Source organism: Reichenbachiella sp. (assembly GCF_039969095.1).
Taxonomy (GTDB): domain Bacteria; phylum Bacteroidota; class Bacteroidia; order Cytophagales; family Cyclobacteriaceae; genus Reichenbachiella.
In genome coordinates this window covers 346,029-461,371 of sequence record NZ_JBDVOL010000017.1, presented here as the reverse complement: position 1 = coordinate 461,371, position 115,343 = coordinate 346,029, and the positions used below count along the sequence as shown (strand labels likewise).

The 115,343-nt window shown below is 38.9% G+C and carries 94 protein-coding genes (2 of these 94 cut by a window edge); 35 read left to right on the top strand and 59 right to left on the bottom strand.

Annotated elements, in window-relative coordinates; translation table 11 throughout:
* The 14 genes from ABJH98_RS20035 to ABJH98_RS19970 all read right to left on the bottom strand — a co-directional run.
* Positions 1-486, bottom strand: partial view of a TMEM175 family protein gene (locus ABJH98_RS20035; RefSeq protein WP_348309564.1) — the 5' portion only. 267 nt of this gene lie to the left of the window's left edge; 486 of the gene's 753 nt are visible here — the first part of the coding sequence; the start codon lies at positions 484-486; its stop codon lies off the left edge, out of view.
* Positions 487-538: 52 nt separating this feature from the next.
* Entirely contained in the window at positions 539-1,432 is an 894-nt protein-coding gene (locus ABJH98_RS20030; RefSeq protein WP_348309563.1) for an ROK family protein, read from the bottom strand.
* Positions 1,429-3,078: a glycerol-3-phosphate dehydrogenase/oxidase gene (locus ABJH98_RS20025; protein WP_348309562.1), complete on the bottom strand. Its 1,650-nt coding sequence runs from the start codon at positions 3,076-3,078 to the stop codon at positions 1,429-1,431. The genes ABJH98_RS20030 and ABJH98_RS20025 overlap by 4 nt, the downstream gene beginning before the upstream one ends.
* Positions 3,079-3,150: 72 nt before the next feature.
* On the bottom strand, positions 3,151-4,635 hold the full coding sequence (gene glpK, locus ABJH98_RS20020) for a glycerol kinase GlpK (RefSeq protein WP_348309561.1): 1,485 nt from the start codon (positions 4,633-4,635) through the stop codon (positions 3,151-3,153).
* 165 nt (positions 4,636-4,800) lie between these two features.
* Positions 4,801-7,191, bottom strand: coding sequence for an FtsX-like permease family protein (locus ABJH98_RS20015; RefSeq protein WP_348309560.1), 2,391 nt, complete (start codon positions 7,189-7,191; stop codon positions 4,801-4,803).
* A gap of 139 nt (positions 7,192-7,330) precedes the next feature.
* A complete protein-coding gene (locus ABJH98_RS20010; protein ID WP_348309559.1) occupies positions 7,331-8,575 on the bottom strand; it encodes a PDZ domain-containing protein in 1,245 nt (414 codons plus the stop codon).
* 88 nt (positions 8,576-8,663) lie between these two features.
* On the bottom strand, positions 8,664-9,194 hold the full coding sequence (locus ABJH98_RS20005; protein WP_348309558.1) for a dihydrofolate reductase family protein: 531 nt from the start codon (positions 9,192-9,194) through the stop codon (positions 8,664-8,666).
* 18 nt (positions 9,195-9,212) lie between these two features.
* Positions 9,213-9,545: a hypothetical protein gene (locus tag ABJH98_RS20000; protein WP_348309557.1), complete on the bottom strand. Its 333-nt coding sequence runs from the start codon at positions 9,543-9,545 to the stop codon at positions 9,213-9,215.
* A 105-nt stretch (positions 9,546-9,650) separates the two neighbouring features.
* Positions 9,651-10,007 carry a TfoX/Sxy family protein gene (locus ABJH98_RS19995; protein ID WP_348309556.1) on the bottom strand — a complete coding sequence of 119 codons (357 nt, stop codon included), beginning with the start codon at positions 10,005-10,007 and terminating at the stop codon, positions 9,651-9,653.
* Complete coding sequence (locus tag ABJH98_RS19990) at positions 10,007-10,675, bottom strand: DUF2461 domain-containing protein (RefSeq protein WP_348309555.1); 669 nt, start codon at positions 10,673-10,675, stop codon at positions 10,007-10,009. The genes ABJH98_RS19995 and ABJH98_RS19990 overlap by 1 nt, the downstream gene beginning before the upstream one ends.
* Positions 10,676-10,754: 79 nt before the next feature.
* Positions 10,755-11,567, bottom strand: a complete 813-nt coding sequence (locus ABJH98_RS19985; protein ID WP_348309554.1) for an RNA polymerase sigma factor — start codon at positions 11,565-11,567, stop codon at positions 10,755-10,757.
* 57 nt (positions 11,568-11,624) lie between these two features.
* A complete protein-coding gene (locus tag ABJH98_RS19980) occupies positions 11,625-11,975 on the bottom strand; it encodes a DoxX family protein (protein ID WP_348309553.1) in 351 nt (116 codons plus the stop codon).
* Positions 11,972-12,802 carry a sulfurtransferase gene (locus tag ABJH98_RS19975; RefSeq protein ID WP_348309552.1) on the bottom strand — a complete coding sequence of 277 codons (831 nt, stop codon included), beginning with the start codon at positions 12,800-12,802 and terminating at the stop codon, positions 11,972-11,974. Before ABJH98_RS19975 ends, ABJH98_RS19980 begins: the two co-directional genes overlap by 4 nt.
* A 17-nt stretch (positions 12,803-12,819) precedes the next feature.
* Complete coding sequence (locus tag ABJH98_RS19970) at positions 12,820-13,494, bottom strand: hypothetical protein (RefSeq protein WP_348309551.1); 675 nt, start codon at positions 13,492-13,494, stop codon at positions 12,820-12,822.
* A gap of 60 nt (positions 13,495-13,554) precedes the next feature.
* Between ABJH98_RS19970 and msrB the strand changes: the two genes are divergently transcribed.
* Positions 13,555-14,037 (top strand): peptide-methionine (R)-S-oxide reductase MsrB, encoded by a 483-nt coding sequence (msrB, locus tag ABJH98_RS19965; protein ID WP_348309550.1) that lies wholly within the window; start codon positions 13,555-13,557, stop codon positions 14,035-14,037.
* Between the two features lie 86 nt (positions 14,038-14,123).
* Here the strand turns inward: msrB and ABJH98_RS19960 are convergent, their stop codons facing one another.
* Complete coding sequence (locus ABJH98_RS19960) at positions 14,124-14,903, bottom strand: SDR family oxidoreductase (protein WP_348309549.1); 780 nt, start codon at positions 14,901-14,903, stop codon at positions 14,124-14,126.
* 94 nt (positions 14,904-14,997) lie between these two features.
* On the opposite strand from ABJH98_RS19960, the gene ABJH98_RS19955 reads away from it, so the two are divergent.
* Positions 14,998-16,545 carry a peptidase gene (locus ABJH98_RS19955; protein ID WP_348309548.1) on the top strand — a complete coding sequence of 516 codons (1,548 nt, stop codon included), beginning with the start codon at positions 14,998-15,000 and terminating at the stop codon, positions 16,543-16,545.
* 124 nt (positions 16,546-16,669) lie between these two features.
* A complete protein-coding gene (locus tag ABJH98_RS19950) occupies positions 16,670-19,951 on the top strand; it encodes an amidohydrolase family protein (protein ID WP_348309547.1) in 3,282 nt (1,093 codons plus the stop codon).
* A 108-nt stretch (positions 19,952-20,059) separates the two neighbouring features.
* On the opposite strand, the gene ABJH98_RS19945 is transcribed toward ABJH98_RS19950, so the two are convergent.
* Both ABJH98_RS19945 and ABJH98_RS19940 read right to left on the bottom strand, forming a co-directional pair.
* Positions 20,060-20,875, bottom strand: a complete 816-nt coding sequence (locus ABJH98_RS19945; protein WP_348309546.1) for a polysaccharide deacetylase family protein — start codon at positions 20,873-20,875, stop codon at positions 20,060-20,062.
* A gap of 40 nt (positions 20,876-20,915) precedes the next feature.
* The gene (locus tag ABJH98_RS19940; RefSeq protein ID WP_348309545.1) at positions 20,916-21,845 is read right to left on the bottom strand and encodes a LysR substrate-binding domain-containing protein; all 930 of its coding nucleotides are present in this window, start codon (positions 21,843-21,845) and stop codon (positions 20,916-20,918) included.
* 105 nt (positions 21,846-21,950) lie between these two features.
* On the opposite strand from ABJH98_RS19940, the gene katG reads away from it, so the two are divergent.
* Complete coding sequence (gene katG, locus ABJH98_RS19935; RefSeq protein WP_348309544.1) at positions 21,951-24,149, top strand: catalase/peroxidase HPI; 2,199 nt, start codon at positions 21,951-21,953, stop codon at positions 24,147-24,149.
* A gap of 139 nt (positions 24,150-24,288) precedes the next feature.
* Positions 24,289-24,825, top strand: coding sequence for a hypothetical protein (locus tag ABJH98_RS19930; RefSeq protein WP_348309543.1), 537 nt, complete (start codon positions 24,289-24,291; stop codon positions 24,823-24,825).
* 7 nt (positions 24,826-24,832) lie between these two features.
* On the opposite strand, the gene ABJH98_RS19925 is transcribed toward ABJH98_RS19930, so the two are convergent.
* The 6 genes from ABJH98_RS19925 to ABJH98_RS19900 all read right to left on the bottom strand — a co-directional run bounded on the left by ABJH98_RS19925 (position 24,833) and on the right by ABJH98_RS19900 (position 29,651).
* Positions 24,833-25,228 carry a hypothetical protein gene (locus tag ABJH98_RS19925; RefSeq protein ID WP_348309542.1) on the bottom strand — a complete coding sequence of 132 codons (396 nt, stop codon included), beginning with the start codon at positions 25,226-25,228 and terminating at the stop codon, positions 24,833-24,835.
* Positions 25,229-25,239: 11 nt separating this feature from the next.
* A complete protein-coding gene (locus ABJH98_RS19920) occupies positions 25,240-26,277 on the bottom strand; it encodes an adenylate/guanylate cyclase domain-containing protein (protein WP_348309541.1) in 1,038 nt (345 codons plus the stop codon).
* A 12-nt stretch (positions 26,278-26,289) separates the two neighbouring features.
* Positions 26,290-26,766: a hypothetical protein gene (locus ABJH98_RS19915; protein WP_348309540.1), complete on the bottom strand. Its 477-nt coding sequence runs from the start codon at positions 26,764-26,766 to the stop codon at positions 26,290-26,292.
* 438 nt (positions 26,767-27,204) lie between these two features.
* Entirely contained in the window at positions 27,205-27,438 is a 234-nt protein-coding gene (locus ABJH98_RS19910; protein WP_348309539.1) for a hypothetical protein, read from the bottom strand.
* 130 nt (positions 27,439-27,568) lie between these two features.
* Positions 27,569-28,057, bottom strand: a complete 489-nt coding sequence (locus ABJH98_RS19905) for a nuclear transport factor 2 family protein (protein WP_348309538.1) — start codon at positions 28,055-28,057, stop codon at positions 27,569-27,571.
* 130 nt (positions 28,058-28,187) lie between these two features.
* Positions 28,188-29,651: a M64 family metallopeptidase gene (locus ABJH98_RS19900; RefSeq protein WP_348309537.1), complete on the bottom strand. Its 1,464-nt coding sequence runs from the start codon at positions 29,649-29,651 to the stop codon at positions 28,188-28,190.
* Between the two features lie 492 nt (positions 29,652-30,143).
* On the opposite strand from ABJH98_RS19900, the gene mfd reads away from it, so the two are divergent.
* From mfd to ABJH98_RS19880, 4 genes are all read left to right on the top strand, one after another.
* Positions 30,144-33,506, top strand: a complete 3,363-nt coding sequence (gene mfd, locus ABJH98_RS19895; protein ID WP_348309536.1) for a transcription-repair coupling factor — start codon at positions 30,144-30,146, stop codon at positions 33,504-33,506.
* 74 nt (positions 33,507-33,580) lie between these two features.
* A complete protein-coding gene (locus ABJH98_RS19890) occupies positions 33,581-34,207 on the top strand; it encodes a 2OG-Fe(II) oxygenase (RefSeq protein WP_348309535.1) in 627 nt (208 codons plus the stop codon).
* A 52-nt stretch (positions 34,208-34,259) separates the two neighbouring features.
* Complete coding sequence (locus ABJH98_RS19885; protein ID WP_348309534.1) at positions 34,260-34,847, top strand: DUF2867 domain-containing protein; 588 nt, start codon at positions 34,260-34,262, stop codon at positions 34,845-34,847.
* Between the two features lie 42 nt (positions 34,848-34,889).
* Complete coding sequence (locus ABJH98_RS19880; protein ID WP_348309533.1) at positions 34,890-35,540, top strand: carboxypeptidase-like regulatory domain-containing protein; 651 nt, start codon at positions 34,890-34,892, stop codon at positions 35,538-35,540.
* Positions 35,541-35,547: 7 nt separating this feature from the next.
* Here ABJH98_RS19880 and ABJH98_RS19875 read toward each other — a convergent pair whose 3' ends face one another.
* From ABJH98_RS19875 to clpB, 3 genes are all read right to left on the bottom strand, one after another.
* Entirely contained in the window at positions 35,548-36,267 is a 720-nt protein-coding gene (locus ABJH98_RS19875; protein WP_348309532.1) for a 3'-5' exonuclease, read from the bottom strand.
* Positions 36,268-36,286: 19 nt separating this feature from the next.
* On the bottom strand, positions 36,287-37,177 hold the full coding sequence (locus tag ABJH98_RS19870; protein ID WP_348309531.1) for an MBL fold metallo-hydrolase: 891 nt from the start codon (positions 37,175-37,177) through the stop codon (positions 36,287-36,289).
* Positions 37,178-37,525: 348 nt separating this feature from the next.
* A complete protein-coding gene (gene clpB / locus ABJH98_RS19865; RefSeq protein WP_348309530.1) occupies positions 37,526-40,141 on the bottom strand; it encodes an ATP-dependent chaperone ClpB in 2,616 nt (871 codons plus the stop codon).
* Positions 40,142-40,354: 213 nt separating this feature from the next.
* Between clpB and ABJH98_RS19860 the strand changes: the two genes are divergently transcribed.
* Entirely contained in the window at positions 40,355-41,470 is a 1,116-nt protein-coding gene (locus tag ABJH98_RS19860; RefSeq protein ID WP_348309529.1) for a TRAP transporter substrate-binding protein, read from the top strand.
* Between the two features lie 67 nt (positions 41,471-41,537).
* Here ABJH98_RS19860 and ABJH98_RS19855 read toward each other — a convergent pair whose 3' ends face one another.
* The 18 genes from ABJH98_RS19855 to ABJH98_RS19770 form a co-directional block, all read right to left on the bottom strand.
* Positions 41,538-41,864: a TfoX/Sxy family protein gene (locus ABJH98_RS19855; RefSeq protein ID WP_348309528.1), complete on the bottom strand. Its 327-nt coding sequence runs from the start codon at positions 41,862-41,864 to the stop codon at positions 41,538-41,540.
* 2 nt (positions 41,865-41,866) lie between these two features.
* A complete protein-coding gene (locus ABJH98_RS19850; RefSeq protein ID WP_348309527.1) occupies positions 41,867-42,310 on the bottom strand; it encodes a GNAT family N-acetyltransferase in 444 nt (147 codons plus the stop codon).
* Positions 42,270-43,520, bottom strand: a complete 1,251-nt coding sequence (locus ABJH98_RS19845) for an MFS transporter (RefSeq protein WP_348309526.1) — start codon at positions 43,518-43,520, stop codon at positions 42,270-42,272. The genes ABJH98_RS19850 and ABJH98_RS19845 overlap by 41 nt, the downstream gene beginning before the upstream one ends.
* 127 nt (positions 43,521-43,647) lie before the next feature.
* Positions 43,648-44,061, bottom strand: coding sequence for a MaoC family dehydratase (locus tag ABJH98_RS19840; protein WP_348309525.1), 414 nt, complete (start codon positions 44,059-44,061; stop codon positions 43,648-43,650).
* A gap of 4 nt (positions 44,062-44,065) precedes the next feature.
* Positions 44,066-44,521, bottom strand: coding sequence for a hypothetical protein (locus tag ABJH98_RS19835; protein ID WP_348309524.1), 456 nt, complete (start codon positions 44,519-44,521; stop codon positions 44,066-44,068).
* Positions 44,522-44,840: 319 nt separating this feature from the next.
* The gene (locus tag ABJH98_RS19830; RefSeq protein ID WP_348309523.1) at positions 44,841-46,016 is read right to left on the bottom strand and encodes an acetyl-CoA C-acyltransferase; all 1,176 of its coding nucleotides are present in this window, start codon (positions 46,014-46,016) and stop codon (positions 44,841-44,843) included.
* A 33-nt stretch (positions 46,017-46,049) separates the two neighbouring features.
* Positions 46,050-46,406 carry a four helix bundle protein gene (locus ABJH98_RS19825; protein WP_348309522.1) on the bottom strand — a complete coding sequence of 119 codons (357 nt, stop codon included), beginning with the start codon at positions 46,404-46,406 and terminating at the stop codon, positions 46,050-46,052.
* A gap of 38 nt (positions 46,407-46,444) precedes the next feature.
* The gene (locus ABJH98_RS19820) at positions 46,445-48,847 is read right to left on the bottom strand and encodes a 3-hydroxyacyl-CoA dehydrogenase/enoyl-CoA hydratase family protein (protein ID WP_348309521.1); all 2,403 of its coding nucleotides are present in this window, start codon (positions 48,845-48,847) and stop codon (positions 46,445-46,447) included.
* Positions 48,840-49,304, bottom strand: coding sequence for a MarR family transcriptional regulator (locus tag ABJH98_RS19815; protein ID WP_348309520.1), 465 nt, complete (start codon positions 49,302-49,304; stop codon positions 48,840-48,842). Before ABJH98_RS19815 ends, ABJH98_RS19820 begins: the two co-directional genes overlap by 8 nt.
* Before the next feature lie 120 nt (positions 49,305-49,424).
* On the bottom strand, positions 49,425-51,233 hold the full coding sequence (locus tag ABJH98_RS19810; RefSeq protein WP_348309519.1) for a tetratricopeptide repeat protein: 1,809 nt from the start codon (positions 51,231-51,233) through the stop codon (positions 49,425-49,427).
* 382 nt (positions 51,234-51,615) lie between these two features.
* On the bottom strand, positions 51,616-53,337 hold the full coding sequence (locus ABJH98_RS19805) for an Ig-like domain-containing protein (protein ID WP_348309518.1): 1,722 nt from the start codon (positions 53,335-53,337) through the stop codon (positions 51,616-51,618).
* Positions 53,334-54,218: a class I SAM-dependent methyltransferase gene (locus ABJH98_RS19800; protein WP_348309517.1), complete on the bottom strand. Its 885-nt coding sequence runs from the start codon at positions 54,216-54,218 to the stop codon at positions 53,334-53,336. Before ABJH98_RS19800 ends, ABJH98_RS19805 begins: the two co-directional genes overlap by 4 nt.
* A gap of 3 nt (positions 54,219-54,221) precedes the next feature.
* Positions 54,222-56,084: a tRNA uridine-5-carboxymethylaminomethyl(34) synthesis enzyme MnmG gene (gene mnmG, locus ABJH98_RS19795; RefSeq protein WP_348309516.1), complete on the bottom strand. Its 1,863-nt coding sequence runs from the start codon at positions 56,082-56,084 to the stop codon at positions 54,222-54,224.
* Positions 56,085-56,163: 79 nt separating this feature from the next.
* On the bottom strand, positions 56,164-56,595 hold the full coding sequence (gene ybeY, locus ABJH98_RS19790) for an rRNA maturation RNase YbeY (protein WP_348309515.1): 432 nt from the start codon (positions 56,593-56,595) through the stop codon (positions 56,164-56,166).
* On the bottom strand, positions 56,595-56,996 hold the full coding sequence (locus ABJH98_RS19785) for an ATP-binding protein (protein WP_348309514.1): 402 nt from the start codon (positions 56,994-56,996) through the stop codon (positions 56,595-56,597). The genes ybeY and ABJH98_RS19785 overlap by 1 nt, the downstream gene beginning before the upstream one ends.
* A gap of 33 nt (positions 56,997-57,029) precedes the next feature.
* Positions 57,030-60,116 carry a DUF4175 family protein gene (locus ABJH98_RS19780; protein ID WP_348309513.1) on the bottom strand — a complete coding sequence of 1,029 codons (3,087 nt, stop codon included), beginning with the start codon at positions 60,114-60,116 and terminating at the stop codon, positions 57,030-57,032.
* Between the two features lie 203 nt (positions 60,117-60,319).
* On the bottom strand, positions 60,320-61,279 hold the full coding sequence (locus ABJH98_RS19775; RefSeq protein ID WP_348309512.1) for a hypothetical protein: 960 nt from the start codon (positions 61,277-61,279) through the stop codon (positions 60,320-60,322).
* 417 nt (positions 61,280-61,696) lie between these two features.
* Positions 61,697-62,056: a hypothetical protein gene (locus tag ABJH98_RS19770; protein ID WP_348309511.1), complete on the bottom strand. Its 360-nt coding sequence runs from the start codon at positions 62,054-62,056 to the stop codon at positions 61,697-61,699.
* Positions 62,057-62,149: 93 nt separating this feature from the next.
* On the opposite strand from ABJH98_RS19770, the gene ABJH98_RS19765 reads away from it, so the two are divergent.
* Entirely contained in the window at positions 62,150-62,842 is a 693-nt protein-coding gene (locus ABJH98_RS19765) for a ComF family protein (protein WP_348309510.1), read from the top strand.
* Between the two features lie 48 nt (positions 62,843-62,890).
* Here ABJH98_RS19765 and gldJ read toward each other — a convergent pair whose 3' ends face one another.
* Positions 62,891-64,120, bottom strand: a complete 1,230-nt coding sequence (gldJ, locus tag ABJH98_RS19760; RefSeq protein WP_348309509.1) for a gliding motility lipoprotein GldJ — start codon at positions 64,118-64,120, stop codon at positions 62,891-62,893.
* A 284-nt stretch (positions 64,121-64,404) separates the two neighbouring features.
* On the opposite strand from gldJ, the gene ABJH98_RS19755 reads away from it, so the two are divergent.
* Together ABJH98_RS19755 and ABJH98_RS19750 are read left to right on the top strand one after the other, a co-directional pair.
* Entirely contained in the window at positions 64,405-64,998 is a 594-nt protein-coding gene (locus tag ABJH98_RS19755) for a sigma-70 family RNA polymerase sigma factor (protein WP_348309508.1), read from the top strand.
* Between the two features lie 105 nt (positions 64,999-65,103).
* Positions 65,104-66,270 (top strand): aspartyl protease family protein, encoded by a 1,167-nt coding sequence (locus ABJH98_RS19750; protein ID WP_348309507.1) that lies wholly within the window; start codon positions 65,104-65,106, stop codon positions 66,268-66,270.
* A 3-nt stretch (positions 66,271-66,273) separates the two neighbouring features.
* Here the strand turns inward: ABJH98_RS19750 and ABJH98_RS19745 are convergent, their stop codons facing one another.
* On the bottom strand, positions 66,274-69,006 hold the full coding sequence (locus ABJH98_RS19745; protein WP_348309506.1) for a FlgD immunoglobulin-like domain containing protein: 2,733 nt from the start codon (positions 69,004-69,006) through the stop codon (positions 66,274-66,276).
* Complete coding sequence (locus ABJH98_RS19740) at positions 69,006-70,052, bottom strand: saccharopine dehydrogenase NADP-binding domain-containing protein (protein WP_348309505.1); 1,047 nt, start codon at positions 70,050-70,052, stop codon at positions 69,006-69,008. The genes ABJH98_RS19745 and ABJH98_RS19740 overlap by 1 nt, the downstream gene beginning before the upstream one ends.
* 153 nt (positions 70,053-70,205) lie before the next feature.
* Here ABJH98_RS19740 and ABJH98_RS19735 point away from each other — a divergent pair, with 153 nt between their 5' ends.
* Both ABJH98_RS19735 and ABJH98_RS19730 read left to right on the top strand, forming a co-directional pair.
* Positions 70,206-71,141 (top strand): glycerophosphodiester phosphodiesterase family protein, encoded by a 936-nt coding sequence (locus ABJH98_RS19735; protein ID WP_348309504.1) that lies wholly within the window; start codon positions 70,206-70,208, stop codon positions 71,139-71,141.
* Positions 71,138-71,635 carry a hypothetical protein gene (locus tag ABJH98_RS19730; RefSeq protein WP_348309503.1) on the top strand — a complete coding sequence of 166 codons (498 nt, stop codon included), beginning with the start codon at positions 71,138-71,140 and terminating at the stop codon, positions 71,633-71,635. The genes ABJH98_RS19735 and ABJH98_RS19730 overlap by 4 nt, the downstream gene beginning before the upstream one ends.
* A gap of 1 nt (position 71,636) precedes the next feature.
* Here the strand turns inward: ABJH98_RS19730 and ABJH98_RS19725 are convergent, their stop codons facing one another.
* Positions 71,637-73,217, bottom strand: a complete 1,581-nt coding sequence (locus ABJH98_RS19725; protein ID WP_348309502.1) for a SulP family inorganic anion transporter — start codon at positions 73,215-73,217, stop codon at positions 71,637-71,639.
* A gap of 123 nt (positions 73,218-73,340) precedes the next feature.
* Here ABJH98_RS19725 and ABJH98_RS19720 point away from each other — a divergent pair, with 123 nt between their 5' ends.
* The 9 genes from ABJH98_RS19720 (at position 73,341) to ABJH98_RS19680 (ending at position 82,364) form a co-directional block, all read left to right on the top strand.
* Positions 73,341-73,964: a hypothetical protein gene (locus tag ABJH98_RS19720; RefSeq protein ID WP_348309501.1), complete on the top strand. Its 624-nt coding sequence runs from the start codon at positions 73,341-73,343 to the stop codon at positions 73,962-73,964.
* Positions 73,964-75,073: a sulfotransferase gene (locus ABJH98_RS19715; RefSeq protein ID WP_348309500.1), complete on the top strand. Its 1,110-nt coding sequence runs from the start codon at positions 73,964-73,966 to the stop codon at positions 75,071-75,073. The genes ABJH98_RS19720 and ABJH98_RS19715 overlap by 1 nt, the downstream gene beginning before the upstream one ends.
* Before the next feature lie 33 nt (positions 75,074-75,106).
* Positions 75,107-75,667 carry a TetR/AcrR family transcriptional regulator gene (locus ABJH98_RS19710; protein ID WP_348309499.1) on the top strand — a complete coding sequence of 187 codons (561 nt, stop codon included), beginning with the start codon at positions 75,107-75,109 and terminating at the stop codon, positions 75,665-75,667.
* Between the two features lie 8 nt (positions 75,668-75,675).
* Entirely contained in the window at positions 75,676-76,923 is a 1,248-nt protein-coding gene (gene fabF / locus ABJH98_RS19705; protein WP_348309498.1) for a beta-ketoacyl-ACP synthase II, read from the top strand.
* Between the two features lie 145 nt (positions 76,924-77,068).
* On the top strand, positions 77,069-77,464 hold the full coding sequence (locus ABJH98_RS19700) for a nuclear transport factor 2 family protein (protein WP_348309497.1): 396 nt from the start codon (positions 77,069-77,071) through the stop codon (positions 77,462-77,464).
* A gap of 98 nt (positions 77,465-77,562) precedes the next feature.
* Positions 77,563-78,297: a methyltransferase domain-containing protein gene (locus tag ABJH98_RS19695; RefSeq protein WP_348309496.1), complete on the top strand. Its 735-nt coding sequence runs from the start codon at positions 77,563-77,565 to the stop codon at positions 78,295-78,297.
* Positions 78,298-78,595: 298 nt separating this feature from the next.
* Positions 78,596-80,761, top strand: a complete 2,166-nt coding sequence (gene rnr / locus ABJH98_RS19690; protein ID WP_348309495.1) for a ribonuclease R — start codon at positions 78,596-78,598, stop codon at positions 80,759-80,761.
* Positions 80,754-81,731, top strand: a complete 978-nt coding sequence (locus ABJH98_RS19685; protein ID WP_348309494.1) for a polyprenyl synthetase family protein — start codon at positions 80,754-80,756, stop codon at positions 81,729-81,731. Before rnr ends, ABJH98_RS19685 begins: the two co-directional genes overlap by 8 nt.
* A 9-nt stretch (positions 81,732-81,740) precedes the next feature.
* Complete coding sequence (locus ABJH98_RS19680) at positions 81,741-82,364, top strand: rhomboid family intramembrane serine protease (protein WP_348309493.1); 624 nt, start codon at positions 81,741-81,743, stop codon at positions 82,362-82,364.
* Positions 82,365-82,369: 5 nt separating this feature from the next.
* On the opposite strand, the gene ABJH98_RS19675 is transcribed toward ABJH98_RS19680, so the two are convergent.
* Positions 82,370-83,224 carry a DUF1571 domain-containing protein gene (locus ABJH98_RS19675; protein ID WP_348309492.1) on the bottom strand — a complete coding sequence of 285 codons (855 nt, stop codon included), beginning with the start codon at positions 83,222-83,224 and terminating at the stop codon, positions 82,370-82,372.
* Between the two features lie 106 nt (positions 83,225-83,330).
* On the opposite strand from ABJH98_RS19675, the gene ABJH98_RS19670 reads away from it, so the two are divergent.
* Together ABJH98_RS19670 and ABJH98_RS19665 are read left to right on the top strand one after the other, a co-directional pair.
* Positions 83,331-85,232 (top strand): alpha/beta fold hydrolase, encoded by a 1,902-nt coding sequence (locus tag ABJH98_RS19670; RefSeq protein WP_348309491.1) that lies wholly within the window; start codon positions 83,331-83,333, stop codon positions 85,230-85,232.
* A 3-nt stretch (positions 85,233-85,235) separates the two neighbouring features.
* Entirely contained in the window at positions 85,236-85,478 is a 243-nt protein-coding gene (locus ABJH98_RS19665; protein ID WP_348309490.1) for a hypothetical protein, read from the top strand.
* Positions 85,479-85,589: 111 nt separating this feature from the next.
* On the opposite strand, the gene ABJH98_RS19660 is transcribed toward ABJH98_RS19665, so the two are convergent.
* Positions 85,590-88,379 carry a TonB-dependent receptor gene (locus ABJH98_RS19660; RefSeq protein ID WP_348309489.1) on the bottom strand — a complete coding sequence of 930 codons (2,790 nt, stop codon included), beginning with the start codon at positions 88,377-88,379 and terminating at the stop codon, positions 85,590-85,592.
* 590 nt (positions 88,380-88,969) lie between these two features.
* On the opposite strand from ABJH98_RS19660, the gene ABJH98_RS19655 reads away from it, so the two are divergent.
* Positions 88,970-89,386, top strand: a complete 417-nt coding sequence (locus ABJH98_RS19655; RefSeq protein WP_348309488.1) for a globin family protein — start codon at positions 88,970-88,972, stop codon at positions 89,384-89,386.
* Between the two features lie 90 nt (positions 89,387-89,476).
* Here ABJH98_RS19655 and ABJH98_RS19650 read toward each other — a convergent pair whose 3' ends face one another.
* Both ABJH98_RS19650 and ABJH98_RS19645 read right to left on the bottom strand, forming a co-directional pair.
* Positions 89,477-92,305: a hypothetical protein gene (locus ABJH98_RS19650; protein WP_348309487.1), complete on the bottom strand. Its 2,829-nt coding sequence runs from the start codon at positions 92,303-92,305 to the stop codon at positions 89,477-89,479.
* A 2-nt stretch (positions 92,306-92,307) separates the two neighbouring features.
* On the bottom strand, positions 92,308-93,456 hold the full coding sequence (locus ABJH98_RS19645; protein ID WP_348309486.1) for an aminotransferase class V-fold PLP-dependent enzyme: 1,149 nt from the start codon (positions 93,454-93,456) through the stop codon (positions 92,308-92,310).
* A 52-nt stretch (positions 93,457-93,508) separates the two neighbouring features.
* Between ABJH98_RS19645 and ABJH98_RS19640 the strand changes: the two genes are divergently transcribed.
* A complete protein-coding gene (locus ABJH98_RS19640; RefSeq protein WP_348309485.1) occupies positions 93,509-93,829 on the top strand; it encodes a Rieske (2Fe-2S) protein in 321 nt (106 codons plus the stop codon).
* A gap of 2 nt (positions 93,830-93,831) precedes the next feature.
* Here the strand turns inward: ABJH98_RS19640 and ABJH98_RS19635 are convergent, their stop codons facing one another.
* Both ABJH98_RS19635 and ABJH98_RS19630 read right to left on the bottom strand, forming a co-directional pair.
* Positions 93,832-95,301 carry an aminopeptidase P family protein gene (locus ABJH98_RS19635; protein WP_348309484.1) on the bottom strand — a complete coding sequence of 490 codons (1,470 nt, stop codon included), beginning with the start codon at positions 95,299-95,301 and terminating at the stop codon, positions 93,832-93,834.
* Positions 95,302-95,451: 150 nt separating this feature from the next.
* The gene (locus ABJH98_RS19630; RefSeq protein ID WP_348309483.1) at positions 95,452-96,222 is read right to left on the bottom strand and encodes an acyl-CoA desaturase; all 771 of its coding nucleotides are present in this window, start codon (positions 96,220-96,222) and stop codon (positions 95,452-95,454) included.
* A 143-nt stretch (positions 96,223-96,365) separates the two neighbouring features.
* Between ABJH98_RS19630 and uvrA the strand changes: the two genes are divergently transcribed.
* The 4 genes from uvrA (at position 96,366) to ABJH98_RS19610 (ending at position 103,587) form a co-directional block, all read left to right on the top strand.
* The gene (uvrA, locus tag ABJH98_RS19625) at positions 96,366-99,182 is read left to right on the top strand and encodes an excinuclease ABC subunit UvrA (RefSeq protein WP_348309482.1); all 2,817 of its coding nucleotides are present in this window, start codon (positions 96,366-96,368) and stop codon (positions 99,180-99,182) included.
* Positions 99,182-100,354, top strand: coding sequence for a DUF1343 domain-containing protein (locus ABJH98_RS19620; protein ID WP_348309481.1), 1,173 nt, complete (start codon positions 99,182-99,184; stop codon positions 100,352-100,354). The genes uvrA and ABJH98_RS19620 overlap by 1 nt, the downstream gene beginning before the upstream one ends.
* Before the next feature lie 163 nt (positions 100,355-100,517).
* Positions 100,518-102,704: a bifunctional alpha,alpha-trehalose-phosphate synthase (UDP-forming)/trehalose-phosphatase gene (locus ABJH98_RS19615; protein ID WP_348309480.1), complete on the top strand. Its 2,187-nt coding sequence runs from the start codon at positions 100,518-100,520 to the stop codon at positions 102,702-102,704.
* A gap of 61 nt (positions 102,705-102,765) precedes the next feature.
* Positions 102,766-103,587, top strand: coding sequence for a hypothetical protein (locus ABJH98_RS19610; RefSeq protein ID WP_348309479.1), 822 nt, complete (start codon positions 102,766-102,768; stop codon positions 103,585-103,587).
* A gap of 44 nt (positions 103,588-103,631) precedes the next feature.
* On the opposite strand, the gene ABJH98_RS19605 is transcribed toward ABJH98_RS19610, so the two are convergent.
* The 3 genes from ABJH98_RS19605 to ABJH98_RS19595 form a co-directional block, all read right to left on the bottom strand.
* Positions 103,632-104,117, bottom strand: a complete 486-nt coding sequence (locus tag ABJH98_RS19605) for a hypothetical protein (RefSeq protein WP_348309478.1) — start codon at positions 104,115-104,117, stop codon at positions 103,632-103,634.
* Between the two features lie 55 nt (positions 104,118-104,172).
* Complete coding sequence (locus ABJH98_RS19600) at positions 104,173-104,538, bottom strand: DUF3703 domain-containing protein (protein ID WP_348309477.1); 366 nt, start codon at positions 104,536-104,538, stop codon at positions 104,173-104,175.
* Between the two features lie 131 nt (positions 104,539-104,669).
* A complete protein-coding gene (locus ABJH98_RS19595) occupies positions 104,670-105,797 on the bottom strand; it encodes a DUF2911 domain-containing protein (RefSeq protein ID WP_348309476.1) in 1,128 nt (375 codons plus the stop codon).
* Between the two features lie 244 nt (positions 105,798-106,041).
* Here ABJH98_RS19595 and ABJH98_RS19590 point away from each other — a divergent pair, with 244 nt between their 5' ends.
* The 3 genes from ABJH98_RS19590 (at position 106,042) to ABJH98_RS19580 (ending at position 110,029) form a co-directional block, all read left to right on the top strand.
* Positions 106,042-106,485 carry a DUF1801 domain-containing protein gene (locus tag ABJH98_RS19590; RefSeq protein WP_348309475.1) on the top strand — a complete coding sequence of 148 codons (444 nt, stop codon included), beginning with the start codon at positions 106,042-106,044 and terminating at the stop codon, positions 106,483-106,485.
* A 236-nt stretch (positions 106,486-106,721) separates the two neighbouring features.
* Entirely contained in the window at positions 106,722-109,097 is a 2,376-nt protein-coding gene (locus ABJH98_RS19585) for a TonB-dependent receptor (protein WP_348309474.1), read from the top strand.
* A 5-nt stretch (positions 109,098-109,102) separates the two neighbouring features.
* On the top strand, positions 109,103-110,029 hold the full coding sequence (locus tag ABJH98_RS19580; RefSeq protein WP_348309473.1) for a DUF4249 domain-containing protein: 927 nt from the start codon (positions 109,103-109,105) through the stop codon (positions 110,027-110,029).
* A 53-nt stretch (positions 110,030-110,082) separates the two neighbouring features.
* On the opposite strand, the gene ABJH98_RS19575 is transcribed toward ABJH98_RS19580, so the two are convergent.
* Both ABJH98_RS19575 and ABJH98_RS19570 read right to left on the bottom strand, forming a co-directional pair.
* Entirely contained in the window at positions 110,083-113,154 is a 3,072-nt protein-coding gene (locus ABJH98_RS19575) for a hypothetical protein (protein WP_348309472.1), read from the bottom strand.
* Between the two features lie 52 nt (positions 113,155-113,206).
* A protein-coding gene (locus ABJH98_RS19570) for an ABC transporter permease (RefSeq protein WP_348309471.1) crosses the window boundary here: on the bottom strand, positions 113,207-115,343 show its 3' portion. 1,385 nt of this gene lie beyond the right edge of the window; the window shows 2,137 of its 3,522 coding nt (coding positions 1,386-3,522); its start codon lies off the right edge, out of view — the gene reads right to left on this strand; its stop codon occupies positions 113,207-113,209.

The window sequence follows — 115,343 nt, the reverse complement described above, 5'->3', positions numbered from 1 at the left end:
AAAAATACTGGCCGCACCAAATCCGTAAATACTCATAAGGCGTGGTGTATCTTCTATGCGAATGATATTAGAAAAGATATGGTTAAATGCCTCCCAATTTTTGGTAAACATGGCAGAGAACATGTCGTAGAGCAACTGCATCAAAAATTTGAGTGGGTAGATATAGAACAAAATTAAAAACAACAAAAGTGTATTGACCGCAACGATTTTAGCGTCTTTGAACCCGTAGCGAATGAAGAAAACATAATGCTGAAACCAAATCAACATCAACAGAGCCATGCAGAGCGCAAATGGAACCAAATCTTTAAGGAAATGGAGTAGTTCCGCATAGGTTTCGGGAATAGAGGTGGAGATGACCAGTAAAGCAGTGGCTATAGCAAAGACTCCGTCAGATAGAGCTTCTACGCGAGTATTATCTACACCCCGAAAACGAAACTGGGCTTCGGATTCTTTGAGAGTTTTTTCTTTGAGAGCACTTCGAACCAAAATAGGAGGATTTTGGTATGAAAATTAGAGGATAATAATGGGAATGCAAAAACTAATTGAGAATGGCGGCTCCAAATACACCAGCAGAATCTCCTAATTTTGGTTTTAAGATTTGAGTGGCACATTCAGGATTAAATACATGTTTTTTCACCTCTTCAATACCTTTTGTATACAGCAGATCAATATTGCCTACTCCTCCTCCGATGACAATGACATCTGGGTCAACCATATTGATAATCGTAGATATGGCTATACCGAAGTATTGGATCAAACGATTCATGGTGGCTTTAGCTAAGGGATCAGATTTTTGGTCTGAAACGATTTCTTTTAGGGGTTTATATTTTCCAGAAACTTGGGTATAATACCTTTCTAGGCCAGGACCTGAAATGACAGTTTCTACACAGCCAATTTTGCCGCAATAACAGGAGCCACCAGACTCATGGAGAAAGTTATGACCCCACTCTCCCCCTATGCCATTAGCGCCATTCAATATTTGACCGTTGACTACTATTCCACCACCTACGCCAGTGCCCATGATCACTCCGAATACGACGCCAGCACTTGGTGCAACTTCAGGAACAATACCTAGGTGAGTTTCTGCCAAAGCAAAACAATTGGCATCGTTGGCCATAGCCATCGGCAATTGCAATAAGTTTTGAAGATCAGCCAAAAGCGGTTGATCATTCAAGTGCTGGCTATTGGAATTTTTTAAATGGCCGGTGGGAGGATAAATGGAGCCAGGTGTGCCGATTCCAATTTTTTCCGGTTTCAACCCACTTTCTTGTTCGAGTATCTCTACCAGTTTTTTGATTTGAAACAAGACGTGATGATAACCTTTATCACCTTCTGTGGGTAGGCGATGGCGAGCAATCACTTGATTGTTTGAGGAGGAGTCTATGATGATTCCTTCAATTTTTGTTCCGCCAAGGTCTATGCCCCATCTCATTTAAAACCTGTGGCTTTGTTTATTTCTTCCTGCATGGCAGCTATTTCTTCATTCATCTGTTCGGTGGACCAGTCTAGCCAATGCTTCATTTCAGTAGCCACCATTTTCAGATGATCTTTCACACTTTTTATATTGAAATACAACCTTCCCGTACGATGAATAAAGAAATCAGTCAAGTGCATGACCATTTCTCGTTCTATGCAAAATCTAACTTCAGCTTTTAGCAACTTGACTTCTTCATTTTTACTTGGAAGTCGTTCGGCAAAATTTAATATCGTTTGAGTTTGATCTCCATAAGTGTCGACCAGAGAGGCGATTTGCTCTTTATTGAATTGAGTATAATCTTTTTGAAGTTTGGCTTTGTAGCTTGAAATCGCTTTTGTGTTTTTAAAACTATTGCCGTTGAATTTGATTTTTTTGGATTTGGATTTAGTCTTTTTGGTGATGCCAGAACGCGAACTTTTCATTTCCAAAACAAGATCAACGGTTCGTTTGGCCATTTTTCTATAGCCAGTGAGTTTTCCTCCGGCAATCGAAATAAGTCCTCGATCTGAAATGAAAATCTCATCTTTTCTGGAAATTTCCGAAGCCGATTTTCCTTCTTCTTGTATGAGTGGCCGAATGCCAGCCCAGGAAGACAACACATCTTCAATTTTAATATGGATAGAAGGAAAAGCTTCGTTCACCGCTTTGATTAAATAACTGACGTCTTTTTTTTCTGTACGAGCGTCTCTTGGGTTGCCTTCGTAGTTGGTATCTGTAGTACCTATGTAGGTAATGTCGTTTTTGGGAATTGCAAAAATCATGCGTCCATCGGAGACATCGAAATAAACAGATTGCCGAACAGGTAGCATCTCGAATGGTACAACGATGTGAATGCCCTTCGTCAAATGCAGTTTGGTTTCTTTTACTTTTTTATTCAGCTTTCTGACTTGATCCACCCAAGGACCAGCAGCATTTACTACATAGTCTCCATAGATTTTAAAATCTTCCCCCGAATGCTCATCATGACAAGCTACGCCGCAAACTTTTCCCCCTTTGGCTAATAAGTCTGTGCAGTTAGCATAATTCAAGGTTTGAGCACCATGTTCAACTGAAGTTTTGATCAGTTCCATCACCAATCGAAAGTCATCCGTTTGATATTCGGCATATAGCCCGCCCCCTTCAATAATATTTTTGTCAAGCAATGGCTCGCAGTTCATGGTCTCTTCGATAGAGAGCATTTTGCGCTGATCTTCTTCTTCTACTCCAGCCAGCACATCGTACACCATTAATCCCACTGAGGTAATGATTTTACCGTAGTTTCCGTCTTTGATCAACGGAAGGAGCATTTTTTCTGGTCTGACTAAATGCGTGGCCAATTCATGGAGGATAGATCGCTCCTTGCCAACTTCACGAACAAGACTAAACTCAAATTGTTTGAGATACCTTAACCCACCGTGTATGAGTTTTGTGGATTTGCTACTGGTACCTGAAGCAAAGTCTTTTTTTTCGAGAAGAGCCACTTTTAAACCACGAGTGACAGCGTCTAATGCGATGCCAGCTCCTGTGATCCCACCACCTATTATAATAACATCATAATATTCATTCTTCAAATTTTGAATGATATTGGGTCTGGTTTGATATGAAAAGGATGGTTTTGACATAAATTTTTTTGTGCAAAACAAGTCGAAAAGTAGTCTTATTTAATTTTCGATTTGTTATGAAATGTTTATTATTTATCTGGCCCAATTCATACACCTTTTGATGGCATTGTGCCAACCAGTGTAAAGACTATCTCTTGTAAAATCGTCCATATTGGGCTTAAAAGTCTTGTCTATTGCTTTTTTCTTTCGTAGGTCTGACATGCTCCACAGACCGCTTGTGATTCCCGCAAGAAAAGCCGCTCCTTGAGCAGTAGATTCTACATTTTTAGGCCGTTCTACAGGCACGTTTAAAATATCAGCCTGAAATTGCATTAAGTAATTGTTAGCAGAGGCTCCTCCGTCAACTTGTAAAGAATTTAGTTTGACCCCTGAATCATTGGCCATGGCAAATAATATATCTCGGGTTTGATAAGCCAAAGACTCCAACGTTGCCTTAACAATATCATCGTTAGTCGTATCTTGTGTAAGACCAAATATTCCACCTCGTGCATACATGTCCCAGTACGGTGCACCTAATCCAGAAAATGCAGGCACCATGTAAACGCCACTATCTTCTTTACTTCTTGCAGCAATTTTTTCTGTTTCTTCCGCGGATTGAATCATTTTCAGGCCATCTCTGAGCCACTGTATGGCAGCTCCAGCCATGAAAATACTTCCTTCCAGCGCATATTCGACGGTACCATTGAGTCCCCATGCAATAGTGGTAATTAATCCATTTTTGGAGTACTGTATTTTTTCACCAGTATTCATCAGCAAAAAGCAACCCGTACCATAAGTGTTTTTGGCTTGCCCAGCATCAAAGCAACCTTGCCCAAAAAGGGCAGCCTGCTGATCCCCAGCCACACCCATAATGGGTATTTCGCCGCCCTGCACTTGTGCCATTCCAAAATGAAAACCTGAATGCGTAACATCTGGTAACATTTGTCTAGGAATATCAAACCGCTCTAACAATTCTTCATCCCAACTCAATTCGGAAATATTGAAAAGCATGGTTCGAGAGGCATTAGAAAAATCGGTGATGTGGGAGGCGCCATTGGTCAAATTCCAAATAAGCCAGGTATCTACTGTTCCAAAGATGAGATCTCCATTTTCAGCTGCTTTTCTGGCACCATTCACATTGTTAAGAATCCAATGAATTTTTGTTGCTGAAAAGTAGGAGTCAATTACAAGTCCTGTACTTTCTCTTATATAATCTTCAAGATCGTCATCATTTTTTAGTTTCTCACAAAAGTCGGAGGTTCGGGTATCCTGCCATACGATGGCATTATAAACCGGATTGCCTGTGTTTTTGTCCCATACTATAGTTGTTTCTCGTTGATTGGTAATTCCTATTCCCAGGATTTGAGAATTATTGACTTTACTTTTTTTGATCACCTCGTACATGACATCGAGCTGAGATTTGAGGATGTCGTAGGGATCGTGTTCTACCCATCCATTTTTGGGGTACAACTGCTTGAACTCTTTTTGAGCCATCGAAACCACTTTGCCTTTGTGGTCAAATAAAACTGCTCGTGAACTTGTCGTTCCCTGGTCAAGCGCCAGTATGTATTGTTTCATGTGGACAAATTTCCATTAATTTAACTACAAATATTAAATAATTAAACGGCAAACATGATTGATGTTAATTTTTAAAATTAACGACAATTTGTTTGACATTAAAGACAACAGATTATTTCTTAAAAAATGCCTGATTTATCTGCTTCTTCTAAACGGAATATGTGTTTAATTATCTCTGATGGCTGTCGACGGGTTAGCGATTGCAGACTTAAGAGAGTGATAAAGCACTGTGATAAAAGCAATCACTAAGGTGAACAACGCAGAAAATGCAAAGCTGGTCCAGCTCAATTCCATGGCGTAGGCAAAGTCTTGTAACCATTGATCCATCAAATAGTAAGCAATAGGGAAAGCCACTAGTATGGACATTACGATTAGTTTTAGAAAATCTTTTGACATCATCATGATGATCGTTAGGACGTTAGCCCCTACTACTTTTCTAATACCAATTTCTTTTTTTCTAGCCTCTGCTGTGTAAGAAGCCAACCCAAACAAACCCAGACACGCGATGGCTATAGTGAGGGTGGAGAATACAGCAAACACTTCACCTCTTTTTTGATCTGCTTCGTATTGCTCTTGAAATCCTTGATCTAGAAACGCAAATTCGAATGGCCTATTAGTTACGACGGTTTTAAAGGTCTCTTCTATCTCTGTCATCGTTGAGGCAATTTGATCGGCCTTCATTCTTATGATCATTTGACCATTATTAATGCGATTGTATATGACCAGAGGTGTTATCGGTTCTTGCAATGAAATCAAGTGAAAGTCTCTCACCACACCTATGACGGTAAACTCTTTCGTATCTAAGTCGTCGTTGATGAACCTTTCAAATTTCATTCCGATAGGGTTTTCCCAACCCATTTCGCGAACCATTTCCTCGTTTACAATAACAGATGATGCTGTGTCATTTCCAATTTCAGGTAAAAAATTTCGCCCCTCTAAGATGGGTATCTCTAGGGTTGGGAAGAATTGATTGTCTACGAGGATATTTTGAAAAATCTTTTCAATCATCATGCCATCAGCAGATTCTACCTTGATGCCGCTCATGTTCATGGAATTTGTACCAGGCACCCCAAAACCCGAACCTACGGATTCTACATTAGGGTTTTGTAAGAGCTCGTTGGATAACACGTCTAATTTGGCACGAACTTGCTCACCTTCTAGCGTCACTACCACCACCTGCTCCTGATTGAAGCCTAATTCTTTATTTCTAAGAAATTCTAGCTGCTCAAATACAATCCAGGTGCTCACCACCATGCCAAGTGAAATGGCAAACTGTGTCACCACGAGTACTTTGCGTAGCGTTTCGTTGCCCTTACTTTTTTGTGATCTGCCTTTAAGTACTTCGGCTGCCTTGAAGCGAGATAGATAAAAAGCTGGGTAACTACCTCCCACCAAACCAACAAAGAGAACGACAAGAATGAGAACCAGAATCATCTGAGGCCCGTCGATAAAATTTTGTTTGATTTCAAGACTGGCTAGTTCATTAAAAAATGGAATCAAAAAGAAAGTAAGAATTAAACTGATAATTAAGGCTATAAAGGCAATTACTATGGATTCTGTAACGAATTGACGCATGAGTTGCGTTTTGTATGACCCCATTGCTTTCCGGATTCCTACTTCTTTCGATCTGGATACTGATCGAGCCGTAGCCAGGTTCATATAATTGATACAGGCAATGAGGAGCATAAAAAAACCAATCGCACTAAAGATGTACAAGTAATTGATATCACCAACTGCACCAAAATCCATATCAAAATTGGAGTAAAGATGAATATCTGTGAGCGGTTGCAATGAAAGCTGTGCGGAGGCACCAAATTGATCATAAGTAGGCGCCATGTACTTGTCATACAACTGATTCATCACAGGTATTAGATCTGTATCGGATGTGCCTGCTGGAAGAATCACAAATAGCTGATCACTTAAATTGCCCCATGAGTCCTGCTGAGGTGTTCTGGTTTCGTGTGCTAAGAGACCGTCTGCCTGAACACTAGAGTTGAGTGGCGGGTTTTTCATGACGCCAGTAATGACCTTAGAATCTTCACCATCAGTTTTCACTGTTTTGCCAAGTGCAGATTGATTTGGAAACCATTTTTCTGCTACTTTTTTTGAAATCACTAAGGAGTTGGGCTCATTCAGGCAGGTGCCTTCGTCTCCTTCTAACAATTCAAAATCAAATACATTGAAAAATGAAGAATCCGTTTCCAAAATTTTATTTTCATAAAAGTATTCCTGACCAACAGCAACCAATGTTTCTCCTCTTTCTGTCAAACGAACAAAATTCTCCACAGCACCAAATTCGTTCATCAAAGTAGTACCCGTCAGAGAAGGGGCAAGCGGCACATAGAATTCAGTGTCTTGCACATTAGCCTTGGTGGTGACTCGGTAGATGTTTTCTCCTTTAGCATGGAAACTGTCATAACTCCGTTCAAAATCTATGTACAAGTAAAGCAACAAACTGCTTACAATTCCAATCGTGAGTCCGATCACATTGATCGTAGAGTAGACGGGGCTATTCTGGATATTGCGGAGGGCAATGGTGATATAATTTTTAAGCATAGTCGTGTAGTCTTACGCAAATGGGGTCAAATCATGTGCCGAAATATTTAACCTAAAGATTATCAATGTTTTAGAAAATATTTTGGCAATAATTTGTGCGATGAATTGTTCACTACTGAACGAAAAAGTGTTCATGATTTTATATGAAGCGCGTCAGTCGATAATTACATTCGATTTGCTCCGATTCACGTTTTACGACTAAGCTTACTTTTTTCCCTTCTCGAGTAAGAAATACATTTAAAAACTTTCCATAGTTATCTATAGTAAGTTGATCCCCATTTATAGATTCAATAACATCCCCAACTTTTAATCCAGATTTTTCAGCTGGGGAGTCTTTTCTCAGGGATTTGATAGTGAAGGAATAGTCTTTTGTGTGTTTCACAGCAATACTCATTCCGCTCATATCGTATTCGAATAAATTGTCGAAGTTGTTATTTTTTTTGAGATAGATTTTAGAATGATGGAAATCATAGATCACGCTAAATCTATTTAATACCCCTTGTCCAATGGATCCATCACCATATTTTTTTACATTTTCGTTATTGTCTATATGTTCGGGTTTGGCAAACGTGGCCAGCGGATTTTGTAAATCAAACTCATTGATTTTCATACTTCGAAGTCTCCCGATATGGCCGAGTACTTCTCCACCAAAGGACTGACCAATAGGAACTTCTAGATTTCGATAAGGCAAAAAATATTCTACGGAGTCATTTTCAAAGAAAATGGCGTGACTGGCTCCACTTTTAATCATAAAATCCATTTTTCTACTTTCCCAATTTTCAAAAACAACTTCTGTGTTTAAATATGGCTTTCTATCGACTACTTCCATAGGAAATTCTTGATAGCTTTTTTGAGCTTCGAATGACTCAGGTCTGTGTAGTGTGAGTGTATTCTTCGTATGGTCCACTTCAACTACAAAACTTTTGAATAAATCATATCCAATCAGTCCGTGAACTTTTGACCCTGCGATTCCTGCCAGATTTAGATAATCTGTTTCTAGCACCAGCATGGACGAAGCATCACCAGTCGACACACTATCGGACAGAGACATTTTAGCATCAATTGCTACATGGCCATAGTATACTTCATCAGCATTTTGACCCAATTTAATTTTTCGAGCATACCGAAATTGGAGAAAATCACCTACAGCTTTTTCGGTGAGAATGGTGTGTTCGATACTAGTATCAAGAATCAGGTTTACAGCTACTTTATTTTTCAGAGTGACTTCCAGTACAATTAGGTTATTGTAATTCTGGAAAGGGATAGTTACATTTTTTTCACCCTCAGGCATTGAAAACCCAAATTGCGCATGACTAAAACGAGCATAAAATAGAAGTACAAAAACGAGAGAGAATAGTCGAATGAATTGAATATAGTTTTTCATTTTTCTTGCTGCTGATCTATGCAAGAAGATAACAATTATCAATAATATTCCCTTATCGAGTGGTGCTTTTTGCTTGTTGGGTATTTGGTCAAACTTTTCGATAAGTCAAATTCACAAAGCCGGTTTTAAAGGCTTCGGTTTTGATAAGTTCGAAATTGGTTTCTTTTGGGGAGTTGGGGAATAAAGGAATACCTTCACCTAAAATTACGGGAGTGATCGTAAGTAGCATTTCATCAATTAATCCTTGATTCAACATAGAAGAGATCAATACTCCGCCACCTACCACCCAAATGTCTTTGCCATTTTCATGGATCCATTCATTTACTTTAGTTTCTAAATTCTCATGAACCAAATAGGTGTTTTCAGTTCTAATTTCGACTTTGTTGCTACTAATAATATAAGTTTTACAATCAGGATATGGCCATTCAACACCGAAACTTAATACTTCCTCATAGGTTTTTCTACCCATGATGATGGTATCTACGGAATCGTAGAAAGCATAGTAGCCGTAGTCTAATTTGTCTGGGTTTGGAACGGCATCTAGCCAATCGAGTGAACCATCTTTTCGGGCGATATACCCGTCCATGCTAGAAGCAATATAGAGTTTGCATTTTTTCACTTGATCTGAATGGGTGAGTTATCCATCGTAATTATCATTGTCAGACAAATAATCCGCATCAGCGTGTTTGTCTTCATAGTCATCTCTGACATCATCCCTGAGGTTGCCATCATCATCGTAGTCGTCATCTTCAGCTATCAGGTTTTCTGCCTCTGTGATAGACATACGTATTAAATAGATTTTTTCGTCGGTTTCGAAGCGCAAGGCACTCGTTTTTCCACCCTCTTTATTGGTGAAACTGAAAATATGCTGACTATACCCTTCTGGATATACCAACTTGATTTGCTCTTTTAATTCATCGTTGAGCTTCTCATATTCTTGAGTGACTCGTAGTTTATTTTGATTGTCCATCTTTTCTCTGCTGACGTGATTGTTCAATATAAAAAATGTGTCAGAAATTTTCGCCAAAGAAAAGGATAAAACTTTCAATTTGTCAATAGTACAATGAAGATTTAGTTAAGTCTTTTTTTCGCCAAGGTTATGATTGAATGCTACTGACAACTTCACCCAATGGGATAGGCTTTCATCCGAATCAATTCCTTCATCGTAGATAGAAACAAAATCTTTCATCACCTTGCCCGTAGGCTGAAAAGGGAGACAATTATTGTTCTTCAATGCCACTCGTACGGCCTCAGCTCCAATACGAGCAATAAGCCTTGGCTTGCCATTGGCTTTATCAATGCCGGTGCCCACGCACATCTTTTCCCTCAATACGAAGCATAGGCCACCCATCAGCCTTTTGGCTTCTGCAGTGACTCCTTGCACTTGAAGTTCACGGGCTATTCGGTCAGCAAGGTGTTGATCGTACGCCATTACTTAAGAATAATTGAGGTGAAATATTCATTTAAAGGACGGGCGGCGTGCCAGTAAGACATCAGTTCTTGTAGCAAGTTTTCTGATGTGATTAATGCCGGCTCCCGTTTAGATACAAAGTAGAATTGTTTCTTGAGAAGCAAAGGGTTTTGCTCTGAAGCTTCTTGAAATTCAGCAGGCATTCTTTTGCTTTCCTCCCCTTGAATTGTGCCGAACTTTGCCTTGAAATCCTCCTCCTGAATCAATGCTTCCAAAGTATTTGGGTTTTTCTTGATGTCTAATCTGAGTCGATGGAGCTGGTCTTTATCCAGTACATATGCTCCACCCATGATGCCCATTTCTTCCAGAGTAAACCTTAAAAATAGCCCAGGCACGCTCTTGTCTTTTCTTCCTGCACGTGAGACCACGGCCGAGTAGTGCAAATTGTAAGGGGTTTTATCTTTTGAAAACCTTAAGTCGCGATTGATTCTAAGAACGCAGTCTTTAGGTGAAATCGAAATCCTAGGATCTTCTTTTTGAATCTCAGCAATCAGATCCGACAAGAAAATTTCAAATGGTTTTTTAACATCCGATTCATACCTTTTCTTATTGGTGTGAAACCATTCTTTCTGATTGTTGTTAGCGAGGTCTTCGAAGAAAGTAACAAATGATTCTGTGAAGTATTTCATTTCTCAATTGAATAAAGTTTAAACAATGTTTCCCTTTAGACAAATGAACCGATAGAAACGGACGGGATTTTGAAAGAAATTATGATTTTTCTTCAGAAAGGGCCATTTTCACCCAATTTGGACTATTTTCTAAAAAATAGATGTGGAGGTGACTGCTAGTGCCTTCCATAGGATTCATGTTTTTGACCAATTCCAGACGTAGGTCTAAGAGTTTTTCTTTGTCCGGGTTTGTGCCTTCTCTTACCATTTTTATTTGATTGGCTTTGGATTGCTCATCTTGTTCGGGGTTTAGAATTCCTTTAAGAGACGAGCACTGATGACAGGTGCCTTGCTGGCTTACGAAGGCACACTTCTCATCAAAAATTCTAGTTAAATTTTTTCTGGCGTCTGCTATTGCGTGCTTGACTTTGCCTTCACTCAGCCCAGTGATTGTCATTATTTCAGAGACTTTAAAACCGTAGACGTTTTTGAGCCAAATACAAACCTGCTGATCCACTAGTAATGTTTTGGTCATGCAGTTGAAGCAGTAGGTAATGTGCTCTTTCAGTTCAAAACTCCTGTCAGGGTTACTGTTATAGACACCTCTCATTTTATCAAATAGCTCTTCAGAGTTGATATGCAATTTGGCATTGATCTGTTGGGCATCTTCTCGCCAACGTGACTGCTTTGCCAAATGATTCTTGGCCAGATTGTGTGCTATGGTGAACACCCAGGTTTTATAGGAAGACTCCTGTCGAAAGGTGTCAATTTTTTCCACCACTTTTAAGTAAGTGTCATGCACCAAGTCTTCGGCTAATGCTCGGTTTGACACTAACCGAAAAACAAACGAAGTCAATTCGTTTTTGAACTGGAGGAATTGGTTTTCGTACGATTCAGGGTTTGTATTAGTCAATTTACTGGTTTATTAATTCAATTGAAACGTCGTGTTTACTGAGTAGGTGAATTCAATTTATACAAAACTATACGCCCAATAAATAAGAACCCCTTGTAATGGCATACGAATCAATGTGGGTATGACTTGTTTGCTCTTTCTTTTAGCGAGTTGATAATGATAAATATTAGCAGGGAAAACGGCTACCAGTAGAGTAATAATTCCCCAAGCTGCTAGTGTTCGTGTTTCATCAAATACTATGGCGGCACCTAATATAATTTCAATTGCTCCAACCAAAAGATTGACTGCGTTTGGATATGGCACCCACTTGGGCATAATCTTCAGGAAGAATTTTGGACTGAGAAAATGACTAACTCCAGCTAAAATATAGAAGGCTGATAGGGTATATAGTGAAATGTATTGGCTCATACTATCAAATCTTTTGTGTTCAATGTAGCCCACTCCGTCCATGAGCCGTCATAAACAGATTTAGAATTGTCTAATACCTGTTCTGCCGCGAGATAGACGATGCATGCAGTAACTCCAGAACCACAGCTGAAAATTAGCGGTTTATCCTTGTTGGGTATCGTCTTGAAAATTTCTAAAAGCTCATTTTTTGTTTTGAGTTTCCCTTTGTTTAATACTTGCTTGAACGGAATATTAATCGAATTTGGAATATGCCCACTTAAAAAACCTTCTCTTGGTTCTGGGTCTGTACCGTTAAATCGGCCAGGAGACCTTGCATCAATCAGCCATTCGTTTTGAGTTGAAATGTTGGCCTTGATGTCATCTATATTTTTAACTGCGAAAGCATTTAAGCTAGCGACAAAATCTCCCATGTCTAAAGTAGTGTTTTTAGTTATTTCAGTTTCAAATCCAGCGTTGATCCATGCAGGAAGACCACCATCTAGTACAGATACCGATTGATGTCCAAATGTTCTGAACATCCACCAAGCTCTTGGGCTAGAATATATTCCAAGGTTGTCGTAGATCACAATTTTGCTTGACTGATTGACACCTAGCTTTCTACATCCGTTTTCAAATGTCCGAATTTCGGGGAATGTATTCGGAAACATTCCTTTTGGCTGACTAAAATCATTTTTTAAATCAAACTTCCTTGCACCTGGAATTCGAACGTTTTGAGTGCTTGCCACATCATCGGATTGTACACTTTTTTGACTGGCGTCTAGAATGATCAATTCTTCATCGTCCAAGTGATTTTTAAGCCAGTCAACGGATATGATAGATGGAGTCATACTTTATTTTTGAAATATTATTTTCTCCTTTGCCCTAATTTCACCCAAGTCATAGCATCCAATATTTTTTCCGGCCATTGGCTGTGTTGCGCGGAATCGATTTTTATGGATTCGTGCATTTCAGTATAAAAGACCTTTTCAACGGAAGTACCTACTGCGGTCAATCCATAAAGGTCAAAAAGCTTATTGAAGTCGCGTCCCAGCTTTGAGGTGGCCAGGAAGCTGGCGATGGTATCGTATTGGGTAGTAGCAGTTGAACCATAACCGTCAAAAGCCTCCAGATACTCATTAGTTACTTGTATCGCCAGGTCACCCGTTTGAACTAATCGACCCACAAATACACCAGACAATGAATCAAAATTGTAGTCTTTTGCTGCATAAGGCAAAATAGTTTTGAGTTGCTTCATTTGCTGATGATAGGTTAGGGACGGATGAAGGCCTAGGATCAAGTTGACACGTCCATACTTTTTGCTTTTCGTAAAAGCTGGAAAAAACAATGTGCTATCGCCATCTACTACGAGTAAATAACCAGTTGCTTTTTCGCGGTAAGCAGACCCAGCCAACTCCTCATTGACATCGAAACGCAAAACAAGCGTATCTGGTACAGTTGGTTCTGGCGAGGAAATTTCTGGTTTGTTTTTTGGCTGACAAGCCCACATCAAAATCAAAAGGGCATAAGTTGGTTTTAGCATGACATCTGAATTTATTCTTCTAAATTTATGTTGTACCCACCAAAGGAAAAAAGAATGATCATGAAAGTATTTATCTCAGCACTCACAGTACTCTTAATGACGGCCTGTCAAACTCAAGGACAAGAAAAGAAAACGAGCAATTCCGCTATTCAAGAAAAAGTCATTAAGACTGATGCAGAATGGAAAGAAATTTTAACACCCATGCAGTACAATGTCCTCAGAGAAAAAGGCACTGAACGACCGTGGACTGGAGAACTCAACAAAGAAAAAAGAGAAGGGACGTTTTATTGTGCAGCCTGCAAAAACCCACTTTTCGAATCCAAAACAAAGTTCGAGTCTGGTAGTGGGTGGCCAAGTTTCTACACCTACGCTACAGACACAAGTTTACTTGATCTCGCAGATTACAAATACGGCATGGTGCGTACAGAAGTCATTTGTGCCAAATGTGAAGGCCATTTAGGACACGTTTTCGAAGATGGGCCGAAGCCTACAGGTTTGCGCTACTGTATCAATTCAGCCAGCATGATTTTTGAGAAGGAGTAATTTACAGATGTCATATCTTGATTTGGTCAGGGTATCCCAAGCCTCTAGCAGAATCATTGAAGAGAGCACCTCATACTTGTATTGGCTTAATATTGAAACTTATACCCTGTCCTTTTAAGCAACTTCTCTGAACTGACTTTTTTGAATGGCAAAGGCTCACCTGAAAAGGTTGGTGCTTCTACGCCTAATTCTCTGGCAGCTTTTTCATAAAACGACTGTCGTGTTTCATTCATAGGAGCACAGGCATTGAATACTTCTCCCCATAATTCATTTTCAATAATGCTTTGAATCACTCCAATGCTATCTTCGAGATGAATCATGTTTATGGGGTTATCAGCACCAGCTAAATTCTTCTTCCCCGAGAGGAATCTACCGGGGTGTCTGTCTGGTCCATACAATCCACCAAAACGAATGACTGTGGTTTGGAATGCTGGATTATTTGCGAAAAGCTGTTCCATGTTGAGTAAGGAAATGCCACCTCGAGTCAGACATTCTGAATTTGCATCGACCTCAGTCACTACTTGATTGTTAGAGGGATATACAGCTGTTGAACTAACGAAAATGACATATTTGGATATGATATGTTCAAGAAGTGTTTGTAGTTGAGTTTCGTGAAAGTCTTGAATACCGTCTCTGTTCCTTGGTGGTAAGTTGATGAGCAGAATATCAGAATCAAAAAAATCAGAGACGTCGCCTATTAGTTTTGGATTAAGAGCCAAATGAAAGGGTTTAATTCCAGCAGATTCTAATTGTGGAATTTTATCAACTTGAGTGGTGGAACCCTTGATTTGATAACCAGCTTCGGCTAAGTGTTTTCCCAATGGCAACCCTAGCCATCCGCACCCTAATATGCTTATTGATGTCATTCTGCGAATTTAGTCTATTCCGCTCATCACAAACATTGTCGAAATTTGATGATCCCATCATATATTGCTTGGTGAAAGTCAAAAAACTCTAAAGATGAAAAAACTATTTATAACAACATGGATGATTGCAGGAGTAGTACTCATTTCCTGTGGCCAAAAAACAAGCCTTAATTACAGTATCGACTTAAACGATCGAAGCAATGACGAATTCAAAGTCACGCTCGATATAAAAGGATTGTCAGACGATAACAATATTTATCAGTTTGCGGCAACTGCTCCTGGCACTTATCAAACCATGAACATTGGTCGCTTCGTGCGAAGCTTTAAAGCATATGATAAAAAAGGCAACGAAATTGTCACTAAAAAGAAAAGTGAAAACCAATGGGAGTTGACAACGCCTAAAAAAATTACAAAAATTGAATTTCGGGTAGCAGAAACTTGGGATACACCAGTAGAAGAAATGGAGATGTACAAAATGTGTGGTACTTCTATGGAAGATGATCATGTCTTGTTCAATGCACACTGCGTGATAGGTTATCCACAAGGAATGCAAGGTCAGCCTCTAACACTGTCATTGACTTATCCTGAAGAATGGAAAATTGGAACAGCACTTTCTAAAAATGAGAATGGAGCTTATGCTGCCAAAAACTTTGATCACGCAGTGGATTCACCGATCCTATTGGGTAGACTGTCAGAAGCCAGTGCGGATTTTAATGGCACCAAGGTAGAACTCTACACATACAGCAAAACAGATAAAATCAAATCAACCGATTTACTTGAAAGCATGAGCGCTATGCTTGAGGCGGCCAACAAATTTGTGGTTGATTTTCCTGTAGACAGGTATACCTTTTTGTTTCACTTTGAAGATTTCAATGCTGGTGCTTGGGAACATTCCTACAGCTCAGAGTACGTATATGTAGAAGACGACTATGCGGTAGATGGGGGGCCAAAAATCACGAGTACTGCAGCACACGAATTTTTTCATATCATTACGCCCCTCAATATTCATAGCGAGGTCATCCAACAATTCAATTTCGTAACACCCACGCCGTCTGCACACCTCTGGCTATATGAGTCTACCACGGAGTGGGCTTCTGATATGATGCAGGTACGTGGAGGAATCATGACCTTGGAAGGATTGCTTGGTCAGCTGAACTATAAACTGAGAGTGGATGATTATTATTTTGATTCTGACTACAGTTTGACGAAAATCGCCGAAACGTCTTTTATGGAATCAGGCAGAAAAAATTATAGTAATGTTTACTACAAGGGTGCCGTGATTATAAACTTGCTTGATATTCTTCTGCTCGAAAAATCTGATGGGAAGCGAGGCATGAGAGAAGTGGTCAATGAATTATCGAAAAAATATGGCTCTGAAAAGGCGTTTCCAGAAAATGAATTCTTTGATATTTTCACAGAAATGACTTATCCAGAAGTGGCTGATTTTTTTGAAAAGTATGTGAAAAATGACGAACCCTTACCATTGAAAGAGTATTACGCCAAGGTTGGCATCACTTATTTAGCTGAAAAAACAGTAGGAGAAGGAGACGAAGCCAAAGTGGAAAAATTCGTTTTTGAAGTTGATACTTTGGCCAATGAAAAACAACTAGCTCTGCGCAAGGCGTGGACGACTAACTTGTAAGCGCAAAACAAAGAACAATAATGGCTGTCTGGATAGAATCCAAGCAGCCATTTTTTATGTGCTAAAATAGAATAACGAATGAAGTATCTTCGGATACATACATATTAGACATTAATAATTAACCATGAATAAACTATTAACTGCAATTCTAGCTTTTGGTGTGATATTTTCCATCAGAGCTCAAGACAACAAAAAAGAGGAATGGAAGGTATCAGAACCTGCACTCCCATATCAGGAAACTACTATCACCACAGATGAAGGCACCTGGATGAGCCTTGACATCAGCCCAGATGGATCTCTTCTGGTTTTCGATTTATTGGGTGACATCTACACTCTACCAATTGCAGGCGGAAAAGCAAAAGTGATTCGTGAAGGACATGCCTTCGAAGTACAACCTAGATTCAGTCCTGATGGTACGCAGATCAGTTTCACCAGTGATGCGGGTGGAGGTGACAATATCTGGGTAATGAATATCGATGGCACAGAGGCCAAACAAGTGACTAAAGAAGATTTTAGGTTACTCAACAATGCGGTCTGGTCTGCTGATGGAAATTATTTATATGCTAGAAAACACTTTACTTCTCAGCGTTCAGCAGGCGCTGGCGAAATCTGGATGTATCACAAATCAGGTGGTGCTGGTATTCAGCTGGTCGAAAAGAAAAATGATCAACAGGATATAGGAGAGCCTTGGGCTTCTTCAGATGGTAAATATGTCTACTATAGCGAAGACATGTATCCAGGTGGATACTTTCAATACAACAAAGATCCAAACAGTCAGATCTACGCTATCAAAAGATATGATTTAGAAAAGGGAAAAACTGAAAAGGTAACTGGTGGTGCTGGTGGGGCGATTCGTCCTGTGACTTCGCATAAAGGAGACCAATTGGCTTTTGTTCGTCGTGTTCGCGAAAAAACAGTACTGTATTTACATGACCTGAAAACAGGAGCGGAATGGCCGATCTATGATGAATTGACTAAAGACCAGCAAGAAGCCTGGGCCATCTTCGGACCATTTACAGGATTCAACTGGACACCTGATGATCAACATATTGTGTTTTGGTCGAAAGGCAAAATCAGAAAGATCAATGTGTCTAGCATGGAAGTCACTACCATTCCATTTGAGGCCACAGCTACACACAAAATTGTAGACGCGTTGAAATTCAAAAATGATGCTGCACCAGATCAGTTTATGGCTAAGGCTATTCGCCAAGCTGTGACTTCTCCTGATGGCAAAACCTTAGTGTTTAATGCAGCGGGCTATTTATGGAAAAAGAGTTTACCAAATGGCACTCCGAGCCGTTTGACCAATGGAACAGACTTGGAATTCGAGCCAGCTTTTTCACGAGATGGAAAATATTTGACTTACGTCACCTGGAATGATGATGATATGGGAGCGATCTATACATTGAATATGTCGTCTCCTAAAGCCAAACCTGTGAAAGTAACCAGTGAAAAAGCAATTTATAGAGAGCCTGCATTTCATCCAAAGGACATTAATACCATTGTTTATAGAAAAGAAGGTGGCAATAGCCATCAAGGCTATGTGCATACGAAAGAGCCTGGCTTGTATTTACTGAAAGTGAGCAATTCGAAAAAGACGCCAACGACTGCTAGTAAAATTACTGATGAAGGCGCTTACCCTACATTCAATCAAGCGGGTGATCGCATCTACTACCAAACAGGTGGCTATCTATTTGGATCATTAGAAAAGACTTTAAAGTCTGCGAAACTTAATGGAACGGACGTCAGAGAAATTGTAAAGTCAAAATATGGGCAACGTATCATACCAAGCCCGGACGAAAAATGGGTGGCCTTTTCTAATCTATACAAAGTGTATATCGCAGCCATGCCATTGGCAGGTAAAACGATTACGCTTGACGGAAAGTCCACTAACGTGCCTGTGGCACAAGTGGCTAAAGATGCCGGCATCAATATCCAATGGTCAAACGACTCAAAAAGGTTGAATTGGACCTTGGGGAATGAGTATTTCAGCAATGCCATCAATGACAGATTTCTGTTTGTAGATGGCGCGCCAGACAGTATTCCGCCTATGGATTCTGTCGGCATCAAAATCGACCTTCAGTTGCCAAGTGACAAACCAAATGGAAAAGTTGCTTTCACCAATGCTCGAATTATCACCATGAATGGTGATGAGGTAATTGAAAGTGGAACGGTCCTAGTTGAGTCTAATAAGATTATTGCTGTTGGATCGGAGGTTGAAATCCCTTCTGATGCTAAAGTGATAGATACTGCAGGCAAAACAATCATGCCAGGGCTAGTAGATGTACATGCGCATTTAGGTGCCTTTCGTTATGGATTGAGTCCACAGCAGCATTGGCAGTATCATACGAACTTGGCGTATGGTGTCACGACTACACATGACCCCTCTTCAAATACAGAAATGGTTTTCTCACAATCTGAAATGGTAAAGTCAGGAGCAATGGTGGGTCCAAGAATATTTTCTACTGGCGTGATCCTTTACGGTGCCGATGGGGACTTCAAAGCCTTGGTCAACAGTTTGGATGATGCACGGTCAGCCATCACAAGAACGAAAGCTTTTGGAGCGTTTTCTGTAAAGAGCTATAATCAGCCTAGAAGAGACCAGCGTCAGCAGGTAATTCAGGCCGCACATGAGCAGCAGGTAGAAGTAGTGCCCGAAGGAGGCTCGAACTTCTTTCATAATCTCACGATGATCTTAGATGGACACACGGGCGTCGAGCATAATTTGCCTGTTGGCGAATTGCACAATGATGTGATCCAACTATGGAAAGCCAGCAAAACAGGCTATACACCTACTTTGCTAGTAAACTATGGTGCGATGAGTGGTGAATATTATTGGTATCAAACCACCAATGTGTGGGAGGATGAAAAGCTGTTGAATTTCACACCACGCTCAATTATTGATTCCAGGTCGAGACATAGAACCATGATCCCGATGCAGGAATATGACAACGGGCATATCTTGACTTCGCAAAGCTGCAAGAAATTGACAGATGTGGGCGTGAAAGTAAACCTAGGAGCTCATGGTCAGTTGCAAGGATTAGGAGCACACTGGGAATTGTGGGAATTGGCTCAGGGTGGCATGACGAACCTTGAAGCCATAAGGTCTGCTACTATGAACGGGGCCAATTACATCGGAATGGATGATCAGATTGGATCTATTGAAGTGGGGAAGTTGGCCGACTTAATTGTGTTAGATAAGAATCCGTTGGAAGACATTCAGAACTCGAACTCTGTGGTATACACCATGATCAATGGAAGATTATATGATGCGAGCACCATGAATGAAGTGGGTAACTATGATAAACCAAGAGGTAAATTCTATTGGGAACAAACGGGTTATGCCCCGGCTTTTGATTGGCACGGTGCTAGCGATACAGGATGCTCTTGTAGAGCAGGGCATTAATGGAAAAAAAGCGTCACTTTGAGGCTTAGAAGAAGTCCTCAGCAGAAGAGTACTCTGCTGGGGACTTCTTTTTTTACTCAACAAAATGTGAGAAATTTTTGAACAGACTTATTCTTTACCGACACTCTTTTGAAACTCACGTAAGTAGTCCGTTGCTTCTTTGAAAGTAGTTACCCAGATTTCATCTCTTTTTGAATCCAGATATTTGAGCAATTCCTCATGGGCTTCTTTGCTTACCTGCATATGCTCTGCTCCTACACCATGAAAGGTGATTGTGCTTAGCGTTTCGTTTTGAATGATAGTGTCTACATAGGCAATCAAAAAATGTGCGCCATGATTGTTAGGGGCCCAGGAAGGCACATGGAATAAGTCTATTTCCTGCGGAGTAGCCAGTTTAGTTTGTACTTCTGAGGCATCCCTTGCAGCAGTTGCATATAGAAATAACGAGTCGCTGTAATTTTCCCCATCTGCATAATAATTTGAACAGGGATAGGCAAATGTCCTTTGTCGGCAACTATCCAAGGCTTGTAAGAAACTATTGGCGGTTTGTATTTCCTCATATATTTTTTCCAAAGAATAATCATCTAAGTTGTGGTGGTCCGCTACCCAGTCCATACCATCCAAAGATTTTTGACAGGGGTGAAATAGGGTATGATTGCCTAATTCATGTCCTGACTGCGCTAGTGACTTCCACTTTTCCATGTGATTCTTGAGAGAAGGAGAAGATAGTGTGGGATAAAATGTTCCTTTAAAATTATATTGTTCGAGCATAAGTGCTACCGTATTGATGTGGCTAGGTAGACCGTCATCGTAAGTTAGACAAATGGCTGCTTTGGCTCCATTGGGCCAAATGATTGCACTTTCATCCTGTCCAAGAGCTACAAAACAAATAATAATAAAAAGAGAGGTAATTGTTAATTTCATGATCATTCAAAATTAGTAAATCGTGAAACCATAGAAAATTTCAAACCCAATCGAAATCTACTACTGATTGTTTATTTAATAATTGGGTAGGAATTACTTTTTGAATGGTTTCTTTCAGTCGTTCGATAACGGATTCTTTGATATAACTATTGTGTACAACTATGCTGACCTCACGAACAGGTTCAGGATGAGAAAATCTTCTGATGTGGATTTCATCTTGTACGTGATTGATAGATAGCTCTGGCACTAGTGTATAACCCACTCCTTTTTGTACCAGACTTTTTAGTGCTTCAATCGAGCCACTTTGATATTCGAAACCTATGGAAGAACCATGTTTTGCTCCTTTGCAAATTGAAAGCGCTTGCTCTCGAAAACAATGTCCCTCATCTAATACTAATACTTCACTTGGATCCAGGTCATCAGCAAGCATCAGCTTTTCACTAAGTAACCGATGATTCTCGGGTAAGTAAAGTAAAAAAGGTTCGTAAAATACTGGTACTTCTCTGATGGCAGACTCATTGAGTGGTGTGACCAAAATGCCAATGTCGATGATGCCATTCTCCAGCTGAGAAATGATTTGGCTGGTTTGAAGCTCCCTGATTTTCAAATGAATTTTTGGATTTTCTTTAATAAATGAAGGCAAAAACTGAGGCAGCAGATAAGGCGCCAAGGTAGGAATGATTCCCACGGTATATTCTCCTTCTAGTGCCTCTTTTTCATGGGTGACAAACTCCTTGAGCTGTTTAGATTCTCGTAGTATTTGTCTGGCTCTTAGAATGATTTCTTTTCCAATTTCAGTAGGCTGAAGTGGCTTTTTGTCACGATCGAATATCCTTACCCCGATTTCCTCTTCTAGTTTTTTGACCTGCATGGTGAGGTTTGGCTGGGAGACAAAACAGTGCTCTGCTGCCGTGACGTAATGCCTATATTCATCCAGAGCGATAATATATTCGAATTGCTGTAAAGTCATATAACTATTTCTTATACAAGTATAATAATTATTGATTTGACTAATAACATTTTATTCGCCACATTTATAGAACATTGACTTAACAAACTAAAAAGATTAAATAAAATGGGAAACAACGATTCTAATGGCGCAGGAAAATGCCCCTTTCATGGAGGTGAATTAAATCATAGTGCTGGAGGCGGTACATCCAATCTGGACTGGTGGCCAAATATGCTAAAACTAAACATCCTTAGGCAGCATTCTAACCTTTCGAATCCTATGGGTGAGGATTTCAATTATACGGACGAGTTTAAGAAACTGGATCTAAAGGCCATAAAAAAGGACTTGTATGATTTGATGACTGAATCTCAAGACTGGTGGCCGGCGGACTATGGCCATTATGGCCCCTTCTTCATCAGAATGGCTTGGCATAGTGCAGGTACCTATAGAATCCAGGATGGTCGAGGAGGTGCTGGATCGGGTTCGCAACGTTTTGCGCCACTCAATAGCTGGCCAGACAATGGCAACTTGGATAAAGCACGTTTGCTCCTTTGGCCAGTCAAGCAGAAATATGGTAAGAAGATTTCATGGGCAGATCTGATGGTGCTGGCTGGCAACTGTGCTTTAGAATCCATGGGATTCAAAACGTACGGGTTTGCAGGTGGCCGAGAAGACGTTTGGCATCCTGAAGAAGATATTTATTGGGGAGCAGAATCAGAATGGCTCGGGGATAAAAGATATACAGGAGATCGTGAGTTGGAAAATCCTCTGGGAGCTGTTCAAATGGGTTTGATATATGTAAACCCAGAAGGGCCAAATGGTAATCCTGACCCTTTAAAATCTGCTATTGATATTCGAGAGACATTTGGCCGTATGGCCATGAATGATGAAGAAACGGTGGCACTCGTAGCTGGTGGTCATACTTTTGGTAAAGCACATGGAGCAGCAGATCCCGACAAATATGTGGGAAGGGAGCCAGCAGGTGCTGGTATCGAAGAACAAAGCATGGGCTGGAAGAATTCTTTCGGCAGTGGTCATGGAGATGATACCATTACCAGTGGTATAGAAGGTGCATGGACATCTACTCCCACGGAGTGGAACAACGAATATTTTGATGTGCTATTTGGATATGAGTGGGAATTGACCAAAAGTCCGGCTGGCGCAAATCAGTGGACACCAACGGCCGCTTCTCATGCCAATCAGGCACCAGCAGCCGGTGATGCCTCGAAGACACAAGCGTTGATGATGACGACAGCAGATATGGCTTTGAAAATGGATCCTATTTACGAACCGATCTCCAAACGCTTTCATGAAAATCCAGATGCATTTGCAGACGCATTTGCCAAAGCGTGGTATAAGTTGACCCATAGAGACATGGGACCGATTGCGCTTTATTTGGGCAGTGAAGTTCCTTCAGAAGAGTTGATCTGGCAGGATCCAATTCCATCTGTGAAACACGAGTTGATTAATGATAAAGATATAGCTGACCTCAAATCGAAAATTTTGGCTTCTGGGTTATCAGTTGCTGAATTGGTATCTACCGCTTGGGCTTCAGCGTCTACTTTCCGTGGCTCTGATAAAAGAGGTGGAGCTAATGGTGCACGTATTCGTTTAGCCCCTCAAAAAGATTGGAAGGTGAATAACCCGACGCAGCTATCCAAAGTGCTCGAAAAGCTGGAAAGTATTCAAAATGATTTCAGCAAAACGGTTTCTCTTGCCGACTTAATTGTCTTGGCGGGATGTGCAGGTGTGGAGCAAGCAGCTAAAGATGCTGGCCATAGTATCACGGTTCCGTTCACGCCAGGTCGAGCAGATGCTTCTGTAGAACAGACAGATGTAGATTCATTTAGGGCACTTGAGCCATTGGCAGATGGTTTCCGGAATTATATGAAAGATGGTTATACCATATCAGCAGAAGAAATGTTGGTAGACAAAGCTCAATTGATGACGCTGACCGCGCCAGAAATGACTGCGCTTGTGGGAGGTATGAGAGTGTTAGGAGCGAATTTCGATCAGTCGGAAAAAGGCGTATTCACCAAGCAACCTGGAAAGTTGACCAACGATTTCTTTGTTAACCTTTTGGACTTGGGAACGACTTGGAAAGCGACTTCGGACAAACAGGATGTTTTCGAAGGACGAGATCGCAAAACAGGTCAGGTGAAATGGACTGGAACTAGAGTGGATTTGATCTTTGGTTCAAATACTGAATTGAGAGCTTTGGCTGAAGTTTATGGCTGCGGAGATTCTCAAGATAAATTTGTAAATGACTTTGTAGCTGCCTGGGACAAGGTGATGAATCTGGATAGATTTGATTTGAAAAAATAAGGCACTAAGTCCGTCATCACGAACGGAGTGAGGTGAACTCAATTTTCGAAATCGAAATTTGTGTTAAGATTGCTTCACTTTGTTCGCAATGACGGTATTTTCTAGATCGTTTTCTTTTTTAAGGAAACTCAAAGAAAGCATGATACATTTGATTACTGTCGCTGGCCAGAGCGCACGAAAATTCCACTTGGTGGAAGCGTGTATTTCTGATTTCAAAGCGCTGATGCGAACGATCACATCAGGCAGGGTGATGATTGTGTCGACTAAGTTTAGATCAGATTTATTTTATAGTGCTGAAAAACCCGAACACGATTCGATTTTAAAATTGTGGGCGTTTTATGCCAAAGCCGAGTTGTCAGACTTAAACAAAAAAGAAGTTAAAACTTACGTTGGAAGGAAGGCCTCATTTACGGAATACTTTCAGTCTGTCAACAAGCTTTCTTTCTCTTGGCACTACTATCGATTGTATCAGAAAGCCTTCTACGAAACCTATTCCAACGACCAACAAAATCCTGTGACTATGATTGTGGTGGGCTGTGATCAGCATTTAGTTGCTCACCCTAGCATCACACGAGAACCATTACTAGGAATGAATCAATCTATCAAATTTGACTTAGCGGGTGACACTTTTATGCTAGCCATGCACATTCTCAAAAACGAGACACACGCCAACTGAATCAACACTACTTTGGTTCAATAATCAAAAACACTGCTGTAGTTTCGCCGACATTGAGCACTTCGTGCCAGTCAATGCGCTCATTGTAGAAATCATAACCTGTCGGCACGTTCACTTCACGTGTACCTGTAGTATCTGTGATTCGAAATTTTCCTCCAGCAAGTGTGTAGCCAAAGTGCTCCGCGTGAAAATGTCTGTCATGCCCCACAACGGGTGCGAACGTACACTTGAATACTCTAATACTTTCGTTTTCTTCCAGCACATCACAAACCGATTCACCTTTCCAACCTGCTTCGAGCGGGTCGGGCAATTCCGACTGTACTTGCCCCAGACAATTATTGCTCAAGTGAATCAGCAATAGGCTAAAAATGATAAACGCAGATTTGATGTTGTTTATATTCAAAATGAATTTTCTTATTTCGATTGAGACACGGAGTAGATCGTGACGACTTGCTCTTTTCCTTTGAGTGCAATACTATCTAATTTGTGAAATCTAAATGATGAATCTAATATCTTGTCCTTGAGGTTTTCCGAAATCAATAGTTCTTCGCCATAGTCATTGCATTTTTCCTGAATTCTGGCGGTCGTGTTGATGGTGTCGCCATGGTAGGCAATTTCTTTTTTGTACTTTCCTACTTCCGTTACAGTTACAACTCCCTCGTTTAATCCCGCTTTGAAATGCGGCTGGCAATCGTATTGCTTTTGATAATATGCCTTCCTTTTTTCCAGCTGTGCCTGAAAATTGTAATAGGCATTAATACAGTTTTCGTTTCTTAGCCCATCTGCTAAGTTCCAAGTCAGAATCACCTCATCCCCTACGTATTGATAAATCTCCGATTCATTTTCAACAACTACCCCTAGATCATTGAAACAGTCCTGAATCATTTTACTGTATTTGATATGACCAAGCCGTTCGGCGTGCTGAGTAGAAGATTTCAAGTCTAGAAACATAAAGACACGTTCTTCCTCTTTTGGCGAATAAAACTTCCCTGTAAGCAGTTTTACTAAATTGTTGCCACCAAAGAATAAGCTGACTTGCATCAATCCAAACATGAAAACGTCAACAGTAAGGATATAGAGGTATATGGCAAAACTGCCTGGTTCGAAGGCGAAATCCAGCAACTTCATTTCCTTACCATAGATAGTAAAGGCCAGTAAAATCATGGAGGTTAAAAAAAGCAGTGCATAGGTAGCACGCCAAATAATTAGCCTCAATAAAGAAATTTGTTTGTAGCCATATTCCATCATGAGTACGTGTGCAATCCCCGAGATAGATCCAAAGAACGGCCCCATCATAAGTGAAGTCACAATTGAATCCCAAAATTCAAATTGAACAGAGCCCAGTTCCTGTGTGCCTTCTCCTCTGACAATACAGAGATAGATAAAGGCCAACGTCCAGCCTAAGCTATAGTCTCGTACAGTTCGCCAACGGCGTTTGGTTTTGAAGGTCATGAAAAAATATTTTTAAAACAGGTCAACAAAACTCTTAGACCAAAAATCCTCAGGTTTTTGACCATCTATTTTTATCTCCTTCTTTGTTTTTAATACTTTCACTATTGAGTGTACATCACTAATATTGAATTTTTTAAGGTTTACCTTTTTATCCTCCAAATGGTACATGGATAACACCTCCAGCTCACCCGAAGAATTAACCAAAAAAGACGCTATTGACTCTAATTTAATATTGTCTTTTGGCCATATGATTCTGTCTTTTGTGAGAATTAAGCCGTAATATAATTCGTAATGCACAAGAGAGAAGACCCAGAGAATCAAATAAAAACCAACTGGAAGGGCATAGATTACAATTGGTTCGTATTTGTCGCTGACCAACAACACAACATATAAGACAGAAACCAAAATTGGAGGAAAAAATTTGTTTTCTACTTCTTCTCGAAATGAATGATCTGGTCTTGCGATTAGTAACTCCTTGCTTATCATCATGGAGTTTAGTTTTCTAAATTTTATTAGTTGAAAAGTCAAAAAGAAAGCATAAGAAAATATACCCAAGATCAAACCGAATTGGCCATCATGAATAATATACCACGTTAAACCGATAAAACTTAATGCCCAAGAACCAAAAAAGACAATTGATTGAATTATTCTATTTAGCATTATTTTTGACTATGAATCTCATTACTTACAATGAAGCTAATGTAAAAAAATAATTCGGTAACCTTTAAACTAACTCACCTCACAAACTCATTCGGTAAAGGAGACCTGTGATAATGGGACAAATGCCATTCACTACTTTTCTTTAGAAACACTAAAGAACGACGACCGTAAACGGTGCGTTTGGGACCGTTGAGTTGCTGTGTGGTTTGTTCGTAGTAGCCATCGATGAAACCCACCTCATCAATAATTTTTATATTTGAAAAGTGTTCAGCGTAGGAGATTGCCATTGGGATCAAAAGCCAGTACAGCAGTTTGACGCTTCGTTTCTGAAGGGTGTTTGACGATGGGAGCTACAGCGGCACACACCCAAAGGGTATTGGTCTGGTAGTCCATCTCCATACCTAATGGACTGAAGTGACCAAAATTCTCCTGAGAAATAACGTCAATTTCGGTACCATCTGATTCTATGCCCAAGACCTTCTGCTTATAAACGCTTCCCACATAGACGGTATTTGTTTTGCATTGAAGGCTGTGCCCTCCGGTATCAAGTCCTTGTCTTCTAGAATGAAATCTTTAGTGTCTGAACACGCCCATAAGCAGCCGATTAAAAGAATGATACTTAACTGTTTCATTACTCCGGTATATTGGTGGAGGTGACGCAGTCAATTTTCCACTCAGTACCGTATTTTTTGTAGATCGTTGTCCAGGCAAAATGAGTACTCCCCTCTACTGTTTCTCCATTTTCATCTTGATAAGTTAGCGTTACTATTTTGTCAACAATGGTGTAGGCCAAACTTCCATCATCAGAAAATTTGATGATGGGTTCGGACACATCGTCCCACTTCACAAATTCTACAGAAGAGAAATAGCTATTGTATCTGGCGATGGTGGCTTCTCTTTTAGGTCGAGTAATTTTACCTCGATTCACAGAAATGAAATTCATGGAATGCTGGTCAGCAAAAGCTACTGAGTCTTTATTGAAATGGTAATCTCGCTGTGCATGATGCATGGCGAGAATTTTTTCCTTTTCTTTTTGAAGGGAAACCTCTTTTTTCTGATTACATGAGAATAGGAAAGTAAGAATGAGTATTAAAGCGAATATAAGTTTTTGACTTTTCATGATAGATTCAATTATGTTAATTCAAATTTGTCACTCTCGACGGCAGGGGAAACCCTACAAGTCGTTAATAAGATTTCTCACATTCGTTCAAAACTCTAAATACCCTGCACCTCAAAGACAGTTTTTACAATCATTGTGCATAAGTTTCCACCACGTCGATCATGGCTTCCTTGCATACTTCACAGAAATAATCCGTACGGGTAAACATGATGCAGTTCGGAGAAGAACGATAGATGCCTTCCGAAGCATAACCTGCGCCTTCGAAAGCCCCTACTTTTTTGGCAAAATCACCACCTTCCAAAAACGCCTGAACCCGAGCATCTTCCGCGGTTACTTTTTCGTCATATAGTGCTTCAATTGACGCTATTTCTTCAGTGGGAGCATTACTTCTTTTTAGTTCAGCGATTCGGTCGTTGAGCGCTCGGCGCTCAGCTTGCCATTTTAAGCTGGTGCTATCGTAGTCGGCTTTGTTCCAAGGTGTGGGCAATTCAACGCCGTCAGATAGTAAGTGCTTCCACTTCACATTTTCTGGATCGAGTAGTGCGGTGATGTTCGGTTCGGCTGGCTCGTAGCCTTGTGGGTAAAAATCGTTGTAAGCCGAAGAGGAAGTATAGTACTCATCTGCCAAACCAAAGAAAGAATGCCCAAACTCATGCACCATGAGATATTCACTAAAGATGTTGTCTGAGGTATATGTACAGTAGAAATTATAAATTCCACCGCCGCCATATCGGCTGTGATTGACCATAATGTATAGCGCATCGTAGGGAGCGTGACCTGCAATATCTCTCAGCGCTTTGTTGTCTTCTGTCAATAAATATCTTTCGGAACCCATAGAATTGAACGTCGCACTTACAGCTGTGTTTTTGTCTATCCCTGCTCGTGGCTCATCCACTCCGCTGTCTTCGGATGCTTTTAATACTCCTCTGATATTAAACCGATCTTTGTACGACTTGCATGGCTCTGCTTTGAAAAACACTTCAGTAAATCTTTTCAAATCATCCTGAAATTTTTGGTTGTCATCAGCAGCATAGCCTTCTCCTACGATCAAAATATCTGCTTTGACATGTGGGTCGCCATTGTCGAGGCTGGCAAATACATTGATCTCTGCATCTTTAGCACCAGCCACGCTTTGAGTAGGGTCAATAGTGGTTCGATAAACTTCGTTCAGCTTGCCGTTTTTGTCTCGTTTGTCTAAGGCAAAAATGATTTTTGCTTGTGGATGAGGAATAATGGCGGATTCATGAAATTGTTTCGCGACTCCGTCAATGGCAGGGGTACTGGTTTGATATTCTTTGAAATAGCTATCAAAACCTTTTGAATAGATTAACTCTCCAGAAGCTTCATCATAGATTTTGTGATAATAAGCGCCATAGTTGAGCGGATCAACCAAGTTGACTAGGCTACCAGCCCAACTTCCATAAGTGTACAATGCGTCCACCTCCACCGTTTCCGTATTAGCATCTCCAGTATGGAAATAATCTATCCGTAACGTCTGATCAGTGAAGTATTTTTCAAAAGAAGTTCTTGGTTTTTGCTCACAAGCGAAAATTACAAAAGCGAGCATCGTAATCGAATGCAGTTTTTTCATCATTCAAGGGTTTAGGTGGGCAAATTAATGGAATTCGACTGATTGAGAAAGGAGGGTTTCTCAAAAACAATATGATTTGTCATTTCGACGATAGGAGAAATCTAATCACCCTGGTATTTAATTTTAATAGGATTTCTACCTATTGGTCGAAATGACAAGTTTGAAGACCTTCTACAATTTAAAAAAATAGCGCGCTCCGAACTGAAGCGCGCCATAATCACCAACCTAACCTTAAACAATGTATCGCGAGTGCGCGATTATGAATAGATTTATACTCTGCTTATGTAAATGGATTTTGTTGGTAAATAGTTCCAAGCCCTGCAATTATTTTATTTCGTCATTTCGTAGCGGAGCGGAGAAATCCCTATGACTCACCTCTTCCGCGAGGGATATCTCACCCGATAGCCATCGGGTGAGATATGACGTCACAATTTGTTCTGATCATTTTCTATCACCAAGTACAAAACGCTTACTTTTGTGCCTTAATTTCAAGGTGTGAATCAAAGAGAGCTACTTTCCTTATACAAATCCCAATCGACAATTCAGGCGTTAGCTGAGGCGACCAAGCCTAACGAAAGCAAAGTCATTAATCTAAAAGGATTAGTAGGGAGTCTCGATGCTGTCACTGCTGCATCGATCTATCAACTCAATCATCAAAATCACATTTTCATTCTTCATGAAAAAGAAGAAGCGGCCTACTTCTACAATGATTTACAAAATTTACTAGGAGATAAAGAAGTTTTGCTTTTCCCATCTTCCTACAAGCGTGCCTACGAATTTGAGGAAACGGAAAACGCCAACATCCTCATGCGTGCCGAGATCCTCAACCGGATCAATAATAAGTCTTCCGCAGGCGAATTGATTGTCACCTATCCTGAAGCACTCACTGAAAAAGTAATCAACAAAAAATCATTGGTGCAAAACACTTTTACCGCCAAGGTGAGTGAACAAGTTGATAGCGATTTTCTAACTGAGCTTTTATTAAACTACGGTTTTGTGCAGGATGATTTTGTCTATGAGCCGGGTCAGTTTGCTGTTCGTGGGGGTATTGTTGATATCTATTCTTACGCCGGGGAATTGCCCAACAGAATTGAGCTTTTTGGTGATGAAATCGAAAGTATCAGAACATTCGATCCTGAGAGTCAGTTGTCGAAAGATAGTCTGAAGACCATCAACATCATACCCAACATTCAAACCAAGCTGCTAGAAGAAACACGTCAGTCCTTTCTCGATTACGTGCCCAACAACTCCAAAATATGGGTGAAGGATTATCAAAACACGATGGATGTGCTTGACAAGTCTTTCACCAAAGCAAAAGAAAGTTTTGACACCATTCTTGAAGCCAGTGGTGGCGCCAGTCTGGCAATGAATCCAAATGAGTTGTTTGAAACCAGTGCTTCCTTTCAGTCCGCTATTGAGGATTATGTTAAGATCGAATTTGGCAATCGATTTTACCTAAAGAAGGCAGAGGAGTTCAATTTTGATTCTAATCCACAACCTTCTTTTAATAAGAACTTTGACCTCATTGCCGAGAGTCTTGAGTCCTTTCGAGAGAAAGAATACACCACGCTCATTGCGTCGGAATCTGAGAAGCCTATTTCCCAATTGACCTCCATATTCGAAGAAATCAACCCTTTTATCAAATTTGATTCTTTGATTTTGGGACTTCGAGAAGGGTTTATTGATAATCAAGCACAGCTCACTTGCTTTACAGATCACCAACTTTTCGAAAGGTTCCATCGATACAAAGTCCGAAAGAAACATTCGAAGTCCAAAGCACTGACGCTAAAAGAACTTCGCACGCTAAACCCTGGCGACTATGTGGTGCACATCGATCATGGGATTGGAAGATTTGCAGGATTGGATATGGTGGATGTAAATGGCAATAAACAAGAAGCCGTTCGGCTAGTTTATCGTGATGATGATTTGCTCTACATCAGTATTCACTCTTTGCATAAGATTTCGAAATACAGTGGTAAAGAAACTGGCCCTCCTCAGGTCAGTAAATTGGGTTCTCCAGAATGGGAAAACAAAAAGAAAAAGGTCAGTCGCAAAGTCAAAGACATCGCCAAGGAGCTTATTGCCCTTTATGCAAAAAGAAAAGCAGCTCCTGGTTTCAGTTTTGGAGAGGACGGTTATTTGCAAGCGGAATTGGAAACTTCCTTTATCTATGAGGACACGCCAGATCAGGCCAAGGCTTCAGAAGATGTAAAAGTGGATATGCAAAAAGCCCACCCTATGGATCGACTGGTTTGTGGTGATGTTGGTTTCGGGAAAACAGAAGTAGCCATTCGGGCAGCTTTCAAGGCTGCAGTGCATGGCAAACAAGCGGCTGTGTTGGTGCCCACTACGATATTGGCCATGCAGCATTATCACACGTTCAATGAGCGATTGTCCAATTTCCCAGTCACGGTAGAGTACATCAATCGATTTCGAACCACAAAAGAAATCAAAGACATTCTAGCCCGAGTAAAGGAAGGAAAAGTCGATATTCTGATTGGGACACATAGGATTGTCAACAAAGATGTCGATTTCAAAGACCTCGGACTATTGGTCATTGACGAAGAACAGAAGTTTGGCGTAAAAATTAAAGACAAGCTCAAAGAATTGAAAGTGAATGTGGATACGCTGACGCTGACAGCTACACCCATACCACGGACACTTCACTTTTCGCTGATGGGTGCTCGCGATCTGAGTGTGATCTCCACGCCTCCACCTAATCGTCAACCGGTGACTACTGAAATTCATGCTTTCAGTGAAACAATGACTCGTGATGCCGTGAGTTACGAATTGCGCAGAGGCGGTCAAGTTTTTTTCGTGCACAACAAAGTCAGTGACATAGAAAGTGTCGCCAATATCATTCATAAGCTCGTGCCTGATGCGCGAGTGGCAGTGGCTCATGGGCAAATGGACGGCCCCAAGCTGGAAAAAACCATGCTTAAATTTATTGAAGGCGAATACGATGTATTGGTGTCTACCAATATTATCGAAAGTGGTTTGGACATCCCGAATGCGAATACCATCATAATCAACAATGCGCAGAACTTTGGTTTGTCAGATTTGCACCAAATGCGTGGTCGGGTGGGTCGATCCAACAAAAAGGCCTTCTGTTATTTAATTACACCACCAACCTCACATTTATCATCTGACTCCAGAAAGCGGCTGAGTGCATTAGAAGAGTTTTCTGATTTAGGGGATGGATTCAAGGTTGCGATGCGTGACTTAGATATTCGTGGTGCTGGAAACTTACTGGGCGGAGAACAAAGCGGTTTCATTACAGACATTGGGTTCGATATGTACCATAAGATTTTGGATGAAGCAGTCAATGATTTAAAGGAAAACGAATTCAAAGATTTATTCGAAGACCAAAAATTGGATTCGAAAGCCTTAGTTTCTGACTGCATCATAGAGACTGATTTGGAGATTCTGATTCCAGAAGATTATGTAAAAAACATCACCGAAAGATTGAGCATCTACACGCAAATTGACAATATAAAATCTGGTGCTGAACTCGCCATTTTTGAACAATCCGTTATAGATCGTTTCGGAAAAATACCACAATCGGTTATTGATCTTTTCAAAACTGTAAAGCTACGATGGTTGTCCATCGATTTAGGGTTTGAAAAGCTTGTGCTTAAAAATGGACGCATGCGGTGCTACTTTCCACCAAAAGACAACGATGCTTATTATCAATCGCCAGCTTTCGGTCACATCATCAATTATGTGCAGCAGCACCCTAAATCTTATCAGCTCAAAGAAATAAAAGACAAACTCATGTTGGTCATGGCTGATATCGAAACCATTGACAAATCAGTTGAGCAGTTGAATAACATTTGGGTCAGCTTGAAGGGCAAATAGCATTTTATAGTTTAATTTATTAAGTGTTCATTGGAAAAAGCGAACTAGCTTAGCGGCGTTCTTTCACATAGACATTGGTAAACAATCATGAGGACATCTGGGTCGACTGGGTCGATGCTTTGTCCGAAGAAAGCTGTTTGGTCATTGATGATTTTATTTCAGATCATGAACTGAGCATTTTTCTCGACTATTTTCAGGAGCACCTGAATGATGATGATTTTAAAAAAGCGGGTATTGGCGCTGGCACCGACTTTCAGCTAAAAAGCCAGGTCCGGGGAGACTATATTCGTTGGCTTAACCGTGACAATGATACTGAACTGGCTGACTTCTTTGCCAGAATAGATGAGGCCATTGCGAAGTTGAACAGATACTGCTTTCTTAGTTTGTCTGGCTCTGAGTTTCATATGGCTCATTACCCGCAAGGCACTTTTTACAAAAAACATCTTGATCAATTCAATCATCGAAGTAATCGATTGATTTCAGTGATTCTATACCTCAATACAGATTGGAAAGAGGGAGATGGTGGAGAGTTGAAGTTGTATTTGGATGGTCATGAAAAAATTATTGCACCCATTGCCAAACGTATCGTTTTCATGCGCAGTGATCAGGTGGAACATGAGGTACTGGAAACGCATGTCGATAGGTATAGTTTGACAGGATGGCTCCTTTATCAGCCTCCTGGCTTAACTTTTTTGGCCTAAGTTTATCTATCCATTCTGATTTTCGTATGAAAAGTATAACCAAACTTAAATCATGAAATCGCTCCTGTCCATACACCAAGACCAGCCTTGGCTCACTCATCAAATCCTAAATGACTTTCGAATTGAAGACGTTTGGCTATTGCCGATCAAAATAAACGAAACACAAAAAATAGGAGAAGTACAAAATGCTTTTGTAGAGGCAATGAAGGATATAGGCACAAGAGGAACTACTGGTCGGCTCTTTCAGTTGCGTAATTGGTTAGGTAAAATATTTCATTGGGAAGATGATTTTGATGCCGTACAAAATAATACACATGGGGTTTTAAAACAGCGATATGCTAGACATGCGAAAATTCAAATAGATCAACTCCCGGTAGACGGGCATAAAAATTTTAGTTTAGTTTACCTCACAGAGGAAGAGTCACTTTTAGAAATTGAAAACAAAACCGTGCAAGCCGCTATCCATTTTGGAAAAATAAAAACTGAAATAGATTTTAATGTCCAAATGGTCATCTTCGTAAAGCCAAAAGGTTTATTCGGTCAGCTCTACATGTTAGCTATCAAACCTTTCAGACATTGGATTGTATATCCAACCCTATTAAAAACTGTAGCACAACAGTGGAAACTCAAATACGCCTAGACTTTTGTTTTTTGCATTTAGGATTTAAAACCAATCCTCTAAATGCTCAAACCGTCAGTTGTCTTCGTGCTCCTATTCCTCTATGGATATCATGCTACTGCCCAAAATTCTAGTGTATCCGTTTCGGGTCAGGTGTTTGATCAACAAACTCAAGTTCCTATTCCATTTGTTCACATCTTAGGAAGAAGGACTCAATCCATATCTGATTTCAATGGAAACTTCTCAATTCTAGTTAAAAAAGGAGATACACTAACTTTTGCACATATCAATTTCGAACGATATAGCATTCAAATCTCAAAGGTTCCTGAAAGTACTATTCCGATCTATTTGAAAAAGAAAGAAAACATAATGCAAGAAATAATCATTCGGGATTATCTGCCTGAAGAGGAATTAAAACAGGAAATGATTAATCATGTTGTAAAATATTCAGCGGAAGAAGTCAACGCCTTATACAATGTTGAATTTTCAACCATTCTGTACAAAAAAGGTTATGTCCCTGAAATGAACAGCCTAGACAACTTTAAAAATTATATCAAAGAGCCACGGGGCGTAACGTTGTTCTCTTCTGACCCTTCGAAAGGTATAATCAAGAGTATCAAAAAATTAACCAACAAAACTTATTACTCTGGCCAACTCAAGCTAAATAAAACGGATACCGTACTGATTCATTCATTCAAATTCTCTGAAGAATAAGACCATTCTATTCTACAAACTGTACTTTGTCTTCATCTATAATGCCCAATCCTTGAATGCTAAGATAAACTTGGGCTGTTGCCAAAACATCCCGATTACAATATTGAGCAATTCTTTCTAACCCTTCTTCGTGGTAGTACACGCGATTGACATCGCTACCATCAATATCTTCTTTTGGAGAAGGGATGTTAAAAACTTCTGTCAGCAGCGCCAACGAAGTAAAATTTTTGTAGTCACCAAACTTCCACATTTCCATGGTATCCAGATGTTTGATCTCCCAAGGTTTCTTGCCCGACAGTTGAAGGTATGGAGGCAAGCCAATACCATTGATCAACATACGCCGACAGATGTATGGAAAATCAAACTCCTTGGCATTATGGCCACAAAGTTGAATTTTCTTCTCTTCCATTTTGTCATGTAACAATGCGACAAACTCTTCCAATAATTCTTTTTCGTTGTCAGATCTGATCGCCTTAATTCGAATATTCAATTGATCATCTTTGTCAAGATATAGTATGCCTACCGATATACAGATAATTTTGCCAAACTCAGAATAAATCGCTGCCTTGTCAAAATAAAGTTTATCTAAAGGAGTGTCCTCTTCTCTTCTGAGAAAAGTACTTTTCTTTTCCCATAATGTTTGCATGGTAGGTTCCAGCGATTCGAAATTAGGTGCGCCCGACACCGTTTCAATATCAAGAAAAACAAGGTTTTTTAGGTTATTCATATCAGGTTGGTTTTTACATTTAATTTTCTTTTTTAGTCCAGTATCGAACCAGTCCAGCCACACTCATCCACGAAGGGTTCGCCGCCTCGTACAACTGAATGGTTGATTCCTCCAATCCTGCTTTTCTTAATTGATTCGCAGTGTACTCCATAAATAGAGGAACCATTTCTTCGTTGGTTAATCCAGCTTGCATCTGTTGTTTGATCCAAGCTGCCCAGTTGTCCAGAATTGTTTCGAGTGCTGATAAGTGAGTATCAATAGCCGTTATTTTATTGAAATGTGTGAGATACAAAGCAGAAGGATTAGCTTTTCGCAAAATTTGGATAGAAGCTTTCCAATCTTCCAGATTGATGTCTGGTGGTGGGCAGGGAGGTACCACGGGCCCTTTGTCAATTTTTACTCCAGCCACATCACCTGTAAAGATTACATCCTCCACTTGCCAGGCAATATGATGCTTGGCATGTCCAGGTGTATGAAGACTCTTGATTTTTAATTCTCCAATTTCAAAAGCTTGTCCGTCCTCAACTTGTATCAGTTGCTCAGCTGGAATCGGTTTCATTTGTCCCCAGAGTGTGTCCATTTGATCACCATAGATTCTTGTTGCAGATTCCATCAAACGAGATGGGTCTTCCATGTTTTTTGCACCGAATGGGTGCAAATAAATATGAGCTCCAGTTTCCGCCAAAGCCCAGGCAGCTCCCGCATGGTCTAAATGGATGTGAGTTAAAAACACATGTTTGATATCTTCCATCTGATAACCGAATGCTTCTACTCCTTCCTTCAATTTTGGAAAAGTAGAATGTGGCCCTGTTTCAATAAGAATTGGGCCATCTGAAGTCGGCAGCAAATATGACGCAATGGCATGATCTAAATCCTTAAAATGGAGGTCAATAATTTTTATGTCGGGCATATAAATGAAGTTTGAATAAAGATAATTGAATTAATCTTTTTTTAAACCAATTTGAATCCTGTAAGGTTTTAAAATTCTAATAGGTTTACCCAAAAAAAAGTCCCAGGGAACCACCCCTGGGACAAAACTCAAAACATAACCAATCAACTAATCTCAACCGAGCGGTTGAGCACCACTAAGACCGACAGTCTCAGTGATTGTTAATCAATCTAAACTCATGTACATACACTCAATCTCTGTGCCAAAAAGTATTAAAGAATGTTAAAATGGGTATTTTACCTAGAATATTTTGGCGTGAAAAAGCCTGCATATTTTCATGTACAGGCTTCGTATGAATGCTCGAATTTATTACTCGTCAATCTTCACCTCATCGAGATTGATAAACTCAATCTCGTTTTGATCATTAAGTGTCATGCCAATGACTGATTCGTTGCTAATCTTTCCAGATAGTATCTGTTTAGACAAATCATTCAGAATCAGTTTCTGCATCACCCGCTTCAGCGGTCTGGCTCCAAATTGTGGATCAAATCCCAATTCGCCCAATCGATCCAGCACCTGGTTCGAACCTTCCAGCTTCATACCGTTCTCAGCCAATCGTTTCTGTATTAACTTAAATTGAATGCCGACAATCTTACGAATATTCTCTTTAGTCAATGGGCGGAACATGATCGTTTCATCAACACGGTTTAAGAATTCTGGTCTTACCGATTGCTTCATCAATTCAAAGACTTCATGTTTGGTCTTTTCTATTACCTCAGATTCGTTTTCAGCATTCAGTTTTTCGAAATTTTCTTGGATTAAATGAGAACCAATGTTGGTCGTCATAATGATGATCGTATTTTTGAAATTAGCGACTCGGCCCTTATTATCCGTCAATCGACCATCGTCCAATACTTGCAACAACACATTGAATGCGTCTGGGTGTGCCTTTTCAATTTCGTCCAACAGCACAACTGAATAAGGCTTTCTTCTCACCGCTTCCGTCAACTGGCCGCCTTCGTCATACCCCACATATCCAGGAGGCGCACCAATGAGTCTACTCACTGCGTGGCGTTCCTGATATTCTGACATATCAATTCTCACCATGGCGTTTTCATCATTGAATAGATATTCAGCTAGTGCTTTTGCTAGTTCGGTTTTACCCACACCAGTAGTTCCAAGAAATATGAACGAACCAATCGGCCTGTTCGGGTCTTGCAATCCTGCTCGACTTCTTCTCACGGCATCAGAAATACTTTCTATTGCCTCTGCTTGACCTGCTACTCTTTTTCCCAGCTCTTCTTCCAGATGAAGCAATTTCTCTCGATCACTTTGTAGCATTTTTTGCACAGGGATGCCCGTCCATTTAGCTACAACTTCACCAATGTCTTCTGCATCTACTTCTTCTTTCAACAAAGAAGATTCTCCTTGCATCTTTGCCAACTGAACTTTAAATTCTTCTAGCTTTTTCTCTGCTTCCTGAATTTTACCATATCTGAATTCAGCTACTTTACCAAAGTCACCCTCGCGCTCAGCTCGGTCTGCTTCCGCTTTGTATTTATCTATATTCTCCTTCTCTGTTTGGATTCCAGTGATGACCGCTTTCTCGTTTTCCCATTTCGCTTTCAACTCATCTCGTCTTTCAGACAATTCTGAGATTTCCTTTGACAGCACTTTTTCGCGTTCTTTATTTTTCTCCCGACGAATCGCTGCACGCTCAATTTCCAACTGCATGATTCTACGTTGCAATTCGTCCAGCTCCTCCGGTAAAGAATCAATTTCAATTCTTAACTTCGAAGCCGCCTCATCCATCAAGTCAATGGCCTTGTCTGGCAAATGTCTGTCAGAAATATATCTATTGGATAGCTCTACCGCAGCTATCACCGCATCGTCTTTGATTCTAACTCCATGATGTACCTCATATTTTTCTTTGATTCCTCGAAGAATAGATATCGCATCCACTTCGTTTGGCTCATCCACCAATACAGTCTGGAATCGTCGCTCAAGTGCCTTGTCCTTCTCGATATATTTTTGATATTCTTTCAAAGTAGTCGCACCAATAGCATGCAACTCGCCCCTAGCCAAGGCAGGTTTCAATAAGTTGGCGGCATCCATCGCTCCTTCTCCTCCACCTGCTCCAATCAACGTGTGGATCTCATCTATAAACATGATAATTTCTCCTGCCGAGTCGGTCACTTCCTTAATTACCGCCTTGAGTCGTTCTTCAAACTCACCTTTGTATTTGGCTCCGGCTACGAGCATTCCCATATCTAAAGAATATAATACTTTACTTTTCAGGTTTTCAGGTACATCACCATCCACGATTCGCTGTGCCATTCCTTCAATGATGGCCGTTTTACCCACACCAGGTTCACCAATGAGCATTGGGTTATTTTTTGTCCTTCGCGACAGAATCTGTAATACTCTTCGTATCTCTTCGTCACGGCCAATCACTGGATCAATCTTTCCATCTTTGGCTAGTTGATTCAGGTTTTTGGAGTATCGCTCCAAAGATTGGTAATTTGATTCTGCGTTTTGACTGTTCACTTTATTTCCTCCTCTTAATTCATCAATGGCGGACTCCAAATCTTTCTGATTGAAGCCTTCTTCTTTTAGAATGCCAGCTGTTTTTTCCTTACCAGACAATATACCCAAGATCAAATGCTCAATAGCAACGAACTCATCGCCCTGCTTTTTGGCAATCGATTCTGCTTTTGTGAGTGCTGCTGCAGAGTCGTTAGACAAGTATGGTTTCTGGCCTGATACTTTTGCATAACTCCCCACAAGAGTATTTATCTTTTCTCCCAATTGATCTTTATTTATTCCCAATTTCTTGGAAACAAAACCGATGACATTTTCATCAGATTCCAAAATACTTTGGAATAGGTGCGCTGGCTCTATGGCCTGTTGGCCATTAGCCAAAACCAACTCACCGGCTTTGTTGATGACCTCTTGTGATTTAACTGTATATATATTGAAATTCATAATTCTTCTTTCTTTCAACAGCAAACGATCAAATTACATTCCATTCAATGAATTGGGGATTGTTCCTGACGAACTGTCTGTGAAATTCTGTTAATCTCTCATTATCAGGACATTATGTCTTGAAATGCATTTTCATTGAGTCAACCTGTCTGAGCTATCTTGGGCTTATGCTATTAATCCTCTATTTTCGGAAAACTTAACGATTATTCAGACATGTCAACAAACGGACGAAGAAAATTCATAAAGGCCGGAGGAATACTAGCGGCTACTGGTGCTACCGGATTATTAGCATCTTGTGATGAACAAGAATCCAAAAGTCAAGGTCCCAATATCAATTTCAACAATACTTACCATTGGAAAATGGTGACTACATGGCCGCCCAACTTTCCAGTTTTAGGGGAAGGTTGTAAACTGCTCTCCCAATGGGTGGAAGAAATGAGTGGTGGTCGATTAAAAATTGAAGTATACGGTGGTGGTGAGTTGATACCATCTTTAGAATGTTTTGATGCAGTGAGTCATGGTGCTGTAGAAATGGCCAGTGGCTCTGGATACTACTGGGCAGGTAAAATTCCAGCTGCACAGTTTTTCTCTTCCGTTCCGTTTGGCATGAATGCCCAGCAGATGAATGCCTGGATAATTAATGGAGAAGCCAACAAATTGTGGGATGAAATATATGAACCTTTTAATTTGATTCCGTTACCAGGAGGAAATACAGGTGTGCAAGCTGGAGGCTGGTACAATAAAGAAATTAATACCATTGAAGATTACAAGGGACTAAAAATGCGCATGCCTGGTCTTGGTAGTAAAATTATTAATAAAGCAGGAGGTACTGCTGTACTTGTAGCTGGCGGTGAACTTTTTACTAATCTAGAACGAGGGGTCATTGACGCTACTGAATGGATTGGTCCTTTCCACGATTACTTGATGGGATTTCATCGGGTGGCCAAACATTATTATTACCCAGGGTGGCACGAACCAGGAACTGTTTTGGAAATGATCATGAACAAGGACAAGTTCAACGAACTCCCAAGAGATCTTCAGGAAATCGTTCGTGCTGCCATCTACAGATTGAACCAATGGATGCTACTGGAGTTCGAACAAAAGAATTCTGTCTATCTGCAAAAAATGAAAAATGAGAACGTGGATATCCGTCCATTCTCTAAATCAGTGCTGGATCCACTTAAGAAAATCGCAGAAGAGGTAGTTTTAGAATTAGTAGAGTCTGATGCCCAAAGCAAGAAAATTTTTGAACACTATTCAAAATTCAGAAAACAGCTGAGTGATTGGTCGGATATCAGTGAGGGGTACTATTATAAAAATGTGCTTTAGTTGTCCTTACTAAGTCGACCACTTGCGCCGGTTAATTAACCATCTTTGATACTTTGGAATAGTTGAGCTAGAGCTTGAACTCCGCATGTTCAATTCCAAGATTGACCCAATGTGCAAGATCAGTTTCAGACTGAAAACCATCAGCTGATACATAGACAAATTCTTTAAGCGATTTTCCAGTAAAGTCCATCGGGCGAACGCATTCCTTTTTCAGTTCTTCCTGATCTTTGGGTGAAACAATACGTACACATAAATCATCTTTGATTATCCCCACAGACATTTTGCCCTTGTACAAATAACAGAGTCCTCCGAACATTTTCTTTTCAGTAATGTCATCTCCAAAGGACGCCAAATGTTGACGCAGTCTTGTAGCCAGTTCTTCGTTGAAAGCCATAACTAAGGTTTAATCGTTAATTGCATATCCACATGAGGAATGTTATCTTCAAGATATACATCGGACGTTTTTTCAAAACCAAAAGAAGCATAAAAGTCTGTCAGATACTCCTGAGATTGTAAAACAACAGAATTCGTCTTGTTTTCTTTTTTCACTTGGCTTAAAGCTGCCTCAACGAGTTTCCGGCTTATTCCTTCTCCTCTATGATCTTTGGCTGTGACTACACGGCTGATTTTAGACGAATCATTTTTCAAATCAAATAACCTAAGATAGCCGATGACCCGTTCTTCTTTTTCAACAATAAAATGAACAGCGTTTTGATCAGCATTATCCAATTCTGGATAGGGGCATTCCTGCTCTACCACGAATGCTTCAACCCTCAACTTTAGTAATTGATATAACTGATCAAGAGACAGCTGATGAAATTTTTTGATTTGTATTTCCATTGGTTTCGGCACTAAGCCTGTATTTCAAATATAAACAAAGTCCAATGCTTACAATTGTCACTATGAAAGTCATACTCCAGGTAAAATTATAGCCATTGGCTTCTATTAGCTGCATACCTATATTGGGGCCAACAATATGTGCGGCTGAAAAAGCTATGGGAAACAAAGCCATGTATTCTCCCGCCTTTCCCTTTTGAGATCGCTCCATAGCGAATGAATTGGCAAATGGAAAAATGAGCATTTCACCTAGCGTAATGAATAACATACTGATGATTAATATACCCGTCCATTCGGAAAGATTAAATACCAAAAATCCCAAACCAAGAATTAAAGTACCAATCAATAAAACAGTAGCCTTCGAAATTCTATTATTTTCTAACCAATTGATCAAGGGCATTTCAAATAAGAAAATAAGCATGCCATTCATTCCCAAAAGCAGTCCAATTTGTCCTTCGGTCAACAGATGAACAGTTTTATAGTAAACTGGTACGGTGGCGAACATTTGTAGAAATACAATAGCAGTTAAAAACACAATGGCCAAAAAAACCAAATACGGTAAATCTGAATAGGCGGATTGTCGTTTCTGCCCAACTGCGATTTCATGATTTACAACCGTGCCATCCTTTTCATTAAGTAAGAGGTACAACAATATCGACGCGACTAAACAGGTAATCCCATCTATCCAGAACAGAGAGCCATAAGTCATGGTCGCAATGATGAGTCCTCCCATAGCTGGACCAAATGAAAATCCTAGGTTGATAGCCAACCGAATCAGTGTAACTGATCTCGTATTATTTTCTGGTTTACTATATGCTCTAATGGATACATACATGGCTGGGCGAAACATATCCGCCACTAGCATCAACACAAAAACGCCTCCAGCTAAAAACCAAAAATCATTTAGGTATTGGACAACAATAAATATAACCCCTGATCCAATTAAACTGGCCAACATGATTTTGTAATAACCAAAAAGATCAGTGAGTTTGCCCCCAAGCCACGCTCCTAATATAGAACCTGTACCAAAGGCAGTCATGACCCAACCCACCTGTGAAAGTGTATAACCCAAACTTGCCGTGAGATAAAGTGACAAAAAAGGCACCACCATGGTGCCCGCTCTATTAATTAATGTGATTAAGGCAAGCAGCCATATTTCTCGGGAAAGGCCTTGGTAAGATTGGATGTACGCATCGAGTTGTCGCCTGATCATCGTGTTGGTTTGGTAATGAGTGAGGTCAATATTGGAATACTGACAGATTTCTTACGGTCATAAGAAATGAAAGGATACTTATTTCTTATGAAATAAAATACTAATGACTATCGAACTACCTAATTCATTACGGAATTTGCTCAAGATTTTTAACCTCAGCTTGTCCGTCGAGAACGATTCTATTTCTTCCTGTTTCCGTTTCAAAATACTGCGTACTGATCACCGCAATATGCTTCCCTTCTCGAATTTCAATTATTTCAAATTTGGCCATGTATCTCTTGCCAGGATAGATCGCTCTTTTAAAATCGAGTTTTTGACTGAGGTAAAAAGTGCCAGGACCAGGAAACTCCATGCCTAAAACTTTAGAAATGACAGCTGAAGTAAAAATGCCATGCACAATTGGAGATTTGAAATTAGTGGTAGCTGCAAATTCGGAGTCTATATGCAAGGGATTTTTATCTCCTGATAATTCAGCAAATGCATTTACCTGTTCTTGGGAAATGTTGAATTCTGTTTCGTAAGTATCTCCTACTTTTAGCATCTGTCTATTCCTTTACTTTGACTTGAACACCATCGTAGAAATCATTTTTGTGACCTTCTCCATCCCAGTCCAATTTAGCCTTGTACATCACCCGATCATTATTGACTGTAAAATGATAAGTAGTTTCATTTCCTTCCACTTCGATGACCAACGAGTCATTTCTGATAAACCATTTGCCTTCATCTTCTTTGATGATTTCCTCATTTAGGTTGGAGTACTGCGCGGTGAAAGTCCCATCTTCCTTAAATTCAGATATGATGGGTTTGATCTTCAGCACCTTTTCCCACTCTCCTTCTCTGGCATGCAAAATCGAGTCTTCTTTTTCCAACCTTTTCATCGTTACCAACAATGAAAGGTTGGTCCATTTTCCTATCAATTCTTCTTCGCGTAAGGGTTCGTCCTTTTTTGTGGCGCAAGAGAGCAAAATAAATACGAGAAACAATAGCGTAAGATTTTTCATCAGATAAAAATAGATATAAAAAAATTGGATGAACGCGAATATAAAAAAAGCAGATGATCGCCCGTGATCATCTGCTAGTCATTTGTTGGATTAGTATGCTAAGTAGTCTAATAAAAAAGTCCACTTGGGCTATAAAAATAACCAGAAACCAAAGAAGTTGGAAATATTATAACTTGAATTTTGCCCAAACAGAATTGTATACTGAAATAAACAGTTAATTAAAATTTTATTTTTCAATTGGGTAAAAAGATAAAATAAAAAGGCCTCGATTTCTCAAGGCCTTCTACGCAATCAGCGTTTTCTCATAATAAAAAGTCTATTACTTCAGGAACTCGTAGATTCCAGCTACACCTTGGCCTCCACCTACACAGGCAGTTACCATTCCATATTTTTGCTTTCTTCTGCGCATCTCGTTGATTAGCTGAACGGACAATTTAGCACCTGAGCACCCTAGTGGATGACCCAAAGCTATGGCTCCTCCATTTGGATTTATTTTTTCAGGATCAAGTCCAGCTTCCTTAATCACAGCTAATGATTGAGTCGCGAATGCCTCATTCAATTCGAATTGATCAATGTCATTCAATTTTAAACCTGCTTGCTTCAATGCTTTTGGAATAGCTGCTACTGGACCAATGCCCATAATTCTTGGATCAACTCCTGCGGCGGTATAAGTTACCATTCTAGCCACCGGCTCCAATTTCAATTCTTTGACCATAGCTTCTGACATCACCATGACAAAAGCAGCCCCATCAGAAGTTTGAGAAGAATTACCCGCGGTAACCACTCCACCCATTTTGAATGCGGGTTTTAGTCTAGCCAAAGCTTCCATAGAAGTTCCTGCTCTTGGTCCTTCGTCGGTATCCACCACATATTCACGTTCTGCTTTTTTGCCTTCTTCGTTTACATAGGTTTCCTTAACTGTGATCGGAACTATTTCATCTTTGAATTTTCCTTCTGCTAAGGCAGCTAATGCTTTATCGTGAGATTTCACTGAAAACTCATCCGCTTCTTCTCTAGAAACTTTGTAGTCAACAGCAATCTCTTCCGCAGTCAATCCCATACCCAGATAATATTCAGGTGTTTTTTCTGCGATTTTCCAGTTCAATGCAGTTTTGTATCCTAACATAGGAACCAAAGACATCGATTCTGTTCCACCTGCGATAATACAATTTGCCATTCCAGCTTTAATTCTTGCTGCTGCAATTGCAATTGTTTCCAACCCAGATCCGCAATATCTATTCACCGTTACGCCTGGAACTTCGATTGGCAAAGAAAGCAATGAAATCATTCTTCCCATTTGCATGCCTTGCTCTGCTTCCGGAATCGCATTCCCCACGATCAAGTCATCAATTCTTTTTGGATCAAGTGCTGGTACATCTGCCACCAAGTGCTTGATCACATCAGCTGCCAAATCATCTGGACGAGTAAATCTAAACCCACCTCTTTTTGATTTGCCTATTGCTGTTCTATATCCGTTTACTATATATGCTTCCATTTTAATAAGATTTTAGTTGTTAGATATTAGTACTTAGACCGCTCTAACTGTTGATATTAATTTTCTAGTCATTTTTTGAAATTCGTTTATTTCAGAAATCAACCTCTCAATTTCAGTATTTGATATAAAGCCTAATTTTCCAGCAATTATCAATTGCGTTTCCAATTCATTAGATGAGCCAATAGAGATATTCAAAAAATGAGCAAAGTCATTTGGTGTATTTCTACCCGATCCTTCTGCTATGTTAGATGGAATCGAAACAGAACACCGTTTGATCTGACTTGCAAGGCCATATTTTTCGGAATCTGGAAAATTGTCAATCAAACTACATACATTAACGACTATTTCCATTCCTCTTTGCCAAACTTTTAGTTCTCTAAAATTGTGCATGGTCTAAAGTCTAATATCTAAATACCAAAGTCTGAATTTTAGTTCCTTAGCGGTTTTCCTTTAAACAAAATGCTATGGATTCGTTCTAAAGTTTTTGGTTCACCTGTCAAACTCAAGAACGCTTCACGTTCCAAATCCAGTAGGTACTGTTCTGAAACTAACGTCGGTGCAGAAAGATCTCCACCGTTCATGACCCAAGAAATTTTCTTGGCAATTTTCATATCATGATCGGAAATGTAATTTCCATATCTCATGCCCGCAACACCTGCTTCGAACATCGCCAAACCAGATTTTCCTTGAACTTTTATATCCGTTCTTTGTGCAGGCTGCGTATAGCCGGCTTCCGCCATTTCGATCGCCTTGTTTTTGGCATCAGCCAAAAGCCTAGCTCTGTTTAAGGTGAAATCGTCTGACTTTCTGATAAATCCTAAATCTTTAGCTTCATAAGCAGAAGTCGCAACCTTAGCAGTTGCAATGGTCATGAAATTTTCTTGTAGGACATTGAGTTCTGGGTCACCAGCTCTATATGCATCCGAAGTTCTCAATGTCATTTCTTTGGTTCCGCCCCCTCCAGGGATCAGACCTACACCCACTTCTACTAATCCCATGTAGGTTTCGGTGTGTGCTTGAATATGATCCGAATGCAAAGACAATTCACAACCACCACCAAGTGCCATACCTGAAGTTGCAACTACCACGGGGATAGAAGAATATCTGGCTCTCATCATGGTATTTTGGAAATGTCCAATCATCATGTTGATTTCATCAAAGTCCTGATCTCCTGCATACATAAATAGCATGGCCAAGTTCGCTCCAGCAGAAAAATTCTGACCTTCATTTCCAATCACCAATCCTCTATAACTTTCTTCTGCTTTTGAAATCGCAGCATTGATACCTTCGATAATCTCGGCACCCATGGCGTTCATTTTGGTATGGTATTCCAAATTCAAAATACCATCTCCTATATCATAAAGCGTGCACCCAGGATTTTGATAAACGATATTGTTTTCCTTAAATGCATCAAGGAGGATAAGACCTTCTGTTCCTGGAATTACTTTGTATGCTTTCGATGGTATATCGTAGTACAGTTTTTTACCATTTTCGAATTTGTAAAAACTCTCATGACCTGCTGCCAGCATTTCGCCAACCCAATCGGCTGGTTTCATACCTGCCTCTTCCATTTTGGCTGCAGTCTCTTTCACGCCGAGTACATCCCATGTGGCGAATGGTCCAATTTCCCAGGCGAATCCTGCAGCTACCGCGTTATCTATTCTGTAAAGCTCATCTGCAATTTCTGGAATTCGCATCGAACAATATTTGAACATGTCGTAAAAGGTTGTTCTGTAAAACTCTCCGGCTTTGCCATCTGAATTTACCAAAATAGGAATTCGCTCTTTTACGTTTTCAAGATCTTTGACTTCACCAATGGCATCGAAATGTCCTTTGGTCCTTGGACCATATTCAAAAGTTTTTAGATTAAGCTCAAGGATTTCTTTTTTACCATTTTCGTCAACGGTCTTTTTAAAATAACCTTGTTTGGTTTTGTCTCCCCACCATTTTCTATCGTAGAGTTCCTTTACAATTTTTGGAAGTTTGAATTTTTCCCTGGACTCATCATTTGGCAAACCTTCATACAAATTGTTGGCCACATTGACTGTGGTATCAAGCCCAACTACATCCATGGTTCTGAAAGTGGCTGATTTTGCTCGCCCGATGATTGGGCCCGTGAGTTTGTCCACCTCACCAACGGTGAGGCCAATTTTTTCAACTGCATGCATCCCGGACATGATCGCATAGATCCCAATTCTGTTAGCAATAAATGCTGGAGTGTCTTTACACAGTACGGTTTCTTTTCCTAAGAAAAGATCTCCATAGCTCATCAAGAAATCTACTACTTCAGGATTTGTTTCTTTAGTTGGGATGATTTCCAACAATCTCAAATATCTCGGAGGGTTGAAGAAGTGCGTTCCACAGAAATGCTTTTTGAAATCTTCACTTCGACCTTCAGCCATAAAATTAATAGGAATACCTGAAGTATTGGATGTAATCAGTGTTCCTGGCTTTCTGTATTTTTCGACTTGCTCGAAAACAATTTTTTTGATGTCGAGTCTTTCTACAACGACTTCCATGATCCAGTCATATTCAGAAATTTTTGACATGTCGTCGTCAAAATTTCCTAAGGTGACAAGACTGGCTTTTTTTGAATCGTAAAGAGAGGCAGGTTTAGCTTTCAAAGTATTTTGAAACGCTGTGTCGACTATTCTATTTCGAACTGCCTTATCTTCCAAAGTTAGACCCTTTGCTTTTTCGGCATCATCCAATTCTAATGGCACAATATCAAGGAGTAGAACTTCTACTCCAATGTTTGCAAAATGACATGCAATCCTCGATCCCATGATACCGGATCCGAGAATCGCCACTTTTTTTATAGCTCTATTCATTTTCAATTAATTGTATTTTTTGGTCAAGATTTTTATTTTCTTCTATTATGCTATCGATAGCAGTCATCACTTCAAAAAAGGCTTCTAATTTTTTGGGTGGTACAGCTTCACGAACTTTTTCATTAAAAAAGATGACTGCTTTTCTTGAGAAGTCTCTTTGTTTTTTTCCAGCCTCAGTAAGAAATATGCGAACTGATCTTTTGTCCTCAGTATCACGCTCGCGATAGATCAAACCAGTCTCTTCCATAGTTTTCAACATACGCGTCAAACTTCTAGATTCCATTCCAAGTAGTGGAGCAATTTTAGTAGCGGGTGTACCTTCTTCCTGATCAATATTTAAAAGTACAAATCCAGAAGAGGCTGTAATGCCTTTCATTGCACCTCCCTGATTATACATTCTAGAGATGGCGTGCCAGACTACTTTAATGTGATAATCTACCGTTTCTTCTTTGCGCATGTGCTTCTCAAATTAAGTAAGTATCTTTCGGTGGATTCCAAAGATATACAAAATATGTTATGCATGCATACTATATTTTGTAATTCTCGATTTACTTATGAGAAACTGATTGTGGGGCTATTAATTTATATTATCTCCTCTTAAGGATCTGAATCTTTTTCTTGCTTCAGCAACATAAACGCTTCCTGGATAGGTAATTAGAAAATCCTTATATATCTCCATTGCTTTAGCGTAGTCATGAAGATGTTCTTCATAAATTTGAGCCATTAAAAACATGGCATCATCACCCAATATGTCAGTTGGATAGTCCGACCGTATGGCTTGTAGTTCCAATTGTGCATTTTCGAAATTTCCCAATTCTATATTGATCCGAGCCATTTTCCAATAGATCTCGTCGGTAAGGGAATGACCTGGGTATTTTTCCAACATTTCAGAAAATGCAACTAAGGCACTTTCCTTTTTATTTTGGAATAGCATCAATTCGATAGATGCAAATTCTTTCATCACAAAATCCGATGAATCTAAAGCTGTATTGTCCTGAATTAGTAAACTAAGCGATAGTGCATCATTGGCTATTTCTCTAGTAGTAGCCAATTTTAAAATATCCAAATGACTTTTGGCTAGTTCAAAATTTGCTTGGTAATAATTGAGTTGGGCATTTTTTAATTTTGCTTCATAACCTATTGGGCTGTCCTTATTATCTTTTTCTACTTGTGAATAAAGTAAGGTTGCTTCCCACGGATCTCCAATCAATAAGTAAATATCACCTAGATCCATTTTGCTTTTAGCCTTGAGAGATGGGTTAATTCTAGGAGCTTTAATTATTTCATCAAGAATGCTAATGGCAGAATCGAGCTCATCAAGATAAAAGGCATGTAGTAACGCTTTGCTTCGAAACGCTTCGATCGTTTGTGCATTAACTCCTATATCCAAAATCAATTGTTTATAATCATACGTCAATTCACGAATGGCCTGCAGCTCGACTGGAAAGTCATTTTTTACTTTTTCTTCTCTGGCTTTAATAGTTTGTCGGCGTGCTGTAATATAGATTCCTGTATTTGGATAAGTTTTGGAAACGTAAGTAAATATCTCAATTGCATCATCATAGGCTTTGTTGTCCAATGCAATATTTCCGATTTGCATAACTCTAATCCCATGTGTCTTAAATTTTTTATCCACAGCTTTGGCTTGAATGAAAGCACCATAAAAATCATTTTGCTGAAGGTTGACCCAAATCAATAATTCAGGATAAATTTTCTCATTGGGGTTTCTCTGAACTTTGTCAATCAGAATATCTTTAAAATTTGAAATGTCTTCTTCCTTTTGGAGAATATTCTGAAGAATGTTTTTTACATATCTCAAGTTGCTTGGTCGGATCGTAGCAAACACCAAATATTCTTCAATCATTTCTGACTGTTTATCCATCAGTCGATAAATGTTGGCAAGTTCTAGTGCATAACTGTTTTTGTCCTTATCACTTTTTCTAGCTTGCTGATAGGATTTTAGTGCGTAGGAAGTCAATTGCTTACTTACAAAGTATTGAGCAGCTGTGCCAATTAAGTATTTGTTCTCCTTTGAGTTTTCAATCGTTTCATTAAAAATTTTATCTGCTTTTTCTTCCTCTCCCATTTGTTGATATAGGAGCCCATGATCTATTTGATAATAAACATTGGATGGATAATAGCGTCTTGCTTTTTTTAGATGTTTCTCAGCCGATTTGAAATCACCTTTAGAAATTAGTATGTCTAAATAGTTGTTGTGAATCTGCTGAATGTATTGTGGATTTCCTGACAGCTTTTCATAAATGTCTAGCGCCTTGTCCAATTCACCATTTATATAATATTCGTTGGCCAGCTGAACTTGATTTGAATTCTGCGCCGCCGCAAGTGAGGGGATTATTATTAATATCAGATAATAGAATGTCTTCATCTTTCAGTTGTCCACAATTTGACCATTCCCTTAAAATAAAAATATAGATTAAAGAAATTATTATTATTTATTAGGACGGTGGATATGTGTATAAGTGTTTTAGTTTTTATGTTTTGTTATTGATTGGTGTATTACTTTTATCTAGATACATTTTATTCACATCATAAGTTATTGATTTTTAGTTTGGTATTGAGTTATCAACAGGTAGTTTCTCAGTTGTGAATTACTTATTTACATTCCAATTGAAAAGGAGAAATTGTTGATATATATCAAGTACGAAAAAGTTATCCTTTTGGTATTGTAGAAGAGTGGATAGTTTTTGATTTGTCAAGTTTAGTCAACCGGTTATTCTAGCTTGATTTACATTTTATCCACAAGGAAATTAGAAGGATACTTTGATATTTTCAAGTTGCCAATTGGCTCTCACATCAAATATTTCTGGATAGAAATAGACTTGTTCTGGTGTTTGATCTTTGAGAATGTTACCATAGGACCAATGTCCATCATTGTTGTTGTCTATCATAACACGGAATGTGTATTTTCCAGGTTTTACATATTGAAAGTTAAAAGTATTGGTGTTTTTCACTTCTTCTATAATTTGATAATTGGTATTGACTAATTGTAACGTAAAGGACGTATATGAAGTGGTGATTTGACCACTCACTGATCCGAGCTGATCCAATGATTTAAATTTGTAAGTATGGTTAATTGACTCTGTGCTGTCGTCTTCTACACTGATAAAAGTTCCTTTTGGGAATGAGAGACCGATTTGATTGGTTTTTACTTTTGAATAGTAATCTCGTTTGGCTAGATAGATCGAATCTGTAATTGCAGTATCACCATATATTTTAAGTAAAGTATCGATTTCTGTTTTTAGATAGTTTTTGTCGACGATCGTTTCGAATGTGAGTTTTGTCTTATTGTTATTCCATTGAATGGTGGAGTCATGAATGTACTCGTATTTTAACGTGTCGTATGAAATTAAAATACTGTCTTTATAAAATGTTTTGATGGGTTTATCAAAGTGGTAAGTATGAACCAATAATGGATCTATGTACTCATTGTTGGATGGCAGATAGGTAGCTTTAAATTTTTCAGGCTTTCTAGAAGTTTCCGAAAATTTGATGTAAGTAGTATCCACTACTGTGTTGAATAAAGTATCCGTTGCTGCTAGAACAATTCCTAAACTGTCAATGTCAAACTTAAATTCTTTTGTTGGATAGAATCTGAGAATAGTATTGCCTTTGTATCTATTGTTTGGAGGAATGATAAGTGAACTTGTAGAATCAAGTTTTGTGATTTTATAGTTGATAAATGCTTTATTGTATTGCATATCGAAATATCGTCCAGTAGTTTTTGATCTAATAAATTCCAAAGGATTTGCATCGATGATTTGGGATTGTATTCTGACTGAATCTTGCGATTGACTGAGATCGATTGAATCAGATAAAAAACCGTGAGATTCATTTTCGGGATCAAGCACTAAGTTTTTATTCTCATCTTTAAAAGTGATGATTTTGTAATAGCCATTTTTAATATTTTCTATGAGGAATTGTCCGCGCTCATTTGTTTTAGTAAAATAGCGTGGCTGGTCTTCCAATATATCTAGTGAATCGGTAATTAGATAAAGCCCAACAACAAATGCTTCTTGGTCTTTGTTGGTATAAAGATTGGTAATTTTTCCATTGACATAGATAGAGTCAATATAATGACCAGTGGAGAAGGCTAAACTTAAATTGATGGCAGGATTCTTTTCAGTGATATCAACTAGACCTTCTGAGAAATTAAGCGTGTAGGTGGTGCTATCTTGAAAGTTGTCCTCAAAGGTTAAAGTAAGTTCATTCTTTTTGATCTTGACATTGTATTTGTTTTCTATATGAGGGGTGATGAGCAACTGACTTTTAAGTTTGTCAGCATTGATTTTTTCATCAAAGACAAATTTGAATTCCTTTCCTTTATAGTTGATTGACTTGTTTTCTGGAGTAGATTCTAAAAGTAATGGAGGTATTGTATCTCTAGGTCCTCCTGTAGGTGTGCCTTGATTGGCACAAGAATAGATGTAGATAGAAACTAAAAGTAGAAAAAATGGAAAGATTGATTTCATGCCTTTTTGAATATATAGATCAAGCTTGAGTAGTTATTGTTGTTTTTGGAAGCCCAAGTATTTGATTTCCAACCATTTATAAATGATTTAAGGTAGTTAGTTTTTCCATATTTGTGTTTTTCGCTTAGTAAGCTTACATAATAAGCATCGAGTTTCATGGGATGCGTTTCTTCTAATACAAAATTATTGTATTTCATCAATTCACTGATAGTCAATTGGTTAAAGTGAAATAAGTGACGAGGAACATCATAGGCTGCCCAGTATTTTTGATAGATTTGTTGATCCAATGAGTCTGGGTTAGGAACAGCAATGACTAATCGTCCTTTTTTTGATAGATGTTTTCTAAGTGTTTGTATTGTTTTATTTAAATCATGAACATGTTCAAGAACATGCCATAGTGTGATGACTCCAAATTTCTTATCTGGTAGATCTTCCAATGAACCTACTACATTAAGATCATGGTCACTAATGGCTAGTGTTCTGGCCATTTCATCTGGTTCTACTCCTATAGTTTTCCAGTCTTTATGAGTCTGTATATAGTTGAGTAAATGACCTGTACCACATCCATAGTCAAGTATTGATTTTTTAGAAGCAAGACGACTTATTAATTTGAATTTCTTTCGAAGGGTGTAGCTCCGTGCAATCTTATATACCCAGTTTATTATGCTGTTGGCTTTGTTTGTATGAGAGATGTAATCAGTGGATTGATAGTATTGGCCAATCGATTCTTTATCCGGTCGTGGGGATGTAACTAGTAAGCTACAGTTGGAACATTTCATAATGGCGAAACTTTCCTGTGAGACAGTATAGTCGTCGCATATGATATGATTTTTAAACTCCTTGGAATTACAGGAGGGACAAAACTCTACTTTTTCGTACATAAATTATCGAGCCATATAAACCATCAATACAGAAATATCTGCGGGATTGACTCCACTTATCCGTGAGGCTTGCCCGAGATTACTAGGTTTAATATTAGATAGTTTTTCTTTTGCTTCTGCAGAGAGTGCAGGAATATTTTTGTAATTGAAATTACCTGGTATTTTCTTATTGTCAAGGTTGCCCATTTGATCAGCGAGACTTTTTTCTTTTTCTATATACGTTTCGTATTTCACTAGAATTGAAGCTTGTTCTAGTATTTCTGTAGAAGTGTTTTTAGATAGTTCCAAGACTTCATTATGAAATGAAACTATATCATGAATATCTAGTTCAGGTCTCCTTAGAAAATTAATCAAAGGTGTTTTTTCCTTTATAGTAGCTGAGTTAATCTCCTGGAGTTTCCCGTTAATCTCTTCAGGCTTTACTTTAATCTTTTTTAGTTGATTGATTAGTTCATCAGTATCTGCTATTTTCTGATTGACAGTATCCAATCTGTTTTGCGAGGCTAACCCTAGTTTGTAGCCTATTTCGGTTAACCTGATATCAGCATTATCTTGTCGTAGTAGTATTCTGAATTCAGCTCTTGATGTAAACATTCGGTAAGGCTCGTCTGTGCCTTTGTTGATAAGGTCATCTATAAGTACGCCAATATAAGCTTCTGATCTTCCTAATACGAATGGATCTTTCTCTTTTACTTTATTGTGCGCATTTATTCCGGCCATTAGTCCTTGACTGGCGGCTTCTTCATATCCGGTCGTTCCGTTTATTTGACCAGCAAAGTATAGGTTTGCTATGAGCTTAGTTTCGAGCGTCGGTTGTAATTGTGTAGGTGGAAAATAATCATACTCAATAGCATAACCAGGACGAAACATTTTTACCTTTTCAAAGCCTGGTATCTTAGTTATGGCTTTGTATTGAACATCTTCAGGTAAGCTGGTAGAGAACCCATTGACATAGATTTCAACCGTATTCCAACCTTCTGGCTCGACAAATATTTGATGTCTTTCTCGCTCAGCAAAACGGTTGATTTTGTCTTCTATAGAAGGACAGTACCTGGGCCCCAATCCTTTAATTCTTCCTGTAAACATGGGAGATTTTTCAAATCCAGTCTTGAGTATTTCATGTACCTCGGAGTTGGTATATGTGATATGACAAGGCCTTTGATTCTTCAAAGGTTCAGTATCTGTGAATGAGAACTTACCAGGTGTTTCATCGCCAGGTTGTTCTTCCATGACATCCCAATTCAAAGATCTACCATCTACTCTGGGTGGCGTTCCCGTTTTCATTCTACCAGACTCAAAGCCTAATTCTACCAATTGTTCTGTTATACCAGTAGCAGCCTTCTCTCCTGTTCTTCCACCTCCAAAACGCTTTTCACCAATATGAATGAGACCATTCAGAAATGTTCCATTGGTGAGTACTACTGACTTACCGAGTATTTCAAGTCCCATACTGGTTCGTACCCCAACAACCTGATTTCCTTTAATGATGAGTCCGGACACCATCTCTTGCCAGAAATCTACATTAGGAGTTTGTTCCAATGCTATTCGCCATTCTTCAGCAAATCTCATTCTATCATTCTGAGTTCTTGGACTCCACATGGCGGGGCCTTTAGACTTGTTTAGCATTCTAAATTGAATCATGGACTTGTCCGATATAATTCCGGAGTATCCACCTAGCGCATCTATTTCTCTAACGATCTGTCCTTTAGCTACACCTCCCATTGCTGGGTTGCAAGACATCTGTGCTATCGTGTTCATATTCATGGTGACGAGCATCACCTTGGAGCCCATGTTTGCTGCTGCTGCTGCTGCTTCGCATCCGGCATGTCCTGCCCCTACTACTATTACGTCATATTGTGGAAACATGAAATATCGTCTTATGTTCCACGTGAAACAGTTGGGTAAACTGTAATGAAGTGTTCCACGTGAAACGTTTTAAATTTTCTTATATCTGAAATTGCGGCAAAGATAAATAAGCATTCTCTTTTTCTCTCATGGTTGCCTGCTCCGTGTCTGACTTGTCGTTGTAACCAAGTAAGTGTAACACGCCATGTATTATTACTCTACGAAGTTCATCTTCAAAGGGTATTCCTTGGTCTTGCGCATTGTCTTGAACGCGCTCTACACTTACGAAGATGTCGCTCTCTACAATTCCCTTATCTTCAGAATTATCAAATGTGATGATGTCTGTGTAATAATCGTGTTGTAAATAATCAACATTGATCTGATGTAGATATTCATCAGAACAAAAAACATAGTTGATTTCAGATAGTTTGTGATTTTCGGACTGAATGGTGTGTTCTATCCAAGAGGTAATGATTTCTTTATGAATGAGTTCAAACCCTGTGTCTTCATAAAAGAAATTAATTTGATCCATTAGGGTAAGTAAAAACTAAGTTCGACTCTCTTTCCATTATCGGCAAAGGATACTTCATCGCATAGATTTTTCATTAAGAAAATCCCTCTACCACCAGGCTTTTCAAGGTTCTCAGGAGCAGTTGGATCTGGTAGATTGTTATAATCAAAACCAGCCCCTTCATCTTCAATAGTAAACTTTACCTGATTGTCATCTAGGTTTAGCGACAAGTGAACATTTTTTGACTTGTCTGATTGATTACCATGTACAATGGCGTTGTTAACAGATTCTGTTACTGCAATCATAATGTTGCCATAGATGTCATCAGTAAAATTATACTGTTCTTTAGCGTTGTCAATGAAGCTTTCTATTATTCTGATGTTTTCTGAAAGCGACGGAATCTGAATTTTGATGGCGTCCATTATTCTTTGTTAATCAATTTGGTCACAAATATATTACTGTTCATTCAACCTACGGAAATATTTATTTACTTCTTCCTTATAATAAGGATTCATTTTAGGTGGAACGGTATTTAACAATTCAAGTTCTTTTTGTTTGGCTTTAATATATTCTTCGAATTCAGGCGGAAAGGCTCTGTTGTAATTGTCAGCTTGCTCTGCTTCTCTCTTGTCATCTAGTTCCCTTTCGCGTAAGGCATCTTCTGCCTTAAGCATACGAGTGAGAATGTCTTTTTGTCGATTAATGGTTTCTTGAGTTATTCTTTTATTGACAAGATCTTGTTCCGTCTTTTCCATTTTTTCAATGGCTTCTTTTATATTCTTTCCTGCACCTCCTTCATTTTCTCCCAGTTCATTTTGAAGCTTTTGAAGTTCGTTTCGAAGCATTTCTTGTTCGGCAGCCAATTCGGCAAGCTCTTTGGAAAGTGGCCTTCCTGATTTGCCACTTTTCTTTAGGTCTTCTATTTTCTGATTCAATTGTTTTTGTAGATCAGATAAACCAGGGTTGTTTTGTTTTTCACCTTTTCCTTTTTTGGGCTTACCCATAGATTCGGCCATTTGTTGTTGCATTTGTTGTAAGACATCATCCAAAAGGAGTGCAAGGTTATTGATTGATGTCATGGCGTATTGCTGATGGGTCGTCGCTTCTGATTTTCGACGATCTTTAAGACCTTGTAGACTGGCTTCAATTTCATCATTCATTGCATCGACTTCTCTTGTTACGAAACTTTGAATTTGGAATACGCGGCTGGCCAGAGAGAGTAAGCTATCCTCAATAATTTTTGCATCATCTTTTAGTTTGAGCTGTTCTTGAGAAAGCGTAACATACCGAGGATCACTTTGATTCACTCCTTTGAAGTCAGTCAATATCTTCTCCTGATCAAAAGATACTTTAACTAAGTTGTCAACGATGTCTCGTAAATGATCGAGATTTTCTTGCATCATGGTCATTTCCATGCTTGTTTGCATCTCTTCCATTTTCTTTTTCATTTGCTTCATTTTATCAGAAGCGTTTTTCTGTGATTGTGATGACTTCTTTCTTTTATTTTGTTCTAGCAATTCTGTGCTTTGTTTCTGTTCGTTTTGAATATCTGATTCATCCTGGTCGAAGTCTTCAAGATTTTCTGGTTGTTTCATTTCTTGATTAAGCTCTTCTAATTTGTCAATTTGCTCTTTTACTTCTTCGAAAGATTCGTTCAATTTTTGTTGCTCAGCTTGTAAGGATTCATTGTCTTTCTGTTTATCAAGACTTTCTTCAGAAAGTTTTTCTTGTTCTTTGCTGAGCTTATCCAAATCATTGATGATTTCATCCATTTTATAATCGAATTGCATGCGCTTGAACATTTCAATGGCTCTCTCAATTTCTTTTTGAAGGTTTTCTTCTTTGTTTTCAATCTGATCCATGGTTTGTTGTATTTCATCTGAATCATTTTGTTCTTCGAGCAGTTTTTTTAGTTCATCGTATAATTTTTTGGTTTCATCATCGAGGATGTCATCCATCAACTTTTGCAACTGCTCTACTTTTTGCTGAAGCTTTTCATTGGGTTGGTTAAATCTTTCTTGCTTTTTAGCGAGGTCTTTATTCTGTTGATTGATTTGATTAAGTGCTTCTTCTAGTTTTTCTTTTTGCTTGATCAAGTCATTTATTTTTTTGTTCTCTTGCCAATTCAAATTTTCCTTGCTTTTTAGGTCATTTTGAATGTCTTTGATTTGATCATTGAGGTCTTGCGCTTCTTCCAGAGATTTGTCAAGCTCCTTTTTAGCTCCCAAGGCTTGTTTATCGAGTTTGTCTTTGATATCCTTCTTTTCTGGAAGCTTAAAGGTATATGTAGAGGATTGGGATGGTTTAAGGCCATTAATACCGTCATTGTCCCATACGCGAACAAAATACTCTAAAGATTCCCCTTCTTTTACATTCAAAGTATCCAGTTTCCATTGGTAGAAATAATTTTGGGATGTTAAGTTTTTGTTGAATGGAATGGGATATGAATTTTCAATATTATTTTTATTGTAGACAAATTCGAGTTTGGAAATTCCATAATCGTCACTAATCAATCCGTTCAAAACTACAAAGGCAAATAGTGTTGTGTCATTAAAGATGTCTACCGAAATTTTGGGAAACTCATCTTTGATCACTTCAATGTTATAGCTAATAGAATCTTTATTTTGACTATGATTATTTTCTAATAATAGTTGATAAGAATCGCTTCGATGAACCTTCTTTTTAAACTCAAATAATTGATTACCAGAAGATTCTAATGATACTGGAGTCTTTTCTTGTCCAAATTCCATTTGTACAGAGCGAGTTTCAATTGTTTTTATTCTCCATAGGACTTGAGTGCCTTCGGGAATGGTAAGGTTACCTATGTTTTCAAGAGACTCATTCTTTTTACCAGTATAATTGGGGTAATCAAGGCTAATATTAAATGCTTTAATATCAGGTCTTCGCAAGACCTCTACTTGATACAATTCAGACCGATAACCGGAAGCTTCAACTCTAAAGGAGAAATTGTTTTGTACTTTGGCAAAGGTGTAATCAAAATGGCCCTGTGCATTTGTCTTCATTTTTGCCTTTCTTCCTGAAATTTCTACATAGACATGTTCAGGAATAACCGAACCAGAAACAGCTACTTCAAATACAAAATCCTCATTTCTAAATGCCCGAAAATTTTTATTGATTGGCTTAATGGTAAATAAAAATTCAGAAGAAAACTCTTTGTCATAGTTTACCATTCGGTTGGCACTTTCTGTCAAATATTGTGGGACAAAAAGAAAAAGTAAAAGCAAAATAAGGCTAGGGTAAACTACATACTTGATATATTTTTTGTTAGATTTTAAGTCAATACTTGATTTAAATTCGAAAGGAGAAATTTCTAATTTGCGTTTTTCGATACTGGCAACGACTAGACTGTTGTCTGCGGTTGTAATTTTGCCTAACTGAATGGCATTCAGTAACTTATCGTTTATTTCTGGAAAAAACTCACCAATGAATTTGGCAGCCTTTTCATCACTTATTTGCCTATCTGCTCGAATAAAGTTTAAATAAGGCTGTATAACTAATTTGAATAATAGTATTAATAACAATATTAAACTAGCAAAAAATAGAATAGTCCTTCCTGTTGAATTGGGCGAAAACGAATTTTCTAACCCTGTAATTATCAGATAATAGGTTAATAAAAGAGCAAAAAATAGGATGACATTTTTTATTAAGATATTTAGGAAATATCTACTCTTGAAGTCATTTATTTTGTTCTTTAATATGTTGGAAGTTTGATTCAAATTAGTATTTAATATGTTTTTGCGTTTTCAAAGTAGGCATGTTGGACCATTTTGCTTAAACTATGTCCTCGCTCAATACCTTTTAATCTGTTACTAAAAATAACATAGCTATAATCTACATCTAAAAGTAAAAATGTTGACTGAGAATGCATTTTAAGTTTATCCTGCATTATTTTTTCTAATGACTTTTCTTCATTTGAATATACAAATTCAACGAATTCTTCTTTTATAACGATTTGTGGCTCGGTAGGATTTGAATTTTTACTCTTAACAAATTTAAAGTCAGGAGTATTCTTGAAATAATCTTTAGTTTCATTAGAAATATCAGAGCGCCATGATATTTCAAAATCACTAGAATCTATTGCTAAACTAGTTAGACTATCTAACTCGTCAGAATACAAGTAATTCTGGATGCTGTTTGAGTAGATGTATTTATTATCCATTTTAATTTCTGATAATATTTTCATGGTAAAAGTGGTATCCTGAATATCAATGCGCATGTATTTTATTCTGGATTCATTCGTACGGCAAATTTGATACGGAGCATACTTAGTATTATAGATTTTATCTAGTTGGGATGAGTGCTTAGTTTTTTCCAGCTTGTGAGGAGAATAAAATACTAGATCTAGTGAGCCACGGAAAAACTCTGAATACGCCAGATCCGAATTCTTCATAAAACTAAGCTCAATGGATTGAATCAGCTGACTTCGCCCGTCTCTTCGAATCAATTGGGCTGAAATGTCCTCATTAAGATTTACTAATTCAAAAGGCCCACTTCCAACAAATGATTTGTTGTTTAATTTGAATAATGAAAAATGTTCGTTTTGAAGCAGTTTAGGCAGGTTCTCATAATTATTAAGCATTTTAATACTAAATAGACTGTCATTGTGTATTTGAAACCCTCTAGGTATTGAATCTAAAATGTTACGGTTATTGCGATACCAGTCTATGAGCGTAAAACCATCCATTGATGAGAACAGTTCTTGTATTGGGGCTTTATGAAATTGATTTTGCAATAGATATTTGAAATGTTGCCGAATAGATTCAGAACTAACCATGCTGCCATCGTGAAAGGCCTTGTTAGATTTTAATTGGAAAGTATAACGGTTGTCGAGAGAATCAAAAGCTAAGTTCTCAAATAAGGAAGACGAACCATCAGAGTTGAAAAACTTGTCAAAAATTAAATCTACTACAAACTGTTCTGTTTTGTTATTGACATTTAGTGGATTTACCTCCAAAATATTATCGCGAAAATTGAGTCTGAGAACCTTACTAGAAGGTTTAGAATTGAGTCGTATGCTATTCGATGAAGTTTCACATGAAACCATGAGAAATGCATAAACAGCCAAGTGCAGAAAAATTAGATATTTATTTAGAACGCCCACTTATTTAATAATACCAATTTCTTCAGTAAAATATTCTAACACATGCATCTTAAGCAATTTTTCTTGTTCAAGTATATCAAAATGAGGTAGTTCTTTTTTTAGGGTCCAGTGCGGCCAGCCATCAGCATCAGTGCCTTCAAGTTCATAAAAACCAGAAAAGCTGAGACATTTGCAGATACCAAGGTGGATGAGGTCTTGTTTTTCTTCCTTTGAGAAGTTTTCATATCCTCTCCCTAATTCTTGAACTCCGATCAGAAACAAAACACCTTTGAGATCAGCAGGCTTTCTGCCCAACACCTCTTTGAGTCGTTCACGTAGCTTCACCCACTTCCTCTCCAGGTCCAAATCTTTTTTGAGCATTCTAATACTTAGTTTCTGACAGATTTACAGTAATATCAAAGATATTCTACCTTATGTTTGAAATAGAAAAGCCAGCGGGTTAATTTTCAAAAGATGATAAAAAAATACTGGAAAGACTTTATTTCTCTCATATATCCAAATGTTTGCTATAACTGTGATGTTGCATTGGTGGAAGGAGAAGAAAGAATATGCCTTAGGTGTTTTCGTGATTTTCCTTTGACTCAATATCATCAGATGGATCCCAATCCATTAATTCAAATGACCTCTGGAAATTTAAAAGTCAAGGGCGCATTTTGTTTCATGAAATTCAACAAAGACGGAATAGCTCAGAAACTTTTACATGAACTCAAGTATAAAAACAACGCTCCCATAGGACTACTTCTAGGCGAATGGTTTGCCAATTATATTAAGGAGGAAATAGAAAAGGCGAAAATTGATGCTATTATCCCTGTACCTCTTCATAAAAGCAAACAAAGAAAAAGGGGTTATAATCAAAGTGAAGTAATAGCGAGAGGACTTAATAAAATTACGGGCATCAAAGTAATAAACGATGCTATGATCCGCACAAAGAATGTAAGTACGCAAACCAAAAAAGGAAAAGTAGGTCGATGGCAAAACGTGGATTCGTTGTACAAGATTGAAAAAAATAAAGATATAAAAGGAAAACGAGTGCTGCTATTGGACGATGTGATTACCACAGGAGCGACTATTGGGACTGCTGCAGAAGTACTGGCTGAATCTGAAGTAGCCGAAATCTATTTGGGCTGTATTGCTTCGGGCAAATAAAAAAGGCCGATTCGAAAACCGGCCTTCATATCTAAGTTTGTTATTTTATTAGTAGTTCGTACCAGCTCTAATCATTGCACATCGGAAGCCGATGGTAGACGTCGCTGAATCTTCTTCTAAGTATCTTCTTTGTCCTGGAGACATCCAATAAGCTACATCTGCCCAAGACCCTCCTTTATAAACTCTTACTCTATCATTAATTAATGAATTGTAGTTTGAGAAATCATAACCATCTTCTTCATCCAAGAAACCATCTCTTCTTACTGGGTTTAAATCATCAAAATCTTGGTACGAAAGTGGACGATATACATCTTGTACCCACTCATTGACATTACCAGCCATATTATAAAGCCCGAAATCGTTTGGAGGATAGTCGTAAATGTAAGTGGTAATCATAGCACCATCATTCAGTTTACCAGCGATACCAGCATAATCACCACGTCCTCTTTTGAAGTTTGCAAGGAATGTACCCAACTGCTTTCCATAAGGATTTCTTAGTGCATGACCATCCCATGGATAAAGTCTACTGTGTGTTTGGTTTTCATCTAACCATTGTGTTCCAATCAGAGCCAAAGCAGCATATTCCCATTCAGCCTCTGTAGGGAGTCTATAGTTTGGTAGTATAAAACCAGACTCTAATGGAATTCTACCTGCAGATGGTAAATCAGCTTCCGCTTCGATTGCCTCATCATAGTATCCAGCATCTTCTGCCAATTTTTGATTAACTACAATAGATCTCCACAAACAATAATCTTGTGCTTGCTTCCAAGTCACCCCAACTACTGGGAAAAACCTAAAACCAGGATACCTTAAGTAATGATCAACATAAGGATCGTTATATGCTAAGTTTTTAGCCCATACTGTAGTATCTGGCAAAGCAGACTCATAAAATTCACGAGATGAATCGAGTCTTACATAGTGTAGATATTCTAACCAGTGAATGTTTGCCACTTCAGTTTCATCCATATAGAATGAAGCTACAGTTACAGTTCTTTCGTGGTTGTCACTAGAATTAGCAACATCTTCTTCGAAACTACCAAGGATGGTTCTACCTCCTTCAATGAATCTCAAATTAGGACCTTCCGGCTGACCTCTAAAGTCATTCACCTGAAAATCACCTTCTTCTTCGTTGTATGCGAGACCTGTAGCGGTACTGTATCCGCCAGGATCACTACTGGTAGCATGGCCACCACCGCCCAGCGAACCACAAGAGGAAATACCCACTGTGAGACCAACAAGAATTGCTGATGCGTTTAAGTAAGGAACAAATTTTTTCATAACAAACTCAAATTTTATTCAAGCTCCTAAAATAAGGACAATTTTTCTTAAAACAAACATAGTAAAATGCAAGCAGGGAAAATAATCACAATTTTTCCCATGTATTAAGTTCTTGTCTATTCTCAGAGATTAACAATTTTATCTATATATAGAATCCAAAAATATTTAAAATATTGTTCATGTACACACCTTTTAGTCAAATTAAGAAAAAGCATATCAATATTTTACTCAATTAAAGTGCTTATTCAATCAATAAAATTTTAGTTAAATTTGCATAATAAGCAATGTCACAAGCAGAAGCAGCCATATATCGTCCATTACTTCACACCATCGCGTATAAGATAGTTGGTTGTTCAGCTATTGCAGAAGATATGGTGCAAGACACATTTTTGAATTGGTTCAAAAATGAAAAAAAGGAAGTAAAAGATGCAAAGGCCTACTTGATTTCCTCAGTTCGAAATTTGAGCATCAATCATCTGAAAAAGAAAAAGGACGAATTGTTTGAGAATATGGCGCCGAATCTTCCTTCTTTCAGAATCAATTCGGATATTTCTTATTTGGACATCAAACAAGAAATTTCGGATTCATTGGCAGTTATACTCAAAAAATTGGCACCTGCTGAACGAGCAGTATTCGTTTTGAAAGAGGTTTTTAATTTTGAGTATTCGGATTTACCATCGATTATTGGCAAGACATCTGATAATTGTCGCCAGTTGCTAAGTCGAGCACAACAAAAGCTAACTCAAGAAAAAGAACGTTTCGCTCTTGAACCTAGCAAGCTCTCAAGTCTAATGAGCAATTTCAAGAATGCAACCCTTGGGGAATTTGAAGGCCTAATAAAAACGCTGAAAGAGGATATTTCAGCTGCTACTAAATAATGCCTTTCATCAATCTGTCCCGTTAGTTTAGGGATAACTGTCTATTTATTTCATTTCTTTCCAAAGTCTCTCTAACTTAAGATTTCGAAATAACTATAATCCACCATGAAAAGAGTAATTCTAGCTTTACTTTGTCTCAGCGCAACCCAGATATTTGCACAAACACCTACAAAGAGTATTCCTTTTGAACTTTTTGGAGATCATATCATTATTCAATTAAGTGTTGATGGATCTGAACCTTTAGATTTCATTTTTGATTCTGGCGATGGAATCACCGTCATAGATGAAGAAATTGCTGATCAGCTGCACCTAGTAAAAGAGAAAGTGGTCTTAAATCAAGGCACTGTTTCAGGCGCTTTGATAAAACATAATAAGTTGGAGATCGGTGATTATTTGTTAGAAAAGAATATTAAAGTTTATTCTACTGATTTAGATCATTTGGAAATTAGCTTGGGGCGAGACTTTGATGGAATCATTGGTTATGATCTATTGCACCATCACGCGGTGAGAATCGACTACGATAACATGAAATTTGAAATATATGAACATGGCCAACACCCTAAAAAAGGAGAGCCGATCCCATTCAAGTTGAATACTGCCATTCCAACAATCGAAGGAAGTGTTGTGCTTAATAACGGAGAGCCTCACCCAGGAACCTTTTTTGTAATGACAGGGGCAGGAACTACACTTGATTTTAATTCGCCATATGCAAAAAAATATGATGTCATCCACAAAACAGGCGATCATTATTATTATTACGTAAAGAGCATTTCGCAGGAAGAAACTAAACACTATGAAGGCATGGTGAAATCTTTCACTTTTGGAAACCAAAAACTGGATAACCTTCCTATTGGAATAAGTCAAGCCAAGACTGGAACCCAAGCTAACGAAAAGGTATCCGGGATATTAGGCAATAAAATTCTCAGTAGGTACAATGTCATATTTGATTTACCTGCCAAATTGATTTATATGGAGAAAAATCAAAATTTTGATGACCATTTTACTGTCAATTGTAGTGGAATAGATATTCAACTGTCTAAAGACAAAAAGAAGGTTTTGATACATCAGGTTTTTGAAGGAAGCGTAGCAGAGGCAGTGGGTCTTCAGGTAAATGCAGAATTGATAAGTATAGATGGCAAGAAAGCACTGTCTGAAGTGGATTTCCCTGGAATTCAAAAGGCACTAGTTCAATCAGGTAAAACAGTTAAACTTGTAGTATCTCAAAATGGAGAAGAAAAATCTGTTAACCTGTCTTTGAAAGCATTATTGTAGAAATTACTTGTTAAGAATCATTTTTCCACTGTAGGGTTTTCCGTCAAAGATGATGAAATATTGATAAAGGCCATTGCTAACAGGTGTACCATTATCATTTTTTCCATTCCAACTTGCTGTTACATCACCTTCAAACTGAGGAGAGTTCAGCAAGGTTCTTATGATCCGCCCTGAAATATCTGTGATGTAAATTTTTAAAGTGCTTTGTCTTGGAAGTGTGAGACTGATATGAAACTCATCCTTAAAAGGATTTGGATAACCATTGGCCAATGTTAACTTTTCTTCTTGTTTGGCTTCGGTTAAAACGGTTTTGGTGTTTTCTATTTTAGATTCAAATACACCATTTCCATGCGTAGCGACTGCGATTTTTCCATCCGATGATCGATAGTCGATCATAGTTACTACTGAATTTCCAATAGATTCATTTCCTTCTTTTTGCCACGATGTTTCATTTTCAACAAGTTCGTCTGCACTATAGAGCCCTGTACTTGTCCCAACAAAATATTTATAATTGCCGTTTTCTAATGCCACCATTTCCGACCATCTAATGCTAGGTCCGTTTCCGGTTCCATCTGCATTTTCTTCCAGATTTCCTCCAACGTCAATAAAACTATGTCCTGCATCTTCTGATAAAAACAAGCTTGGAATGTTGTAATTTGAATAGCAAATTAGAATTTGATCAGCATTATTTGGGTCTATACAAATATTAGAGACATAGCCCTCTTGTGAGAAAACTTGTTGTACTTGAGCATCGACGGAATTGGCATCCGTAATTTTAAAAACATTTCCTGTACTTGTCCCATAATATAAAATATGTGCGACATTGGTTGAGATATCTAATGCTGTAATATCTTGTGGTCTACTTGTGGCCGTTACTACTTCCCAGTTTGTGGAGGTAGTTACTTGTTTGAATTTTTGAATTTCAGTCAAGTTCTTATTTCTCCAAATGGCACTATCTCCTGCCAAATACATTCTGTTGTAATTATTTGGATCCAGTACGAATGGAGCAATAAAAAGATGATTTTCTCTAACTATTCCACTTGGATCAACTTTGGCCCAAATATTAATACTACCGTCAAAGTTGTATGCGATTTGAAAAATCCCAGCCTCTTGAAATGACATATACCAAAATGTATTGTCAGGTGTACTAGCGCAATAACCTCCATCTCCACCTAAAACCGAGTCCCAATTAGGGTTTGTTCCTGTTTCAGATTTCAAAAAAGTGCCATTGTCTTGCATGCCGCCTATGATTTCATCTCCATTCTCATTTTTAGAAACGGCCAATGTATAAAACTGTGAAGTAACATAGTTGTTGTTTAAAGAGCGCCATTCAACATCAGCGGAGAGGTTGTCTGTGGTTTTATGTACACCACCATCAGTAGTTGACAACATATGATCAGTTTCTGATAAGAAAATGAGTTCATGCTGATCAGGGTGGTGGTTCTCATAGAGCTGATTTGAGTCTTCTATATCATAACCCCCTATTTGTGATATGTGATTAGAAGTGGCAAACCCATCAGTTGATCGATATAAATTGGTTCCTCCTATAAATACAATGTTCGGGTTATCAGGATGAACCTTTACGACCATGTTGTAAGAGTTCTGACTATCAAATTTCTCAAATTCAGAATTCTCATCGGGAATATGCTGCGAACGATTTATCCAATTTCCATTTTCTAATTTCCAAAGTTGAACTTCTGTACCCTCAACCAGAAAGTAAAGAATGTTTTCGTTGGATGGAGCGAATGACATGACCAGTCGCTCTGAGACAGAATTAAATCCTGTAGGAGTAATATTTGTCCAGTTGGTTCCATCTTCCGAAATGAAAATGCCTTTGAATCCATTGCCTGTGGATGTGCTCAAATAAGCATACATTTTTCCTGATGGCGTGATCATCAGATTGGTGTAAAAAGAAGCATTCGAATTGTTCAAATCTCCTGACGTATCCTCAAGTAAGTTGGGTTCACCCAATACTTTTTCCCAACTATCACCTCCATTTACTGACCTCACAATATTTCCATAGATGGCAGCATATACTATATTATCAGAAAACTCATCTATTGGATTGATAGCCAAAGACCATATATAATTAAATGGACTGTCAAATGAAGCAGGGTTGTTGGAGCTGGTAGATACTAAAATATCCCAGGATTCTCCATTGTCTGTCGATTTGAAAATACCATCACCTCTATATGGTGCTCCAGTTGCTCTGGCAGAGTTTCCATTTAATTCTCCTGTGCCGAAATACCACGTATCTCGTTTGCCAATTCTAGGATCTTGAATGATACAAGTCGCACTATTAATGACTGATGGTTGGCTAGTTCTGATCCAGTTATCTCCACCATTTGTGGTGCGCCACATACCCCCTGACACCCCTCCAGCCAATAAAATATTTTCATCTCGAATATCAAAAGCCAAGGCTCTCGTTCTTCCACCAACATTGGCTGGGCCTGCTAATGTCCATGATTCTTCTTTGATTCTTGAGGATGCTTTATCAGATTTAATTTTTTGGACAAAAGCTATCTCCTTGTTATGTATGCCTCGAGGTATTTCATTGGTTTGTGGGTCAACTAGTTGTTTTCGCTCAAATTCAAATCTGGCGTATGGATTTTCCTTACTTCCTATTGTTGATGGGGCTTGAGGAAGTTGAGGTATTTCATTCTGATGTTTATTTTCTTCACAGGCTAGTAACCAAATGCCAAATAAAACGCTCAGCATATTTGTCCAAACTCTCATTAAATATCTTCTCGTTTGGTGTTTTCAACATTCAAAATAAAATCAGCACCAAACAACATGGAAGGAGTTTGATATCCGATTTGTGAAATATTTTTACTCAACTCTTCTATGATCATTATGGATGTGATAGCCGTGAGTTTGTACCCTTCTGGGGTAATAAGCTTGGCAGACTGAGATTTTCCTGAAGCATTCCTCACTTCTCCCCACAAATAGCAATGGCTGTCTTCTCTCATTTGCTCAGAAGGGCCTGTAACTGTTTTCATTACTTTTTTCTGTAGGTAATTCTGGACAAAACCGAGATTAAAAAACCATTTCCATTTTTGCACAGTTTTCATTTTTTTGACCTGACCAGGGTGCATGGCTGTATATACCATGATGTTTGGAATGCCTGTACTTCGATAGGCCGTGGATACATCGCCCCAAGGTATGGACACAAAATTCTTTTCTTTTCCATCTAAGTTTAATTTCCGTGAAGCATAAACATGTGGAACAGGAATGATTTTTCCTTCTTTTCTGATGGCCCCGCCTTTGCCTATTCCCTGAGTCATGGTGAGCGCTGTGCCACGAGAAGTAGATGATTCACTCATAAAAGCCAATTCTAAATGCGTTGCATCTGGAAGTTTGGACTTTAAATATTTAGCCAGACAGTCGCTCGGCACCACATCGAATCCTACTCCAGGCATGATCAAAATTCCGGCTTCTTTTGCTTTTTGATCCAAAGAAGCTCCTAACTCAAACACTTCAATTTCTCCAGTAATATCTAAATAGTGGGTTTTAGTCTCGAGACATGCCTCCATCATGACTTTGGCGGTAGTAGAAAATGGGCCTGCGCAGTGTAGCACTAAATCTACTTCATTGAGTGCCTCAATCAATTTTTCTGATTCAGACAAATCAAAAGAACGATAGGCCAAACCTAGCTGGGTGGCTAAATCTTTGGTCTTGCTTTCATTTCTACCTGCAAGTATAGGGTCGAGCCCTTTTTCTTTTGACAATTTGGAAATGAGCTGGCCTGTGTAACCGTAAGCTCCGTAGATGAGAAATTTCATGTGTATAATCTTTTGAATCTGGAAATTAAGTAAATCTGTACAATACCAACCTTTAATTAACTAGAATAATGTGAGCTTGGTTCATCAAGTTTTTTATGTTAAGCGACTTGTTGTATTTTTAATGCCACAAACAGATTTAATATTCCTATGTCAATGAACAGCCGCAATTTTATCTGGTATGCGCTTCCTATGATGATCTTTTTGGGTCTTATGTGGCTTTATGAACCTTGGTTTTATCAAAGATATATTGCCAGTGAAAGTCTGGAAAAAATCAAAAAACGAAACTTTAAGATAGTAGGTCATAAAGGTGCGGCTGGCTACGCACCAGAAAACACACTTTCTTCTTTTCAGATTGCCATGGATATGGGCGCTGATATGATTGAAGTGGATGTTCACTATACTAAAGATGGTGAAGTGGTAGTTTTTCATGATGAAGAAGTGTCAAGAACTACGGACGGAAAAGGTAGAATTCATGAAATGACCTTAGCGGAAGTCAAAGAACTGGATGCAGGTTATTGGTTTTCACCAAAGTTTCAAGGAGAAAAAGTTCCTACACTAGCAGAGACCATAGATTTAATACATGGCAAAATGGAATTAATAATTGATATTAAGTCTAAGGGTCATGGCTACTACGATGGCTTCGCAGAGCGAATTGTTGAGATAATCGATGAAAAAGGAGCCATGGAATGGTGTATTATCCAAGCGTATGATGAGCAATATTTAGAACATGCTTACGAAGCTGATTCTACGATCGAAATGAAAAAAATAATGATGGGTGAAGATGAAACTCATTTGCTTGCTTTTTATATTAATGCCAAGAGTTTTACTGACCATAGAAACATGCACGAGTTTTATGGCACCTTGAACCCCCATTATAAGACCCTGTCTCAAAGACGAATTTTTAGATTTCATGCCAGAGGCTACAAGGTTTATACCTATGTGGTCAATGAAAGGTCAGACATGCTCAAAATGTTGAACATGGGATTAGATGGGATCATTACTGATTATCCAGATCGAATGGTTGAAATCCGTGAAGAACTGAAGCAATTGGATAGAAGAAGAGCAGCAGGAGACGAAAAGACGCCTTGACCAATCATTACAAAAACGGAGAGGAATATTACAATAAGATTTATCTTCAGTTCAATTTATTTATTGCAGCCTCACTAGTGCCTTTCGGTTATTTGCTCTTATTGAAGCAGTCAGGAGAATTAGTATCTATAATTGCTGGTCTGTGGTATAATTTGATTGTGATTGCACTTTTATTTGCTTCGGCAGCCATCATATTTCAGGCGAATAAAAGTTTTGCCACCTTCTTGGAGAATGGAGAACCTAAAAGATCAATGCGTGACAAACTTAATAGTTACAAGTCTGAATCTGTAAAAAAGTATCTTGCATTTTTTCTGGCCAGTTCGATCTGTGTTTGTGGCCTTTATCTCACAGCCAGCTCTTATTTTATAGTGGGATATATCGTGTCAACCATTTTATTATCAATAAAAAGACCAACATTGAATACCATCATTGAGGATCTAAAATTGACAGAGGACGAGCAAAGTATCCTTATTGAAAAAAAGGATATCCCTTAAGTTAGACTTCTATTCCCGCCGACCCAGTCATTACATAATATCTTGGGTCGTCAATATCCGTAATGATTATATCTTTAAATTTAGGGTTCGCTTTTTGAAGTATTCTTTTGCAATCTGGGCTCAAGTGTTTTAACATCACCTTTTTACCTAGTGCCTCATATTTGTTGACTACAATTCTAACGGCCTCTACACCAGAGTGATCTGATACTTTAGAATCTATAAAATCGATTTCGATTTGCTCAGGGTCTTCTACTGGTGTGAATTTACCGTTGAATGCTTGAATAGAACCAAAAAATAGTGGTCCCCAAATCTCATAAACTTTTATACCATCCTCTCTTAAGGTTTTTCGTGCGCGAATTTTAGTTGCATTTTCCCATGCAAATACCAAGGAAGAAACGATAACACCGCATATCACAGCGATTGCCAAATCGAAGATGACTGTAACAGCTGAAACTAGAATTAAAACAAAAGCATCCGCTTTTGGTATTTTGTTGATGATTCTAAAACTAGACCAAGCGAAAGTGCCAATCACCACCATGAACATTACACCAACTAATGCAGCAATAGGAACCTGCTCGATGTAAGGAGAAAGAAAAAGAATAAATGAGAGTAACATTAATGCAGCCACTATTCCAGATAATCTACCGCGACCACCAGACTCTACATTGATCATGGACTGACCGATCATGGCGCAACCACCCATACCTCCAAAGAATCCGTTGACGATATTGGCCGTACCTTGAGCCACACATTCTTTGTTGCCACTTCCTCTGGTTTCGGTGATTTCGTCAATCAGTGTCAAAGTCATCAAAGATTCGATTAATCCTATGGCAGCAAGGATTAATGCATAAGGAAATATAAAATATAGTGTCTCTAGAGTGAATGGAATCTGTGGAATCATGAAAGAAGGTAAGCCTCCTTCGATACCTGATCCACCATTGGATTGTACAAATGACAATACGGTTTGCGTATCAACGCCTCCAAATATTACAACTAAGGAAACGGTAACAATGGCTGCTAATCCTGCGGGAATCTTATTGGTGATTTTAGGTAGTCCGAACATGATTCCCATTGTCAACAATACCAGACCAAGCATTACCCAAAGATCGACACCTGCTAACCATTGTCCTTCTACTTTGAACATGCCCAGTTGTGAAAGGAAAATTACGATCGCCAAACCGTTCACAAATCCAAGCATCACTGGATGAGGGATCAATCGAACAAATTTTCCAAGTTTGAAGACTCCTGCTGCCATTTGCAATAGACCCATAACCACTAAAGTGGCAAATAGATATTGCACTCCAGCGCCTTCTACTCCTGGCATTAAGGCATTTCCTTCTTTTACTAAGGAAACCATTACTACAGCTAGGGCTCCAGTTGCACCCGAAATCATGCCAGGGCGACCACCAATCACAGCAGTGACTAAGCCAACCATAAAAGCACCATACAAACCAATGATAGGATCGATGCCGGCAACGAAGGCGAAGGCAACAGCTTCTGGCACTAAGGCAAGAGCAACTGTGATTCCTGAAAGAATATCATTTTTGGCGTTTTGGGTTTTATTCTTGATCAGCTCAAACATAAAAATTAAGATTTTTCTAAAATGGGGTGCAAAGGTAGAAGACTATTTCATTAGCTCATAGTCTATGTGTAAATTATAAATATCCCATATTTGAGGAGACACGCTGTATAAAATCAATCTAATATGAATACTTTTTCAACATTAAAGAAACTTGCACTAGATATGGTGCCGGTTTTTCTTGCGGTGTTTTTGGCTTACCAAGTCAATGAATATAGAGACTATAGAAAAGAGCAAGAAAACCTAAAAGAGGCGATAAAAAATATTCGCCTTGAATTACTGGAAAATAAAAAGGAGGCAGATACTTGTGCACATTATCATATGCTGATGATACAGAGATTGAAAATGATCAAAAACAAATATGATAGCGGCAAAATGGAACCATATCAAAACTTCATATATTTTCTAGCTGATATCTCACAAGAGAAAAGGAATTTGGTTTTACCAAGATTGAGTGAAATATCGTTTGAAACAGCAAAGAGAAAGCATGCGGTTTCTTCTATGGATTATAATACAGTGAATAAGATTTCGTCTGTATATATGAATATGGAGGATGGAGTAAAAAGCACTCAAAAATTGCTGCTTCAATCAGTCTCAGACCCTGACATAGTTGCATTAAAAGACTTTGAAAGAGCTTATAGTATGTTGGGCGGATTTATTCATGAATTATATTCTCAGGAAAAATATTTATCAAAACAGATAGAACTAACATTGGAACATTTGGATGAAAATTTTCCAGCCAATGATTGATGTCAGATTTTAAGATACCACCGATATCGACGCTATCAGGCAGCACGTGGAGCAATTATATCAAAACCATCCGTTCGGGTCGAGTGGACTCTGCCTATTTTCATAAAGTCATTTTGACGGGTTTAGTTTGCGCAGCGGCTAGTCCTTTTCACCTTTGGGAAAAACTTCAAGAATCTAAGCAGACAGCGACCAATCAATCACCACTGTTTATCATCGGTCATTGGCGAAGTGGCACTACCTTTTTGCACAATTTGTTGTGTCAAGATCCTAATGCAAGCTTTGTTTCAACTTATCAATCGCTTTTCCCCAACAACATGCATAGCCAATTCATTTTCAAGAACTTCATGAAAATGAATATGCCTGATAAGCGCCCTAGTGATAATGTGAAATTAGGGATTGACCTGCCTCAGGAAGATGAATTCGCTTTAGGCAATATGCAACGACTTTCTTTTTATGACTTCTTTTATTTTCCAGATCAGTTTGAAGACTTGTTTGATCAGGCCATTGCTTTCAAAGGAGTAAACCCAAAAGCAGTGAGCAAGTGGAAATCAGCTTATAAAAAGCTTATCGCCAAAGCCAAAAAAAATGGTGGGAGCAAATGTGTTCTTTTGAAGAATCCAGTAAATACTGGTCGAATAGATAAATTGTTGGAACTATATCCAAACGCAAAATTTCTGCATATCTATCGTAACCCAGTGATTGTCTATTTGTCAATAAAAAAATTCTTTTTATCCCTTTTTCCTACGCTACAATTTCAGCGTACCACAGAAATGCAATTGGTTGATCTAATCATTAATTTATACTCACGTTTAATGAAACGGTATTTAGATCAGCGTCAATTGATTCCAAAAGGGCGAATCATTGAGTTATGCTTTGAAAACTTTGAAAAAGAACCTCTTCGCTATGTAGAGAAAATTTACGAGTCATTAAATTTTTCAAATTGGGACGAAGCTAAGCCAGAAATTCAAAAATATATTAAGGCGCAAAAAGGATATCAAAAGAATAGCTACCAAATCTCAAAGCCAGAATTGGACCGAGTGGTCAAGGAATGGGCTTTCGCATTCAAAGCATTTGACTATCATATTCCAGAAAATATCGAGATCGTTTAGGAATACTTACTTACTAGTAAGTATATTTGTGTTGTGTCAAATACAAGACAGCAAATATTGAATCTGGCCGAAGAGCTCATTAGAACGCGTGGCTACCATTCTTTTAGTTACAAAGACATCAGTCAAAAACTAAATATGAAAAATGCTGCTGTGCATTATCATTTTCCATCTAAAGAAGCATTGGGTGTCGCGATTATTCAGGACAGCATAGATTTATTCAAAAGCAAAGAAGATAGTTGGCATCAAATGTCTCCCAGCGATCAACTTCAGGATTTCATCAGTATTTATCAAAAAAGCAAAGATCGTAAATGGTCCTGCTTGATGGGTGCATTAAGTTCATCTGTGGAGGCTTTGCCGGAAGGCATGCAAAATAAGCTCTGTGAAATGGGAAAATATATTCTTGATCGACTGACGCTGACTTTGAAAGAGGGATTACAAAATGGTGAATTCAGTTTCAATGAGGAGCCAAGAGCTAAAGCAGAACTGATCATATCTTCGTTACTTTCTTCACTTTTACTCGATAGAGTAATGAAAGAGAATGTGTTCGACTCCATAAAAAATTCAATTATTCAATCTGTTATAACAAATAACTAAATCATACAATGGCTGAAAGAAGAGTAGTAGTCACGGGCATGGGTGCTATCACCCCACTGGGCAACGATGTGCAAACCTTTTGGGAAAACGCAGTAAATGGGGTAAGTGGTGCCGGGTCCATTACCCATTTCGATGCAGAAAAATTTAAAACTCGCTTTGCATGCGAAGTCAAAGGTTTCGATCCAAAACTATATTTAGACAGAAACGAAATCAAACGAACAGACTTGTACAGTCAATACGGTTTGTACGCTGCGGCACAAGCCATAGCAGACTCAGGCTTTGAGTTGGACAAAATGGATCCATTTGACGTGGGTGTGATCTGGGGTACAGGTCAGGGGGGATTAGAAACGCTAGAGCAAGAGGTGCAATACTTCATGCAGAAAGACAAAGAGCCGAAGTTCAATCCATTCCTAATCCCTAAAATGCTGACCAATATGTGTGGTGGCATGATTGCTTTGAAATATGGCTTTATGGGTATTGGATTCACCACGATTTCTGCCTGCGCGACTACCAATACTGCGATCATGGATGCCTTCAATTATATCAAATTGGGCAAAGCCAAAATATTTGTAACGGGCGGATCTGAGGCGCCAATTACGGAAGCGAGTATTGGCGGTTTTGGATCGATGAAAGCATTATCTACTAGAAACGACGACCCTGCTGGGGCCTCTCGTCCATACGATATAGACCGCGATGGTTTTGTTATGGGTGAAGGTGGAGGTGCATTGATCCTCGAAGACTATGATCATGCCAAAGCACGTGGGGCAAAAATCTATGCAGAATTGGTTGGATCGGCTATGACCAATGACGCCTACCACATGACAGCTACGCACCCAGAAGGACTTGGAGCACTTCGCGCGATGGAATGGGCACTGAAAGAAGCGAATCTGACACCTTCTGACCTGGATTATATCAATACCCACTCTACTTCTACACCGGTAGGTGATTTGAGTGAGCCAGCGGCTATTGCCAAATTGATGAATGGATATGAAAACAAATCGGTGATCAGTGGTACAAAATCTATGACTGGTCATATGTTAGGTGCGGCTGGAGTGGCTGAGGCGATTCTTTCTATTCAGTCGATCAATCACAACGTCGTACCTCCCACGATCAATACAGAAACTATCGATCCTGAGATCGTGGGTGATCATGATATCGTAACCAAAGAAAGCAGAGAAAAAGAAGTGAACGTAGCCATGAGCAACACCTTCGGTTTCGGTGGCCATAATGCCATTTCAATCTTTAAGGGCGTATAAAAATAGTTACGTCATTGAGGCGTGCAAATTTGCGAAAGACAAATGCACAACGCGGCAATCTTATTCATCTTACCTAACATGTTGTAGAAGTCGGATGGAGATTGCCACGTCACCTATTTTGCTTTAGCAAAACAGGTTTCTCGCAATGACGTACTTAAACAATATGAATCCAGATCAAAACAAGAAAAATGCAGTCGCTTTTTACAAAACTGCCTATGAGGGCAACCCAGCCAAAGCTGTTGAGTTGTATGTTGGCGATGACTATATCCAGCACAACCCAGACGTGGCCAATGGCACACAGGGTTTCATTAATTATTTTGAACGTATGCAAAAAGAGTATCCCCAAAAGAGCATCGAATTCGTGAGAATAATTGCGGAGGGAAATTTAGTGGCTTTGCATACTCACCAGATCTGGCCAGGCAATGACCAGTACGTAACCATGGATTTTTTCCGTTTTGACGACAAAGGCAAAATCGTTGAGCACTGGGATTCGATTCAACAAATTCCAGAAACATCTGCCAATCCCAATAATATGTACTGATCAGATTTGAAAATACCAAGAAGAGAGTATTAAAATGCTTTCATTTACTTAAGTTGTTATTTTTGATTTTCTCATCGTCCGTAAGAGGGTGCTGCCTTATGAACTTAAACAGTTATCAAGATATATTTAATGCCAGAGGCAATTCATATGATGAAGCAATGAAGTTATTGCCTCAAGCTCGTGCCACAGAATTTGAAAAGCTTTTCAATTCATATACACCATCAAATCAAGCTGTTGTTGTAGATATACCAAGCGGAGGGGGTTATCTCAAACAATATTTACCAAATACAGTCAATTTTAAGCCATTAGAAACTTCAGAAGTTTTTGCCTCTTATAGTAATATTATGCTTTGTACATGGGACAAACTGCCTATCGAAAATTCTGAAGCAGATATGGTTACTTGCTGTGCTGCGCTGCATCACGTGGAGGAAAACATGAGGTCTTTATTTTTTGAAGAGACTCTCCGAGTGCTTAAGACTGGAGGGGCATTTGTATGTTGTGATGTGGAACGAGGAAGCGAGCAGGATGAATTTTTAAATGTTTTTGTAGACAAGTATAACCCCATTGGTCATAAGGGAAACTTCATTTCAGAATCCTTAATCGATGATTTACTTGATAATTTCAATGTGGTTTCTAATAAGTTAGAAAAGTATACTTGGAAACTTGGCAAAGAGGAAGAGACGGGCTTAAGATATTTGCAATTAATGTTTGGTATTAGTGAAGCGACCTTGAGTCAGATTAAAACTGAAGCCGAACGGTTACTTTCTTTTCGGTTTGAAGAGGAATACCTTATCAATTGGCAGCTAAGATACGTGACATGTCTGAAGAAGTGAGATCCAATAAATTGTAGAATTTTCCTGTTAGCGGATGAAGTGCAAGTGGCTGTGATACGAATTTACAAAACAAAACTTAGCCCCTCCCGTTTCGGCATTTGTAGGACTAAAAATTAAATGCCTACCTTTGTAAAAATTATTATTAACCAATCGAGTGGAGCCAACCCTGGCAAACTTTCGCAGCAGTTGCGAAAATGATCATCATAAGATCATATCCGATAAGAAAGATTCTCACCCTTCCCCGTATCTTTGTTAGGATTGCGTTCAACTCCAATCACATCTTATTATATTCCCATACATGGCGAAAAAGAAAAAAGACAATAGGCGGAAAATCAACCGCACAAGAAAAGTACTAAACATAGACGCTGTAAGAAGGCAAGTTGTCGGATTGTTCGAAGAGAACCCCGGAGAGCCCTTTACAGTTAAGCAAATTTTTAACAAGGCCGGTTTGAGAGATAAACTGGCGAAAAAAGAAGGTCTCAACTTTGTCCTTGATTTAGAACAAGAAGGGACTGTTGAACAATTGAGAAATGGATCGTTCCGATCCAGAAAAACAAATACCGCATCAGGACTAGAAGGCATAGTAGATCATGTGAATCGTAGATTTGCTTACGTGATCTGCGAAGGCGAAGAAGAGGACATTTGGGTGAAAACCGATGACCTGAAAGGTGCCATCAATGGCGACCGAGTGGCCGTCCGAATCAAAAGTGGGGGTCGACAAGGTAATAGACCAGAAGGCGTTGTAACCAAAATTATATCGAGAGGACGAACCGAGTTTGTCGGAAAGATCGAAGTTCTACCCAAGTATGCTTTTGTGGTGCCTGATTTTAGAAAAATCTATCACGACATTTTTATCTACCCCGAAAAAATCGGAAAAGCCAAAACCAACGACAAAGTGCTTGTTAAAATCAAAGACTGGCACGGAGGTAAACAAAAGAATCCAGTAGGTCAAGTGGTGGAGGTATTAGGTCAAGCCGGTGACCATGAGACGGAGATTCATTCGATCATGGCGGAATTTGAGTTACCGTTTCGTTTTCCAAAGAATGTGGAATCAGCTGCCGAGAAAATTCCAGTAGAAATTCAAAAAGCAGAAATAAAGAAACGGAGAGACGTACGAGGCATCACCACTTTTACAATAGACCCAGACGATGCGAAGGATTTTGATGATGCAATTTCTGTAGAATACCTGAAAAATGGTAATTATGAAATTGGCGTGCACATCGCGGATGTGTCTCACTATGTGGAGGAAGATGGCATTTTGGATGACGAAGCGGTGAACCGAGCAACTTCAGTTTATCTGGTGGATCGTACAATCCCTATGTTGCCCGAGAAGTTATCGAATGGGCTTTGTTCATTGAGACCGAAAGAAGAGAAGTTGACTTTCTCAGCCATGTTTGAGATTACGCCTAAAGCGGAAATCAAAAACCAATGGTTTGGTCGAACAGTGACCTATTCGGATCGACGATTTACCTACGAAGAAGCACAAGAAAGAATTGAAAGTGGCGAAGGTGATTTTCAAGAAGAAATCAATTTGCTCAACGGACTGGCACATCAACTCAAAGACAAACGTTTCAAAAAAGGAGCGATTGGTTTTGAAACTGTGGAGGTCAAATTCAAACTGGATGAAACGGGAAAACCCATAGGGCTTTTCCCAAAAGAAAGAAAAGACGCGCATAAACTCGTGGAAGAATTTATGCTTTTAGCCAATAAAAAAGTGGCTGAGTTTATCTTCAACAAACATAAAGGCGACGACACATTTGTCTATAGAACCCATGATGATCCTAATCCGGAGAAACTGGAAACTTTCTCCAAGTTCGCGGCGAAATTTGGTCATCGGATGAACCCAGGTAAAGATGTAGCTGATAATTTGAACACGTTGATGGATGATATCCATGGTAAGCCAGAACAAAATGTTTTAGAATCCTTGGCGATTCGAACCATGTCTAAGGCGGTATATACCACCGAACCCAAAGGCCATTTTGGATTGGCATTTCCGCACTATACGCACTTCACCTCTCCGATCAGGAGATATCCAGATGTGATGGTGCATCGATTGCTGCAGCATTATCTCGATGGAGGAAAATCTCCTAAGGTGGATCCATACAATGAGTTGTGTCGTCATTCATCTGAAAGAGAAAAAAGAGCCGCTGATGCGGAGAGAGCTTCGATCAAATACAAACAGGTAGAGTTTATGGCTATGGCCGAAAACCGTCCATTTGCAGGAATTATTTCTGGCGTCACAGAGTGGGGCATTTTTGTGGAGATCACCGAAACCAAATGTGAAGGGATGATCAGAGCTTCTACGATGACAGACGACTTTTATGAGTTTGACGAAAAGAACTTTCGCATGATTGGCAAACGAAACAAAAGGATGTTTACTTTGGGCGATGAAGTGACGGTGATGGTGGTAGACACGGACATCGACCGTAGAACCATAGATTTGGAATTTGTAGACAATGACTGACGACATTAAAATCTTTCAAAAAAAACTAACTGAAAGGTTACTTGAATTGGATTTGCATAGAGAACCGAAGGAGCTCTATGAACCCATTCATTATACATTAAGCTTAGGCGCTAAACGGATGCGTCCTATTTTGGCGATCATGGGGTATATGTGTAGTAAGGGTGATTGGGAAAAAATCATTGATCCCGCTTTGTCTATTGAGCTTTTTCACAATTTCACTTTGATTCACGATGATATTATGGATGAAGCGCCTTTGAGAAGGGGTGAACCTACGGTTTATAAAAAGTGGAATAAAGACATTGCTATTTTATCCGGCGACGTCTTGATGGTGATGGCGTATGACTTGCTCATGAGAGCGGATTATTCAGATTTCAAATATTTGTTGAGATTGTTTAACCAATCTGCTACAGAAGTTTGTGAAGGCCAACAACTAGACATGAACTTCGAAGAAATGGCTTCAGTAAGTGAATCTGATTATTTGGAAATGATCCGACTAAAAACTGCCGTTTTGTTAGGCTTTAGTTTAGAGCTTGGAGGACTGCTCGGTGGCATGCCGAAAGAAGACGCGCAACATTTAAGAGATTTTGGTATCAATATTGGCATTGGCTTCCAGCTGAAAGATGACCTCTTGGATGTTTATGGCGAAGCGCACAAATTCGGGAAACAAGTAGGAGGCGATATTATTGCCAATAAAAAAACATTGCTTTTGATCAAAGCCATTGAATTGGCTGAAGGAAAACAAAAGTTGGATTTGCATAATTTGTTAGCGGATAAAGACATCGACCCTATTCATAAAGTGCGAGAAATGAAAGCCATCTATGCCGACCTAAATATCGAAGCTATTGCTGAAAAGGCCATGAATGACCATTTCGAAAAAGGTTTTGAGCAGCTCAACGCTCTTGAAAAAAGTAAATACAACTTAGCACCACTTCGCGATTTTACGGAGGCATTAATCGCCCGCGATCATTAATTTATAAATATGTCCTGGACAATCATCATCATTATCGCCAATGTAGTCGTAAGCTACATGGGCTTTCAAAATCACAACTTACAGTACAAACTCACGATGAACCCAGTCGCCATATTGAGACAGGGTCAGTGGTATCGAGTCATTACCTCAGGGTTTATCCATTCCAATTGGGCTCACTTGGCTTTCAACATGTTTACCTTTTACTTTTTTGGTCGCTTGGTGGAGCAAATTTTTACGGCACTCAAAGGTGATTTGGGTGGAATTTATTTTGTGGGTTTTTACTTGTTGGGTATTGTGATTTCGGATTTGCCTTCCTTGCTCAAACACAAAGATCACCCAAACTACAATTCTTTGGGAGCCTCAGGTGGTGTGGCAGCTGTAGTGTTTTGTAGTATTCTGTTCTTCCCGACCAATGATATTTGCTTGTATGGCTTTTTGTGTATTCCAGGTTTTATTCTTGGTGTGATTTACCTTATATATTCCTATACCAAAGGTCAGCAGATGTCGGATAATGTTAATCATGACGCACATTTGATTGGAGCAGTATTTGGTTTGGTATTTAGTGTGATGATGGAGCCAAGGGTGCTGGCCAGTTTTATTCAGCAGATTGCAGAGTGGAATCCGTTTGGTTAAATGGATTAGAAATTATAGGCTGTAAAACCATCTGAAAATTCTTCCTCAGTCAATTCAGGATTGATTTCAACATTTCTAAACTCGTATTTTTCGAATAGTCCTTGGTCGTCGTATACTTCCAGCTTCAAAGGAATTTGTCTGTTCTGATCGATAAACAAAACCATTTTGGCCGCATAGTCTGAAGGCAATTGAATGATATCCCCTTCTTTGATTTGGCCAAAAAGACTCATGCTTTTATTCTTTTCGTAGATCATATATTCGTTGAGCCTGTTTTTTAAGGCAATGCTAGATATACTCTCCCCTTTTTTTACCACATGATTATGATAAGTAAAATTATGGTTGACCATCGATATGATTTCACAAGGCTGACCATTGAGTGTACCAGTACCATGATCGTTAAGCAAATTGGAAATACCATCTTTGTGCTTATAGAAAAGGTATTCCATCACAGAAACTACATAATCGTACCCACCTTCAAGAATGGTGTGATGTTGATCTTTTCTCATCAATTCACCTTTAGGGTCTAATTTCAAATTGACCCAAGGAAAGCCATTGGGGTTGACCAATGCTTTTTTCTCATCTAATGGATGTGGGTATAAAACTTCTAAACCAGTATTTGGAGCTAATTCTTTGATGTAGATTTTATATGGTCTACGATGCATCTTTATAGAAACATGATTCTCAACGTAAGACCCATTGATTCGCTCAGAACGAATCAGTTCATATTTGAGAGACTCAATATTTCGCGTAGCCACAAATACTTCCTTCACTTTTTCAGGAGCCGATTTTATACTCGGATCTGTAAAACTCAAGGAAATTATGGCGAAAAGGGAAACTAAAAAGAATTGAGACTTCATCATAATACTTCAATCAGCCATTGATGGCATTCTATCGTATGACAAATTTTATCCAGCTGACCCCCAAATGCTTTTCTATTTTGTAAATTGCCCGCAAATCCAAAATGCTATGAAAAAACTAATTACCCTTCTTTTTCTCTCATTATCGTTTCAAGTTTCACTCGCCCAAAATGTAATGACTCCGGAATTATTGTGGAGTTTGGGTCGCGTGAGTGGTATTGGGGTATCTACCGATGGAAATTCGGTAGTTTATGGTGTGACAACCTATAATGTCGAATCCAACGACAAGCAAACAGCCTATTATGCTATTCCAGTATCTGGTGGAAGCGCCACTAAAATTGATGACCCATTCAAATTAGTAGCTGATCAGAGTATTTCTCCAAATGGAAAATATAAACTGTACCATAGACCTGTGAAAATATATAGTGTATCTGGAAAAGATTACTATCCAGAACTGGATAAATCTGAAGTACAAATTTATAATGACTTGATGTATAGGCATTGGGACACGTGGGCGGATGGCACATACAATCACGTATTTATGAGTAATGTGGATGGCAGTGACGAAGTGGACATTATGAAAAACAAAACCTTTCATAGCCCTACAAAACCATTCGGTGATGACACGGATTATATCTGGAGTCCTAAAGGAAGTAAAATTTTGTATGTAACGAAAGCAAAAACAGGAGCGGCCTATGCTACCAGCACGAATACTGACATTTTTTCCTACGATCTCAACACACTCACTACCACGAACCTGACCAAAGGAATGATGGGTTATGATAATAGTCCAGCGTATTCCAAATACGGTATTTTGGCTTGGATTAGCATGAAAACGGATGGTTATGAAGCAGACAAAAAAGATATTATTATTTCAGACCGCTTTGGCAAAAAGAACCTCACAGAAAATTGGGATGGAACCGTTGATAGCTTTAAGTGGTCAGAGGATGGAAAAGTTATTTATTTCGTAGCACCTTTTGGTGGAGAAAAACACTTGTTTTCAGTAGACTACCCTGGCAAGTCAAAAAAGCAACCTGTGGTAAAACAGATAAGCAAAGGGCAATTCGACGTTACTGGTATTGTGGGACAGAGCGGAAAACAATTGATCGTATCACGAACAGATATGAACCACGCGACGGAATTGTACACGGTCAATATAAGTGATGGAAAAATGAGCCAGCTTACTCATGTCAATAATCAGGTATATCAATCAATCGGTCTCAGCAAAGTTGAAAAAAGGATGGTCACTACCACGGACAACAAACAAATGGTGACTTGGGTGATCTACCCACCAGATTTTGATCCTAATAAAAAATATCCAACGCTATTGTATTGTCAAGGAGGACCACAAGGGGCACTGTCACAATTCTATTCATACCGTTGGAATTTTCAAATAATGGCAGCTCAGGGTTATATAGTGGTAGCACCGAACCGTAGAGGTATGCCAGGTCATGGAGTAGAGTGGAATGCTCAAATCAGTAAAGATTATGGTGGCCAGAATATGCAAGATTATCTATCAGCTATTGATTTGATGGCTAAAGAGCCTTTTGTAGACGAAACAAGATTAGGCGCAGTAGGCGCCAGTTATGGCGGATATTCAGTTTTTTATTTAGCAGGCATGCACAACAAAAGGTTCAAAACTTTTATTTCTCATGATGGTATTTTCAATTGGAGAAGTATGTATGGAACCACAGAAGAGATGTTTTTTGTGGATTGGGAAATAGGAGGACCCTATTGGGAAAAAGATAATGTCGCTGCCCAAAAATCCTACAGTAAATTCAACCCGATCGACTATGTACAAAGCTGGGATACTCCAATAATGATTGTACAAGGAGGAAAAGATTACCGGGTACCGATCGGACAAGGACTGGAAGCTTACCAAGCCGCTCAGCTTTTAGGTATTAAAAGCCGCTTGGTTTATATACCCAATGAAAATCATTGGGTATTGTCAGCACAGAATGGGATAGTTTGGCAACGAGAATTTTTCCGGTGGCTCAATGAAACACTTTAGAAAATGAAGTGTGTCACCAACAAAATATGTTATGACTCCAAAGAAATGGCCGAGGAGGCCTTGATAGAACATCGCACACGCCATTATCACAATGAGAATAGTGGACCTATCAATGTATATGAATGCAGAGACTGTGGCAATTATCATTTTACCTCCCAAGGAGAAGTCAGTGATTTGATCAAACAAAACAAGTCCAGAATTGATGCTAATCGAGAAGCCAATTATTGGGAAAGAAAATTGAGGTAGGTTGTTTCCTAAGAAGCTTTTCCAAAATTTGGAATTTTGGAAAAGCTAAATAAAAACGGGGCCACCTTATGACCCCGTTTTACTACTAACTAATTACTCAACTTTACTATCTTAAAATCTTACATTGACTGTAAGATTATACAAAGAACCTAATTGACTAAAATGATAGCCGTCATAAGTCATTTGCGAATATCTCTGGTTGAAAGTGATGAGGTTTGATTGAGTTTGAACCTGAGCTGGATCATTCAATATGGTCTCACCTGTTGCGTTCAATGCTTTGAATTCCCACTCAGGAAGAACATTCAAGATGTTGTTTACATTGAATGAAATATTTACGTTATCACTTGCTCTATAATTGATACCAAGGTCAGTTACTACTTTAGGCTTGAATTCTGTCTTCAAATTAGCATCCATTCCTTGCTGACGGAAAGTAGTCGTACCGAAATATGTATTGTTTAATGATAATCCGAATTTGCCTATGTCGTAATTCACACCTAGAATCCACTTCGTTTTTGGTCTTGACGTAAAGAAAAGCGCTTCCTGCGTTTCATTCACAACAGACTGACCAGCCCCTTCAACCAGATCAGGGTTTTTCACATCGCCATCTCTTTCGTTTTCGATAGTATAGTTCCCCGATAGAGTAAAGCCTAATGTTCCGTTTCCTACACCGAGATTTTTATAATTAGCAACAAAATCAATTCCAGAAGTTTTTGTGTCGAGTGCATTTACGAAGAAACTTACATCACTCAAATTATTGTCCGAAAGAACTTGATCTAGAGGTGTATTTCCAGCAGTGGTAGGGCCTATTTCTGTACTTAGAACAATTCTGTCGGTTACTGAAATGTTGTAGTAATCTACCGTAATATCGAAATTCTCGCTTGGTCTCATTCCCAATCCAATGGTGAAGTTGAATGATTCTTCTGCGTCTAACTGAGGAATCCCTAACAGTTTAGCTTGAGGTGAAACATTGTTAACTAACCCACCAACTTGAATTCCAGAACCTGGCACAAAACTGTATTGTGCTTTTTGTGTATAAATCTGATGCAAGGTGGGAGCTCTGAAGCCAGTAGATGCAGATGCTCGGACGGTCATTTTATCGTCCATCAATTTGTATCTCGAACTCAATTTCCAAACAAATGCTTGCCCAAAGTCACTGTAGTTTTCAGCACGGATTGTACCGTTTAATAAGAAATCTTCAGTTATGTCATATGATAAATCAAAATAACCACCAAAGTTGTATCTATTGAATTTGCCCGAATTTTCCGGTGTATTTCCTGCAAAAGAATCTGCACCACCGCCATCATAAGAAGCTTTACCTCCTTCAATCACGGTGAACGTCTCATTTCTAAATTCAGCACCAAAGGCCATGGCTAAGGAAGATGATATTTCTTTAGAAATATCAATATTACCTACTATGTGGTTGAACCTTGTTCCTCCTGGATCAAAGCTAATCGGACTATTTTCTCTATAAAGAGGAACAGTTCCAATTTCCCCTGCGTCAATGACATGATCACCATTTGCATCTGTCCAAACAGGGCCGGATGAAACATCATTACGGTTATGAGAATTTCTTACTTTATATGTTTGGGTGTTTCCACCAACGGTAAAACTTCCATCGTAAGTCCAGCCATTCATTTCAGACCGTACTCCCAAGGTACCATTGAAATCGTTTAGTAAACCATCAAATGTTGGTACATATCCATCATATCCACCAGGGTTGGTTGGGTGGTTGCCAGGAAAAAAATCGGCCAAGTATGGCATATCAGTCACAGTTCTCCAATAGGGTGTTCTGTAGTTGGCGTAGCTATTCACATTTTTGTAAACATATGCTCCATTGAAATAGCCTTTGGTATTGTTACTAATATTGAATCCACCATTCATAAGAAACTTAGCTGCAGTCGTCTCAGGAGAGCCATTAACATTTCCAGCATCTGGTCTTCGGTTTAAGAATTCTTGCACATCGGAAATATCAGCACCGAAATCTGCTGCTTCTCCAGCTGCATTCACTGTTCCTGGTCTATTGGCTAATTCTCTTTTTGAGAAATCAACAGTGTAGTTAAGGAATCCTCCATTTCCAAGACTAGTACCAGCATTCAAACTTACACCGACTGACTCTCCATCACCTTCACCAGTTATACCAGCGCGCATTGTTACAGACCCATAATCCACATCATCTTTCAAAATGATATTCATTACTCCTGCAATTGCATCAGACCCATATTGTGCAGAAGCACCATCTCTCAGGATTTCAACTCTTTCGATAGCGTCCTGAGGAATAGCTGAAATGTCTGCACCAGTTTCACCTCTACCAGGAGATGTTTGTGTATATAGTAAGGCACTCAGGTTCTTTCTTTTTCCGTTGATTAGAATAAGTGTTCTACTTGGCCCCATATTTCGAATTTCATATGGATCAAGAAGAGAAGTCGCATCATTGACTGGCGTTTGTACCGAATTGAAAGATGGTACGCGATAAGTAAGAGCCTTATCGAATGTATTCTGACCTGTACTGGTAAGTTCTTTGGCGTCTAGGATGTCTACAGGAACAGCTGTATCAATATTTGATCTAGGTCTACTTCTTGTACCAACTACCACGAGTTCGTTGAGTAATTCTACATTTTCTTCGATCGAAACATTCAAAGTTTTGTTTTCGCCAGAAGTTACAGTTACACTTGTGGTTTTCTTGTTATATCCCACAAATGCGATAGTTACATTGTGCGTGCCTGCTGGAACTTTTAATTCATATGCGCCATTCACGTCAGTGATTGTACCGTTGCTACTAGAGATACTCACGGTTGCACCAATTACTGGACCGTTTTTGTCAGAAACGGTGCCGCTGATTTGCTGAGCATGAAGCCAAAAAGGCATGACCAGCAACATTAAAATCTGTAATAATTTTTTCATGTTAAATTTATTTTAGTTGATATAGATATAGGCGAGGTTATCCTTCGCTTGTTTAGATATACAGTTAAGGTTGGTATAGCACCCACTCCACAAGAAGAAAATATTTTTTTAAGAGCAAAAACAGAATAATCACCCAGACTTACTCTTTTTTGACATATTTTAATTGGCATGTACTTTGGCTCTATTGATTTAATAGTATCTTAACATAAGAATCATAACCTTGAGAAGAAAAGTGGCGTTCTTTGGGGTAGAAAATAGTTGCAATCGAGCAGCTACCAAAGACACAGCGGGGATGACCAAGAAAAAGTAGATCGTCGCGAAAGGGGTTTTACAAACAGGAAGCCTCAGCTGAACTGGCTAACGCCGGTTTTTTTTGTGCCTAATTTTTCTGTTTTCGCCATTTTCATTCTCGTAATCTGTCATTTGACAGGTATTATCATGATATTAAAATCGCTAGTCAATGCCATCACCCATAGTTATCCAAATGGGGCACCCGTAGATTTGTCTTACAATTTTAATATGAGAAAATGCTTACATCGGGGTATTGGGGATGCCGGTACTCCGAATTTTCAAAACTAAAATTCACAATCATGACAAATACAGTTGCAATAACTCCCTATCATAAAAAACTTGTACGAGCTACTTTCTGGATGGTAGAACCAAAAGCAGATGAGGCAGCGGAAATTTTCTATGCCAAACTTTTTGAAATGAGCCCTGAGCTAAGACCTCTCTTTAAAGGTAACATGAGAGAACAAGGGAGAAAAATGATGGAAATGCTAAGCACAGTAGTAAAAGGGCTGAACACACTAGATGTTTTAGCTCCGCTGGTTAGAAGCATGGGAAGAAGACACGTGAACTATGGAATCAAAACAGAACATTACAACATGGCCGCTGCGGCGCTCATGTATTCTCTCAAAGAAGAACTTCAAGATGACTGGAATGAAGAAGTCGAGTCTGCTTGGCTCGAAGTATACGAAACAGTTTCAGATATCATGCAATCCGCTTAATCATGACATTTAAAAAATACATACGCATCGCTATTAGTTTACTCTCTTATGTTTTGATCATGCTGCTAGTAATAGCAGGATGAATAGAATCTAAAAAGTGATTCCGCCAAAGATTATTTCTATCACTTGATCATTGGCGTCTGGCAAGTAGCTATAGCGAACCCCCATATCTATCAAAGGCAACAATCTAAACAGGTTGAAGTTGAAGGATACTTCTGCTCCTACAGAATAGAAAAGATCATCTGGTTGACCTGCGTTCATCCCAATACCCTGATCCAAGAACACATTGGTATAAACTCGCTGCAAATTAATAATTGGCCCTACATGCCAATCTAGATAGATCAGTGGCAATTTATAATTGAACGAAAGGTTGACAAATTGATCAAAGGATTGATAACTGAATCCTCTGGTAAAAGTGATAGGGCTTGAAAAAAGGTATTCCTCCTGATTGCTTTGTTCATAAGATCCTCGCAATTGAAAAGAATGATGATTGAACAGCCCTGGAAAATACAAATTGGATTGAGCGGAGAAAAGTTCTCCTTGAATTGTTCCACCCAATGGTGTATGCTGATAGCTAAGATATATCGTTTGCCCCCATTTACTATTCAAATCTAAAAACGACCGTTTGAGTAATCTAAAAAATGAAAAGTTGTAATTGAGAGCAAAGAGTTTCTGATCGTCTGACATCAGGTCTGGTGGCAGTTCATAATCATGGGCATGGATGTAAGTATAATTCACACCTAAATTTGCTGAACGGTTGTATCTACTATTGGTTAAATAAAAAGGAATTCTAATTCCTGACTCAAAAACATCCTCTGTCCAATTGTATGAAACTACCGAACCATCATTTCTACTAGCAAGAGCAGACCTTTTTCCAAAACCATAAGACAAATCAATGATTGGATAAAATGCCTGATAGCTCATATTCACATTACCTCTCCAGGTTTTTTCATTGTTGTTGTAAATGGCGCTTGCAGACATGGTGGTAGTTTCTAGCAGATCTTTGGATGTGATTCCTATCGAATAATCATTGTCTGTGGGTATGGCATTGAGTCCCCAGGTGTGTGGTCGAAAAGCTTTAGCCACTTTAGGGTATTTTGATGCTACATACCCAGAATCTGGGTAGTTGTACAGCACGTCTTTAAACCCTTCCTCTTCCACCATTTCTTGCTGAAAGTTGAACCCTACATATTTAACTTCATCTATCTTTTTCCATGCATTAGGATAAATATTCACGACTGCGATTTCAAACCCGTCTGCGGTGTACTCATTGTACAAAAGCTTTTGGTCATTTGAAACTCTGGGGTGAAATGCGCCGAATTTTGAACTGGTGACTTGGTAAGTTTCTTTACTTTCAAGTTTGATCGCATGAATATTGTCTATTCCGTTAAAATCAGTTGCAAAGTATAACCAACCTTCTTGTAAAACTGGATTTCCTAGATTCTCCTTTTCAGAAAAGTAAAGGGTTTGTTCCTTCCCACTTTGTATGCTTTTTAGAATAATCGCTTTGCCCTCACCCTTATTTTTCAACAACAACAGATTTTCTCCAGACGCATCAAATTGCGGAACAGAATATAATGCGTTGTCTGGGTTTTCAAATGATTTTACCAGATCACCACTTTTAGCATTTAACAAATGGACATTAAATATGCCATCAACTGATTGGTGTATGGCTGCTACTAAACTGCCATCATTGGAAATCGAAGGAGCCAAATACTTCGACTTTTTTGTCAGTCGGGTGGCTTCCCCTGTCTTTAGGTTTAGTTTTTTAATAACAGAATAGGTTCGCCTTTGCCATCTAGTGTCCAATTCCAATTCTGTCCAAACCACAGTGGAATCATTTGAGCTTAGTGCTTCTGGATTTAGCCAAGTACCTAATTCATAAATCGTTTCTTCCTTTCCATTTTCATCTATCAATACGAAAGAAGCAATGTCAGAAAACCCAGTTTTCACCACGAGAACCTGATTAACCAAGACCATTCTTGGATAATAGTAGTTGGTAAATTTCTTGTTTTGTTCATGAGCCAATTGAGCAAAAGCTGTTGGTTCGATTTGATTCAATTGCTCCGTATATAAACGTTTCTGTTCGGCAAGCATTTCGTCGTAGGTTGGGACCAAATGTTTGCCAGTTTCTTTTTTCATGCTATTGGAGAAAGTGAAAGGCATGTAAGGCTGAGCAAATGATCGCCCGACCACTCTATCCCAAACATCAACACCACCTTTGTTTTTTAAATAGGTAGTCATCAAATAGCCTGTCACATAATGATTCGGAACAAAGTCTTTATAGGATTTTAGATATTGCTTGTAATAGTTGAACCCGTCTTTTTCTATTAAGTTAGCTTTGAAAGCCATCAAAAAGGAAGGTATTCGGCCTCTGCCTGACCTACCAAAAGCCGTTTCAACTCCCACGGCATCTCCTTCAAAAAACCATTGTGGAGCTGCAGCTGCAGAGGCAAGAAAAGGGCCATACTCACCGGTTAGAAAGTAAAGAACCTTATTGAATGGCGTGATGGCTTTTTCGAATTGTACCATGTGTCTATACTCATGCACCGCCAATCGTTCCAACCATCTGTCGTTTCCCTGATGACGATAATCTTGTGGCTCGTACATATAAAACTCAGAATGGTAAGGTGCTACTGTAACAAAACCATTCGAAATGGCATGTTGATTTTGAAGAATGACAGGAAACCTTCTTGGGCTTGCACCTAAAGAGTGGCTGGCTGGTGAATAAATGTTTTCGAGAATATTGGTGGTTCGTTGAGCTTCTTCTTCCAGCCCTTTGGGGTAAATGATTTTGAAATGCTCACTCTTGATTTGTTGCCATTTGATAGATGGCGGCAGATTGGGTAATTCTTGAGCGACCAGACTAGAAGTCAAGAACAGGGAAACTAAAAATGGAAATCTAAACTTTTTTAACATTATTAAAGCGCTTCTTTAAATGCCTTTACCAGTTTATTCATATCCTTGTCATCATTATATACATGTGGTGCCACACGAATAAATTCTCCCCTAATTGAAACACTTACACGGTGAGTTTTTAATGATCTAGCAAGATTTCCCATTTTTTCCATTGGAAATTTGACACCAAAGAGGTGAGATCCTCTTGCGTCGGAGTCTTCTACATATAAGCCCAATTCTTTAATTTGTTTCAGAGGCCCAGCAATGAGGTCAGAACAATATTGCTGAATATTTTCAACACCCCATTTTCTAATTTCTTTGATTGAAGCAATGAGCATGGGATTAGCGATAAAGTTGCTTTGCTGACCCATGCCATAGCGCATGGCGCCTGCTTCATATTCATCCTGATAATTGACCAAGTTGGCAAAGTCGTCACTATGTTTTCTATTGATCCAATTTTGTTCAATGGGCTCACCTCCATCGAACTTTGGGCCATAGTACGCTAGTCCACTGGTATATGGTCCAAGTAGCCATTTGTATCCCGCCACTATGAGAGCATCTGGTTTTATTTCCTGAATATCAAATGGCAAGGCTCCTATGGATTGTGTTCCATCAACGATCAAGGCAGCACCGACTTCATCACACCTTTTTCGAATGGCTTTTAGGTCAAATAATGTACCGTCAGCCCAATGCACATGCCCGAGACTTACAGCTTTAGTTTTTTCGGTAATCGAGGCTAAAATACTCTCATTCCATTTTTTTCCTCTTTGTTTTTCTGTTTTTGGAGGTGAGACCAGTATCAAGTCTGCTTCGTTTTTGTCGCAATGATTTTTCCAAGGGTAGACGTTGCTAGGAAACTGACCCGCTGTGAGTACTATATTTTCTCCTTTTTTGATCGGAAGGTTGTTGACTACGTTACCTATGCCATATGAAACGGAAGGAATCATTACGATTCGGTTCGGCTCCGGGTTATTGATCAGATCTGAGTATAAAATTCGAAGAGTATCAGCATCTTTAAAAAAATCTTCTCCTGTAACTTTGTTTGGTTGTCGTTTTGCTTTGATGCCTTCCATTCCTGCTTTTTCGACTTTCCTTAGAAGTGGAGCCATATAGGCACAATTCAGATAGGCAATTTTTTTGTTAAGGTTAAACTTCTTTCTTTGACAGTTCATATAATGTTTGGTTGAGTCGAAAGTTTAATATTAGAGAATAAAGCCCAATCTGATGGATAAATATTTAGTTTTTGAATCTAAAGAACAGGCTGAGCGAGTCATTCCACTAAACCAAATCAAAAAGATTCGAATTGGTAAACTAGAGATTTGTATGGCTAATACCAGAAAAGGTTTTCTTGCTTTTGAAAAAAACTGCCCCCATTTAAGCGAGGATTTGAGTAAAGGAAAAATTAACCCACAAGGAGAAGTAGTGTGTCCTTGGCATACTTTTCGATTTGATCTACAAACTGGTGATGAGTGTGAAAATCGGTGCGATGAGCTTCTTACTTATCACACCGATTGGGAAAACGAACAGTTATTTGTGATCGTTTGATTTTATTCTCCTGACTTCAATTCTGGTAATTGGTAGTCTGTGAAAATGCTAGATTCCTTCATCAATTCTTCGATTTCATCTGATTTACGAGGTGCTTTATTGGACATCAATTCACATCCATCTTTAGTTATCAAATAATCATCCTCGATTCTTACTGGAATATCCCACCATTTCTTATCTGATGGACTGCCACTCGGAATATAAATACCAGGCTCGATGGTAATTGTCATGTTTTCTTCCAAATCACCGTACATGCCTTTGTCGTGCACATCAAGACCAATGTGATGGCAACACCCATGAGGATAATATCTGTTTCTACCAGTTTCAGGGTTGATTACGTCTTCGTCTGCAACACTTTCATACAGCCCCAACTCGACCAACCCATTATTCACGATCTCTTTAGTCGTTTCGTAAAGCACTGAAAAAGGAATACCTGCTTTGCAAGTGTCCGCGGCTGCTTGTTGTGCTTCATAGACCAAATCATAGATCAATTTTTGCTCCTTAGTGAATTTTCCATTGACAGGTATGGTACGGGTGACATCGGCAGTATATCCATGGTACTCTGCTCCTAAATCCATGAGAATTAACTCTCCGTCTTCAATAGCGGGTTTGTAGTTGTCAATATAATGAAGGGTACATCCATGGTTTCCAGAACCCACAATACTTGGGTAGCCTTCATATTCTGCTCCGTATTTTTTGAATACAAATTCATGAATTCCTTGAACTTCAGCTTCAGACATGCCTGGTCTCATCGCCTTCATAACTTCTACCTGCCCAATAGTAGAAATATCTACGGCCTTGGCAATCAGCGCTAATTCTTCTTTGGTCTTCACTCCTCTGAGTTCTCTCATTAAAGTATCTAAGTATACTACATCTAGATTATTTTTTTGTGCCTCAATTGCCAAATCTCCCTGATTGTACCCAGCTTTTTCCTTGAACTGCTCGATCAGGTCGTACAGATCTCCTTCTTCTCTCGTATCTCTTACATCGTTTTGAAAGTCATAAAACATCACTTTATCAAACTTGGAAAAGTCAATATTAAAAGCTTTGAAGTCTGGGTTTTCAAAAGCCATTTGAACATCCAGCTTTTCTGAAGCTCCGTCTTTGCCTAATCGCGGACCATCATATAATTCTTTTAGCGCATCCCGACCTCTCACAAAAAGAATTTCGTTCAGCTTTTCTTCATTGATCTGTTGTTCCTCTTTAAATATCAACAAAACACCGTGCGGCTCCTTTTGTCCGGTCAGATAGTAGAAATTCGGATCCTGATGGTAGATATAATATACATCATTGGCCCTATTACGGATCGGGTTAGCAAAGAAGACGGCTACAGAGTTTGCTGGCATTTTGGCCCTGAGTTCGGCACGTCTTTCTTTATGAAACTCACTATTCAAATCGTCTGGACTCACCTTCTGCTGGGCTGAGGCTAGCACAGGCAACAGGCATAAAAGGATTCCTAAAATTTTTCTCATTTTAAAACATTAATGGTTTTGATTGCAACTTACTTATTGGGCTATGAATTTACCAATGACAATGTGAGTAAGCGGAAAACTGATGATTTGAATGGTCACAAAAAAAGCCTTGATCTATGATCAAGGCTTTCAATATTTTTTAGTGTGTACTTAGGCAGCTTTCTTAAAGCTTTCTTTTTTCACAGAAACTTCCAATTTTTTAATGTGGATCATTCCTAGTTTATCCATCACCCACATGATCAAATATGTTGGGTCTATTTCGTGCCAACGTACACCACCAAAATTGGCTCTATTGCCATGCTTGTGGTGATTGTTGTGATAACTTTCGCCCATCATCAAGAAATCAAAAGGAAGAAAATTTTTCGAGGTGTCACCTACTTTGAAGTTGACATAGCCATAGACATGGGCAAACCAGTTGATAATGGCGCCATGAATAGGAGCCATCATAAAGGCTACTGGTAGGAACAACCATTGCCACCATGCTGTAGCAAACTCGTAAAAGAATAAGGTATAAGCTGTACCCCAAGCGAGTCTAGAGATCCAAGAGCGAGCAAACTTGTCAAAAGCTTCCCACTCTGGCACATTGTCAGTAAAGCGGCTTTCTACTTCAACTTCTTTACTGGTAATGGCTGAATAGGTTGTTTTGGTTCGCCACATCATAGCAAACAAGTTTTTGTCATACTTAGGAGAGTGTACGTCTTTTTCTGTATCCGCATAGGCATGGTGCATGCGGTGCATGACGCCATAGCCATAGGCACTTAGGTAATTGGAGCCTTGAAATACCCAGGTAAGAAAATAACAAAGCTTTTCTCCGAACCGAGACATAGTAAAACTCTGATGCGCAGAATATCGATGTAAGAAGAAGGTTTGAAAAAACAAACCACCATACCACATCACCAACATAAATATTAATATTTCCATTTCAATTTTTTGTAATCCCAATTACAAGGACAGTATCAATCCTTATTTGTGACAAAGTTCGACAAAAAAATCAATATTTTTTGATCGCGTGCTTTTTGACATCCGTATCTCTATCTTTGCGGATTGTTAAAATTTCATTTTCAATGGCGGAAACTCTAGAAAATCAGGTAATTCAAAATATAGATCAATTAGACCCTCGGGACTTTATAATTATTAAAGGGGCAAGGGTAAATAACTTGAAAAACCTGAGCGTAGCCATTCCCAGAAACAAGCTTGTGGTTATTACAGGACTGTCAGGTTCGGGCAAGTCTTCATTGGCATTTGATACGCTTTTTGCAGAAGGTCAAAGAAAATATGTGGAGAGCTTAAGTTCTTATGCACGTCAATTTTTGGGCCGGATGGAAAAACCTGAGGTTGATTACATCAAAGGTGTGTCGCCAGCAGTAGCCATAGAACAAAAGGTAAATACCCGAAATCCAAGATCTACAGTGGGTACGACCACGGAGATTTACGATTATATCAAATTGCTTTATGCAAGAATAGGACAGACTATTTCTCCTGTTAGCGGAAATCCTGTGAAGCGCGACACGGTTTCTTCTGTGGTCAATGCAATAAATGAGTATGAAGATGGTACAAAGTTCATGGTAAGCGCACCTCTAACGCTGGCCGTTGACCGTACACTTGAAACGGAATTCAATATTCTTTTGAGCAAAGGCTTTACAAGAGTTTTGGTAAATGGGTCTTTAGAACAAATTGAAGATTTAGATGCACAAAGTGTAGACGTATCAAAAATCGAAATTCTAATTGATAGATTGAGTGTAAGCAAAGACGACGAAGATGCTACTTTCCGTTTGGCTGATTCTGTTCAAACTGCTTTTTTTGAAGGCCATGGAGATTGTATCATTCACTTTCGCAATGGTGAACCGAGCAAATTCTCCGATAGATTCGAGTTGGACGGTATCTTATTCGAAGAGCCATCAGTAAACCTATTCAGTTTCAATAATCCATACGGTGCCTGTCGCAAATGCGAGGGTTTTGGAAAAGTGTTAGGCATAGATCCAGATCTTGTGATTGCGGATAAAAATCTGTCTGTTTATGAAGGCGCCATTGTACCTTGGAGAAGCGAAACGATGAAAAAGTGGTTGCAACCGCTTTTGCAAATGGCTCATGATATTGACTTTCCAATTCACAGGCCGGTGAAAGACCTTTCGGAGAAGGAGTATAATTTACTATGGGAAGGCATGGGAAAATTCGAAGGATTACACGCCTTCTATGCTTTTATCGAATCTCAATTGCACAAAATTCAGTATCGAGTAATGCTTTCTCGCTATCGCGGAAAAACGACTTGTCCAGATTGTAAAGGGACTCGATTACGCAAGGACGCATTTTATGTGAAGGTTGGTGGTAAGCCCATTTCGGAACTAGTGCTCATGCCTCTGGACAAGGCTTTAGAATTTTTTGACTCTCTGGAATTAAGTGATTATGATCAAAAAGTAGCCAAAAGAATTCTGAAGGAAATCCAAAACCGATTGAGCTATATGAAAGAAGTGGGCTTGGGATATCTAACCCTAAATCGCCTGACTTCTACACTTTCTGGTGGAGAGTATCAAAGAATCAAACTAGCAACTTCATTGGGAAGTGCACTAGTAGGCTCCATGTATATTTTGGACGAACCAAGCATTGGACTTCATCCGAGAGATACTGCTCGATTGGGCAATGTCCTGGAAACGTTGAAGCGATTGGGTAACACGGTCATAGTTGTAGAGCATGAAGAGGAGGTGATGAAGCGAGCAGATCAAATCATCGATATTGGGCCAGCGGCCGGAATTCACGGTGGCGAGTTGGTTTTTCAAGGAGATTGGAAAGCAATCTTAGAAGAAAAAGAATCGGTAACTGCTAAGTTTTTAAATGGGATTGAGTTTATCCCAACCCCCTCAAATAGAAGACCTTGGAAACATAGCATAGATATTTTAGGAGCCCGAGAAAATAACCTCAAACGCATTGATGTCTCAATTCCTTTGGGAGTTCTCACTGTGGTGACTGGTGTTAGTGGGTCTGGGAAATCTACTTTGATTCGAAAAATACTATACCCAGCTCTGGGAAAAATCGTGGGCGTAACTGGAGAAGAGACAGGCAAGTTTGGTGAATTGGATGGTGACTACAAAATGATCCAGCGTATGGAAATGATCGACCAGAATCCATTGGGTCGAAGCTCTCGATCAAATCCCGTGACTTATGTAAAAGCCTACGATGCCATCCGCCAGCTTTATTCAGATCAACCAACAGCTAAACAAAGAAATCTAAAGCCTGCTCATTTCTCTTTCAATGTTGATGGTGGGCGTTGTGAAACTTGTCAGGGAGAAGGAGAAGTAAAAATCGAAATGCAATTCATGGCAGACTTGCATCTAACTTGTGATGAGTGTAAAGGCAAAAGATTCAAAGAAGACATCCTTGAGGTGACTTACCAAGACAAACACATCGCTGATATTTTGGACATGAGCATTGAAGAAAGCCTAGACTTCTTCAAGGATCAAAAAACAATTGTGTCAAAACTACAGCCGCTTGATGATGTAGGTTTAGGTTATGTTAAACTTGGTCAGTCTTCTAACTCTTTGAGTGGAGGTGAGGCACAACGCGTGAAGCTAGCCTCATTCCTTGGGAAAGGCCAATCCGCAAACAAAGAGAAGATACTTTTTATTTTTGATGAGCCAACGACAGGACTTCATTTCAAGGACATTGAAAAGTTATTGCATAGTATTAATGCTTTAGTCGATCAAGGAAACACGGTGTTGATTATAGAGCACAATATGGAAATTATTAAATCTGCCGACTGGATTGTGGATTTAGGACCTGACGGTGGAGACCAAGGAGGAGAACTCTGTTTTGCAGGAACGCCTGAAGACCTGGTCAAGTTGGATGATAACCATACTGCGAAGTATCTAAAGGAGAAATTAAACTAATGGTGACCACTGGATTAGAATCGCTCAAGAAGAATAACTCCAACCTAAAGGGCAATGTAGGTTATCTCTGTCATGCAGCCTCTGTGGATTCGAACTACACACATGGCATCGATGTGATGAAATCACTCTTTGGCAGTAGACTGAAAAAACTTTTCTCACCGCAGCATGGACTTTTTGCTGACGTTCAAGACAATATGGTGGAGACGCAAACTTTCCATCATCAGCATTACGATTTGCCAGTTTACAGCTTGTATTCTGATACCAGAAAACCAACAAAACAAATGTTGGAAGGTTTGGATCATGTGCTGATAGACCTTCAGGATGTTGGCACAAGAGTTTACACTTATATCTATACCATGACTTACATGATGGAGGCTTGCGCTGAACATGGTGTGGAAGTAATCATATTGGATCGTCCCAATCCTATTGGTGGATTAAAAGTAGAAGGGAATATTCTTGACGCTACATACAAGTCTTTTGTTGGTCGGCATGAATTGCCCATGCGTCATGGGATGACGATGGGTGAAGTGGCATTAATGGCTAACAATTTCTGGGGAGTAGATTGCAAACTTCAAGTCATAGAGATGCAGGACTGGAAGCGTCAGATGCATTTTATGAACACTGATTTGCCTTGGGTGTTGCCCTCACCTAACCTGCCCAACCCCGAAACAGCTTTTTCTTTTGTAGGCACGGTCCTATTTGAAGGCACCAATATTTCGGAGGGTCGGGGTACGACCAAGAGTTTAGAAACCATAGGTCACCCAAGAATTGCCAATTATACTTTAGAGAAAGAACTTAAAAAGACATTTGACAAAGATGGACAGGGTGGATTTATTCTACGGCCAGTATCTTTTATGCCCACTTTTCAAAAACATGCTGGTCAGGTTTGTCATGGATATCAAATTCATATTTTGGATTATGAAGTATTTTCTCCTTGGCATGTTGGACAAATATTATGTAGAGAATTTTATCAACACCTGGGAAGAGAATTTCAGTGGAAGCAGCCGCCCTACGAGTATGAAGAAGAACTCTTACCGATAGACATATTAAACGGCACGGATTTGATTCGAAGGTGGGTAGAATCTAATGGATCTTTCGAAGAATTGATTTCCATAGAATCAGAAAGAAAAACTGACTTTATGAAAAAAAGAGCTGAAATATTAATCTATTAACATTCACTTTACAAACTACTTAGTTTTTATCGTTAATTTTGGAACCAGTTTGCCCAAAACTGATTTGTAAGTGTTTTCACAGACACGTAATCGTATAAACCAATTCCTATGATCCCGGGGAATGTTGGTTCACGAATTTCTTATATAATTTCAAATCGAAAATATGGCAACTAAGCAATCTTCAAAAACTATAATTGTCTCTAATAGACTTCCTGTAAGAATCGTCAAAGAAGGCGATAAACTAGCTTTCACTCCTAGTGAAGGTGGGTTGGCTACTGGATTGGGTTCTATTTACAAGCAGGGAGATAATATTTGGTTGGGTTGGCCAGGTGCTGTGCTGAATAGTAAAGCCGAAGAAGATCAGACCAAGAAGGAATTGAAGGCTCAGAATATGGCTCCTGTATTTCTGACTGATGATGACATAGAGCTATACTATGAAGGGTTTTCTAATGAGACACTTTGGCCTAATTTTCATTATTTCAATCAATTCTCTGAATTCAACCAAGAATATTGGGAATCTTATAAAGAAGTAAACCAAAAGTTTGCTGATCAAATATTAAAGAATGCTAACCCAAACGATACCATTTGGATTCACGATTATCAGTTGTTGCTTTTGCCTGCTTTGATCAGAGCAGAAAGACCAGAGATTTCGATTGGATTCTTTTTACATATTCCATTTCCTTCTTATGAGTCATTTAGGCTTTTGCCCTGGCGAAGAGAATTACTTTTAGGCATGTTGGGTGCTGATTTCCTTGGTTTTCATACTTATGATGATACTCGACATTTCCTGTCTTCTGTGAGTCGATTGGCAGGTATAGGGAATGAGCACGGTCATATCAATTACAACAATCGTCAAATCATGGCGGATGCTCTCCCTATGGGAATAGACTACAACAAATACGCTGAAGTTGCAGCTGCACCCGAAACACTAGAGCGCGAAGTTAGATATCGAACCAGTATAGGCAGTGAGCAATTGATCCTATGTATCGATCGATTGGATTACTCCAAAGGAATCCCACAAAGACTCAAAGCATTTGAAAAGTTACTAGAGAAGTATCCAGAGTATTTGGAGAAAGTATCCATTCTCATGGTGGTGGTTCCTTCGCGAGACCAAGTAGGCAAATACAAAGAGTTAAAAGAAGAAATAGATCTTTTGGTTGGTCGTATCAACGGTCGATACTCTCGATTGAGCTGGACTCCAATACATTATTTCTATCGTTCATTTCCATTGCATGCACTTTCTGCTTTTTATCGAATGGCTCATGTTTGTTTAGTGAGCCCTATGAGAGATGGAATGAACTTAGTTTGTAAAGAATTTATTGCCAGCAAGCTGGATAAAAAAGGCGTACTTGTACTTAGTGAAATGGCAGGAGCTTCCAAGGAGCTTTCGGATGCGCTATTGATTAATCCAAATAACAGCCATCAGATGGTTGAGGCTATTCGAGAAGCATTAGAAATGGATGAAAATGAACAAATGCAACGCATGACGGTCATGCAGAATACGCTCAAGAGATATAACATATACAATTGGGTGGATCTCTTTATGAATCGCTTGGCAGTTGTGAAAAAGGCGCAGCGTTCTTTGACTACTAAATTGCTTGACGAAAAATCTACTAATACCCTAAAAACAGCCTTTAAGAAATCAAAAAAGCCACTTATATTTTTGGACTATGACGGGACTCTGCAAGGGTTTTATGGTGATCCGCTAGCAGCCATGCCCGATGAAGAACTTTATGGCATTGTAAATAGCCTCACTAAAAAAGCGAATGTCGTGATCATCAGTGGAAGGGACAAATCGACACTTGGCGATTGGTTTAAAGATAGCAAAGTGGATCTCATAGGCGAACATGGCGTATGGTTGAAAGGATATAGGGAAGAATGGCACACCATTACAAACCTCACAGATTCCTGGAAAGAAGCCATTAGTGAAGTGTTGGATGGCTACGTAGCAAGAACGCCTGGGTCATTCATTGAAGAAAAAGACTACTCTTTAGTTTGGCATTACCGCAAAGTGGAAACGGGTCTGGGTGAATTAAGAACTCGAGAGTTGACCAGTCATTTGAAGTATTTAGCCTCTAATCAAAACCTACAAGTGCTTGAAGGTGATATGGTAGTAGAGATCAAAAGCACTGAAATCAACAAAGGTCGGGCTGCACGAAATTGGATGAAGCGATATGAAGGAGCCGACTTCATTATGGCCGCTGGAGATGATTGGACTGATGAAGATACTTTCAAAGTCATGCCAAAGGATGCCTTTACGATCAAAGTAGGTAGCTCAAATTCTGCAGCTAAGTTTAGTGTGAACAGCTATGAAGATGTGAGAGCATTGTTGAAACGTATAGCAGATTAAGTTGAAATTAATTCTCTAATTTCGTAGGCAGCAATTTGAGAATCAACTTTAAAACCTTACAATGAATACTATAAGAAGAATTGCCTTGAGCTTATTGACTATGACATTATCGTCTGGTCTATTTGCACAGAGCCCTTGGCTCAACAACACCGAAACAGACTTTTTCACATTTGAATTTTCAAAACCAAACATTAATGGCGGAAATGAAGGTATCGGGTTTTTCTCTGCGGTCTATGATCTTTCTGGTGGATTTGCCATAAGTGATAAAACTGAAATTATTGCTGATTTGCCAATATCAGTTTTTAGCCCATCTGGAGACAATGATATAGAATCTGAAGTGACACTTGGTAATATTTATCTAGGTGTAAGAACAGGAGATAGATCCAAGCCTGTGAGAGGAGAGTTTGGTTTTTTAATACCCTCCACCAGTGATGAAAACTTCAATGCCAGCGCAATCGGAATATTTGGATTGATAAATAGAGAGGAAAAATTTTCTCCTAATACCTGGGGTTTGACGGGAAAGGTTTTGGTTGAAAATGACCTTAATGACAAAGGATTGTTTTACAGACTTAAAGGAGGTCTTTTCTATCTGAACAACACCGATGCAGAAATTACCGGATTATATCTTGATTACTTAGGTCAGTTGGGTATTAACACAGATGAAGGATTGACTGCATCAGTTGGAATTAGCGGTAGAACAGGTCTGAATGACGATTCTAAATATGGTGAAGATGACAGTTCGTCTTTCTTGTTTGCTTTATCTGCAAGTTATAGAAGCAATAATTTTGAACCTGGGATGTCCTTACACATACCAATGGATGATCCTTTTAAGGAAATTGTGAACAATATTATTAATGTGAGCTTATTGTTTCACTTGAATTAGAAAATTAAAAAAAGTATAAGAATCATTTCAGCTTCTTATGCTGTTTAAATCCCTTTCGTCATTTCCTTCAAATTGATTGATTCTCCTTTTTGAAAGGATACTTCACGGATGACATCCATGTGGCCCCATAAGTATTTGTGACCTTTCAGCCCTTTTGTAGAACGCATGCGCCTTTTGAGTCTAGATATTTCTTTATCAGTGGCCTTTCTCCTATCTCCAAGTTGGCCGTAGAGCTTTACCGCAGGATAATTATCAAAGCGACCTTTAAATAATGATTTGATCCAAAACCAGCGACTACTGTTCACCCCTAAGACACAAATGTTATTGTTGAACTTGGCATGTTTAGGAAGTTTGGTAGGAAACATTTCAAAGTAGAACCCGGCCTGATTATCATTTAAAAAAAGAGAACCAATTGGTGTAACAGTAGGATTATTATCCTCATCTACTGATCCTATCGATACGTGTAGGCTGGTTTTGAAACTTTGGTTAAAGTGTTTTCTGACTTTTGGCCAGTCATTAATGAGATCCATAAGATTGGTGCTAGAATTCTCTTTTGCATACGCAAAACTTGAGCTTGAGATGTGCCTATTCCGATTGATTAAAAAGTTTTAAGATATCTTCTGGCATCTCCTGAGATTTGATCATCGACACTTTGGTACTCCCAATATTACCGACAGGTATTTTATTAATTAATGAGAAGGGTGCACCAAGTAGCAAACGTATCGTTTGGCCTAAGATCTCTTTTATATTTGTAGTCCGAAATCCTAAAAGTAGCATTTTCCAGTGCGTCTCAGTATGCTGAAAAGGGTAGCGCTGGCCAATGATATGAGCTCGCTCCAAATGATGCCAGGCTTTTTCAACGGTCTGCTTTTTTACAGCCTGTTTGTAATGGCCTATTTCAATTGTATAACTAGATTTTAAAAGAGCGGGCATTTTAGTATTCAATTTCATATCGTTTTTTCAAACAAAATTGATTGATAGGAAAAAGAATGGCTTGTATAAACTGGCTAACATTCAGCATTGCACAAAAAAAGGCCAGCTACTGCTGGCCTTTCCAAACATTATCCAAAATTGGAATTTTCTTAAGATTCGTAGCTACTAGTGTCTACGCCCATTTCCTTCAATAATCTTATTGAATTGGCTTTTACATTGGCAGGAGGGTCGAGCGACAAAGACTTCTTCAAGTTTTTGATCGCATTTTTATTGTCTCCTTTTGTTTTGTAAGCTTCTCCAAGACTATCCCAACAATTGGCATTTTTTGGGTTTCGCTTAGCATTTAATGTGAAATACTCAATGGCCTTGTCGTATTTCTGCTGACCTATCATTTGGTAACCTAAGAAGTTGAGTTGACCAACATTAGCAATAGACACGGACTCGTCTAAAATGGCTTGGGCTTCTGTAGTTTTTCCCATGGCTGTAAGTAACTGCCCTTTTGTTGAAAGGTTGTTGAAGTTTTTTGTATTGGCTATAGAACGATCTACCCAAACTAACCCTTGCTCAAGCTCCACATTGTTTTGTGCACAATAATTAGCAGCCTGATTTAGCCCTTGCCAGCCAAAGCCTGGAATAGACCTTAATTCATCTTTGAAGTTAGCAATTACAATGCTGTGTACATCATATTCTACCTTGAACGGAATTGCTTTTTTCTCCCACTTAAGTGCAATTGTTGCGCTTGTATTGTCCATATTAATCACATCATAGGTCAATATTTCGGTATGAGCAATGTCTGTAGTTTGTACATCCACTCTTAGCGCATCTTCAGCTTCTTTGTAATAAAAGCTCCCCCACGAACTGCTGTTGTTCGAGAATATAACTGTTGCTTTTCCGTCTTCGTAAATGGCCATGTGCAAGCCGTAAGTCCCAGCTTTCAAATCTTTACCCTCAATTTTCACATCATCCGAAAATGTAATAACCGTATTTTCATTGGCGCCTGCTCTCCATGGCATATTGCTTCCATCTACAAATGTGGTGGCTTCAAATCCCCAAGGCACAAGTGTTCCCCAGATTTGACCAGTTCTATCCGTTCCTCTCAATGTAACTCTTGGCCTGGAGTACTTAACATTGACAGTTGAAATACCGATTGTCTGAGTCATTTCTCCTGCTGGAACTACCGCTCTCGGTGTGGTGACGTTTTGGGCACTTACTTCCCAACACAGCATAGCGACAAGCGCAGCTGTAAATAGTGCTTTCATGTTAATTTTTGTCTTCATAATATAATGGTTATGGTATTTGAATTTTTAACAAGTAGTTAAACGGGTATCCTGTATGTGCGCGGAGATTTTGTGATAAACGGTAATTTCTGAGCAGGTTGGATAATAATGATTGGAGCTTAAGTAGAGCAAATGCCTCTGGTGATCAATATTGAGGCTTTTTAGCAAAACCCTTATCCCATTTGAATCTTTTTTGATTGTTGGTGCTATATGATTTAGCTTTATTGAAATACAGCAAAATATTATGCAAAGTTCAGCGACATCTGTACAAGAATACCTTGAATCCCTGCCTGAGGATCGGCACGAGGCAATAGCTAAGGTTAGAGCAGTCATTCTGAAAAACTTACCTCATGGCATCGAAGAAACCATGAACTGGGGTATGATTAGTTATGAAGTACCATTGAAGATCTATCCGGATACTTACAATAAAAAACCATTGATGTTTGCTGCTCTAGCCTCACAAAAGAATCATATGGCTGTTTATCTAAGTGGAATTTATTGTGACGAATCTTTGAGAGAAAAATTCGAATTGGATTATAAGGCATCAGGTAAGAAGATGGATATGGGAAAGTGCTGTGTGAGATTTAAAAAACTCGAGAACTTACCGCTTGATGTCATTGGTTGGGCCATTGGTGCAGTGGATATGGAAACCTTCGTCCTCTTCACTAAGGAGAATAGAAGAAAGTAAGGCCTTGATTTTAAATTTTATTATTTAAGTCTGTAGGGGTAAAACGAATTTTAGTTTTCATGAATCTGTAAAACGATAAATTTTTTACACAAAATGGTAACCTCTGGGGTGGAAAAGCTGTCTTTCTTTATGTTAACTCGACCCATCGGAAAGTGATGACCATTTTATTACGTGTATTAGAAAACAATATCGTCTTCTAGAAAGTCAAAACAACTAAAACAAACTTTTTAAACTCAATGAACAAACTTCTATTGGCCAAACTTTTGGTGTGCTTCACGTTTTTTGCGCAAGCTCAAAATACCATCAGTGGCTATGTAAAAGATGCAAGCAACGGAGAGACGCTCATCGGCGCGACAGTGTTGATCAAAGGCAGCTCCCAGGGTGTAATCACCAATGTGTATGGCTTCTATTCCATTACACTTCCTGAAAACACATACGAGGTGGAATACAGGTACATAGGTTATCAGTCTGTCGTACAACAAGTAGACCTTACCGAAAATCAAAGAATAGACATAGAACTTCCATCCGAGAGTCAGCAATTACAAGAGATTGTGATAACGGATACGCCAGAGGATCTAAATGTGTCGGGCATCCAGATGTCAACCAATAAACTGGATATTGAAACGATCACCAAAATACCGTCATTTATGGGTGAGGCCGATGTGCTGAGAAGCATTCAGATGGTGCCAGGTGTAGCTACTGTTGGTGAAGGAGCCTCTGGATTTAACGTGCGAGGAGGAAGTGTCGGCCAAAATATGGTGCTGTTGGACGAAGCACCAGTGTACAATTCTTCCCACTTGATGGGCTTTTTCTCAGTTTTTAATCCTGACGCAGTGAAAGATGTGAACCTCATCAAAGGAGGTATACCTGCTCGATATGGAGGTAGGATTTCTTCAGTTTTGGATATCAGGATGAAAGAAGGAAACGTAAAGGAATTTGAAGGGCAAGGTGGTATAGGAACTGTATTTAGTCGATTAGCCATAGAAGCCCCAATTGTAAAAGACAAAGCGTCATTCATTCTGGCTGGTCGTAGATCCTACATAGATGTATTGGCGAAGCCGTTCACCGACGTATTTGATGGTGGGGCTGCATTGAATTTCTATGACCTGACGGCAAAGACCAACTGGAACATCAATGCTAAAAATAGGATTTTCTTATCTGGATATTTTGGCAGAGATGTTTTCAAGTTTGATAAACAACAAGGGTTTAATTGGGGGAATAGTACAGCAACCCTTCGCTGGAATCATATTTTTAATGACAAACTGTTTGCCAATTTTACCGCCTTTTATAGTGACTATGATTACGAATTGGCTTTTGGTGAAGATGAGTTGGACAAATTCCGTTGGAGCTCGCGAATATTGAATTACGACTTCAAGCCTGAATTTACCTATTTCATGAACCCAAACAATGAGATTTCATTTGGTGGAGAAGCACTTTATTTCAAGTTTGAACCTGCAAATGTCAGTACGGTGAATGTAGGAGAAGCAGCTGATAACAGCTTGCCAAGTAAGAATGCATTAGAAACTGCTTTGTACATTTCGAACAATCAAAAAATCGGAACAGATATTGAGCTGCAATATGGCGTTCGATTTTCAAACTTCAACTTGTTGGGGTCAGGCATGACTTACAACTACGGCGATACTATTCCTGGGGTGAGAAGGCCTTTGATAGACAGCACATCCTACGATTCGAGAGAAGTGATGGAGTCCTATCATAATTTTGAACCTAGACTGTCAGTCAAATATCAGCTTAACAAATACAACTCATTTAAGGCAAGCTATAACAAGACAAGCCAATACATACATTTAGTTTCAAATACTACAGCCTCTAACCCTCTTGATGTTTGGAATCCAAGTAGTAACAATATTGAGCCACAAATTGGTCATCAGGTGGCCTTGGGTTGGTTTAGAAATTTCGGAGTTGACAACGACGTTGAGTTTTCTGCTGAGGTGTATTATAGAAAGACGAAAAATCAGATTGATTATATCGACGGGGCAGAGCTGCTCATCAATGAATATATAGAAGGAGATCTGTTGTCTGGTGATGGGAGAGCCTATGGCTTAGAACTTTACGCCAAGAAAAACACCGGAAAATTAACTGGATGGGTGAGTTATACCATAGCAAGAACCGAATTAAAAGTGGATGGGATAAACAATGGTAATTGGTATCCTACTCGCTATGATCAAGCGCACAACTTTAAAACGGCAGTTTTCTATGATCTCAATAAGAGCTGGCAGTTTTCGGCCAACTTCACCTTCCTGACGGGTACTCCTACTACATTCCCTACGTCTAGATTTGAACAAGGTGGTTATGTTGTACCGTATGCTTACGGAGATGGTAGAAATAATTTTAGAATTCCAAGTTATCATCGATTTGACTTGTCGGCAACTAAGTACAACAAGACCGTAAGGAAGAATGGTAAGCCTAAAAAATTTCATAGTCACTGGGTATTTGCCGTTTACAATGTATTTGGTACCAAGAATCCTTTCTCCATTTATTTTACCCAAGCAGACGAACGTTTTGCGGCAGGTCAGCCGGTGGATACTCAAGCCAGACAGGTTTCTATTATTGGAAGTATGATTCCTTCCATTTCTTACAATTTCAAATTTTGATCAAGATGAAAAGTAATTTCAAATATTTAATACTAGCGGCGTTTAGCATACTATGTGCCTGTGATGATCAGATTTATCCAGATCTAGATGATGCGCCAGAGGTTCTTGTAGTAGATGCCTGGATCGATGATTTGATGAAAGATCAAGTGGTGAAATTGAGTATGACTCAACCTTACTTTCAAAGTTCAGAAACAAAATCTGTATCTGGAGCTCAGGTCTATATCACTGATAACGAAGGAAACCGATTCGATTTTGTAGAAGAAGGTTCAGGTAATTATGTATGGTCTCCTGTGTCGGATCCATTTGGAACGATTGGTGACAGCTATGAACTTACCGTGATCTCAGGAGAAGATACTTTCAAAGCGACATCAATGAAAAATAGAGTGCCAACAGTCGATAGTATAACTTTCGAATACAATGAAGATAAAATATTCGGCACTGTTGAAACATATTATTCTGCTGAACTTTGGGTCACGGATTTGGTTGGTGAAGGAGACATCTATTGGATCAAGACGTTCAAAAATGAAGAGTTTTTGAATAAACCTTCTGAAATAAGTCTGGCTTGGGATGCTGGCTTCAACAAAAGTGCGCCTTTCGATGGTGATACATTTATTCCACCCATTCGCAGCAGTATCAACCCTGAGGATTATGATGACAATGATGAGTTTATTTCTCCGTATGCAGACGGTGATTCTGTATATGTAGAGTTACATGCTATTACAGAAGCGGCACGTAATTTTTTATCTGAGGTACAAATTCAAACCAACAGAGAAGGTGGGTTTGGGGCCTTGTTTGCCACTCCACTAAGTAATGTACCGACCAACATTATCAATGAAACTTCAGATAAACTGGTCGTTGGCTTTTTCTCTGTGTCATCCGTTGAGACCAATGGAAACAGACTGGATGTAAGTCAGGTACCTAAAGAGAATTAAGAATTTGCAGTTTAGTTCGATTGAGAAAACCCGGGCAGTAGGCCTGGGTTTTTTTATTGTATGACCTCAATACTCATCTGATTAAGCATAGAGTCCACTAGCATATACCTTTGTTCCAACTTGTGGAGTTGATTCTTATATTCTTTCTTTTTCATGGATTCGATTTGCATACGACCATTCACCGTTCTTGCTTGTAAATGGTGTTTGATCGCACCTATTGAGGTTTCTTTTTTATTTTTAACCTGAGCTCTTTTCTTCTTTTGGGACTTAAATAATAAGTCAGCAACGCTGATTTGAAGGTCAAACCCGAAATCAAATTCGGAACTATGATATCCAAAAAAGTCAATATTTGATAAAGAAGTTTTGAACGTAGTCATGGGCAATAGAACTTCGTCATTGTGAATGAGAATTTCCAAGTTGGGATTGGCTAATAGGATAGTATCACGATTAGCTTGCTTGATAAATTTCAATGATTCTGTGATTGGTTTGAAGTTGATCATTTCTCCATCACTTAGGCTTATGTTGATTTTTCCAAGTAGTTTATCTTCCTGATGGATCAATTCTTTGTTGTACTCCAGGAGCACTTGTCCATTTACACCAACATTGCCTCGGAAATGTTGCTCGGAAAACATTTCACTATTTGCACCTCCAAACTCGGCGGTTATTTTTCCAAGGTTGATGTTTGAAGCTGAAATATCGCAGAAAGCTTTTACATCCAGATTTTCATTTCTACGAATCAGTCCGCTTAGATCAAATGAACCATCGAACATATCGAAAGAGGATTGGTTGAGTCGTGCTCGATTGTCGCTTATTTTGATGTTAGCATTCAATTTTTTTGCTTCGAAATGATGATATGCGGCTTTTGGAGCTGTAACATTGATACTAAAATCTTTTATGGATAAAGATTTACTTTTTGAAGACAAAAGTGTGTCGCTTTCACCTGATATTGGTTTGATTCGATTATAATAATTTTTTAATGAATCCACGTTGAAAGCTTTCAAAGCTACATTTGAGGTACCGTGCAGCTGATAGGTAGAATCCAACAAATGAACATTCAAAGAGGATTTTGTTCTTCCAAAAGGAAAGCTAAAATTGATCGTTTTTGCATCAAGATATCCCTTTTTCAAATCTGCAAAAACACGAATATTTGATAGTTCGAAATTGCTGTGTTTTAGCTTTTTCAGACTGAGGTCGGTGTGAACAATCCAGTTTGAATAAATAGGTCTTTTATTGGGTTCGATCTGGCCGGACTTATCCTTATTTAATGGCCAATATTTTTTGGTATCCAATTCATTTAATTTGGCCTCTACCCAAACCTCGTATTCATTGAAGTTAGAAGGAGATGATTTGGATAGGGCTTTAATCCAAAAATCTCCTTCATCAATCGTGAAATGACTGGCAGTCAGGGCAAAGGAATCTTTGTTCAATGCCAAGTTGAAACTGGCACTTTTGGCCTTGTACTTTTCATATGATAATTGATTAATAGCTACATCACAATCTAAACTTAAGAATTTTGGAAACTCAAAATTTTTCTGCTCAGACCTGTTTTTATTGCTGCTTTTGTTCCTGCCTAAGTTCTCTTCTGATAACGCTAGATTTTCAATGTTGACATTTAATTTGACATTAGAAGTTTTTCCATGGCTTTGTTCAACAAGGGGTATAAAATTGTTGGTTTGGCCATACATCCGAACTAAGGCATCGTTGAATTTCATCTGGAGATTTGACAATGTTAGTTTTGTGTTTTTCATGTAAATCTTACTATTCAGATTTTCTATTTTAATGTTTGCAGATTTTTTATTCATCCAGACATCTTTGAATTCAATTTGGCCATTGAATCCATGCTTTTTTGAGCGGTACTTTTTTTCTAACTCCGAAAGCCTGCCGTGAATGTCTGCTAAGAATAGTATCGTTCCTGACATTTCTAAGTCGGGAATACCCATAACGCCATTGACATCTTCTAATTCAATCATAGATTGGGCATCGATGTCAATATAGGGGTCATCAAAATTTTGGATGGAGCCATTTATTTCAAAAAAACTATCATCAATTTTAGCTCTCCCAAAGTCAATAACCATCTCACTGGTTTTGGCATTTCGCTCTTTTCCATTAGAGAAATGACCGCGAAAGTTGACACTATCAATGATTCCAGATACCCCTATTCTAGAAAAAGTAGCATTTTCTAGGTGAAACAGAATATCCACATTTGGGAAAGTAACAGGGTCCACAAAACCCGAATTTCGAATGGTCAAAGTGAGCTTTGCATCTGGATTGAGTTGAATCAATTTGAGGGGTCTGAATTGTGGTATGAGGGTTAGGTAGTCATTGATACGTGCCTCGTCTCCTTCGAGTGTAATGTCTAATAAGTTACCGTTGCCAGTGGGTTTGAGTAAACCATAGGCTCGAAGCTGCGCATCATGGAGATGTAGCATACCATCAAATAATTTTCTATTATCAAGTGTATTGAAACGAAAAGTAGTTTGTTTAGCTGCAATAGGAACAGCCGTTTGTTTCAATGTGCCTTTGGAAATCAAAGTGTCTATTACTCCTACGGCATTACCTTTAAATTCCAGTAAGTCGTCGAATGACTTCAATTGAAAAGTTCCTTCGTCCACAGATATTCTTACACGATTTTTTTTGTATTCATTTTGAACAATAATGACGGCGTCTATAATTTGAATTTCAGGAATGTCGAGCAACAATTTTGGTACGTTTTGATTCTCATTCTGACTTTTTGCTTTTGCGCGGATCCTAAACTTTTTCCCTGTAGAATCTATTGGAGCAAAAAACTGAGGGTTTAAAATCTCAACTTTACTGAGTGAGTAATTCTCATGAAATAGATCTAATAAATCAGCTTGAAGAGTGATTCTTTCTGATCGGAGAATTTCATAACCACTTTCCTTAACGGAAAGATTGTTTATGGATATGGTTAAATGAGGAAAGTGGTGTAATGCACTGATCCCAATATCCTCAAAATACATGGAAGAATGCAGGCCATTGTCTGCTAAGGTTTTCAATCGATCAACAATATCACTTTTATACCAAACGCTCAAAGCCAGCTCCAATAATAGAAGCGTAAAAAATAGCAGAAGGACTATAGTACCTGTGAGTTTTAACAGTATTCTCATGAATAAGGATAATGATATCTAAGGTATCCATTATTCATGAGAACTGAATTAGTTATTCATATCGTAAAGCTTCCACAGGACTAGTGGCAGCTATTTTCAGAACGACCAGACTTACGCTTACAAGAGCAATTACAAGCAAAATCATGGCTGACCAGAAAAAAGGTTGAAATCCTAAAACTACTTGGTAGGGAAATTCGCCTAACCAGTCCTGCATAAGAAAATAAGCTAAAGGAAGTCCGATGATTAATGCTATGCCAATCAACGTAGCAAACTGTGTAAAAATCATTTGTATGATTTGTAGGGCGCTTGCGCCTAGAATTTTTCGAATTCCTACCTCTTTTACTTTTTGACTTATCATAGCAAGTGCAATCCCCAACAAGCCAAGACAAGCTAAAAACAAAGCAACCCCTGAGAATATTGAAAACACGCCCAACGTACGTATTTCGTTATCATACAATTCCCCCAACTGTTGATCAAGGAAGTGATATTCGAATGAATCTTGCTGATTGAATTTGGTATATAATTTTTCTATTTCGGCCATCGTTTGCTGAAAATTTTGACCTTCGAGCTTGATCACCATTTCATTCACCATATAAGGTTGGTATTGTATAATTAGAGGATTGATCGGCTGGTGTAGCGACTTGTAATGAAAGTCCCGAACCACACCAATCACAGTGATTTCTAAATCATGGCCGCCAAGATGCCAGGTGATTTTTTCACCGATTGGATCCATGAGATTTAAGCCTTTCACCGCAGCTTCATTGATAAGAACATTTGTTCCCGCCGAATCAGCGGCATAATTTTGATTTAGTGTACGCCCTTCCAATAACTCAATATCTAGTAACTCGATCAAACCAAAATCTACATAAATCTCAGTTGCATCCAGATATTCAGGATGATACTTGACCGAATGGACCGGATGGTTGTCGAACTGTGATCCAGGGAGGTTGGAAGTAGCTGAAACCTGGCTTATTCCAGGTATATTTTTCAGCTCATTCTGAATAGTTTGTGCTTCAGATAAATTGATCCCGCCATGTTCTACACTAGAAGGAATAGGTATTGAAATCACAGCTTCTCTATCAAACCCCAATTGCTTGGTTTGCATATAATCAAGCTGCTTCAGTATGATCAAACTAGAAGTTATGAGAATCGCAGATACCACAAACTGACAGACGACAAGAATACTTCTCAGCCTATTGTTTTCTCCGCTTGCACTCAATTTCCCCTTTAGCACATCTGTGGGTTTAAAAGAGGAAAGAAAAAGAGCAGGGTAAATGCCAGCCAACAAACCAAGCACTAGACATAGCAAAGTAGCCTTTGCTATAAAATCGAAATTCAATAAATCAATAACATCAAAGTTTTTTTGACTTAGACCATTAAATGAATCAATGACTAAAGAGGTAAACCCAAAGGCTAGCAGCATGGCCATTAGACAGAAAAGTATGGACTCCAAATAAAACTGTATGGTGAGATGACCAGACACCGCACCTAAAGTTTTTCTTACCCCTATTTCCTTGGCTCTTTCTACAGATTTGGCAGTGGTGAGGTTGATGTAGTTAATCCCAGCTATCAGTAGGATAAATATCATGGAGCCCGTTAAAATATAGACATACAGAATGTTTCCATTGTTTTCCAATTCCCAGCGCAAATGAGACATTAGATGAATATCGGCTATGTGCTGAAGTTCAAATTTTATTTCCCCACTTTCAAAACGTTCTTTAGCATCTTGATCCCAATTGAGATATTTGAAAACCCAATCGCCAATTTTGGATTGTAAGACAGAAGGGGATGAACCTTCTTCCAATACGATATAATTGAAATGACCAAAATCTTCCCAGGTCATCCAATGACTTTCTGGGTTAATACTTTTTACAGTCATATAAGAAATGAGCGCATTAAAATGAAAATGTGAATTTTTAGGCATCCCTTTGACCACCAAGGCCACTTCCATAGGCATATCGCTGATGGTCAGTATTTGTCCAATTGCATCTTGCTCGCCAAAATATTTGGTGGCCATGGACTCAGTAATCACCAATGTGTTCGGTTCAGATAAAGCATTTTTGTCTCCTGATACTAGGTCTAATTTGAATACATCCAAAAAGGTAGAATCCGCGAAGTAGAAGTCTGGTTCATTGAACTTGAGTTCAAGGTCTTTGTTTTCAACTTTAATCTCTTGTTTAGTTAATCCA

Excerpts from the sequence above, each read along its gene's own strand:
- ABJH98_RS19915 (WP_348309540.1), bottom strand. The coding sequence starts at position 26,766 with ATGATGATAAGCAAGGAGTTACTAATCGCAAGACCAGATCATTCATTT.
- ABJH98_RS19615 (WP_348309480.1), top strand. The coding sequence starts at position 100,518 with ATGGCAACTAAGCAATCTTCAAAAACTATAATTGTCTCTAATAGACTT.
- ABJH98_RS19670 (WP_348309491.1), top strand. The coding sequence starts at position 83,331 with ATGAAAAAACTAATTACCCTTCTTTTTCTCTCATTATCGTTTCAAGTT.
- ABJH98_RS19575 (WP_348309472.1), bottom strand. The coding sequence starts at position 113,154 with ATGAGAATACTGTTAAAACTCACAGGTACTATAGTCCTTCTGCTATTT.
- mnmG (WP_348309516.1), bottom strand. The coding sequence starts at position 56,084 with ATGTTTCCACAATATGACGTAATAGTAGTAGGGGCAGGACATGCCGGA.
- ABJH98_RS19700 (WP_348309497.1), top strand. The coding sequence starts at position 77,069 with ATGACGTACTTAAACAATATGAATCCAGATCAAAACAAGAAAAATGCA.
- ABJH98_RS19675 (WP_348309492.1), bottom strand. The coding sequence starts at position 83,224 with ATGATGAAGTCTCAATTCTTTTTAGTTTCCCTTTTCGCCATAATTTCC.
- ABJH98_RS19960 (WP_348309549.1), bottom strand. The coding sequence starts at position 14,903 with ATGACATCAATAAGCATATTAGGGTGCGGATGGCTAGGGTTGCCATTG.
- ABJH98_RS19620 (WP_348309481.1), top strand. The coding sequence starts at position 99,182 with ATGGTGACCACTGGATTAGAATCGCTCAAGAAGAATAACTCCAACCTA.
- ABJH98_RS19740 (WP_348309505.1), bottom strand. The coding sequence starts at position 70,052 with ATGAAATTTCTCATCTACGGAGCTTACGGTTACACAGGCCAGCTCATT.
- ABJH98_RS19885 (WP_348309534.1), top strand. The coding sequence starts at position 34,260 with ATGAAATCGCTCCTGTCCATACACCAAGACCAGCCTTGGCTCACTCAT.
- ABJH98_RS19905 (WP_348309538.1), bottom strand. The coding sequence starts at position 28,057 with ATGAAAAGTCAAAAACTTATATTCGCTTTAATACTCATTCTTACTTTC.
- uvrA (WP_348309482.1), top strand. The coding sequence starts at position 96,366 with ATGGCGGAAACTCTAGAAAATCAGGTAATTCAAAATATAGATCAATTA.
- ABJH98_RS19875 (WP_348309532.1), bottom strand. The coding sequence starts at position 36,267 with ATGAATAACCTAAAAAACCTTGTTTTTCTTGATATTGAAACGGTGTCG.
- ABJH98_RS19980 (WP_348309553.1), bottom strand. The coding sequence starts at position 11,975 with ATGAGCCAATACATTTCACTATATACCCTATCAGCCTTCTATATTTTA.
- ABJH98_RS19715 (WP_348309500.1), top strand. The coding sequence starts at position 73,964 with ATGTCAGATTTTAAGATACCACCGATATCGACGCTATCAGGCAGCACG.
- ABJH98_RS19635 (WP_348309484.1), bottom strand. The coding sequence starts at position 95,301 with ATGAGAAAAATTTTAGGAATCCTTTTATGCCTGTTGCCTGTGCTAGCC.
- ABJH98_RS19825 (WP_348309522.1), bottom strand. The coding sequence starts at position 46,406 with ATGCACAATTTTAGAGAACTAAAAGTTTGGCAAAGAGGAATGGAAATA.
- ABJH98_RS19970 (WP_348309551.1), bottom strand. The coding sequence starts at position 13,494 with ATGCTAAAACCAACTTATGCCCTTTTGATTTTGATGTGGGCTTGTCAG.
- ABJH98_RS19735 (WP_348309504.1), top strand. The coding sequence starts at position 70,206 with ATGAACAGCCGCAATTTTATCTGGTATGCGCTTCCTATGATGATCTTT.
- ABJH98_RS19630 (WP_348309483.1), bottom strand. The coding sequence starts at position 96,222 with ATGGAAATATTAATATTTATGTTGGTGATGTGGTATGGTGGTTTGTTT.
- ABJH98_RS19920 (WP_348309541.1), bottom strand. The coding sequence starts at position 26,277 with ATGACCTTCAAAACCAAACGCCGTTGGCGAACTGTACGAGACTATAGC.
- ABJH98_RS19750 (WP_348309507.1), top strand. The coding sequence starts at position 65,104 with ATGAAAAGAGTAATTCTAGCTTTACTTTGTCTCAGCGCAACCCAGATA.
- gldJ (WP_348309509.1), bottom strand. The coding sequence starts at position 64,120 with ATGAAAAAATTTGTTCCTTACTTAAACGCATCAGCAATTCTTGTTGGT.
- ABJH98_RS19770 (WP_348309511.1), bottom strand. The coding sequence starts at position 62,056 with ATGCTCAAAAAAGATTTGGACCTGGAGAGGAAGTGGGTGAAGCTACGT.
- ABJH98_RS19745 (WP_348309506.1), bottom strand. The coding sequence starts at position 69,006 with ATGAGAGTTTGGACAAATATGCTGAGCGTTTTATTTGGCATTTGGTTA.
- ABJH98_RS20000 (WP_348309557.1), bottom strand. The coding sequence starts at position 9,545 with ATGGACAATCAAAATAAACTACGAGTCACTCAAGAATATGAGAAGCTC.
- ABJH98_RS19755 (WP_348309508.1), top strand. The coding sequence starts at position 64,405 with ATGTCACAAGCAGAAGCAGCCATATATCGTCCATTACTTCACACCATC.
- ABJH98_RS19995 (WP_348309556.1), bottom strand. The coding sequence starts at position 10,007 with ATGGCGTACGATCAACACCTTGCTGACCGAATAGCCCGTGAACTTCAA.
- ABJH98_RS19765 (WP_348309510.1), top strand. The coding sequence starts at position 62,150 with ATGATAAAAAAATACTGGAAAGACTTTATTTCTCTCATATATCCAAAT.
- ABJH98_RS19860 (WP_348309529.1), top strand. The coding sequence starts at position 40,355 with ATGTCAACAAACGGACGAAGAAAATTCATAAAGGCCGGAGGAATACTA.
- ABJH98_RS19930 (WP_348309543.1), top strand. The coding sequence starts at position 24,289 with ATGATACATTTGATTACTGTCGCTGGCCAGAGCGCACGAAAATTCCAC.
- ABJH98_RS19975 (WP_348309552.1), bottom strand. The coding sequence starts at position 12,802 with ATGACTCCATCTATCATATCCGTTGACTGGCTTAAAAATCACTTGGAC.
- rnr (WP_348309495.1), top strand. The coding sequence starts at position 78,596 with ATGGCGAAAAAGAAAAAAGACAATAGGCGGAAAATCAACCGCACAAGA.
- ABJH98_RS19720 (WP_348309501.1), top strand. The coding sequence starts at position 73,341 with ATGAATACTTTTTCAACATTAAAGAAACTTGCACTAGATATGGTGCCG.
- msrB (WP_348309550.1), top strand. The coding sequence starts at position 13,555 with ATGAAAGTATTTATCTCAGCACTCACAGTACTCTTAATGACGGCCTGT.
- ABJH98_RS19800 (WP_348309517.1), bottom strand. The coding sequence starts at position 54,218 with ATGTACGAAAAAGTAGAGTTTTGTCCCTCCTGTAATTCCAAGGAGTTT.
- katG (WP_348309544.1), top strand. The coding sequence starts at position 21,951 with ATGGGAAACAACGATTCTAATGGCGCAGGAAAATGCCCCTTTCATGGA.
- ABJH98_RS19640 (WP_348309485.1), top strand. The coding sequence starts at position 93,509 with ATGGATAAATATTTAGTTTTTGAATCTAAAGAACAGGCTGAGCGAGTC.
- ABJH98_RS19645 (WP_348309486.1), bottom strand. The coding sequence starts at position 93,456 with ATGAACTGTCAAAGAAAGAAGTTTAACCTTAACAAAAAAATTGCCTAT.
- glpK (WP_348309561.1), bottom strand. The coding sequence starts at position 4,635 with ATGAAACAATACATACTGGCGCTTGACCAGGGAACGACAAGTTCACGA.
- ABJH98_RS19580 (WP_348309473.1), top strand. The coding sequence starts at position 109,103 with ATGAAAAGTAATTTCAAATATTTAATACTAGCGGCGTTTAGCATACTA.
- ABJH98_RS19945 (WP_348309546.1), bottom strand. The coding sequence starts at position 20,875 with ATGAAATTAACAATTACCTCTCTTTTTATTATTATTTGTTTTGTAGCT.
- ABJH98_RS19665 (WP_348309490.1), top strand. The coding sequence starts at position 85,236 with ATGAAGTGTGTCACCAACAAAATATGTTATGACTCCAAAGAAATGGCC.
- ABJH98_RS19810 (WP_348309519.1), bottom strand. The coding sequence starts at position 51,233 with ATGAAGACATTCTATTATCTGATATTAATAATAATCCCCTCACTTGCG.
- ABJH98_RS19820 (WP_348309521.1), bottom strand. The coding sequence starts at position 48,847 with ATGAATAGAGCTATAAAAAAAGTGGCGATTCTCGGATCCGGTATCATG.
- ABJH98_RS19775 (WP_348309512.1), bottom strand. The coding sequence starts at position 61,279 with ATGGATGGTTTTACGCTCATAGACTGGTATCGCAATAACCGTAACATT.
- ABJH98_RS19785 (WP_348309514.1), bottom strand. The coding sequence starts at position 56,996 with ATGGACGCCATCAAAATTCAGATTCCGTCGCTTTCAGAAAACATCAGA.
- ABJH98_RS19950 (WP_348309547.1), top strand. The coding sequence starts at position 16,670 with ATGAATAAACTATTAACTGCAATTCTAGCTTTTGGTGTGATATTTTCC.
- ABJH98_RS19805 (WP_348309518.1), bottom strand. The coding sequence starts at position 53,337 with ATGAAATCAATCTTTCCATTTTTTCTACTTTTAGTTTCTATCTACATC.
- ABJH98_RS19605 (WP_348309478.1), bottom strand. The coding sequence starts at position 104,117 with ATGGATCTCATTAATGACTGGCCAAAAGTCAGAAAACACTTTAACCAA.
- fabF (WP_348309498.1), top strand. The coding sequence starts at position 75,676 with ATGGCTGAAAGAAGAGTAGTAGTCACGGGCATGGGTGCTATCACCCCA.
- ABJH98_RS19845 (WP_348309526.1), bottom strand. The coding sequence starts at position 43,520 with ATGATCAGGCGACAACTCGATGCGTACATCCAATCTTACCAAGGCCTT.
- ABJH98_RS19610 (WP_348309479.1), top strand. The coding sequence starts at position 102,766 with ATGAATACTATAAGAAGAATTGCCTTGAGCTTATTGACTATGACATTA.
- ABJH98_RS19830 (WP_348309523.1), bottom strand. The coding sequence starts at position 46,016 with ATGGAAGCATATATAGTAAACGGATATAGAACAGCAATAGGCAAATCA.
- ABJH98_RS19595 (WP_348309476.1), bottom strand. The coding sequence starts at position 105,797 with ATGAAGACAAAAATTAACATGAAAGCACTATTTACAGCTGCGCTTGTC.
- ybeY (WP_348309515.1), bottom strand. The coding sequence starts at position 56,595 with ATGGATCAAATTAATTTCTTTTATGAAGACACAGGGTTTGAACTCATT.
- ABJH98_RS19725 (WP_348309502.1), bottom strand. The coding sequence starts at position 73,217 with ATGTTTGAGCTGATCAAGAATAAAACCCAAAACGCCAAAAATGATATT.
- ABJH98_RS19685 (WP_348309494.1), top strand. The coding sequence starts at position 80,754 with ATGACTGACGACATTAAAATCTTTCAAAAAAAACTAACTGAAAGGTTA.
- ABJH98_RS19680 (WP_348309493.1), top strand. The coding sequence starts at position 81,741 with ATGTCCTGGACAATCATCATCATTATCGCCAATGTAGTCGTAAGCTAC.
- ABJH98_RS19855 (WP_348309528.1), bottom strand. The coding sequence starts at position 41,864 with ATGGCTTTCAACGAAGAACTGGCTACAAGACTGCGTCAACATTTGGCG.
- ABJH98_RS19835 (WP_348309524.1), bottom strand. The coding sequence starts at position 44,521 with ATGAAAAATCTTACGCTATTGTTTCTCGTATTTATTTTGCTCTCTTGC.
- clpB (WP_348309530.1), bottom strand. The coding sequence starts at position 40,141 with ATGAATTTCAATATATATACAGTTAAATCACAAGAGGTCATCAACAAA.
- ABJH98_RS19870 (WP_348309531.1), bottom strand. The coding sequence starts at position 37,177 with ATGCCCGACATAAAAATTATTGACCTCCATTTTAAGGATTTAGATCAT.
- ABJH98_RS19850 (WP_348309527.1), bottom strand. The coding sequence starts at position 42,310 with ATGGAAATACAAATCAAAAAATTTCATCAGCTGTCTCTTGATCAGTTA.
- ABJH98_RS19650 (WP_348309487.1), bottom strand. The coding sequence starts at position 92,305 with ATGTTAAAAAAGTTTAGATTTCCATTTTTAGTTTCCCTGTTCTTGACT.
- ABJH98_RS19585 (WP_348309474.1), top strand. The coding sequence starts at position 106,722 with ATGAACAAACTTCTATTGGCCAAACTTTTGGTGTGCTTCACGTTTTTT.
- ABJH98_RS19600 (WP_348309477.1), bottom strand. The coding sequence starts at position 104,538 with ATGAAATTGAATACTAAAATGCCCGCTCTTTTAAAATCTAGTTATACA.
- ABJH98_RS20030 (WP_348309563.1), bottom strand. The coding sequence starts at position 1,432 with ATGAGATGGGGCATAGACCTTGGCGGAACAAAAATTGAAGGAATCATC.
- ABJH98_RS19590 (WP_348309475.1), top strand. The coding sequence starts at position 106,042 with ATGCAAAGTTCAGCGACATCTGTACAAGAATACCTTGAATCCCTGCCT.
- ABJH98_RS19990 (WP_348309555.1), bottom strand. The coding sequence starts at position 10,675 with ATGAAATACTTCACAGAATCATTTGTTACTTTCTTCGAAGACCTCGCT.
- ABJH98_RS19655 (WP_348309488.1), top strand. The coding sequence starts at position 88,970 with ATGACAAATACAGTTGCAATAACTCCCTATCATAAAAAACTTGTACGA.
- ABJH98_RS19660 (WP_348309489.1), bottom strand. The coding sequence starts at position 88,379 with ATGAAAAAATTATTACAGATTTTAATGTTGCTGGTCATGCCTTTTTGG.
- ABJH98_RS20015 (WP_348309560.1), bottom strand. The coding sequence starts at position 7,191 with ATGCTTAAAAATTATATCACCATTGCCCTCCGCAATATCCAGAATAGC.
- ABJH98_RS20025 (WP_348309562.1), bottom strand. The coding sequence starts at position 3,078 with ATGTCAAAACCATCCTTTTCATATCAAACCAGACCCAATATCATTCAA.
- ABJH98_RS19880 (WP_348309533.1), top strand. The coding sequence starts at position 34,890 with ATGCTCAAACCGTCAGTTGTCTTCGTGCTCCTATTCCTCTATGGATAT.
- ABJH98_RS19695 (WP_348309496.1), top strand. The coding sequence starts at position 77,563 with ATGAACTTAAACAGTTATCAAGATATATTTAATGCCAGAGGCAATTCA.
- ABJH98_RS20010 (WP_348309559.1), bottom strand. The coding sequence starts at position 8,575 with ATGAAAAACTATATTCAATTCATTCGACTATTCTCTCTCGTTTTTGTA.
- ABJH98_RS19955 (WP_348309548.1), top strand. The coding sequence starts at position 14,998 with ATGAAAAAACTATTTATAACAACATGGATGATTGCAGGAGTAGTACTC.
- ABJH98_RS19940 (WP_348309545.1), bottom strand. The coding sequence starts at position 21,845 with ATGACTTTACAGCAATTCGAATATATTATCGCTCTGGATGAATATAGG.
- ABJH98_RS19900 (WP_348309537.1), bottom strand. The coding sequence starts at position 29,651 with ATGATGAAAAAACTGCATTCGATTACGATGCTCGCTTTTGTAATTTTC.
- ABJH98_RS19840 (WP_348309525.1), bottom strand. The coding sequence starts at position 44,061 with ATGCTAAAAGTAGGAGATACTTACGAAACAGAATTCAACATTTCCCAA.
- ABJH98_RS19815 (WP_348309520.1), bottom strand. The coding sequence starts at position 49,304 with ATGCGCAAAGAAGAAACGGTAGATTATCACATTAAAGTAGTCTGGCAC.